Annotated in this window: 106 protein-coding genes, 2 pseudogenes and 1 riboswitch (1 of these 109 running past the window's edge); of the genes and pseudogenes, 55 read left to right on the top strand and 53 right to left on the bottom strand. The window is 52.9% G+C overall.

Translation table 11 applies throughout. From position 1 onward, the window contains the following. The 5 genes from J4617_RS21320 to fabY form a co-directional block, all read left to right on the top strand. A protein-coding gene (locus tag J4617_RS21320; RefSeq protein WP_000059693.1) for a DeoR/GlpR family DNA-binding transcription regulator crosses the window boundary here: on the top strand, positions 1–697 show its 3' portion. It extends 107 nt beyond the left edge of the window; 697 of the gene's 804 nt are visible here — the last part of the coding sequence; its start codon lies beyond the left edge, outside the window; the stop codon is at positions 695–697. 190 nt (positions 698–887) lie between these two features. Continuing rightward, positions 888–1,487 carry a glucose-1-phosphatase gene (yihX, locus tag J4617_RS21315; RefSeq protein ID WP_001621364.1) on the top strand — a complete coding sequence of 200 codons (600 nt, stop codon included), beginning with the start codon at positions 888–890 and terminating at the stop codon, positions 1,485–1,487. Continuing rightward, the gene (locus tag J4617_RS21310; protein WP_000921423.1) at positions 1,481–2,353 is read left to right on the top strand and encodes a virulence factor BrkB family protein; all 873 of its coding nucleotides are present in this window, start codon (positions 1,481–1,483) and stop codon (positions 2,351–2,353) included. Before yihX ends, J4617_RS21310 begins: the two co-directional genes overlap by 7 nt. Further along, positions 2,350–2,787 carry a D-aminoacyl-tRNA deacylase gene (gene dtd, locus J4617_RS21305; RefSeq protein ID WP_000560974.1) on the top strand — a complete coding sequence of 146 codons (438 nt, stop codon included), beginning with the start codon at positions 2,350–2,352 and terminating at the stop codon, positions 2,785–2,787. Before J4617_RS21310 ends, dtd begins: the two co-directional genes overlap by 4 nt. A 44-nt stretch (positions 2,788–2,831) precedes the next feature. After that, positions 2,832–3,773 (top strand): fatty acid biosynthesis protein FabY, encoded by a 942-nt coding sequence (gene fabY / locus J4617_RS21300; protein WP_001518251.1) that lies wholly within the window; start codon positions 2,832–2,834, stop codon positions 3,771–3,773. A 14-nt stretch (positions 3,774–3,787) separates the two neighbouring features. On the opposite strand, the gene J4617_RS21295 is transcribed toward fabY, so the two are convergent. The 3 genes from J4617_RS21295 to J4617_RS21285 all read right to left on the bottom strand — a co-directional run bounded on the left by J4617_RS21295 (position 3,788) and on the right by J4617_RS21285 (position 5,557). Then, positions 3,788–4,234, bottom strand: coding sequence for a type II toxin-antitoxin system HigA family antitoxin (locus J4617_RS21295; protein ID WP_017465948.1), 447 nt, complete (start codon positions 4,232–4,234; stop codon positions 3,788–3,790). Next, positions 4,231–4,542, bottom strand: a complete 312-nt coding sequence (locus J4617_RS21290) for a type II toxin-antitoxin system HigB family toxin (RefSeq protein ID WP_017465947.1) — start codon at positions 4,540–4,542, stop codon at positions 4,231–4,233. Before J4617_RS21290 ends, J4617_RS21295 begins: the two co-directional genes overlap by 4 nt. Positions 4,543–4,627: 85 nt before the next feature. Continuing rightward, the gene (locus J4617_RS21285; protein WP_001127708.1) at positions 4,628–5,557 is read right to left on the bottom strand and encodes an alpha/beta hydrolase; all 930 of its coding nucleotides are present in this window, start codon (positions 5,555–5,557) and stop codon (positions 4,628–4,630) included. A 217-nt stretch (positions 5,558–5,774) separates the two neighbouring features. Between J4617_RS21285 and J4617_RS21280 the strand changes: the two genes are divergently transcribed. Both J4617_RS21280 and J4617_RS21275 read left to right on the top strand, forming a co-directional pair. Beyond that, positions 5,775–6,086, top strand: a complete 312-nt coding sequence (locus tag J4617_RS21280; RefSeq protein ID WP_001159635.1) for a cytotoxic translational repressor of toxin-antitoxin stability system — start codon at positions 5,775–5,777, stop codon at positions 6,084–6,086. Continuing rightward, complete coding sequence (locus J4617_RS21275; protein WP_000362050.1) at positions 6,087–6,377, top strand: DNA-binding transcriptional regulator; 291 nt, start codon at positions 6,087–6,089, stop codon at positions 6,375–6,377. 46 nt (positions 6,378–6,423) lie between these two features. Here the strand turns inward: J4617_RS21275 and fdhE are convergent, their stop codons facing one another. The 4 genes from fdhE to fdnG are packed head-to-tail and all read right to left on the bottom strand — an operon-like array spanning position 6,424 to position 11,947. After that, positions 6,424–7,353, bottom strand: a complete 930-nt coding sequence (gene fdhE, locus J4617_RS21270; RefSeq protein WP_000027730.1) for a formate dehydrogenase accessory protein FdhE — start codon at positions 7,351–7,353, stop codon at positions 6,424–6,426. Further along, positions 7,350–7,985, bottom strand: a complete 636-nt coding sequence (gene fdoI, locus J4617_RS21265) for a formate dehydrogenase cytochrome b556 subunit (protein WP_000829028.1) — start codon at positions 7,983–7,985, stop codon at positions 7,350–7,352. Before fdoI ends, fdhE begins: the two co-directional genes overlap by 4 nt. Beyond that, positions 7,982–8,884, bottom strand: coding sequence for a formate dehydrogenase subunit beta (fdxH, locus tag J4617_RS21260; protein WP_000331364.1), 903 nt, complete (start codon positions 8,882–8,884; stop codon positions 7,982–7,984). The genes fdoI and fdxH overlap by 4 nt, the downstream gene beginning before the upstream one ends. Before the next feature lie 12 nt (positions 8,885–8,896). Continuing rightward, positions 8,897–11,947 carry a formate dehydrogenase-N subunit alpha gene (fdnG, locus tag J4617_RS21255; protein WP_077248424.1) on the bottom strand — a complete coding sequence of 1,017 codons (3,051 nt, stop codon included), beginning with the start codon at positions 11,945–11,947 and terminating at the stop codon, positions 8,897–8,899. 194 nt (positions 11,948–12,141) lie between these two features. On the opposite strand from fdnG, the gene fdhD reads away from it, so the two are divergent. Then, the gene (fdhD, locus tag J4617_RS21250) at positions 12,142–12,978 is read left to right on the top strand and encodes a formate dehydrogenase accessory sulfurtransferase FdhD (protein ID WP_001059739.1); all 837 of its coding nucleotides are present in this window, start codon (positions 12,142–12,144) and stop codon (positions 12,976–12,978) included. Positions 12,979–13,245: 267 nt separating this feature from the next. Here the strand turns inward: fdhD and J4617_RS21245 are convergent, their stop codons facing one another. After that, a complete protein-coding gene (locus tag J4617_RS21245) occupies positions 13,246–14,277 on the bottom strand; it encodes a YiiG family protein (protein WP_022544684.1) in 1,032 nt (343 codons plus the stop codon). Between the two features lie 181 nt (positions 14,278–14,458). Here J4617_RS21245 and J4617_RS21240 point away from each other — a divergent pair, with 181 nt between their 5' ends. Beyond that, entirely contained in the window at positions 14,459–15,559 is a 1,101-nt protein-coding gene (locus J4617_RS21240; RefSeq protein ID WP_000828052.1) for a YiiG family protein, read from the top strand. Between the two features lie 354 nt (positions 15,560–15,913). Here J4617_RS21240 and J4617_RS21235 read toward each other — a convergent pair whose 3' ends face one another. Next, entirely contained in the window at positions 15,914–16,237 is a 324-nt protein-coding gene (locus J4617_RS21235; protein WP_000527677.1) for an AzlD domain-containing protein, read from the bottom strand. Beyond that, positions 16,237–16,896: an AzlC family ABC transporter permease gene (locus tag J4617_RS21230; protein ID WP_000683586.1), complete on the bottom strand. Its 660-nt coding sequence runs from the start codon at positions 16,894–16,896 to the stop codon at positions 16,237–16,239. Before J4617_RS21230 ends, J4617_RS21235 begins: the two co-directional genes overlap by 1 nt. A gap of 100 nt (positions 16,897–16,996) precedes the next feature. Between J4617_RS21230 and J4617_RS21225 the strand changes: the two genes are divergently transcribed. Continuing rightward, complete coding sequence (locus tag J4617_RS21225; RefSeq protein WP_001517951.1) at positions 16,997–17,545, top strand: XRE family transcriptional regulator; 549 nt, start codon at positions 16,997–16,999, stop codon at positions 17,543–17,545. A gap of 88 nt (positions 17,546–17,633) precedes the next feature. On the opposite strand, the gene rhaM is transcribed toward J4617_RS21225, so the two are convergent. The 5 genes from rhaM to rhaB form a co-directional block, all read right to left on the bottom strand. Then, positions 17,634–17,948, bottom strand: coding sequence for an L-rhamnose mutarotase (rhaM, locus tag J4617_RS21220; protein WP_000619478.1), 315 nt, complete (start codon positions 17,946–17,948; stop codon positions 17,634–17,636). After that, the gene (fucO, locus tag J4617_RS21215; protein ID WP_001627376.1) at positions 17,945–19,093 is read right to left on the bottom strand and encodes a lactaldehyde reductase; all 1,149 of its coding nucleotides are present in this window, start codon (positions 19,091–19,093) and stop codon (positions 17,945–17,947) included. Before fucO ends, rhaM begins: the two co-directional genes overlap by 4 nt. Before the next feature lie 126 nt (positions 19,094–19,219). Continuing rightward, positions 19,220–20,047 carry a rhamnulose-1-phosphate aldolase gene (gene rhaD, locus J4617_RS21210; RefSeq protein WP_001179685.1) on the bottom strand — a complete coding sequence of 276 codons (828 nt, stop codon included), beginning with the start codon at positions 20,045–20,047 and terminating at the stop codon, positions 19,220–19,222. Between the two features lie 142 nt (positions 20,048–20,189). Next, positions 20,190–21,449 carry an L-rhamnose isomerase gene (rhaA, locus tag J4617_RS21205; RefSeq protein WP_208290711.1) on the bottom strand — a complete coding sequence of 420 codons (1,260 nt, stop codon included), beginning with the start codon at positions 21,447–21,449 and terminating at the stop codon, positions 20,190–20,192. Continuing rightward, a complete protein-coding gene (gene rhaB / locus J4617_RS21200; RefSeq protein ID WP_017466167.1) occupies positions 21,446–22,915 on the bottom strand; it encodes a rhamnulokinase in 1,470 nt (489 codons plus the stop codon). Before rhaB ends, rhaA begins: the two co-directional genes overlap by 4 nt. Before the next feature lie 287 nt (positions 22,916–23,202). Here rhaB and rhaS point away from each other — a divergent pair, with 287 nt between their 5' ends. Both rhaS and rhaR read left to right on the top strand, forming a co-directional pair. Further along, positions 23,203–24,039: an HTH-type transcriptional activator RhaS gene (gene rhaS, locus J4617_RS21195; RefSeq protein ID WP_017466166.1), complete on the top strand. Its 837-nt coding sequence runs from the start codon at positions 23,203–23,205 to the stop codon at positions 24,037–24,039. A gap of 152 nt (positions 24,040–24,191) precedes the next feature. After that, on the top strand, positions 24,192–25,040 hold the full coding sequence (gene rhaR / locus J4617_RS21190) for an HTH-type transcriptional activator RhaR (protein WP_000013290.1): 849 nt from the start codon (positions 24,192–24,194) through the stop codon (positions 25,038–25,040). On the opposite strand, the gene rhaT is transcribed toward rhaR, so the two are convergent. After that, positions 25,037–26,071: an L-rhamnose/proton symporter RhaT gene (gene rhaT, locus J4617_RS21185; RefSeq protein WP_000063541.1), complete on the bottom strand. Its 1,035-nt coding sequence runs from the start codon at positions 26,069–26,071 to the stop codon at positions 25,037–25,039. The two genes, rhaR and rhaT, sit on opposite strands and share 4 nt — an antisense overlap. Before the next feature lie 619 nt (positions 26,072–26,690). On the opposite strand from rhaT, the gene J4617_RS21180 reads away from it, so the two are divergent. Further along, the gene (locus J4617_RS21180; protein WP_000378721.1) at positions 26,691–27,374 is read left to right on the top strand and encodes an oligogalacturonate-specific porin KdgM family protein; all 684 of its coding nucleotides are present in this window, start codon (positions 26,691–26,693) and stop codon (positions 27,372–27,374) included. Positions 27,375–27,532: 158 nt separating this feature from the next. Here J4617_RS21180 and J4617_RS21175 read toward each other — a convergent pair whose 3' ends face one another. From J4617_RS21175 to J4617_RS21165, 3 genes are read right to left on the bottom strand one after another with little or no spacing between them, the layout of a single operon-like run. After that, positions 27,533–28,840 (bottom strand): TRAP transporter large permease, encoded by a 1,308-nt coding sequence (locus tag J4617_RS21175; protein ID WP_000566800.1) that lies wholly within the window; start codon positions 28,838–28,840, stop codon positions 27,533–27,535. Next, on the bottom strand, positions 28,833–29,348 hold the full coding sequence (locus tag J4617_RS21170; RefSeq protein ID WP_001091413.1) for a TRAP transporter small permease: 516 nt from the start codon (positions 29,346–29,348) through the stop codon (positions 28,833–28,835). The genes J4617_RS21175 and J4617_RS21170 overlap by 8 nt, the downstream gene beginning before the upstream one ends. An 18-nt stretch (positions 29,349–29,366) precedes the next feature. Then, positions 29,367–30,350 (bottom strand): TRAP transporter substrate-binding protein, encoded by a 984-nt coding sequence (locus J4617_RS21165; RefSeq protein WP_000812816.1) that lies wholly within the window; start codon positions 30,348–30,350, stop codon positions 29,367–29,369. Positions 30,351–30,678: 328 nt separating this feature from the next. On the opposite strand from J4617_RS21165, the gene sodA reads away from it, so the two are divergent. The 3 genes from sodA (at position 30,679) to J4617_RS21150 (ending at position 32,465) form a co-directional block, all read left to right on the top strand. Then, complete coding sequence (sodA, locus tag J4617_RS21160; protein WP_000122632.1) at positions 30,679–31,299, top strand: superoxide dismutase [Mn]; 621 nt, start codon at positions 30,679–30,681, stop codon at positions 31,297–31,299. A gap of 69 nt (positions 31,300–31,368) precedes the next feature. Further along, positions 31,369–32,058: a 6-hydroxyaminopurine reductase gene (gene yiiM / locus J4617_RS21155; protein ID WP_000559229.1), complete on the top strand. Its 690-nt coding sequence runs from the start codon at positions 31,369–31,371 to the stop codon at positions 32,056–32,058. A gap of 11 nt (positions 32,059–32,069) precedes the next feature. Further along, on the top strand, positions 32,070–32,465 hold the full coding sequence (locus J4617_RS21150; protein ID WP_000133442.1) for a nuclear transport factor 2 family protein: 396 nt from the start codon (positions 32,070–32,072) through the stop codon (positions 32,463–32,465). A 50-nt stretch (positions 32,466–32,515) separates the two neighbouring features. On the opposite strand, the gene cpxA is transcribed toward J4617_RS21150, so the two are convergent. Continuing rightward, positions 32,516–33,889 carry an envelope stress sensor histidine kinase CpxA gene (gene cpxA, locus J4617_RS21145; protein WP_000580402.1) on the bottom strand — a complete coding sequence of 458 codons (1,374 nt, stop codon included), beginning with the start codon at positions 33,887–33,889 and terminating at the stop codon, positions 32,516–32,518. Further along, the gene (gene cpxR / locus J4617_RS21140; protein WP_001033731.1) at positions 33,886–34,584 is read right to left on the bottom strand and encodes an envelope stress response regulator transcription factor CpxR; all 699 of its coding nucleotides are present in this window, start codon (positions 34,582–34,584) and stop codon (positions 33,886–33,888) included. The genes cpxA and cpxR overlap by 4 nt, the downstream gene beginning before the upstream one ends. A gap of 150 nt (positions 34,585–34,734) precedes the next feature. Between cpxR and cpxP the strand changes: the two genes are divergently transcribed. From cpxP to J4617_RS21085, 11 genes and pseudogenes are all read left to right on the top strand, one after another. Beyond that, positions 34,735–35,235, top strand: coding sequence for a cell-envelope stress modulator CpxP (cpxP, locus tag J4617_RS21135; protein ID WP_001233463.1), 501 nt, complete (start codon positions 34,735–34,737; stop codon positions 35,233–35,235). 147 nt (positions 35,236–35,382) lie between these two features. Continuing rightward, positions 35,383–36,285, top strand: coding sequence for a CDF family cation-efflux transporter FieF (gene fieF / locus J4617_RS21130; RefSeq protein ID WP_001077320.1), 903 nt, complete (start codon positions 35,383–35,385; stop codon positions 36,283–36,285). Between the two features lie 184 nt (positions 36,286–36,469). Further along, positions 36,470–37,432 (top strand): 6-phosphofructokinase, encoded by a 963-nt coding sequence (gene pfkA, locus J4617_RS21125; RefSeq protein WP_000591793.1) that lies wholly within the window; start codon positions 36,470–36,472, stop codon positions 37,430–37,432. A gap of 203 nt (positions 37,433–37,635) precedes the next feature. Further along, on the top strand, positions 37,636–38,625 hold the full coding sequence (locus tag J4617_RS21120; RefSeq protein ID WP_000758711.1) for a sulfate ABC transporter substrate-binding protein: 990 nt from the start codon (positions 37,636–37,638) through the stop codon (positions 38,623–38,625). A gap of 100 nt (positions 38,626–38,725) precedes the next feature. Further along, positions 38,726–39,481 carry a CDP-diacylglycerol diphosphatase gene (locus J4617_RS21115; protein ID WP_000750755.1) on the top strand — a complete coding sequence of 252 codons (756 nt, stop codon included), beginning with the start codon at positions 38,726–38,728 and terminating at the stop codon, positions 39,479–39,481. 263 nt (positions 39,482–39,744) lie between these two features. Next, on the top strand, positions 39,745–41,079 hold the full coding sequence (locus J4617_RS21110; protein WP_000777314.1) for an MFS transporter: 1,335 nt from the start codon (positions 39,745–39,747) through the stop codon (positions 41,077–41,079). Between the two features lie 10 nt (positions 41,080–41,089). Next, the gene (locus tag J4617_RS21105; RefSeq protein WP_000646510.1) at positions 41,090–42,049 is read left to right on the top strand and encodes an aminoimidazole riboside kinase; all 960 of its coding nucleotides are present in this window, start codon (positions 41,090–41,092) and stop codon (positions 42,047–42,049) included. Positions 42,050–42,058: 9 nt separating this feature from the next. Beyond that, positions 42,059–43,099, top strand: a complete 1,041-nt coding sequence (locus tag J4617_RS21100; RefSeq protein ID WP_000557878.1) for an ADP-ribosylglycohydrolase family protein — start codon at positions 42,059–42,061, stop codon at positions 43,097–43,099. A 62-nt stretch (positions 43,100–43,161) separates the two neighbouring features. Continuing rightward, the gene (locus J4617_RS21095; RefSeq protein ID WP_023193107.1) at positions 43,162–43,884 is read left to right on the top strand and encodes a GntR family transcriptional regulator; all 723 of its coding nucleotides are present in this window, start codon (positions 43,162–43,164) and stop codon (positions 43,882–43,884) included. Between the two features lie 97 nt (positions 43,885–43,981). Then, a pseudogene (locus J4617_RS21090) lies at positions 43,982–44,107 on the top strand (hypothetical protein); the annotation flags it as partial. A 51-nt stretch (positions 44,108–44,158) separates the two neighbouring features. Further along, positions 44,159–44,299, top strand: a pseudogene (locus tag J4617_RS21085) (CDP-diacylglycerol diphosphatase); the annotation flags it as partial. Positions 44,300–44,388: 89 nt separating this feature from the next. Here J4617_RS21085 and J4617_RS21080 read toward each other — a convergent pair. The 3 genes from J4617_RS21080 to lsrR form a co-directional block, all read right to left on the bottom strand. Next, positions 44,389–44,739: a cupin domain-containing protein gene (locus J4617_RS21080; protein ID WP_001173083.1), complete on the bottom strand. Its 351-nt coding sequence runs from the start codon at positions 44,737–44,739 to the stop codon at positions 44,389–44,391. A gap of 13 nt (positions 44,740–44,752) precedes the next feature. Beyond that, positions 44,753–46,345: an autoinducer-2 kinase gene (lsrK, locus tag J4617_RS21075; RefSeq protein WP_000113085.1), complete on the bottom strand. Its 1,593-nt coding sequence runs from the start codon at positions 46,343–46,345 to the stop codon at positions 44,753–44,755. Between the two features lie 86 nt (positions 46,346–46,431). Further along, positions 46,432–47,391: a transcriptional regulator LsrR gene (lsrR, locus tag J4617_RS21070; protein WP_001283049.1), complete on the bottom strand. Its 960-nt coding sequence runs from the start codon at positions 47,389–47,391 to the stop codon at positions 46,432–46,434. Between the two features lie 255 nt (positions 47,392–47,646). Between lsrR and lsrA the strand changes: the two genes are divergently transcribed. The 7 genes from lsrA to J4617_RS21035 all read left to right on the top strand — a co-directional run bounded on the left by lsrA (position 47,647) and on the right by J4617_RS21035 (position 54,319). Next, complete coding sequence (lsrA, locus tag J4617_RS21065; RefSeq protein WP_001167250.1) at positions 47,647–49,182, top strand: autoinducer 2 ABC transporter ATP-binding protein LsrA; 1,536 nt, start codon at positions 47,647–47,649, stop codon at positions 49,180–49,182. Beyond that, positions 49,176–50,219 carry an autoinducer 2 ABC transporter permease LsrC gene (lsrC, locus tag J4617_RS21060; RefSeq protein ID WP_000911134.1) on the top strand — a complete coding sequence of 348 codons (1,044 nt, stop codon included), beginning with the start codon at positions 49,176–49,178 and terminating at the stop codon, positions 50,217–50,219. The genes lsrA and lsrC overlap by 7 nt, the downstream gene beginning before the upstream one ends. Further along, positions 50,216–51,217 (top strand): autoinducer 2 ABC transporter permease LsrD, encoded by a 1,002-nt coding sequence (lsrD, locus tag J4617_RS21055; RefSeq protein ID WP_000981826.1) that lies wholly within the window; start codon positions 50,216–50,218, stop codon positions 51,215–51,217. The genes lsrC and lsrD overlap by 4 nt, the downstream gene beginning before the upstream one ends. A gap of 28 nt (positions 51,218–51,245) precedes the next feature. After that, on the top strand, positions 51,246–52,268 hold the full coding sequence (lsrB, locus tag J4617_RS21050; protein ID WP_000090737.1) for an autoinducer 2 ABC transporter substrate-binding protein LsrB: 1,023 nt from the start codon (positions 51,246–51,248) through the stop codon (positions 52,266–52,268). A 28-nt stretch (positions 52,269–52,296) separates the two neighbouring features. Continuing rightward, positions 52,297–53,172, top strand: coding sequence for a 3-hydroxy-5-phosphonooxypentane-2,4-dione thiolase (gene lsrF, locus J4617_RS21045; RefSeq protein ID WP_000774147.1), 876 nt, complete (start codon positions 52,297–52,299; stop codon positions 53,170–53,172). An 82-nt stretch (positions 53,173–53,254) separates the two neighbouring features. Continuing rightward, positions 53,255–53,545: a (4S)-4-hydroxy-5-phosphonooxypentane-2,3-dione isomerase gene (lsrG, locus tag J4617_RS21040; RefSeq protein WP_001543603.1), complete on the top strand. Its 291-nt coding sequence runs from the start codon at positions 53,255–53,257 to the stop codon at positions 53,543–53,545. A 9-nt stretch (positions 53,546–53,554) separates the two neighbouring features. After that, positions 53,555–54,319 carry an epimerase gene (locus J4617_RS21035; protein WP_001088046.1) on the top strand — a complete coding sequence of 255 codons (765 nt, stop codon included), beginning with the start codon at positions 53,555–53,557 and terminating at the stop codon, positions 54,317–54,319. A 91-nt stretch (positions 54,320–54,410) separates the two neighbouring features. Here the strand turns inward: J4617_RS21035 and tpiA are convergent, their stop codons facing one another. After that, positions 54,411–55,178, bottom strand: a complete 768-nt coding sequence (gene tpiA / locus J4617_RS21030; protein WP_001216339.1) for a triose-phosphate isomerase — start codon at positions 55,176–55,178, stop codon at positions 54,411–54,413. Positions 55,179–55,290: 112 nt separating this feature from the next. Next, entirely contained in the window at positions 55,291–55,887 is a 597-nt protein-coding gene (locus J4617_RS21025) for a YiiQ family protein (protein ID WP_000802245.1), read from the bottom strand. A 100-nt stretch (positions 55,888–55,987) separates the two neighbouring features. On the opposite strand from J4617_RS21025, the gene J4617_RS21020 reads away from it, so the two are divergent. After that, positions 55,988–56,416: a DUF805 domain-containing protein gene (locus J4617_RS21020; protein ID WP_000155239.1), complete on the top strand. Its 429-nt coding sequence runs from the start codon at positions 55,988–55,990 to the stop codon at positions 56,414–56,416. 106 nt (positions 56,417–56,522) lie between these two features. Here the strand turns inward: J4617_RS21020 and fpr are convergent, their stop codons facing one another. From fpr to J4617_RS21000, 4 genes are all read right to left on the bottom strand, one after another. Further along, a complete protein-coding gene (gene fpr / locus J4617_RS21015) occupies positions 56,523–57,269 on the bottom strand; it encodes a ferredoxin--NADP(+) reductase (protein ID WP_000796303.1) in 747 nt (248 codons plus the stop codon). Between the two features lie 96 nt (positions 57,270–57,365). Next, positions 57,366–58,376, bottom strand: a complete 1,011-nt coding sequence (gene glpX, locus J4617_RS21010) for a class II fructose-bisphosphatase (protein ID WP_001250617.1) — start codon at positions 58,374–58,376, stop codon at positions 57,366–57,368. Between the two features lie 111 nt (positions 58,377–58,487). Continuing rightward, complete coding sequence (gene glpK / locus J4617_RS21005; protein ID WP_000136809.1) at positions 58,488–59,996, bottom strand: glycerol kinase GlpK; 1,509 nt, start codon at positions 59,994–59,996, stop codon at positions 58,488–58,490. Positions 59,997–60,016: 20 nt separating this feature from the next. Continuing rightward, positions 60,017–60,862: an MIP/aquaporin family protein gene (locus J4617_RS21000; RefSeq protein ID WP_000084285.1), complete on the bottom strand. Its 846-nt coding sequence runs from the start codon at positions 60,860–60,862 to the stop codon at positions 60,017–60,019. A 398-nt stretch (positions 60,863–61,260) separates the two neighbouring features. On the opposite strand from J4617_RS21000, the gene zapB reads away from it, so the two are divergent. Beyond that, on the top strand, positions 61,261–61,500 hold the full coding sequence (gene zapB, locus J4617_RS20995) for a septal ring assembly protein ZapB (RefSeq protein ID WP_000051370.1): 240 nt from the start codon (positions 61,261–61,263) through the stop codon (positions 61,498–61,500). Positions 61,501–61,721: 221 nt separating this feature from the next. Here zapB and rraA read toward each other — a convergent pair whose 3' ends face one another. The 7 genes from rraA to priA all read right to left on the bottom strand — a co-directional run bounded on the left by rraA (position 61,722) and on the right by priA (position 69,723). Next, positions 61,722–62,207, bottom strand: coding sequence for a ribonuclease E activity regulator RraA (rraA, locus tag J4617_RS20990; protein WP_000872918.1), 486 nt, complete (start codon positions 62,205–62,207; stop codon positions 61,722–61,724). Positions 62,208–62,299: 92 nt separating this feature from the next. After that, positions 62,300–63,229: a 1,4-dihydroxy-2-naphthoate polyprenyltransferase gene (menA, locus tag J4617_RS20985; protein ID WP_000139639.1), complete on the bottom strand. Its 930-nt coding sequence runs from the start codon at positions 63,227–63,229 to the stop codon at positions 62,300–62,302. A 66-nt stretch (positions 63,230–63,295) separates the two neighbouring features. After that, positions 63,296–64,627 carry an HslU--HslV peptidase ATPase subunit gene (hslU, locus tag J4617_RS20980; protein ID WP_017465972.1) on the bottom strand — a complete coding sequence of 444 codons (1,332 nt, stop codon included), beginning with the start codon at positions 64,625–64,627 and terminating at the stop codon, positions 63,296–63,298. Positions 64,628–64,636: 9 nt separating this feature from the next. Continuing rightward, a complete protein-coding gene (gene hslV / locus J4617_RS20975; RefSeq protein ID WP_000208240.1) occupies positions 64,637–65,167 on the bottom strand; it encodes an ATP-dependent protease subunit HslV in 531 nt (176 codons plus the stop codon). Positions 65,168–65,258: 91 nt separating this feature from the next. After that, complete coding sequence (ftsN, locus tag J4617_RS20970; protein ID WP_000068798.1) at positions 65,259–66,251, bottom strand: cell division protein FtsN; 993 nt, start codon at positions 66,249–66,251, stop codon at positions 65,259–65,261. A gap of 93 nt (positions 66,252–66,344) precedes the next feature. Continuing rightward, on the bottom strand, positions 66,345–67,370 hold the full coding sequence (gene cytR / locus J4617_RS20965) for a DNA-binding transcriptional regulator CytR (protein WP_000841337.1): 1,026 nt from the start codon (positions 67,368–67,370) through the stop codon (positions 66,345–66,347). 154 nt (positions 67,371–67,524) lie between these two features. Further along, positions 67,525–69,723 (bottom strand): primosomal protein N', encoded by a 2,199-nt coding sequence (gene priA, locus J4617_RS20960; RefSeq protein WP_208290710.1) that lies wholly within the window; start codon positions 69,721–69,723, stop codon positions 67,525–67,527. A 203-nt stretch (positions 69,724–69,926) separates the two neighbouring features. Between priA and rpmE the strand changes: the two genes are divergently transcribed. Then, the gene (gene rpmE, locus J4617_RS20955; protein WP_000715284.1) at positions 69,927–70,139 is read left to right on the top strand and encodes a 50S ribosomal protein L31; all 213 of its coding nucleotides are present in this window, start codon (positions 69,927–69,929) and stop codon (positions 70,137–70,139) included. Positions 70,140–70,184: 45 nt separating this feature from the next. Here the strand turns inward: rpmE and J4617_RS20950 are convergent, their stop codons facing one another. The 3 genes from J4617_RS20950 to metJ all read right to left on the bottom strand — a co-directional run bounded on the left by J4617_RS20950 (position 70,185) and on the right by metJ (position 73,612). Beyond that, positions 70,185–70,847, bottom strand: a complete 663-nt coding sequence (locus J4617_RS20950) for a TIGR02117 family protein (protein WP_001621429.1) — start codon at positions 70,845–70,847, stop codon at positions 70,185–70,187. 200 nt (positions 70,848–71,047) lie between these two features. Beyond that, positions 71,048–72,838 (bottom strand): aryl-sulfate sulfotransferase, encoded by a 1,791-nt coding sequence (locus J4617_RS20945; protein ID WP_000899639.1) that lies wholly within the window; start codon positions 72,836–72,838, stop codon positions 71,048–71,050. 456 nt (positions 72,839–73,294) lie between these two features. Further along, positions 73,295–73,612 (bottom strand): met regulon transcriptional regulator MetJ, encoded by a 318-nt coding sequence (metJ, locus tag J4617_RS20940; RefSeq protein WP_000852811.1) that lies wholly within the window; start codon positions 73,610–73,612, stop codon positions 73,295–73,297. A gap of 264 nt (positions 73,613–73,876) precedes the next feature. Between metJ and metB the strand changes: the two genes are divergently transcribed. Beyond that, on the top strand, positions 73,877–75,037 hold the full coding sequence (metB, locus tag J4617_RS20935; RefSeq protein ID WP_000197216.1) for a cystathionine gamma-synthase: 1,161 nt from the start codon (positions 73,877–73,879) through the stop codon (positions 75,035–75,037). Between the two features lie 2 nt (positions 75,038–75,039). Continuing rightward, positions 75,040–77,472 carry a bifunctional aspartate kinase/homoserine dehydrogenase II gene (locus tag J4617_RS20930; RefSeq protein ID WP_017466188.1) on the top strand — a complete coding sequence of 811 codons (2,433 nt, stop codon included), beginning with the start codon at positions 75,040–75,042 and terminating at the stop codon, positions 77,470–77,472. A 115-nt stretch (positions 77,473–77,587) separates the two neighbouring features. Here J4617_RS20930 and mscS read toward each other — a convergent pair whose 3' ends face one another. The 3 genes from mscS to J4617_RS20915 all read right to left on the bottom strand — a co-directional run bounded on the left by mscS (position 77,588) and on the right by J4617_RS20915 (position 80,805). After that, positions 77,588–78,445, bottom strand: coding sequence for a small-conductance mechanosensitive channel MscS (gene mscS, locus J4617_RS20925; protein WP_000398244.1), 858 nt, complete (start codon positions 78,443–78,445; stop codon positions 77,588–77,590). A 2-nt stretch (positions 78,446–78,447) separates the two neighbouring features. Next, positions 78,448–79,446, bottom strand: a complete 999-nt coding sequence (locus J4617_RS20920) for a hypothetical protein (RefSeq protein WP_022544686.1) — start codon at positions 79,444–79,446, stop codon at positions 78,448–78,450. Positions 79,447–79,680: 234 nt separating this feature from the next. Further along, complete coding sequence (locus J4617_RS20915; protein ID WP_001134806.1) at positions 79,681–80,805, bottom strand: hypothetical protein; 1,125 nt, start codon at positions 80,803–80,805, stop codon at positions 79,681–79,683. A 135-nt stretch (positions 80,806–80,940) separates the two neighbouring features. Here J4617_RS20915 and J4617_RS20910 point away from each other — a divergent pair, with 135 nt between their 5' ends. From J4617_RS20910 to katG, 3 genes are all read left to right on the top strand, one after another. Beyond that, positions 80,941–82,497: a bifunctional UDP-sugar hydrolase/5'-nucleotidase gene (locus J4617_RS20910; protein WP_017466067.1), complete on the top strand. Its 1,557-nt coding sequence runs from the start codon at positions 80,941–80,943 to the stop codon at positions 82,495–82,497. A gap of 194 nt (positions 82,498–82,691) precedes the next feature. Beyond that, entirely contained in the window at positions 82,692–83,582 is an 891-nt protein-coding gene (metF, locus tag J4617_RS20905; RefSeq protein ID WP_000007507.1) for a methylenetetrahydrofolate reductase, read from the top strand. 164 nt (positions 83,583–83,746) lie between these two features. After that, complete coding sequence (gene katG, locus J4617_RS20900) at positions 83,747–85,927, top strand: catalase/peroxidase HPI (RefSeq protein ID WP_000108105.1); 2,181 nt, start codon at positions 83,747–83,749, stop codon at positions 85,925–85,927. A 57-nt stretch (positions 85,928–85,984) separates the two neighbouring features. On the opposite strand, the gene J4617_RS20895 is transcribed toward katG, so the two are convergent. The 4 genes from J4617_RS20895 to ptsP form a co-directional block, all read right to left on the bottom strand. Continuing rightward, a complete protein-coding gene (locus J4617_RS20895) occupies positions 85,985–86,608 on the bottom strand; it encodes a DUF1287 domain-containing protein (protein WP_017466066.1) in 624 nt (207 codons plus the stop codon). A 258-nt stretch (positions 86,609–86,866) separates the two neighbouring features. After that, positions 86,867–87,970 carry a glycerol dehydrogenase gene (locus J4617_RS20890; RefSeq protein WP_017466065.1) on the bottom strand — a complete coding sequence of 368 codons (1,104 nt, stop codon included), beginning with the start codon at positions 87,968–87,970 and terminating at the stop codon, positions 86,867–86,869. Between the two features lie 11 nt (positions 87,971–87,981). Continuing rightward, positions 87,982–88,644: a fructose-6-phosphate aldolase gene (gene fsa, locus J4617_RS20885; RefSeq protein ID WP_000424866.1), complete on the bottom strand. Its 663-nt coding sequence runs from the start codon at positions 88,642–88,644 to the stop codon at positions 87,982–87,984. Between the two features lie 10 nt (positions 88,645–88,654). Beyond that, a complete protein-coding gene (gene ptsP, locus J4617_RS20880; RefSeq protein WP_001128491.1) occupies positions 88,655–91,156 on the bottom strand; it encodes a phosphoenolpyruvate--protein phosphotransferase in 2,502 nt (833 codons plus the stop codon). Positions 91,157–91,464: 308 nt separating this feature from the next. On the opposite strand from ptsP, the gene J4617_RS20875 reads away from it, so the two are divergent. The 5 genes from J4617_RS20875 to J4617_RS20855 all read left to right on the top strand — a co-directional run bounded on the left by J4617_RS20875 (position 91,465) and on the right by J4617_RS20855 (position 96,474). Further along, positions 91,465–92,544, top strand: coding sequence for a PTS fructose transporter subunit EIIC (locus J4617_RS20875; RefSeq protein WP_000661597.1), 1,080 nt, complete (start codon positions 91,465–91,467; stop codon positions 92,542–92,544). A gap of 14 nt (positions 92,545–92,558) precedes the next feature. Beyond that, positions 92,559–92,879, top strand: a complete 321-nt coding sequence (locus tag J4617_RS20870; RefSeq protein ID WP_000161258.1) for a PTS fructose-like transporter subunit IIB — start codon at positions 92,559–92,561, stop codon at positions 92,877–92,879. A gap of 98 nt (positions 92,880–92,977) precedes the next feature. Further along, positions 92,978–95,275 carry a formate C-acetyltransferase gene (locus tag J4617_RS20865; RefSeq protein ID WP_000149714.1) on the top strand — a complete coding sequence of 766 codons (2,298 nt, stop codon included), beginning with the start codon at positions 92,978–92,980 and terminating at the stop codon, positions 95,273–95,275. Continuing rightward, positions 95,241–96,119 carry a [formate-C-acetyltransferase]-activating enzyme gene (locus tag J4617_RS20860; RefSeq protein ID WP_000171724.1) on the top strand — a complete coding sequence of 293 codons (879 nt, stop codon included), beginning with the start codon at positions 95,241–95,243 and terminating at the stop codon, positions 96,117–96,119. The genes J4617_RS20865 and J4617_RS20860 overlap by 35 nt, the downstream gene beginning before the upstream one ends. Position 96,120: 1 nt before the next feature. Beyond that, on the top strand, positions 96,121–96,474 hold the full coding sequence (locus J4617_RS20855; RefSeq protein WP_000290522.1) for a PTS fructose-like transporter subunit IIB: 354 nt from the start codon (positions 96,121–96,123) through the stop codon (positions 96,472–96,474). Here the strand turns inward: J4617_RS20855 and J4617_RS20850 are convergent. From J4617_RS20850 to argE, 4 genes are all read right to left on the bottom strand, one after another. After that, positions 96,461–97,312, bottom strand: a complete 852-nt coding sequence (locus tag J4617_RS20850) for an AraC family transcriptional regulator (RefSeq protein WP_001523749.1) — start codon at positions 97,310–97,312, stop codon at positions 96,461–96,463. The two genes, J4617_RS20855 and J4617_RS20850, sit on opposite strands and share 14 nt — an antisense overlap. 160 nt (positions 97,313–97,472) lie before the next feature. Then, the gene (locus J4617_RS20845; RefSeq protein WP_001192092.1) at positions 97,473–99,206 is read right to left on the bottom strand and encodes a phosphoethanolamine transferase CptA; all 1,734 of its coding nucleotides are present in this window, start codon (positions 99,204–99,206) and stop codon (positions 97,473–97,475) included. Positions 99,207–99,416: 210 nt separating this feature from the next. Beyond that, entirely contained in the window at positions 99,417–102,068 is a 2,652-nt protein-coding gene (ppc, locus tag J4617_RS20840) for a phosphoenolpyruvate carboxylase (protein WP_001005548.1), read from the bottom strand. 368 nt (positions 102,069–102,436) lie between these two features. Then, complete coding sequence (gene argE / locus J4617_RS20835) at positions 102,437–103,588, bottom strand: acetylornithine deacetylase (protein WP_000800208.1); 1,152 nt, start codon at positions 103,586–103,588, stop codon at positions 102,437–102,439. An 88-nt stretch (positions 103,589–103,676) separates the two neighbouring features. Here argE and argC point away from each other — a divergent pair, with 88 nt between their 5' ends. The 4 genes from argC (at position 103,677) to oxyR (ending at position 108,162) form a co-directional block, all read left to right on the top strand. Continuing rightward, positions 103,677–104,681 (top strand): N-acetyl-gamma-glutamyl-phosphate reductase, encoded by a 1,005-nt coding sequence (gene argC, locus J4617_RS20830; protein ID WP_000935335.1) that lies wholly within the window; start codon positions 103,677–103,679, stop codon positions 104,679–104,681. Between the two features lie 7 nt (positions 104,682–104,688). Next, positions 104,689–105,465: an acetylglutamate kinase gene (argB, locus tag J4617_RS20825; protein ID WP_001575262.1), complete on the top strand. Its 777-nt coding sequence runs from the start codon at positions 104,689–104,691 to the stop codon at positions 105,463–105,465. Between the two features lie 117 nt (positions 105,466–105,582). Beyond that, entirely contained in the window at positions 105,583–106,959 is a 1,377-nt protein-coding gene (argH, locus tag J4617_RS20820) for an argininosuccinate lyase (RefSeq protein WP_001230051.1), read from the top strand. Between the two features lie 285 nt (positions 106,960–107,244). Then, complete coding sequence (gene oxyR, locus J4617_RS20815; protein WP_001025919.1) at positions 107,245–108,162, top strand: DNA-binding transcriptional regulator OxyR; 918 nt, start codon at positions 107,245–107,247, stop codon at positions 108,160–108,162. Here the strand turns inward: oxyR and sthA are convergent. Then, entirely contained in the window at positions 108,145–109,545 is a 1,401-nt protein-coding gene (gene sthA / locus J4617_RS20810) for a Si-specific NAD(P)(+) transhydrogenase (protein WP_001120791.1), read from the bottom strand. The two genes, oxyR and sthA, sit on opposite strands and share 18 nt — an antisense overlap. A 198-nt stretch (positions 109,546–109,743) precedes the next feature. On the opposite strand from sthA, the gene fabR reads away from it, so the two are divergent. Together fabR and J4617_RS20800 are read left to right on the top strand one after the other, a co-directional pair. Beyond that, on the top strand, positions 109,744–110,379 hold the full coding sequence (fabR, locus tag J4617_RS20805) for an HTH-type transcriptional repressor FabR (protein WP_000971958.1): 636 nt from the start codon (positions 109,744–109,746) through the stop codon (positions 110,377–110,379). Positions 110,380–110,394: 15 nt separating this feature from the next. Then, the gene (locus J4617_RS20800; protein ID WP_000813838.1) at positions 110,395–110,754 is read left to right on the top strand and encodes a YijD family membrane protein; all 360 of its coding nucleotides are present in this window, start codon (positions 110,395–110,397) and stop codon (positions 110,752–110,754) included. 46 nt (positions 110,755–110,800) lie between these two features. On the opposite strand, the gene trmA is transcribed toward J4617_RS20800, so the two are convergent. Continuing rightward, positions 110,801–111,901, bottom strand: a complete 1,101-nt coding sequence (gene trmA / locus J4617_RS20795) for a tRNA (uridine(54)-C5)-methyltransferase TrmA (protein ID WP_017466064.1) — start codon at positions 111,899–111,901, stop codon at positions 110,801–110,803. Between the two features lie 114 nt (positions 111,902–112,015). Then, positions 112,016–112,209, top strand: a riboswitch (cobalamin riboswitch). Positions 112,210–112,274: 65 nt separating this feature from the next. Between trmA and btuB the strand changes: the two genes are divergently transcribed. Both btuB and murI read left to right on the top strand, forming a co-directional pair. Next, positions 112,275–114,119 carry a TonB-dependent vitamin B12 receptor BtuB gene (gene btuB, locus J4617_RS20790; RefSeq protein ID WP_000591403.1) on the top strand — a complete coding sequence of 615 codons (1,845 nt, stop codon included), beginning with the start codon at positions 112,275–112,277 and terminating at the stop codon, positions 114,117–114,119. Continuing rightward, positions 114,064–114,915, top strand: a complete 852-nt coding sequence (murI, locus tag J4617_RS20785) for a glutamate racemase (RefSeq protein WP_000201805.1) — start codon at positions 114,064–114,066, stop codon at positions 114,913–114,915. Before btuB ends, murI begins: the two co-directional genes overlap by 56 nt. Positions 114,916–115,343 lie beyond the last annotated feature (428 nt).

Genomic DNA, 115,343 nt, shown 5'->3' with positions numbered 1-115,343 from the left:
CTCTACCCAGACGGTTCGCCGCGATATTCGTAAATTAAGCGAGCAGGGGCTGATTACGCGTCATCACGGCGGCGCTGGCAGAGCGTCCAGTGTGGTCAATACCGCCTTTGAGCAGCGAGAGGTCTCCTGGACGCAAGAGAAAAAAGCCATTGCGGAAGCCGTGGCTGACTATATTCCGGATGGCTCCACGATATTTATCACGATTGGAACGACGGTTGAGCAGGTGGCGCGCGCGCTGCTCAACCATAATCATCTGCGCATTATCACCAATAGCCTGCGCGTCGCGCACATTCTTTATAATAACCCTCGTTTTGAAGTGATGGTGCCTGGCGGCACGCTGCGCCCGCATAATAGCGGCATTATCGGGCCATCCGCGGCGGCGTTTGTGGCGGGGTTCCGGGCTGACTATCTCGTCACCAGCGTAGGCGCGATAGAGAGCGATGGCGCGTTACTGGAGTTTGATGTCAACGAAGCCAGCGTAGTGAAAACCATGATGGCTCACTCGCGACATATTCTGCTGGCCGCCGATCATACGAAATACCATGCTTCTGCGGCGGTTGAGATCGGCAATGTGTCACAGATTACCGCTCTGTTTACGGACGAGTATCCCGGTCCGGCATTACAGAATTTACTTCAATCCCAGCAAATCGAAGTGGTTCAGGTGAGTCCTTCGCTGGACGACGCCGTTTCAGCGTGACAAGCGTCCTTGCGCCGGATGGTCGCGTCAGCGCTTTATCCGGCCAATAAAACGGCGCTGTGATGCAGGCGATATTGGGCATCGTCTGCGTTTCTATTGTCTTTTTGTTAATTGATTTATAAAGGGATACATAGTCAAACTTCTCCTTTCCCGCTACAGTTATTCATCCCCGGTTAGCAAGGAGAATGACATGCTCTACATCTTTGATTTAGGTAATGTGATTGTCGACATCGACTTTAACCGCGTATTAGGTGTGTGGAGCGATCTGAGTCGAGTACCGCTGGCTTCGCTGAAGCAAAAATTTACGATGGGCGAGACTTTTCACCAACATGAACGCGGTGAGATAACGGACGAAGCGTTTGCTGAAGCTTTCTGTCATGAAATGGCGTTATCGCTCAGTTATGAACAATTCGCGCACGGCTGGCAGGCGGTATTTGTCGGATTACGGCCCGAAGTGATTGCTGTCATGCATAAACTGCGCGAGCAGGGGCATCGCGTGGTGGTGTTATCCAATACTAACCGACTGCATACCCACTTCTGGCCGGAGGAATACCCGGAGGTGCGCGCTGCCGCCGACCATATCTATTTATCGCAGGATTTGGGAATGCGTAAGCCGGAAGCGCGTATTTATCAGCACGTCCTGCAGAAAGAAGGTTTTTCCGCTGCCGATGCGGTCTTTTTCGACGACAATGCCGATAATATAGAAGGGGCCAACCAGTTGGGGATCACCAGCATTCTGGTGAAGGATAAAGCCACCATCCCTGACTATTTCGCGAAGCTGTTATGCTAAAAACCGTTCACCAAAAAGCTGGACGCCATACGCGCCCTGTTCGGGCCTGGCTCAAGCTATTATGGCAGCGTATCGATGAGGATAATATGACGACTCTGGCGGGAAATCTCGCCTATGTCTCATTACTCTCCTTAGTACCGCTTATTGCCGTCGTTTTTGCCCTTTTCGCTGCTTTTCCGATGTTTTCTGATGTCAGCATTCAGTTACGCCATTTTATTTTTGCTAACTTTATGCCAGCCACCGGAGACGTGATTCAGCGCTATATTGAGCAGTTTGTCGCTAATTCCAACAAAATGACGGCGGTGGGCGCCTGTGGACTGATTGTGACGGCATTGCTGTTGATGTACGCCATTGATAGCGCCTTAAACACTATCTGGCGCAGCAAACGCACACGGCCAAAAGTGTACTCTTTTGCGGTGTACTGGATGATCCTCACGCTCGGCCCGCTTCTCGCTGGCGCCAGCCTGGCGATCAGCTCCTACCTGCTTTCTTTACGCTGGGCCAGCGATCTGAATACGGTCATCGACAATGTATTGCGCATCCTTCCGCTGCTGCTCTCGTGGATCTCATTCTGGTTACTTTACAGTATTGTCCCAACGACTCGCGTACCGAACCGTGACGCCCTTGTCGGCGCGTTTGTCGCAGCGTTGCTGTTCGAGGCCGGAAAGAAAGGTTTCGCGCTTTATATCACCATGTTCCCGTCATATCAGCTCATTTATGGCGTACTGGCAGTGATCCCTATCCTGTTTGTCTGGGTATACTGGACCTGGTGTATAGTCTTGCTTGGCGCAGAAATAACTGTCACTCTCGGGGAATACCGAAAACTCAAACAAGCCGCAGAACAAGAAGAAGCTGACCAACCATGATTGCATTAATTCAACGCGTAACCCGTGCCAGCGTCACCGTGGAGGACGAGGTGACGGGTAAAATCGGCCCAGGACTTTTGGTGTTATTGGGTGTCGAAAAAGAAGATGACGAACAAAAAGCGAATCGTCTGTGCGAGCGCGTGCTGGGATACCGTATCTTCAGCGATGCTGACGGCAAGATGAATCTGAATGTACAACAGGCTGGCGGCAGCGTGCTGGTGGTGTCGCAGTTTACGCTGGCGGCAGATACCGAGCGTGGTATGCGACCAAGCTTTTCCGGCGGGGCTGCGCCGGATCGCGCGCAGGCGCTTTATGAATATTTTGTCGAGCGCTGCCGCCAGCAGGCGATAAACACGCAAACCGGACGCTTCGCTGCCGATATGCAGGTTGAGCTGGTTAATGACGGCCCCGTGACATTCTGGCTCCAGGTATGAGTCAGCTTCCGGCGTGGCCGCGGATAACAAGAGAGAGTACGGCTATGTATCACCTTCGAGTTCCGCAAACAGAAGAAGAATTAGAACGTTACTACCAGTTTCGCTGGGAGATGCTGCGTAAACCGCTGCACCAGCCGAAAGGGTCGGAACGGGATGGCTGGGATGCGTTGGCGCACCATCAAATGGTGGTGGACGAAGAAGGAAATTTAGTTGCAGTGGGCCGCCTGTATATCAATGCAGATAACGAGGCGTCTATCCGTTTTATGGCTGTACATCCCTCGGTACAGGATAAAGGGCTGGGGACATTAATGGCGATGACCCTGGAGTCTGTTGCCCGCCAGGAAGGCGTTAAGCGCGTCACCTGCAGTGCGCGCGAAGATGCGGTTGAGTTCTTTGCCAAACTCGGGTTTGTCAATCAGGGGGAGATTACTACGCCCACAACCACGCCAATCCGCCATTTTCTGATGATTAAACCGGTAGCATCGCTGGATGATATCCTGCATCGCGGCGACTGGTGCGGGCAGCTTCAGCAGGCCTGGTATGAGCACATTCCATTGAGTGAAAAGATGGGGGTGCGCATTCAGCAGTACACCGGGCAAAAATTTATCACCACGATGCCGGAAACCGGTAATCAAAATCCGCATCACACGGTGTTTGCCGGCAGCCTGTTCTCCCTGGCGACGCTGACCGGATGGGGACTTATCTGGCTGATGCTCCGTGAACGCCACCTGGGCGGGACGATTATTCTTGCTGACGCCCATATTCGCTACAGTAAACCCATTAGCGGAAAGCCAAACGCCGTGGCTGATTTGGGGTCGCTAAGCGGTGATTTGGACAGGCTGGCGCGGGGTAAAAAAGCGCGTGTCCAGTTGCAGGTTGAACTGTTGGGCGGCGAGACCGCCGGAGCAATTTTCGAAGGCATTTATATCGTACTACCTGCGAAACCGTTCGGCCCGTATGAAGAGGGCGGGAATGAGGAAGAGTAGCTGGACATATCCAACTACTCGATGAAGGCATCCGCTGGTAGTTTAAAGCGTTGTGTAAGCGCTTTAATATGATTAACCGTTAGTGCTCTGCGGCCATTTAAGATGTTGCTGACGTTCGATTTAGAACCAAGTTCGTTGGCAAGATCTGCTGCTTTGAGACCGTATTGATCCATGAGCGTTCGCAATACTGAAACGCCAGGGGGTGTTTTCTCCAGGTGTTGGTTGAGTGATTTGAATTCCGGCGCATGTTTTTCGTATTCACTGATTCGGGCACAGAGCAATTCAAATAGTGGGTTTTCAAGATCGTCGTGGTCGACCAGAAACTCCACTAGCGCTAGTGCCCTGCGATACTCATTGTCATTTCGGTCTTCCCCCATCAGTGGGACGCTTTTTACCGCATCGCTGAAGGTATCAACGATCTTTTTTGCGCTGGTTGCATCCATCTGACGATGAGTTCTCATTCTTTATTACCCCGATCATATGCGGTCAGTTTGTCATATTCGGCATGGGAAACGATATGTTTCACAAATATCTTATGTAACCTGAAATCTATGTAGGAAATGAGTCTCAGGCTGTTACCAGAAACATCAATCACCCACCATTTATCTCTGTACTTAAAATTATCCAGTGAAGGAATATACCGCTTCATCTCTTCAGGCTGAGTGAATGTTTTTTTCTCCAGAACATTCAGCAACTCAGTGAGAGCAAGCTCATGGTTTGGATACATGAGCATCGCTTCATTGAACGGTTTTCGGCTGATAACATGCACAATGTCGTTCCATTACAAAGTTTTCAACCTGAAAACAATTTAGCGCAACGTTATCCAGTTTTCAAGTTGAAAACAAAATTGAATTTTAGGTCATTTTGCCTGTTGATGGGCTTACAACACGCCAGGCCACATCTCGCATGGCGCTTCGTGCCGCCTGGCTCACGCCTCCGAGCTGGAAAAAGCCATGGATGACACCGAGATAGCGCTGGCAAGTACATTCCACACCCTGTTCCTGGAACCGTTGATACAGGGCCTCGCCCTCATCGCGCAGTGGGTCGAATTCGGCAGTAATGATGTGCGTGGATGGCAGTCCGGCGAAGTCCTCACGCCAGAGCGGACTGGCTTCAGGATGCAGTGGATCGGTTCGCGGCATATACATCTCGTAGCCTGAAAGCAGCGTGTCACGCGTGATAATGTAATCCAGCCCATTACAGGTGTAGCTCGCAAACCTGGCGGTTGCGTCCAGCATGGGGTAGATCAGAATCAGCTGTGCAGGTTGCCATTGACGGGCGGCTTTCAGGCGTAGCGCGGTGACCAGCGCCAGATGCCCACCCGCGCTGTCACCGGCAAGCGTAATGTTCTCGCGATCTATCCCCAGTTTCTGGGCATATTTCCAGATAGTATTGGCTCCGGTTTCGGCATCGTTATGTGCGGCCGGGAAGGTGTGCTCTGGTGCAAGTCGGTACTGTGCCGCAATCACGCGACAACGGCTGTAAAAAGCTAACTGCCTTAACTGGTTATCGTGAGTGGCAAAACCGCCGCTGACAAAGCAGCCACCATGATAATAAATGATGCAGGGTAATTTCCCTGTGGCATTGAGCGGCGAAACCACGCGAAACGTCATGGCATTGAGTTTAATATCTTCAACCTGGACGCGGGTTTCAGTTTCTCCTGCCAGTGTCGTGCTGGCGATGTAGCCCGCCCTCCGGTCATCAATATTCTGTTCGCGAGAAGAGGGGCGTCCCGCGGCGATAAACCCAGCGACCAGTTCGGCAATTCCTTTTTCCAGTGGCATATAACGCTCCTTTGACTGTATGTATGTACAGTTTATAACCTGGTTCGTTGGGGATGGAAAGTGGTGAAACGAGGGGATGATGATTCTGGATAGAGGTTCGCAAAAAATGGAATGCGGTTGGCGCTGGGTTTTTAATTTTTGTACTGTGAAATGATGATGCTATACGCCATTGACGTACAGATTATTTTCACTACTATAAGCCAATGGCGTATGGAATATGCAATTTATAGAAACGGAACTCTTTACTGAAGATGTTAAAAAACTGCTCGATGAGGATGAATACCATAAGCTTCAGGTTTTTATGGCTCAGCATCCAGATTGTGGTGATGTCATTCAGGAAACGGGCGGCCTGAGAAAAATGCGCTGGGGAGCGCGAGGCAAAGGAAAGCGTAGTGGCGTGCGAATTATCTATTTTCACCGTAGTCAACGGTATGAGATTCGCTTGCTTCTGATTTATCAAAAAGGCATTAAAGATGATCTCACGCCGCAGGAAAAAGCGGTGCTTCGTATGCTGAATGAGAGGTGGTAGATGGATAAAGTGTTATTTGAGCGATTAACTCAAAGTATGTCTCAAATGAATGAAATCATTGAAGGGACCCGTGAGCCTTCTCGTACCTTTCATATTGATGCAATGAAGATTAAAGAAATACGGCAGGCATCTGGGTTGTCGCAATCTAAGTTTGCAGAACTGATTTCGGTCAACGTGGATACGCTGCGCAACTGGGAGCAAGGAAGACGTTCACCGACAGGGCCAGCCAAAGCGTTACTTCGCGCCATTGCCAACGACCCGAGAAACGTTATACAAGCATTGCGTTATTGAGCAATGATCCGGCTAACGTAGATTGCTAGCCGGTATACCAGAGAACTTATTCCCCTTCCCCCGGGAACAGGAACGGGTTGATGGAACTGCGGGCGAACCCTTCCTGCTCCATGCGCGCGTCCAGCACCAGCGAGGCGAGGTCGTCGGCCACGGCTTCCACTTTCGGGTCTTTTTCCTGATAGAGAATCTTCAGGTAAGTCCCGCAATCGCCGCAGCTTTCGGCTTTCACCGCAGCCTGCTCATTTTCCAGCGACCAGTAGTGTAAGTCGCGGCTCTGTTCGCAGTTACTGCATTTTACGCGCACGACGTGCCATTCGGTTTCGCACAGGTTACAGTGCAGATAACGCAGCCCCTGCGTGGTGCCGATTTGCACCATGCTGGAGACCGGCATCGAACCGCACACCGGGCAATACTGGCGCGCTTCACCGTATTCCGCGCGGGCTTTGCCTGGAATCAAGCTGGCCATTTGCGCCCAGTAAAGGGAGAGCGCGGCCCAGATAAACGGGGCTTTATCGCTGCTGACGGAGGCAAAATCCGAGGCAAACAGCGCGCTGGCCATCTGCTCCAGCTCCTGCTCTGAGGCTTTCTCCAGGTTCTCAATCACCGCCAGCGCGGGGCCGCTCATCTCGGGTTTTAGCTCGGCAATTAACGAATGCAGCAGTTTTTGCCAGTGCTTATCACGCGGCAGCACGTGGATATCCAGCGGCGGCTTGCCCTGGTCGTTCGCTTCTTTAATGCGTGCGGTCAGATCCATCTCCAGCGGATGGTCGTACAGCACCACTTCCTGCGCGTGCGCGATAAGCGCGGCAAAGCGCAGGTAATCGCCCAGCGGGTTATTTTCAGCCAGCTCGCGCAGACGTTCGGCGCGGCGGTTGTAGACGTTTTTGAGTCGGGGGAACAATAACGGCGGAATCATATCCGCCGTACGTTTCTCGCTCGACCCCAGCTCATCTTGCGGGATTATGCGAATACTCATTCAGTTTCTTTTTCCGTTGTCTTGCGGACTTCTCGGTACCAGCGCGGGTGATGCTTCTTCGCCCACGACCGGGTTACCCAGCCTTCCACCATCGCGGTAATGGTGCCTTTCACCCAAAGGGCGGCGTAGATATGCACCATGATAACCACAATTAACGCTACTGCGGCAAAAGAATGCAACATTAACGCGAATCGGATCACCGGGATTGAGAAAGCAGGCGCAAAGTACGGACGCCAGATAATTACCCCGCTCACCAGCAGCAGCACCAGGAAGATAATCGCCGCCCAGAATACGCATTTCTGGCCGAAGTTATAACGCCCGGTGTCACCCACTTCCTCGTTGACGACGATCTTACGAATATTCTTCGCCCAAAAGATATCATCCCGATTGATTAGATTGTGGTGCCAATAACGGAAAAACATGATGATGAACGAGGCAAACATAACCACGCCCACAAACGGGTGCAGAATTCGCGCCAGTTGCGGGGTGCCCATGATATGCATCAACCAGTTGAAGGATGGGAATAAAAAGCCCAGCCCGCTCACCGCCGCCAGCACGAAGCAGAAGGCGACGATCCAGTGGTTGATGCGTTCCGGCGCCGTATAGCGCACGATGGTGTCACGTCGTTTCATTTGCGCACCTCGTCTTTCTCTTCATGCAGGTTGTCATCTTCCTCTTCCGCGCGGTTCGGACCGACGCCGACATAGTGGAAGACGCTGGCGGCAAAGGTCGCGGCAAAACCGAACGCGGCGAGCGGTTTCCAGACGCCTTTCCAGAACTTAACGGTTTCGCTGATTTCCGGGTTCTCCGGCAGACCGTGATACAGATTCGGCTTGTCGGCATGATGCAGCACGTACATGACATGCGTACCGCCTACGCCCGCCGGATCGTACAGACCCGCGTTGTCATAACCACGGGTTTTTAGTTCCGCCACCCGCTCGCCCGCCAGCGTTTTCATATCCTCTTTCGAGCCAAAATGAATGGCGCCGGTTGGACAGGTCTTCACGCAGGCCGGTTCCTGGCCGACCACCACACGGTCAACGCACAGCGTACATTTATAGACGCGGTTGTCTTCCGGGTTGAGGCGCGGCACGTTGAACGGGCAGCCAGCGATACAGTAGCCGCAGCCGATACACTGCTCGGACTGGAAGTCGACAATACCGTTAGCGTACTGAATGATCGCCCCTTCCGCCGGACAGGCCTTCAGGCAGCCGGGATCGGCGCAGTGCATACAGCCATCCTTACGGATCAGCCACTCCAGTTTGTCGTTCTGTTCCACTTCCGAGAAGCGCATCACCGTCCAGGATTTCGCGGTCAAATCAGCCGGGTTGTCATACACCCCGACGTTATTGCCCACTTCATCACGGATGTCGTTCCACTCGGAGCACGCCACCTGACACGCTTTACAGCCGATACAGGTGGTGACGTCGATGAGTTTCGCCACCTCTTCCTGGTGGTCCCGCGCCTGGGGCGCGGGGGTGAAACCGTTAGTGGCGGAACGACGAATGATGTCTTGCGATTGATAAGCCATAGGTCGTCTCCGTTACACCTTTTCCACGTTCACAAGGAAGGATTTAAACTCCGGCGTTTGCGTGTTCGCATCACCGACGAAAGGCGTTAACGTATTGGCTATAAAACCTTTTTTCGCCACGCCTTCGTAGCCCCAGTGAATAGGAATACCGATGGTATCGATATCCTTGCCGTCCGCTTTCAGCGTGCGAATACGCTTGGTCACCACCGCTTTGGCTTTGATATAGCCGCGGTTCGAGGAGACCTTCACGGTATCGCCATGCGCGATACCGAGCTTATTCGCCAGCTTCTCGCCAATTTCCACAAACTGTTCCGGCTGGGCGATAGCGTTAAGCAACGCGTGCTTGGTCCAGTAGTGGAAGTGCTCGGTCAGACGGTAAGTGGTTCCGACATACGGGAACTTATCCGCTTTACCCAGCGCGTCGGCATCGTCTTTAAAGATACGGGCGGCAGGGTTAGAGATAACGTTCGGGTGCAGCGGGTTAGTGCCCAGCGGCGTTTCAAACGGCTCGTAGTGTTCCGGGAACGGCCCTTCCGCCATCTTATCGATAGCAAACAGGCGGCCCATCCCTTCCGGCTGCATGATAAACGGTCCGACGTCGCTGCCGGGCGCGGCGGCGCTGTAGTCCGGAATATCCCATCCGGCCCATTTTCCGCCTTCCCATTTCAGTAGCTGACGTTTCGGGTCCCAGGGATTACCCTGCGGATCGGCGGAGGCGCGGTTATAGAGGATGCGGCGGTTAAGCGGCCATGCCCATGCCCAGCCCAGCGTGTTGCCGAGACCAGACGGGTCGGCGTTATCACGACGCGCCATCATGTTGCCTTCCGGCGTCCAGCTCCCGGCGAAAATCCAGCAGCCGCTGGACGTCGTACCGTCATCGCGCAGTTGCGCGAACGAACTGAGCTGTTGACCTTTCTTCACCACCACCGCGCCGGTTGCCGGGTCGATAAGATCGGCCAGCGCTTTACCGTTACTTTCCATCGCCACTTCTTCAGAGGCGGGTTCGTATGGTTTGGTGTAGTTCCAGGTCATATTCAGCACCTGTTCCGGGTTGGCGCCGCCCTGTTCAGAGTACATCTTACGCAGGCGTAAGAAGATACCGGCGAGGATTTCGCCGTCGGTCATGGCAATTCCCGGGGCGTCTGCGCCCTTCCAGTGCCACTGTAACCAGCGACCGGAGTTAACGATGGAACCATTTTCCTCGGCAAAACAGGTGGAAGGCAGACGGAACACTTCGGTCTGGATTTTTGCGGGATCAACGTCGTTCGACTCACCGTGGTTTTGCCAGAAGGTGGACGTTTCGGTGTTGAGCGGATCGATAGTCACCAGGTACTTCAGTTTGGAAAGCGACGCGACCACTTTGTTTTTGTTCGGGAATGAGGCCACCGGGTTAAAGCCCTGGCAGATATAGCCGTTGACCTTGCCCTGTTTCATCATCTCGAAGTACTGCAACACGTCGTAGCCTTTGTCCCACTTCGGTAGCCAGTCGAAGCCCCAGCTATTTTCCGCTGTCGCTTTATCACCAAAGAAGGCCTTCATCATTGAGACGAAGAATTTCGGATAGTTGCCCCAGTAGTTGACCTGATCCTTCAACAATGGCTTCGGCGTATTGGCAGCCAGATAGGTTTGCAAATCGGTCTGTTTTTCGCTCGGCAGCGTCAGGTAGCCCGGCAGACTTTGCGACAGCAGTCCTAAGTCGGTCAGTCCCTGAATGTTGGAGTGACCGCGCAGGGCGTTAACGCCGCCGCCCGCCATCCCCATGTTACCGAGCAGAAGCTGGATCATCGCCATAGTACGGATGTTCTGCGCGCCGATGGAATGCTGCGTCCAGCCCAGCGCGTACAGGAACGACGCGGTTTTATCTTTTGCGCTGGTTTCTGCAATGTACTCGCACACTTTCAGGAAGTCCGCTTTCGGCGTACCGCAGATATTTTCTACCACGTCCGGCGTATAGCGTGAGACATGCTGTTTCAACAGATTCCAGACACAGCGCGGGTGTTGCAGTGTCGTATCGCGTTTGGCAAAACCGTTTTCGTCCAGCTCATAGTGCCAACTGGTTTTATCGTACTGCCGCTTATCTGCGTCGTAGCCGGTGAACAGACCATCATCGAAGCCAAAATCTTCACGCACGATCAGGCTGGCATTGGTATAGGCCTCGGTGTATTCACGGTTGTATTTTTCGTTAGTCAGCAGATACAGCATCACGCCTGACAAGAAGGCAATGTCAGTACCAGAGCGTATTGGCGCATAGAAATCGGCCACCGACGCGGTACGCGTAAAGCGCGGATCGATCACAATCAGCTTCGCGCCGTTGTGAATTTTGGCTTCCATCGCCCAGCGGAACCCGACCGGGTGAGCTTCTGCGGCGTTACCGCCCATCACCACGACGAGGTTGGCGTTCTTGATGTCGACCCAGTGGTTGGTCATCGCACCGCGACCAAATGTTGGAGCAAGACTTGCTACCGTTGGTCCGTGTCAGACACGCGCCTGGTTGTCGACCGCGAGCATACCCAGCGCGCGGGAGAATTTTTGCGTTAAATAACCCGTCTCGTTACTGGATGCGGAAGCGCACAGCATCCCGGTGGTGAGCCAGCGGTTAACGGTAACGCCTTCGGCGTTCTGCGCCTGATAGTTGGCGTCGCGATCTTCCTTCATCAGTTTAGCGATGCGGTCAAACGCTTCTTCCCAACTGATCTGTTGCCACTTATCTGAACCCGGCGCGCGGTATTGCGGGAATTTCAGGCGGCTTTCAGAGTGGATAAAGTCCACCAGACCGGCTCCTTTCGGGCACAGCGCGCCACGGCTTACCGGATGATCCGGGTCCCCTTCGATATGGAAAATAGATGCTTTGGCGTTTTTCGCACCGTCGCCGAGGCTGTACATCAACAGCCCGCAGCCAACGGAACAGTAGGTGCAGGTGTTACGGGTTTCGCGGGTGCGCAGCAGTTTATATTGCCGTGTTTCCGCTAGCGCTACGCCGGGCGCGAAGCCCAGTGCCGCCGCCGTGGTGCCTGCCATACCGCCAGCGCAGATCTTAAAGAACTGCCTTCTGCTGACCTGCATGGTTTGCTCCTTGTTTCGACATTGTCACTTCTCTTTCACATTTCTCTATCCGAAACGCTCAGGGAGTGGTTGTTATTTTTCTTTGCGGACGGGCCCGCAAAGGTTCAGAATTGGATAAATTTTCCTCCATCCGGGAGGAGTTGTAACAGAATACCATAATGTTGGTGTGTGTGTTCTTATATGGTTAAAAGAAAGTGAACAATATACTGTCTGAAGAAGTCCTAAATGTGACTGATTTCACAACCTCACGCCAGTTGACTCTCTGGAAACGCGAGGATTTGCAGTCCCCCCAACTTGATGATGTTGCCGAGGAAGTGCCAGTGGCACTGGTGTATAACGGTATTTCGCATGTCGTTATGATGGCCTCTCCGAAAGATCTGACGCATTTCGCAATAGGGTTTTCTCTGTCGGAAGGGATCATTGACAGCCCGCGTGAAATCTATGGCATGGACGTTGTGCCGTCCTGTAACGGACTTGAAGTGCAGATTGATCTTTCCAGCCGTCGATTTATGGGGCTGAAAGCGCGTCGTCGCGCGCTGGCCGGACGTACCGGTTGCGGCGTATGTGGCGTGGAACAGCTCAATGACATCGGTAAGCCGGTGCAACCGCTGCCGTTTAGCCAAACGTTTAATCTCGGTAACCTTGATCGCGCGTTAAAACATCTGAATGATTTTCAACCGACGGGTAAGCTGACGGGTTGTACGCACGCTGCGGCGTGGGTCATGCCGTCGGGTGAACTGGCGGGGGGCCATGAAGATGTCGGACGCCACGTTGCGCTGGATAAACTGCTCGGCCGCCGCGCTACGGAAGGTGAGGAATGGCGGCAAGGCGCGGCGCTGGTTTCCAGTCGTGCGAGTTACGAAATGGTGCAGAAGTCGGCGATGTGCGGTGTGGAAATTTTGTTTGCGGTTTCTGCTGCCACCACGCTCGCGGTTGACGTCGCTGAACGGTGTAATCTGACGCTGGTGGGGTTCTGTAAGCCGGGTCGGGCGACGATTTATACCCATCCGCAGCGGTTAATCGCAGACTAAAATAGTACCCTCTACATTTGCGTAAAATATATATTTTCTCAATTTTACAGCCTCTCTTGATAACGGAATCACGTATAGTGGCGAGGCCATACAGGTTTTAATCGTTTTTATGCTGGACCGCAGCTTATTCCAGCCATTCACGAGGCGCTTGCTACCCGGTAATACTTCGAACGAAAAAAGCGCCCCTGGGGCGCTCTTTTGGCAGTCGCTAACGACTTATTTGCTCAGTTTAGCGGTTATATGCACGCGATTTGCAGCGTGAAAAGCTTAGAACTCACGCTCAAGATGATAGCCATTATAGGTATCGATGAGTTCGTTATAAGCTTTAACCACAGCCTCATAAGAACCATCTACCATATCGCCGCTGCCGCTATTGAGGTAGTCCTGCTCATGCGAGGTATACGCCACGTTATCGCGCACGCGCCGAATGCGTTTTTTCACCTTGCCCTGGAATTTTTCCAGCTCAGAAATAAAGCCAGGGAAGCTACGATGTTTATCTATATCAACGTTGATCTTCTCGTTTAGCTTCTGAGTATGCTCTTCAAAATCAGCGAGCTGTTTGCTTACTGCCGCCACATCAAAAGAATCATCAGCTACAGCGTCATTAAGCGTCTCGGCTTCCTGCATCGTCAAAAGCGTATAGTACTTAATGGATTTACCTTCTTTCTTCTCGGTCGCCTTAATTTCATTAGCCGCATGCTGCCCACTCATAATGGTAATCTCGGCGATATATTTCTTCGCAATGGGATCAAACTCATCGAACTGTTTTATAAACGTTTTATGGAACGCTTTAGCGCCAGCAAAGGCATCATCCTTGAAGTTATCTTGATCATAGTATTTATTCATACTATTGATTGTTTCAGCTAGTGGCCCAGCCGCATTAATAAATGCCAGAGCAGCACTATCCAGAGAGGCAAACGCCGGCTTTAATTCAGCCGCCGCCTTGATGTCTTTCCGGCAGTCCTGGATAAATGCAGGATACACAGGAACCAGCGGAGAGGGATCGTCTTCCTTACCGGTAGGACCGGTGCGGAAATCGTCGAATGTGTTAGCATAACGATTTACAGCACGGTAAATATCTGCCTGGAGATTATTATAACAATCAATGTAAACATTCAGCTTTTGGTTAAGAACATCGTTCGCATCTGCGCTTTCCGCTGATGTGGGTTGTGTATTGCTCGCTGATGAGTCCGCACTCTGAGCTACAGGTTGTTCGTCCGCTTTTTTTTCATCACAAGCGCTTAGCCCGGCAGTCATCAGCATAGCGATAATAATTGATGATAACAAATCATTTTTCATTAGAATAACCTATAAATAATATCATTGAAATTTACAGATTCATTTTAATGAAAAAAACAGGTATGTGATTTATTCAACACAAAAAATACTTAATCCATATTTCATTATAATTAACATTATCAATATCAATGTGTTCGTTAAAATAAGAGAACCCCAACGTAAATATACAAAAGGCAATTAAATGAAAAGGAATTTATTATCCTCAGCGATAATCATTGCGCTAATGACCCTGGGCGCAACAGGATGTGATGACAATAATGTTAAAACCGAGGCGACGCCGGCCGCCAGCAGTCAGCCTGCGACGCCAGCGCCTTCTCAGACGCCGGAAACGCAATCTGGCGAAAGTCCAGCGCAGCCCTCAGCAGCGAAGCCAGAAACGGCAACTCAGCCCCCGGTGGCGAAACCAGAAACGCCAGCTCAGCCGGAGGTTGACGCTGAAGAAGTTTATAGTGAAAAAATGGATGTCTATATCGATTGTTTTAATAAACTTCAATTGCCCGTTCAGCACAGTCTGGCGCGTTACGCGGATTGGGTGAAAGACTTTAAAAAAGGTCCGACAGGGAAAGAGAGCCTGGTTTATGGCATTTATGGTATTACGGAGTCTTACATAACGAATTGCCAGAAAGAGATGAAACAGGTGGCCGCCTTAACGCCATTACTTGAGCCTATTGATGGCGTTGCCGTTAGCTATATTGATAGCGCCGCCGCGCTGGGTAATACCATTAACGAAATGGAAAAATATTATACCCAGGAAAACTATAAAGATGATGCCTTTGCTAAAGGTAAGGCGCTGCATCAGACATTACTGAAGAATATCGAGGATTTTAAACCCGTCTCGGAAAAATATCATGAGGCTATTCAGGAGATAAATGACAGGCGGCAATTGACACAGTTGAAGAGAATAGAAGAAGCGGAAGGTAAAACATTTAACTATTATTCTCTGGCTGTCATGATTTCGGCAAAGCAGATCAACAAGGTTATTTCTGCCGATACCTTTGATGCCGAAGCGATGATGAAAAAAGTCGCGGAACTGGAAACAATGATTGCGCAATTGAAAGAAGTGAATACTGATGGCCGTAATTCTTCTTTCATCAGCTCTGCGGCTGATTATCAGCTACAAGCTAAAAAATATATTCGTCGCATCAGAGACAATGTTGAGTATTCTGATTTTGAAAAGAAACGGGTGCAGGACCCTGCAACAGGATGGATGGTTGCGGATTCTTATCCGGCGTCGTTGAGAAGTTATAACGAGATGGTGGATGATTATAACCGCCTGCGTTGAGTGACGGCACATTAACTGCGCACAGGCTGGCGCAAGTGCCTATAAAATTACGCTATAACGCCAATAAAAAGCGCCGATCAGGCGCTTTTTTCGTTTATGTATTCTTCATCAGGCAATATCCGTAAAAATAGCTGACGTAAACATTAACTAAAGAGAGCTATTAGAAAAACCAGTAATCTGAAGCTATCACAAGATGTTGACGTCACGCTGGAAGGTACTGGTAGTGTCATTGAGGATCGGCATTTATATGGAAAGCATTTATCCCCCTGATGCGAAAATTCTGAGCCACTTCAGCATAGGGCGGCCCAGCCTTCATCACTTATAGGGTGTCACGTCCAACTGTTCTGTAAGACGTTAATTAATACCCGCCATTCGTAATAACGCGGTCACCACTGCAGCGGCGATAATCACCACAATAAGCGGCATTTTACGCCAGGCTAAAAATACGGCGAAGCCAACCCCAAGAACGCGCGCCATTCCGGCAAAATGTTCGCCTTCGTAAAAGGTGGTCGCCAGCGCGACGGAGAATAGCAGCACCGTTGCCGCATCCGAGAGCAGCGCCTGTGAACGCTCAGACAGCGCCAGACGGCTGCCAAGTTTCGCGCCGCCGAGGCGCATCAAATAGGTTCCCGCAGATAAAAGAGCAATACCGATAATAAATAGCGTCATATTGCCCATTATTTTTTCCTCGCCAGTAGGCCAAGCAGCGAAAGCAACACCGGCAATCCGGCAGCCACAAAGGGAACGGCGGCAAGCGACAGCGCGGCGCCGCTGCAACCACGAATCAATGTGGTGCGGTTTTTAAACGCCGGGATCACCAGCGCCAGTAAGATTGCCGGGAATACGGCATCCAGACCGATGGTTTCTGGGGCCGGGAGCAGTTTGCCGACACCTGCGCCAATCAGTGTGCCAATCGGCCAGAATAGGGCGACGCCCAGACCGCATAGCCAGTAGGCGGCTTTACGTTGTTCGGGTGTTTTTTGCGACAGGCCGAACACCACGCTCTCATCATTCATAATATGGCAGCCGAAAAAGCTGGCGGCGCGGGTGCCAACCAAATCGCGCACCGTTACGCCAAACGGCACGTGGCGCGCATTCACCAGCAGTCCTGCCGCCGCCGCCGCTAACGGATTGCCGCCGCTGGCAACAATGCCGATAAACATAAATTCGGACGCGCCCGCCAGTACAAAAATAGAGAGGACAAACGGCACCCACAGTGGGAAACCGTAGGCCATCGCCAGTGAGCCATAGGACATGCCGACGACGCCCACGGCCAGGCACACTAAAAATATCGCTTTTATCGTGTCTCCCTTGAGACAGGAAAAATAGTGTTTCATCTTCTTTAGTCATATCGAACGAATTTTCATTATAATGAACGGAACAGATTTGCTTTACAAGACGAACATTTCGTTCGTTATAGTGAACGTTGGATGCTTTATGACACAACCTATCAGCGTCATTGCCAGAAGTCTGGTACGCGAACGCCAGCGAACCGGACTGTCGCTGGCGGAGATTGCGCGGCGCGCAGGCATCGCTAAATCTACGCTTTCACAACTGGAAGCAGGGAACGGCAACCCCAGCCTGGAGACGTTATGGTCGCTATGCGTCGCGCTCGACATTCCCTTTGCCAGGCTGCTGGAGCCGCAGGTACAAAAAACGCAGGTGATTCGCCGCGGAGAAGGCACCAAAGTGGTGGCGGAGCAGGCGCATTATCAGGCGATATTACTGGCGGCGTGTCCGCCCGGCGCGCGGCGTGATATCTATCTGCTGTTGACGCAGCCGGGGGCCGACCGGATCTCTCACCCGCATCCGCCGGGGTCGGTGGAACATATTATTGTTACGCAGGGAAAAGCCCTCGTCGGCTTAACCGAGGCGCCGGAAGAGCTGGCGGAGGGCGATTACATTTGTTATCCCGGCGATCAGGCGCATATCTTTAAAGCGCTGGAACCGGATACTCAGGCTATCCTGGTAGCGGAGCAGAATTGAAATTGCCGGATGGCGGCGTAACCGCCTTATCCGGCCTACAAAAAATAAAACCGTAGGCCCGGTAAGCTTGCGCCACCGGGCACACGACTTACTGCAGATAGAACACCTCTTTTAGCTCTGCGCTGACCGGGCTGTTATCCGGATTCGCGGGCATAACGTCACGCATATGTTTCCACCAACGCTGGCAAACGTCGGTGCTGGCAACGGCGTTCCAGCGCTCCTCGGATTCAATCTCAACGGTGGCGAACAGCAGATTGCGCTCCTGATCGAGATAAATCGCGTAGTGATGCGCGCCGTGAGATTTTAATACGGCTTCCAGCTCCGGCCAGATTGGGTTATGACGACGCTGATACTCCTCGTGCGCGTCGGCATTTACCTGCATCACAAAGGCTTTGCGGATCATAACGCCTCCAGGTACAGCCCGCGAACTTCATCGCGGCTGGCGGTGCGCGGGTTACACGGCGCGCACGGGTCGGCGAGGGCTTTATCCAGCCAGCCTTCGATATCTTCTTTTGTGACGCCCAGCTTGCTGAAACCTTCTGGAATGCCGACGCGTTTGCTCAGCGTACGGATAGCGTTAATCGCTTCCTGACTTGCGGCTTCGTCAGACATACCGCGCGTCTCCACGCCCATCGCCTGTGCGATGCGGGCAAAACGCGCGACGGCGTTCGGACGGTTAAAGTTCTCGACAATTGGCAGCAGGATAGCGTTGCAGACGCCGTGCGGCAGGTTGTGAGTTGCGCCCGGCTGGTGCGCCAGCGCGTGAACCAGCCCCAAACCGGCGCTGTTGAACGCCATACCCGCCAGGTACTGGCCGAATGCCATTTGCTCACGGGCTTCGAGGTTATGGCCATCGTCAACCGCTTTCGGTAGCCACACATTGATTAAGCGAATCGCTTCCAGCGCGTTAGCGTCGGTGAGCGGATGCGCGCCAACGGAGACATAGGCTTCCACCGCATGGGTCAGGGCATCCATGCCGGTTGCGGCGGTCACAGAAGCGGGGATTTCCAGCATAACGCTGGCGTCATCCACGGCAATATCCGGGATGATGTTCGGGTCGATGATCACCTCTTTGACCTTACGGGCAGAGTCGATAATCACCGCGTTGCTGGTCATCTCTGCCGCGGTACCTGCCGTAGTGTTAATCGCTACCAGCGGTACGCCGGCGTTTTTCACTTTGCCGACGCCGGAGTAGGCGGTAGATGGACCTGGGTTGGCGGTGAGGATTTTCACCGCTTTTGCGGTATCGATCGGGCTGCCGCCGCCGAAGGCGATAATGTAGTCACATTCTGCGCTCTGATACGCCGCAAAACCTTTCTGCACCAGCTCTTCTGTCGGATTTGGGAACACCTCATCAAACAGGTGGTAAGACATTTGATGTTCATCCAGTGCGCTAAACAGGCTATCCAGCAGGCCCAGCTTTACCAGTTGACCATCGGTAACGATCAGCGCTTTGCCCCATTGCTTATTCGCCACGAGGTTCACCATATCGGCAATCGCTCCAGCGCCATGCAGGCTAATTTTTGGCAGTGCCAACATAAAGCTCATCACTATTCTCCTTAAAAAAATTCCCTGTTGCCCGATGGCGCTACGCTTATCGGGCCTACGGTAAAATGCGCACCGTCCTGTAGGCCGGATAAGGCAAAGCCGCATCCGGCGTTGAGTTGGCAGGTATCAGTACAGCGCTACGGCGCTGGCCAGCGGTGTCACGCCAAAACGTTTGCCGAGTGCGACCAGTTCTTCGCGCGTGATGGTCTGCTTCATACCGCCCATCGAATAGATTTTGACTAATACCTCAGCGGATTTCTCTGCGGTATCTATCAAACCGAAGGTTTCATCCAGCGTAGGTCCGCTTCCGAACACGCCGTGGAACGGCCACAGTACCAGCGAATGTTTCTGCATTTCTTGCGCGGTAGCCTGGCCGATTTCATCGGTGCCTGGCACCATCCACGGCAGAATGCCGACACCGTCCGGGAATACCACCAGGCATTCGGTGCTGCCTTCCCACAGTTTGCGGGTGATCAGCGCAGTGTTGTTTTCCAGTACGTAGGTGAGGGCGATCAGGTTAGTCGCATGGCAATGCATAATGACGCGGTCTTTGCCGTGGGTGGCTTTGATGCGTTCGCAGTGGGAAAGGAAATGCGCCGGGAGTTCAGAGGTGGGTACCGCGTCGTGGGTTAAGCCCCACAGAATGTGGTAGCCTGCGCCGTCGCTGTCGATTTTGACCACGCCTAAATTGGCTGCCGGATCGAGCTGCACGTTGCGAAAGAATTTGCCGGAACCGGTAACAATAAACGGCGTGTTCGCCAGCAGCGGCATGGGTTGACTTAGCGCGATGTAGCGCGGTTTTTCGTGGAAATTAGCTGCAAACGGTGCGATATCGGCTTCATCCAGACGCAGCGTCAGGTTACCGCCATTACGTTCGTCCCACCCTTTCAGCCACGCATCAGACGTGGCTTTAATCATGCCCTGGACAAACCAGGAATCGGTAATATTTTGCATGTTCGTGTTCCCATTTATTGCCCGAAGGTTATTCGGGTCTTACGTAGGCCGGATAAGCGCAGCGCCATCCGGCAATCGTGTTTCATTTATTGCCGGATGGCGACGCGGGCGTCTTATCCGGCCTACAGATCAGGTGTCGCTGTCAGCTACGTTTGCTCAGGATCTCTTTTTCGTAGGCGCGAACGCTGTCCAGCCACTGGCTGCCAGCCGGCGTGTCGTGACGCTGGCAATACATTTCCCAGACGGCCTGCCACGGCAGAGATTTCTGCTCTTCCAGCAGCGCCAGACGCGCGGTGTAATCGCCGCTGGCCTCAAGCTGACGCAGTTGATCTGTGGGTTCCAGCAGAGCGCGCAGCAGCGCTTTTTTCATGTTGCGGGTACCGATAACCCACGCGGCGACACGGTTGATAGAGGCGTCGAAGAAATCCAGGCCGATATGCACACGGTCGAACAGGTTATGACGGACGATCTCGCTGGCAATTGCCTGGGTTTCATCGTCCAGGAGCACCACGTGGTCGCTATCCCAGCGTACCGGGCGGCTGACGTGCAGCAGCAGCCGTGGCACATAGAGCATGGCGGCGGAAATTTTGTCGGAAATCACTTCAGTGGGATGGAAGTGGCCCGCATCCAGGCACAGCGCGGTCTGACGGCTGGTGGCGTAGCCCATGTAGAACTCATTGGAGCCGACGGTGTAGCTTTCCGCGCCGATGCCAAACAGTTTGCTCTCAACGGCGTCGATGTGGTGCGCCGGGTCGAATTTCTCGCTAATGACCTCATCCAGCGCTTCCAGCAGGCGCTGGCGCGGGGCTAAACGGTCGACGGTAATGTCTTTCATGCCGTCCGGAATCCAGATGTTCATCACCGACGGCGTACCGAGCTGCTCACCAAAGTATGCCGAGACGCGGCGGCTGGCCTTGCAGTGATCGATCCAGAACTGGCGAATTTTCGCGTCTGGATGAGAGAGGGTAAAACCGTCAGCGCTCAGTGGATGAGAAAAACAGGTGGGGTTGAAATCCAGCCCCAGCCGGCTCGCTTTCGCCCACTCCACCCAGTTTTTAAAATGCTCCGGTTTGATCTGGTCGCGAGCAACCGGCGTATCCGACTCAAGGTAAATGGCGTGCAGGTTCAGCCGTTTTGGTCCTGGGATCAGACGCAGCGCCTGTTCCAGATCGGCGCGCAGTTCGGTGGCGTTACGCGCTTTGCCCGGATAGTTGCCGGTCGACTGAATTCCGCCCGTCAACGAACCTTCCGGGTTCTCGAATCCGGCAACATCGTCGCCCTGCCAGCAGTGCATGGAAACCGGCAGGCGATCGAGCTGGCGCAGCGCCTCCTCGACATCAATACCTACTGCGGCGAAACGTTGTTTTGCCAGTTCCCAGGCTTGTTCCAGTTGAGTGGTCATGCGCAAAGCTCCTTTGTCTGTCGTTTGGGTTGAAACTGCGCAACGTGGCGGGCAATTTCACTATCAGGATTAGGGATATAGGTTGTCAGGTCGTAGTTAGCGCTGACGACCTGACGGAAGTCATCGATGTTGTTTAATTCGTCGAGGGTCATAAGCTGAATACCAATATTGCCAAGGGTGGAGGCTTCAACCGGCCCGGCCATCACGCGAATACCACATGCATCGGCGCACAACTGGTTGAGTAGCGCGTTTTGGCATCCGCCGCCGACAATATGCAGTTGGGTAAATTTTTCGCCGCGCAGATTTGCCAGTTCGTGCAGAATGTCGGCATACAACAGCGCCAGACTGTCGAAAATGCAGCGCGCCAGTTCGGCATCGCTGACGGGAACGGGCTGGTCGGTCTCGCGACAGGCGGCCTGGATTTCGGCGTGCATATCGTCAGGATTGATAAAGCGATCGTCATTCGGGTTAATCAGGAAACGGCAGGCCGGCAGCGCTTCTGTTTGGGCGATAAGCGCAGGCAGATCGGTAATGCGCCGTTCTTTCAGCACGCGCTGGAGCAGCCACAAACCCATAATGTTTTTCAGTACCCGATAACGCCCTTCCGCGCCGCCTTCGTTGGTGATATTGGCGGCCAGCGCCTCATCAGTGGTGTAGGGCATTTTGCTTTCAAAACCCATCAATGACCAGGTGCCTGAAGACAGGTAAGCGCTATGTTTATTTGCCAGCGGAGAGGCAATAACGGCGCTGGCGGTATCGTGGCTGGCGACGGCTACCACCGGAATACGGTTGCCCTGCGGGCAAATCCAGTCGCCGATAACATTGCCAGGGTGCGAGGGGCGACCGAACCAGCTCTTTTTCGCGCCAGTCCACGCCAGCAGGGTATCGTCCCAGTCATCGGTATTGATATTGACCAACTGGGTGGTCGTGGCGTTGGTGTATTCCCAGTTCATTTCACCGGTCAGGCGGTAGCTGAAATAATCGGGCATCAGCAGCGCATGAGCGACCTGCGCCGTTAACTCAGGCTGTTGTTTCGTCAGCGCGCGTAGCTGATAGATGGTGTTAAACGGCAGAAATTGAATCCCGCTGCGGCGATAGATTTCGCTTTTGCCGATCTGGACCAGCGCTTGCGGCATGATGCCCGTGGTACGGTTATCGCGGTAGGAGACCGGCAGGCCGACACGCTGACCTTGTTTATCCAGCAGGACATAATCGACGCCCCAGGTGTCGATGCCGATGCTGTCGATAAGAATGCCTTCATTGCAGACTTTCTTCAGACCAAGACGGATATCCTTTTCCAGACTGTCGATGTCCCAGGTGTCAAACCCGTCTGTTTTTTGTAGGCAGTTCACAAAACGGTGAATTTCACGTAGCGTCAGGGTACGGTGTTTGCTGTCGTAACGCGCCAGCATCACGCGCCCGCTGGATGCGCCGAGATCAACCGCGACACAATGGCGAAAAGTCATAATCAGGTCCTTCTTAGAGTCATTGCGCACAGTCTAAAAAAGCCCTCAAAGACCTACCTTCTCGTTACTGACAGGAAAATGAGCCGCTGGCAACAAGGCAAAGATGAACGTGATAGCGTTCACAGTTTCTACTAATAGGCCGGTGTGATGTCGTCCGCATTTCCCGCTTTTTCCCGCCTTTTCTTGAAAAAAAGACCATGTTTGCGCGCTTTAGCGTCAAAAATTTAAGGTGAGGCCGATAACCCTTAATTACTATTCGGACATGTTGAATTCAGGAGGAAGCAACCATGACCGTACTGCATAGCGTGGATTTTTTTCCATCAGGTAAAGCGCCCGTGGCGATTGAACCTCGTCTGCCGCAAGCCGCTTTCCCTGAACATCATCATGATTTTCATGAAATCGTGATTGTGGAACACGGTACGGGCATTCATGTATTCAACGGGCAGCCGTATACCATCAGCGGCGGTACCGTGTGTTTTGTTCGCGATCACGACCGGCATTTATATGAACATACCGACAACCTATGCCTGACGAATGTACTGTGGCGTTCACCGGACGCCTTCCAGTTCCTGGCGGGGTTGGATCAATTGCTGCCGCAGGAGCAGGATGGTTACTATCCTTCTCACTGGCGGGTGAATCAGAGTGTGTTGCAGCAGGTGCGCCAGTTGGTCGGTCTGATGGAGCGCGCCGGAGACGGCGTGGATGCGCCTGCCGTGGCGAATCGCGAAATTTTGTTTATGCAACTACTGGTGTTGTTACGCCGCAGTAGCCTGATGGAAGGCGCGACCAATAACGACGCCAAACTCAACCAACTGATGGCATGGCTGGAAGACCATTTTGCGGAAGAGGTTTGCTGGGAGGCGGTAGCTGAACAGTTTTCGCTGTCGCTACGCACGCTGCATCGTCAGCTTAAACAGCATACCGGGCTGACGCCGCAACGTTACCTTAATCGCCTGCGTTTGATCAAAGCCCGGCATTTATTGCGCCATAGCGATCATAGCGTGACAGAAATCGCGTACCGTTGCGGTTTTGGCGACAGTAACCACTTTTCGACTCTGTTTCGCCGAGAATTTAACTGGTCGCCGCGGGATATCCGTCAGGGACGCGATGCGATGATCCAGTAACGCGAACGCTATCAACGTTTTCGTCGCCAATATGCTGATAATTATACCCTTTAATACCGGATGGCGGCTGCGCCTTACCTGGCCTACGGCGGCGAGCGGTAGACAGAATAAGCGTAGCGCCATCCGGCAAGCATTCAACATGAGGTGCTGCGGTGGCAAATCAGTTAATCCTTTTGAAAAAAGATTTTTTTACTGATGAGCAGCAGGCCGTTACGGTTGCCGATCGCTATCCACAGGATGTTTTTGCGGAACATACGCATGAGTTTTGTGAACTGGTGATGGTCTGGCGGGGCAATGGCCTACACGTTCTTAATGAGCGCCCATACAGAATTACCCGCGGCGATCTGTTTTACATTCGTGCTGAAGACAAACACTCCTATACTTCCGTTAACGATCTGGTGCTGCAAAATATTATTTACTGCCCGGAGCGTTTGAAACTCAATGTAAACTGGCAGGCGATGATTCCCGGCTTTCAGGGAGCGCAGTGGCATCCTCACTGGCGGCTGGGCAGTATGGGAATGAATCAGGCGCGGCAGGTCATTAACCAGCTTGAACATGAGAGTAATGGACGCGATCCGCTGGCGAATGAGATGGCGGAATTGCTGTTTGGTCAACTGGTGATGACGTTAAAACGGCATCGCTACGCGACCGACGATCTTCCGGCAACCTCCCGAGAAACCCTGTTGGATAAATTAATTACCGCTTTGGCTAATAGCCTTGAGTGTCCCTTTGCGCTGGATGCGTTTTGCCAGCAGGAACAATGCAGCGAACGGGTGCTGCGGCAGCAGTTTCGCGCCCAAACCGGGATGACGATTAATCAATATTTACGCCAGGTCCGTATTTGCCACGCGCAGTATCTGCTTCAGCATAGCCCGCTGATGATTAGCGAGATTTCGATGCAGTGCGGTTTTGAAGATAGTAATTATTTTTCAGTGGTGTTCACGCGGGAAACCGGGATGACGCCGAGCCAATGGCGTCATCTCAGTAATCAAAGCGATTAACTGGCCATGCCTAAACCGACAATATTCGCCGCGATAATAATTACCACGCAGCCGAGGCTTAATACGGCAACGGGACGGCGGCCAGCATTTTTCCACTCTTTTAGCACCAGACCGACAAGCCCCCCGCACAGCACATAGAAGCTCATGTGCAGCATCCAGCTCATGTAGTCATATTGCGCTGGAATGCGCGCGTGACCCCAGGCATAGAAAAAGAACTGTAAATACCACATCAGACCGCCAAGCGCGGACAGCAGAATATTGCTGATAATCAACGGTCTTGCCAGCGAGAAGTCGGCTTTTATCGACAGATTTTGCACTTTTGCCAGGCGGATAAAACAGAAACCGAGGTTCACCAGCGCGCCGCCGCCCATAATCACCACGTAACTCGGCAGCGCGACATAGAGCGGGTCAACGCCAAGCGCGGCAGCAGCTTCATGCATCGGTTTCGCGGCGTTCATGGCAAAAGACATCCCCGCCGAGAAAATACCGCACATCACTGCCAGCAGAAGCCCTTTCTTCAGATTGAACTCCTCCGCTTTAATGCCCATTTTGCGTTCTTTTAACTGTCCGGCGCGCGTCACAATCCCGACGCCGATCAGCGCGACAAAAACGCCAAGTAGCGTCATGCGTCCCCCTTCGGTATGGATTAACACATCGAAGTTACCGTTGATGATAGGCGTCATCAGCGTGCCGACGATAAGCGTAATGCCGATAGCGATGCCGATACCCATCGACATCCCGAGATAACGCATGGTCAGACCGTAATTAATATTGCCGATGCCCCACATGGCGCCGAACAGAAAAACCGGTAAAAGGGTGGAGAGGTTAAACTGCCCATAATAGGCCCAGAAATCAGGCAGTAACAGAGCGCTAATTGTCCACGGCAGAATAAGCCATGAGACGATGCCGCCCACTGACCACATGGTTTCCCATGACCACTGTTTCACTTGCTTGAACGGGGCATAGAAGCAGGCTGCACTGGCCGCCCCTATCAAATGCCAGAAAATACCCATCGTAATCGCGTTACTCATGACATGTTCCTCATTATTTTTTATGGACGGGATACCCCTTCCGTTTGCATGAGTTTAAAAATTACGCAGCCTGGTAACCTTATAACGATTGCCGCCGTTGGGTGTATTCTGGCAATCAGCACGTTAATGAAGTGATTAACTTCACGTTTTAAAAAAGTCGGAGCGCATCGTGACCGTCTGGATGTTATTTAAATCAGTGGGTAATATTTGTTTTTCTAAAATACCTTCATCATAACGACACGAAACGACTTAGCTGGCAACAATACAAAGAAAACGCTGCGTGAGATCACATAATGGGAATGGTCTGACTTACCGTTTGATAAAAGGGTAGTTATACAGTAATTATTTGGTTGTTTTATTTGTATTTACAATTTAAATATATTGAAATTAACGTTAGGAATCAATGAAATATAAGTATAAGGAAATTCCTATATTAGTGTTGTTGATGGTGTTTTGATTTTTATTTTATATGACGAATATGAATTTCATTTATTTTATTTTGCTTTTTGAACATTATCCCAATTTTAAATTAAAGATCTTTGTCTATATTGTCGCCATTCACATTGCGTATTATGGTTGTAATGGTCTGACATGAAACAACGTTTTAATTTTAAATTAAATGGATTCTGTTATGAGAAAATCTCTTTTCTTACTATTACCTCTTGTTGTAACAAATGCGCATGCAGTATATGTCGATGTTCGTCATGAATATCTTGATGATAGTAAAGCTAACTATGACCGTGCGTATATTTCTCATCGGTTTGCGAATGGTGTTGGTTTTGCGATAGAAGCTATCTCAAAATCAGGCGGGGATGACACCAATAAAGCGTTTAATGACCTGGAAACACAGGGTAACGAATATACGATAAGCTACCAATTTAAAACCGGTGATGTCGCCTGGCAACCGGGTTTCGTGCTGGAAACAGGCAACGGTTACTCTACCTATAAGCCTTACTTCCGCGCGACGTGGACATTAAATGAAAGCTGGTGGGTTGGCGCGCGCTATCGTTTTGAATATGTACGCCGTTCTTCTGATATCCGTGATGATGATACCATCAATCGTATGGATGTCTGGGCGGGTTATAAATGGAACAACTTTGACTGGACAATCGAAGGAATTTATAAGAAAGCTGATAAATATGATCTTTACGATGGCGGCAAAGATAACTATGAATATAACTTCAGAACTGCCTATATTATTGATCAATGGTCGCCATTCGTTGAGGTAGGTAATGTTTCCGTCAATAGCAACAGCGATGAAAGACAAACCCGTTTCCGCGTGGGTATAGGCTACACATTCTAATCATTATCCCTGTTTATTATTTATTCCCTTTTCCGGCTACTTTATAGGTAGCCGGTTTTTTTTTACCTGGTGATGACCTGCGGATAATTATTATCGTGCGTTGGCCGGATAAGACGCGAATCGCCATCCGGCAACGAGATGTGCAGGAAACTATGCGCTTACATGATGCCCAGTAGACGGGGTAAGAACAGTGTGATTTCCGGAATGTAGGTAATTAATAACAGAACGCCGATAATCGCGCCGTAAAAAGGCAGCAACGGTTTAATCACTTCCTCAACTTTGACCTTACCGACGCTCGCCCCGACATATAAACCACTGCCAACTGGCGGCGTAATGGTGCCAATCGCCAGGTTATAGATCATGATAATGCCGAAATGCACCGGATCGACGCCCAGTTTAGCCATGATCGGCAGCAGAATCGGGGTAAAAATCAGAATGGCCGGACCGATATCCATAAATGCGCCGATAATCAACAAAAAGACGGTAATGACTAACAGGATAACCAGTTTATTGGCGGAAATACCGAGGATCATATCGCTCAGCGCCGCAGGAATATTGGTGATCGACATCGAGAAGGACATCGCCGAAGAGGTTGCCAGCAGGAACATGATGACCCCGGTCATTACCACTGTCTGGAGCAAAATCGAAGGCAAATCCTTAATTTTCAGCGTGCGGTAAAACACCATCGTCAACAATAATGTATACACCACGGCAATCGCGGAGGCTTCAATGGCGGTGAAAATCCCCTGCACAATGCCGCCGACGATAATCACGATCAGCAGCAGGCTGGGAATGGCCTCAACGGCAACTTTTAGCGCCATGCCTTTTTGGACGGTGAAGAAAACCCGATAATTTCGACGCTTAGCGACCACCAGCGTGACCAGCATACAGCCAACGCCCCACAGCACTCCCGCGACCAGACCGCCGGCGAACAGAGCGGCAATCGATGTTCCCCCGCTTGCCAGCGCATAAAGGATAAAAGCCGTGGTGGGCGGAATTAACATTCCCGTCGGCGCGGAGGCGATATTCACCGCGGCCGCAAAGCCGCGATCGTAACCTTCGCGCGCGCTCATCGGCACCATCACGCCGCCGATGGAGGTTGAGGCGGCAATCGCCGATCCGGAAATTGCACCGAACATCATATTGCCGACGATGTTGGTATAAGAGAGCGAGCCGGGCAGTTTGCCAGTAAACAGTTTGGCAAAATTGACCAGCCGGGCGGCAATTCCCCCGCTATTCATGATCACCCCGGACAAAACGAAGAACGGCACGGCCAGCAAGGCAAAACTGTCCAGGCTGGAGAACATTTTTTGCGCGGTGGCGAACATCGAAATATCGAAAGGCAGTACCAGCATCATGGTGCTGAAAGAGGCGATAACGATGCAGATCCCAATAGGCGCGCCCATGGCCAGTAAAACAACAAAGACGGCAATTAGCGTACAGGACGCAAAAATAGGGTCAATCATGTGATTTCTCCAGAGTGTGCTCAGTGGTATCCGTGGCGGAATGGATAGCTTTCAGGGCGTCAACGATATTCAGCAGCCCATAGAGGATGATCAGTACGCCTGCGCAGGGGAGCGCGTAATAAATTTTCCCCATCGGAATGCCCAGCGCAGGGGAGATTTGCAGCATAGAAATCGCAGAAATCTTTAAGCCGCCGATAATCAATACCCAAATGGAAAACGCGATAAAAATGACCTGCAGAATAATATCCCACCAGCCACGAATCGTCGGCGACACCTTATCCAGTAAGAGAGTCAGGCTGATATGCTGTTTCTGACCGGCGACAAAAGCCATGCCCAGCATTGATACCCACACCAGGAGAAATCGCAGCATCTCTTCGGTAAGGGTGCTGGGAACGCCCAGAATGTAGCGGCTCACCACCTGCCAGCAGGCGATGCCAACCATTATCGCCAGCACCAGGCAACAGATAGCGCCCAGCAATAAATCAAGTCCTTTTCTGAATGTGTTCATCTTAATTTCCTGATTAGATTAATTTTTTGCTGTCTGGATACGTTGATACAGCCCGTAAAGCCGCGGTTTGTTTTTCAGGCCGTCGTAAATAGGCTGTACTGCCTTCTGGAAGGGTTTTTTGTCGATCTCGTAGAATTCAACGTTGAAATCTTTTACCGCCGCCAGCCTGGTTTTCTCTATTTCCTTGTCCCATGCGGCTTTCTCAAATTCGATCGACGCCTTGATGGCGGCTTCGACGATGCGCTGCTGTTCCGGCGTCAGCTTTTCCAGCGTGAGGGTACTCATTAGCAGGATATCGGGAATGCGGGTGTGCATATCGTAGGTGTAATAACGGGCGACTTCGCCGTGGCGGGCGATGGTGAGAGCGAACTCATTGTTTTCCGCGCCGTCGAGAATGCCTTGTTGTAACGAGGTATAGACCTCCGCCTGGCTCATGGCGATGGGCGAAGCGCCCAGCAGTTTGAGAGTTTGGATCGCCGTCTCACTCTGCATGACGCGGATCTTCTTCCCGCGTAAATCCTCAATGCGTTTAACCGGCGCTTTGCTCATATAAAAATTACGCGCGCCGGAATCATACCAGCCTACGCCGACAAACCCCTGCGCGGCGGTGGACTGATAAACAGGCTCCATCACCTGTGGGTTATCCATTACGCGGTAGTATTCATCGACGGTGGCAAACAGGTAGGGAAGTGAGAACACGCCGTACTCAGGCGAAAAACTCTCCATCAGCCCGGACGACACTTTAGTGATGTCGACGACGCCGACCTGCGTCAACTCCACCAGTTCGCGCTCTCCGCCAAGCTGTCCGTCCGGGAAGTACTGTACTTTGATATCGCCGCCCGTTTTCTCTTCAACTTGCTGCCCCAGGAAGTGCAACGCATCTTTTACCGGCTGGCTATTTTCAGCGTAGGCCAGGCGCAAAATGGTTTCGCCGTGGGAGAAGAAAGAGAGTGTGGAGAGTAAGGCCAACGTAGCCAGACGTATAAAACCAGGTTGCTTCATAATTCCCTCGCAATTGTAATAATTTACCGGGAATGTAATTGCATGGTGAAATTATAACCTTCTTGATTTTGCCACCGCTGACAAAAATTGGCACCAAAAGAAAGATTTTGAAACCCTGTTTCACATTTCATGATTTCCAGGAATTCATCAACAGGCGGTTTCGGTTGGAGGCGTAAAAAACGATTTTTTTCAGCGGATGCCGTAACGTTTATAACCCTTGAAAAAGTACGGCATTGATAATCATTTTCAATATCATTTAATTAACTATAATGAACCAACTGCTTACGCGGCGTTAACACTGTGCCGCTCGACAATAATGGAGATGATTATGAGTTATACACTGCCATCCCTGCCGTACGCTTATGATGCACTGGAACCGCACTTCGATAAGCAGACGATGGAGATTCACCACACCAAACACCATCAAACCTATGTCAACAACGCTAACGCGGCGCTGGAAAACCTGCCTGAGTTTGCTGACCTGCCGGTTGAAGAACTGATTACTAAACTGGATCAGGTGCCAGCGGACAAAAAAACCGTGCTGCGTAACAACGCGGGCGGCCACGCTAACCACAGCCTGTTCTGGAAAGGGCTGAAAAAAGGCACCACTCTGCAGGGCGATCTGAAAGCGGCTATCGAGCGTGACTTCGGTTCCGTTGACAACTTCAAAGCTGAATTCGAAAAAGCAGCAGCAACCCGTTTCGGCTCCGGCTGGGCGTGGCTGGTGCTGAAAGGCGACAAACTGGCTGTGGTTTCTACCGCAAACCAGGATTCCCCGCTGATGGGTGAAGCCATTTCCGGCGCTTCCGGCTTCCCGATCCTGGGTCTGGACGTGTGGGAACACGCTTACTATCTGAAATTCCAGAACCGCCGCCCGGACTACATCAAAGAGTTCTGGAACGTGGTGAACTGGGACGAAGCAGCAGCGCGTTTCGCCGCTAAAAAATAATTTGCATTGCACGTCTGTAGAAGCGAGTCTGATGACTCGCTTTTTTTGTATCCGCGTAAGGAGCAGCAGATGCATTATCCGGTTGACGTGTTTATTGGCAAAATTCGTGACTATGACGGCAGCCGCCCGAGCGCTATCGCCAAGGTGCAAATCGACGGCGAACTCATGCTGACCGAGCTCGGTCTGGCAGGCGATCAGCAGGCCGAAAAGAAAATCCACGGCGGCCCCGACCGCGCGCTATGCCATTACCCCCGCGAACACTATGCTGATTGGATTCGCCAGTTCCCCGAGCAGGCGACGCTGTTTTGCGCCCCGGCGTTTGGCGAGAATCTGTCGACGAACGGAATGACCGAACACAACGTGTTTATTGGCGACATCTACCGCTGGGGCGAGGCGTTGATCCAGGTCACTCAGCCGCGCTCTCCATGCTTTAAACTTAATTTCCACTTTGCCATCAGCGACATGGCCCTCCTTATGCAGAACAGCGGAAAAACCGGCTGGCTGTATCGGGTCATTGCGCCAGGTAAGGTCTCCAGCGATGCGCCGCTGGAACTGGCGTCGCGTCTGAGCGATGTCTCGGTTCATGAAGCGGGTGTTATCGCCTGGTCTATGCCGTTTGATGACGAACAATATCACCGGCTGTTGAGCGCCGCCGGGCTGTCGGCGAGCTGGAGCCGCACCATGCAAAAGCGTCGTTTGAGCGGCAAAATTGAAGATAGCGCCAGACGACTGTGGGGGGATAAAACTCCGCCAAAATGAAAGGAAGGATTATGACTGAAGCTGAAAATGCGGTGGCGATCGTAAAAGAATTTTTGGTGGCCTCGATGATTCCCGATGCTGAACGCGCCGCAACGTATATGCACCCGGAGGTGAAAATTACCTTCACCGGAGGCCGGGCGATGGCGGGCGCGGCAGATATCGCGCAGTTTAACGGCGCTCGCTACAAGTGGGTGAAGAAGGCGCTGGGCGAGTTTGATGCGGTGCAGCATGATGATTACGTTGTGATTTATTCCAACGGTACGTTGTATGGCGAATGGCCCGACGGTCGCCCGTTTGCCGATAACCGCTTTATTGACCGTTTCGAAGTGCGCGATGGCAAAATTACCCGGATGGACGTGTGGAATGACAGCGCTGAGTGGATTCTGGCGCCGGAAATCTCCCGGTAAATCTCGACGGCGAGATAAAAAATCGGCCTGCATTCGCAGGCCGATGGTTTTTAGGTTCGCTTGTACAGCGGTAGCCACAGCGTGAGCCGCAACCCGCCGAGCGGGCTATCGTCAGCCTTCACCCAGCCGCGGTGCTGCTGCATGGCGCTTTCGACAATCGCCAGCCCCAGCCCGGTGCCGCCAGACTCGCGGTCGCGCGCCTCATCAGTGCGATAGAACGGACGGAAGATCTGCTCGCGGTCTTCAGGGCTGACGCCCGGCCCGTCGTCATCGACCGTGATCGTAATACCGTCTTTATCCACCGAGAAGCCGACTTCAATCTTCGTATGTGAATAGCGCAGCGCATTACGAACAATATTTTCCAGCGCGCTTTCCAGCGCGTTTGGGTTGCCATAGAGCGGCCACGGCCCCGGCGGATAATTTACCGTTAACGACTTGCCCATCTGTTCGGCTTCAAAGGCGGCGTTATCCAGCACTTCGCCCCATAGCTGATTGGCTTTCATCGTTTCGCTGACCAGCGCATTTTTCTGTTGGTTACGCGACATCACCAGCAGGTCATTGATCATGCTGTCCAGACGCTGCGCTTCGGTTTCAATACGCTCCAGCTCTTTGCTTTCGCCGCCACGACGACGCAGCAGAGCGGTACCCAGTTGCAGGCGCGTAAGGGGCGTTCGCAGCTCATGGGAGATGTCTGACAGCAAACGCTGCTGCGAGGTCATCATCCGTTCCAGCGCCGTCACCATCTGGTTAAAACTGGCGCCAGCGGCGAGGAACTCCTGCGGACCCGCCTCCAGCTCCGGATGCTGACGCAGGTTGCCTTGCGCCACTTCATCAGCCGCGTTTTTCAACTTACGCGCCGGTTTCGCCAGACTCCATGCCAGCCATAGCAAGAGCGGCGAACTGACCAGCATCGTGACAATGAGCAACAGAAGCGGGCGGTCAAACAGCAGATTAATAAAATCGGATTGCGAACTGCTGGCCGGTCGAATCAAGTAAAGCTGGTAATTATCCTCTCCGTCGCGAACGGAGAACGGCCCCACCATCTCTACGCGGCCATATTTTTTCTTCTGCGGATGATCGGCATTATCCGCCTGACCAATGAAGTTACGAATGATCTGCATTTCGCTGCGTTCAGCACCGATCACGCGTCCTTCAGAGGTCACCAGTAATAACCGCTGTCCAGGCGGCGCCCACTTATCGATCGCGCGGAACAGGCGACGCCACCACATCAGGTCGTTGGGCGGATCGTTCGCAAGTTCAGCTTCTACATGTTGCTCTATCATCAATCCCTGGCGCTGTTCGCTGTCCAGCAGCTCGGTCATCTGGCGTGAATCGAGCTTGGGCAACATCAGTACCAGCATTAGCACCAGCGCCAGCGTCAACCAGAAGATGGCGAAGATGCGCGCGGTTAAACTTCCTATCATGAAGCGGAAACCATCAGATAGCCGCGACCACGCAATGTTTTAAACCACGGGTGACCGTCTTTGCGTTCCGGCAGTTTGCGGCGCAGGTTAGAAATATGCATATCAATGGCGCGATCGAACGGCGTCAGGCGCTTACCCAGCACTTCCTGGCTTAAATGTTCACGGGAAACCACCTGGCCGAGGTGTTGCGCCAGCAAATAGAGCAGGGTGAATTCCGTACCGGTCAGCTCCAGCGTTTGGCCATCGAAACTGGCTTCCTGGCGACCCGGATTAAGGCTTAGCGCATCAACTTCCAGCGTCGGCGAGCCGTTGTCGCTGCTCTGCTGCTGTTCGCTCCAGTGGGAACGGCGCAAAATAGCCCTGATGCGCGCTACCAGCTCGCGGTCGTTAAATGGTTTGGGTAAATAGTCGTCCGCGCCCAGCTCAAGGCCGAGAACGCGATCCAGCTCGCTGCCGCGCGCGGTCAGCATAATGACAGGCGTCTGGTGTGTCTGGCGAAGCGCTTTCAACGTATCGATACCGTTTTTCTTCGGCATCATGACGTCAAGCAAAAGTAAATCGATGCTGTCATCCAAAAGCTCAAGCGCCTGCTCGCCGTCGTGGGCCACCAGGACATTAAAACCTTCCATTTCGAGGAGCTCTTTTAACAGGGAAGTCAGCTCTCGGTCATCATCAACTAACAGGATTTTATTCATTGTTTACGTACCTCCGAGGCAGAAATTACGTCATCAGGCGTCGCTAATCCATGACTTTACGTTGTTTTACACCCCCTGACGCATGTTTGCAGCCCGAATCGTAAACTGTCTCTCGTTGAATCGCGACAGAAAAGATTTTGGGAGCAAGCGATGCGCAAAGTTACCGCTGCTGTTATGGCCTCAACGCTGGCATTCAGTTTTTTAAGCCACGCAGCTGAAGTTGTTACAAGCGATAACTGGCACCCCGGTGACGGGGCCACGCAGCGTAGCGCGCAAAATCATATGTTTGACGGCATAAGTTTAACCGAACATCAGCGTCAGCAGATGCGAGATCTTATGCAACAGGCAAGGCACGAACAGCCTCCTGTTAATGTTAGCGAAATGGAGACAATGCATCGGCTTGTCACCGCAGAAAAATTTGATGAAAGCGCTGTGCGCGCTCAGGCAGAAAAAATGGCGCAAGAGCAGGTTGCCCGCCAGGTCGAAATGGCCCGCGTGCGTAACCAGATGTATCGCCTGTTAACGCCGGAGCAGCAAGCGGTTTTGAATGAAAAGCATCAGCAACGAATGGAGCAACTGCGCGACGTGGCGCAATGGCAAAAAAGTTCATCGTTGAAATTATTGAGTAGTAGCAACTCACGTTCCCAGTAACAACCCTGTTTTCCTTGCCATAGACACCATCCCTGTCTTCCCCCACATGATGTGGGGGTTTTTTTTATCTCCAGTTTGTCATTCTGTTATTAGCTTACTGTTTTAAACCATCCGTTATACTACCGGCAGAAGATAGCGGGAGTATTTATGAATCAAACCTATGGACGGCTGGTTAGCCGGGCGGCTATCGCGGCAACGGCGATGGCATCAGCGTTACTTTTGATCAAAATTTTTGCGTGGTGGTATACGGGATCGGTGAGTATTCTGGCGGCGTTGGTGGACTCGCTGGTGGATATTGCCGCGTCATTGACGAATTTGTTGGTCGTGCGTTATTCGCTGCAACCCGCAGATGATGAACACACGTTTGGGCACGGTAAAGCGGAGTCGCTGGCGGCGCTGGCGCAAAGTATGTTTATTTCCGGTTCGGCGTTGTTTCTGTTTTTGACCAGTATTCAGAATCTGATTAAGCCGACGCCAATGAACGACCCCGGCGTGGGGATTGGCGTTACCGTCATCGCTCTGATATGCACTATTATACTGGTCACGTTTCAGCGCTGGGTGGTACGCAAGACCCAAAGTCAGGCGGTACGGGCGGATATGCTTCATTATCAGTCTGATGTTATGATGAACGGAGCGATTCTTATCGCGCTGGGGTTATCCTGGTACGGTTGGCATCGTGCGGATGCCCTGTTTGCGTTAGGTATCGGCATCTATATTTTGTATAGCGCGTTACGTATGGGGTATGAGGCGGTGCAGTCATTATTGGATCGCGCGCTGCCCGATGCGGAACGACAGGAAATTATTGATATCGTGACGTCATGGCCGGGAGTCAGCGGCGCGCACGATCTCCGCACGCGGCAGTCAGGGCCGACTCGCTTTATTCAGATTCATTTGGAAATGGAAGATAATCTGCCGCTCGTTCAGGCGCATTTTGTGGCTGACCAGGTAGAGCAGGCGATTTTACAGCGTTTTCCGGGTTCAGATGTCATTATTCATCAGGATCCCTGTTCAGTCGTTCCCAGGGAAGGCAGGAAGTTCGAGCTTGTATAATTGATTGTTAAAAAGTGAGCCAGGCCAGCATTTTGTGTATAAATTACCGCCATTTGGCCTGACCTGAATCAATTCAGCAGGAAGGGATTGTTATACTATCTGTATATTCGTTGGATCGTTTCGAAGTGCGAAATCGGCTTCCGGCAATAGATTTCATTTTGCATTCCAAAGTTCAGAGGTAGTCATGATTAAGAAAATCGGTGTGTTGACAAGCGGCGGTGATGCGCCGGGCATGAACGCGGCAATCCGCGGTGTTGTGCGCGCAGCGTTGACGGAAGGGCTGGAAGTCATGGGCATTTATGACGGCTATCTGGGCCTGTATGAAGATCGTATGGTTCAGCTTGACCGTTACAGCGTATCTGACATGATCAACCGTGGCGGTACTTTCCTCGGTTCTGCCCGTTTCCCGGAATTCCGTGACGAAAATATTCGCGCTGTCGCGATCGAAAACCTGAAAAAACGCGGTATCGATGCGCTGGTAGTTATTGGCGGCGACGGTTCTTATATGGGTGCAAAACGTCTGACTGAAATGGGCTTCCCGTGCATCGGTCTGCCAGGCACTATCGATAACGACATCAAAGGCACCGACTACACTATCGGCTATTTCACTGCTCTCGGCACTGTAGTGGAAGCGATTGACCGTCTGCGTGACACCTCCTCTTCTCACCAGCGTATCTCTATCGTTGAGGTGATGGGCCGTTATTGCGGCGACCTGACGTTGGCGGCGGCTATTGCTGGCGGCTGTGAGTTTATCGTGGTGCCGGAAGTTGAATTTAATCGCGAGGATCTGGTGGCGGAAATCAAAGCCGGGATCGCGAAAGGGAAAAAACACGCTATCGTCGCTATCACCGAACATATGTGTGATGTTGACGAGCTGGCGCACTTTATTGAAAAAGAAACGGGCCGTGAAACGCGTGCGACGGTGCTCGGCCACATTCAGCGCGGTGGTTCCCCGGTACCTTACGATCGCATTCTGGCTTCCCGTATGGGCGCGTATGCTATTGACCTGCTGCTGGAAGGCCATGGCGGTCGTTGTGTCGGTATCCAGAACGAGCAGCTTGTTCATCATGACATCATCGATGCGATTGAAAACATGAAGCGTCCGTTCAAAAGCGACTGGATGGAGTGCGCGAAAAAACTGTACTGATTGTTTTTGCGCGCCTGATGGCGCTACGCTTATCAGGCCTACAGGTTGCAGAAACGTGTAGGCCGGATTAGGCGCTAGCCGCCATCCGGCAATCCCTCAGATTTATTCCTCGAAGTTATAGCCAATCTTTTTTTATTCTTTAATGTTTGGATCTCTTTCTGGCACGCTTTGCTCATCACAACACAACATAAGCGAGTCGGGCGATGAAAAAGTGGGGCGTGGGGTTCACATTATTGCTGGCGTCAACCAGCATTCTGGCAAAGGATATTCAGTTACTTAACGTATCATACGATCCAACGCGTGAGCTGTACGAGCAGTACAACAAAGCGTTTAGCGCGCACTGGAAGCAGGAAACCGGCGACAACGTCGTGATCCGTCAATCGCACGGCGGTTCGGGTAAACAGGCGACTTCCGTTATTAACGGCATTGAAGCCGATGTCGTGACGCTGGCGCTGGCTTACGATGTGGACGCTATTGCGGAACGTGGTCGTATCGATAAAAACTGGATTAAGCGTCTGCCGGATAACTCAGCACCTTACACCTCCACCATCGTTTTCCTGGTCCGTAAAGGCAATCCAAAACAAATTCATGACTGGAACGATCTGATTAAACCCGGTGTGTCGGTGATTACGCCAAACCCGAAAAGCTCTGGCGGCGCACGCTGGAACTATCTGGCGGCATGGGGCTACGCCCTGCACCACAACAATAACGATCAGGCCAAAGCGCAGGACTTTGTCAAAGCCCTGTTTAAAAACGTTGAAGTGCTGGACTCCGGCGCGCGCGGCTCAACCAATACTTTCGTTGAACGCGGTATCGGTGATGTGCTGATTGCCTGGGAAAACGAAGCGCTACTGGCGACGAATGAACTGGGTAAAGATAAATTCGAGATAGTGACCCCGAGTGAATCTATTCTCGCAGAGCCGACCGTTTCCGTGGTCGACAAAGTGGTGGAAAAGAAAGACACCAAAGCGGTAGCGGAAGCCTACCTGAAGTATCTCTACTCGCCGGAAGGGCAGGAGATAGCAGCGAAAAACTTCTACCGTCCGCGCGATGCTGACGTGGCGAAAAAATACGACGATGCGTTTCCGAAGCTGAAGCTGTTCACCATTGACGAGGTGTTTGGCGGCTGGGCGAAGGCGCAAAAAGATCACTTCGCTAATGGCGGTACGTTCGACCAAATCAGCAAACGCTAAACCGTTTATAAACCCGGTAACGTATTATGTTACCGGGTTTTTTCTTTGCCACAATTTTGCGTTACTCTTCCCCGTCTATGGGTCACAGGGAACGCATATCATGAAAAAAACAGGCTACTTTTTACTGGCGGTGATAGTGATTGTCGCCGCGGCGGGCGTCGGTTACTGGAAATTTTCCGGCAACCCTGATGCATTACGGGAAATCGTGCTTGAACAATGCCTGCCCGATCAGTTACAGCATCAAAACCCAGCGCCGTGCGCGGAAGTCAAACCTCGCGCTGGCTATGTCGTCTTTAAAGATCGTCACGGTCCGTTGCAATATTTATTGATGCCCACCTACCGTATCAACGGTACAGAAAGCCCGCTATTGCTGGAACCCGCTACGCCCAACTTTTTCTGGCTGGCCTGGCAGGCTCGCGGCTATATGAGTAAAAAATACGGGCATGATATTCCGGATAGCGCGGTCTCGCTGGCGATTAATTCGCGGCTTGGTCGTTCACAGGACCATTTGCATATCCATATTTCTTGCATCCGTCCTGACGTTCGGGAACAACTGGATAACGATCTCACGCGCATCAGCACTCGCTGGCTTCCGCTGCCGGGCGACCTGATGGGGCATGAATACCTGGCGCGCCGGGTAACCGAGAGCGAGCTGGCGCAGCGTAGTCCGTTTATGATGCTGGCGGAAGAGGTGCCGGAAGCGCGCGATCATATGGGACGCTATGCGCTGGCGGTGGTACGCCAAAGCGACGACTCTTTTGTTCTGCTGGCGACCGAGCGTAACCTGCTGACGCTTAATCGCGCATCGGCGGAAGAGATTCAGGACCATAGTTGCGCCATTTTGTCTTCCCGCTGATTTTCGTTACACCCCCCTGCTCATTATCTTATTGATTCTTATCCCGGTTTAAAACTGGGGTAAGATCGTGTCTATAAAAATATGTGAAACCGATCAAAAGATATAAAGGTATACCTTTATATCTTTTGATGGTTCGTTACACTCTCTTCATAGCCTCCATAGATTGTCTGGTGGATGGCTTATATAAAAACGTTTTTATTTCATGTAGTGACATCATTAATTGTTCACCAGATTTGCGCTGTTAAGCGTAAAGGAATATCAACATGAAACTTTCTATCGTGGAAAAAATCGGCTTCGGCGCGGGAGATATGGCGATAAACGTTGTGATTATCGCCATGCAGCTGCTCCTCGCCTATTTCTATACCGATATCTACGGCCTGAGCGCCGCTGATGTTGGCGTACTGTTTGTGGTTGTGCGGATGATTGATGCCATTATCGATCCGGCCATGGGGGTTCTGACCGATAAACTGAATACGCGCTGGGGGCGTTACCGCCCGTGGCTGCTGTGGTTTGCCATTCCTTTTGGTTTCGCCGTGTATTTGATGTTTATTACGCCTGATATGGCTTATATGGCCAAGCTGGCGTGGGCCTATGGCACCTATATTCTAATGACCCTGGTCTATACCGCGATCACCATTCCCTATATTTCGATGATTGGCGTCATTACCAGCGACCCCGTCGAACGGTTAAGCGCCAACGGTTATCGTTTTGTGATGACCAAGATTGCCGCTTTCCTGGTGACTATCGTCGTACCGATGCTTGCCGTCTGGCTGGGGCAGGGCAACAAGGCGCTGGGTTACCAGTTTTCGATGGGGCTGATGGGGGCGATGGGCGCCTTGCTGTTTATCTTCTGTTTTCTTACCACGCGTGAACGCAGCGAGCCGGAAATTACGTCGTTATCGGTGGGGAAACAGTTTAAATATCTGTTACGCAACGATCAGTGGATTATTCTCGGCGTTGTTATTCTGCTGCTGATGTGCGGTTATGTTATTCGCGGTTCCGTTGCCGCTTATTACGCCAAGTATTATCTGAACGGCGGAGATAGCCTGATTTCACCCTTCCTGACTACCGGCGTCGTTGCCTCTATTTTAGCGATGATTGCCACCACCTGGATAACCAAGTTCTGGGACAAAATTAAGATGTTCCGCTACACCCAGATTATTACCTTTATCCTGAGCGCGCTGATGTATTTCTCCGTCGGGCGTGAAAATCTTATCCTGGCGTTTGCGTTCTATTTTCTTATTAATTTCTTCTGCGATATGCAAATGCCGGTGTTCTGGTCCTCTATCGCCGAAGCGGTGGATTACGGAGAAAAGAAAACCGGTCTGCGCGTTTCCGGGTTGGCGTTTGGCGGCATCCTCTTCTTCCAGAAGTTTGGGATGGGGATCGCGGGCGGGATACTCGGATTCCTGCTGAGCCACTTTGGCTATCAGGCCGATGTTGAACAGAGCGCGCGTTCGCTCACCGGTATTGCGCTGATGATGACGCTCATTCCGGCACTGTTCCATCTTGCGGTTGGGCTGCTTATGAAAAAGTATCTGATTAATAACGAATATTATCGTGATATTCAGCTTGCCCTGGCGCAGAAGCAGGCATAAGGAGGCGCAAATGAAGGCCATGAATAAGGTTTGGGTTATCGGCGATGCCTCCGTTGATCTGGTGCCGGAAAAACAGAACAGCTATCTGAAATGCCCCGGCGGAGCGTCGGCGAACGTGGGGGTATGCGTTGCCAGGCTGGGCGGAGAGTGCGGTTTTATTGGCTGTCTTGGCGACGATGACGTCGGTCGCTTCCTGCGCCAGGTTTTCCAGGATAACGGCGTGGATGTCACGTTTCTAAGGCTGGATGCGGACCTGACCAGCGCGGTGCTGATCGTCAACCTGACGGCTGACGGGGAACGCAGCTTTACCTATCTGGTGCATCCGGGGGCTGATACCTACGTCTCGCCGCAGGACCTGCCGCCGTTCAGGCAGTACGAATGGTTTTACTTCAGCTCAATTGGCCTCACCGACAGGCCCGCTCGCGAGGCGTGCCTTGAGGGAGCGAGAAGAATGCGTGAAGCGGGTGGTTACGTACTGTTTGACGTCAATCTGCGCAGCAAAATGTGGGGGAATACTGATGAAATCCCTGAACTGATCGCCCGGTCCGCCGCACTGGCTTCTATCTGCAAAGTCTCGGCAGATGAGCTGTGCCAGCTCAGCGGGGCCAGTCACTGGCAGGATGCGCGTTATTACCTGCGCGATCTTGGGTGTGACACCACGATCATTTCGCTGGGGGCCGATGGCGCGCTGTTGATTACCGCCGAGGGGGAGTTCCATTTTCCCGCACCACGCGTCGATGTCGTCGATACCACCGGGGCAGGCGATGCTTTTGTCGGCGGCCTGCTGTTCACCCTTTCCCGCGCAAATTGCTGGAATCATATCCTACTGGCGGAGGCCATCAGCAATGCTAATGCCTGCGGCGCTATGGCGGTGACGGCAAAAGGCGCAATGACCGCTTTACCGTTTCCTGACCAACTCAACACTTTTCTTTCCAGCCATTCGCTGGCACAAGCCATGACCGTGAAATAAGGAGTCATCATGCACGTTGATCAAAACAAAATACTGGGATGCCTGGTGGGCGCCGCCGCCGCGGACGCGATGGGAGCCGCGACGGAAGTACGCACCCAGCAGCAAATAAAAGACTATTTTGGCGGCTGGGTGACGACCTTTCAAAAACCGCCAGCGGACACGTTTGGCCGCTGCAATGAAGCGGGTATGTGCACGGATGATTTTATTCAGGCTAAGTACATTATGGACGCGCTGCTGCGCCATCAGCGTGAAGTCAGCGACGAAGCGATGCGCGAGGCTTTTCAGCAGTGGCTGGATTACCCGTACTACGCCAACTTTACCGGCCCGACGACGCGTGCGGCAATGAAGGCAATATTCAATGATAACCGCGCCTCTTTACAGGGTGAGCTGGAAGGCGAAAAACAGTCGGTACAGATTATTAATAAGGGTAACGCGGAGGCAACGAACGGCGCCGCCATGAAGATTTGGCCAGCGGCGGTGCTGCATCCGGGTGATATTGACGCGGCGATTGACTGCGCGCTACAGATTTGCCGTTTTACGCATAATAACGTGCTGGCGATGTCCGGCGCAGCGGCGATGGCGGCGGCAACCAGCGAGGCGTTAAGAGCGCAGACCAACGCAGACAGCATTATTGCCGCCGGTATTTACGGTGCGCAAAGGGGCTATCTGCTGGCGCAGGAGCAAGGGGCGATGATGGTGGCAGGTCCTTCCGTTGCCCGACGCATTGAACTGGCCGTAGATATCGGTAAACGTCATCGCCATTGGGAAACGGCGGTGGTGGAACTTGCTGATATTATTGGCTCCGGGCTGCACGTGAGTGAAGCGGTGCCGGCGGCCTTTGGCCTGTTCGCGTGTTGTCCGAATTCTGCCGTAGATGCTATTATCTCCGGCGTTAATATCGGCAATGATACTGATACTGTCGCCACCATGGTCGGGGCGATTTCCGGCGCATTCCATGGCGTGGAGGCTTTTCCCGCCGATTATTTAACGACTTTGGATCGTATGAATCATTTCGATTTGGCAGAACTGGCCAGGCAAATCGCAGGGTAGCGAATTCACCCTGCCGGGGACGGTAAAACGTCCCCTGCTGGCGAAGACGTGAGGTGCGCAGCTTGCAGGTTGATAAAACGAGCTTTACTCCGCTTTATAAGCAACTATTTTTTATCATCTGTCAGCAGATCCAAAATGGATCTCTGCCTTTAGGCAGCCAGCTGCCGACGCAAAAAGAGATTGCCAGATCCTACAACGTCTCGCTGATTGTGGTTAAACAGGCCTGGAGCGAATTAATCAATGCGGGCATTATTTCGTCGCAGCGCGGGAGTGGTTCTGTGGTGTGCTCGGTGCCGGAAGGCGTGAGCTACGGGCACACGTTTCGCGGTATTACCCGCGATCTCCAGGACGCCAGCGTGGCGATTGAGAACCGTATTCTGGAAATCGCGCCGCGCCGCGCGCGCGACGCTCAGGCAGACGGCTTGAGCCTGCCCTCACAGCATCACTATCTCTATATTTCGCGTATTCGTTGCCTGAATAACCGTCCGTTTAACCATGAAAAGATCTATCTCGATCTTAGCTTCTTTCCCGATCTGCAACTTACACCGCAGGCGCTGGAGCATACGTCGCTTTATTCGTTATTAAACGTCACAAGCGACTCGGCGATAGAAAAAGTTGAGGCGATTTTACCTTCCGCTGACCTGTGCGAAAAATTGCAAATCGCCGCCAATAAACCGCTGTTATCCGTCGCCAGACAGACGTTTCAGGCCGGGAAGGACAGCCCTTTTGAGTATTGCCGCTATTACGTGCTGTCTGAATACTTTGGTGAAATTCATTATCACTGATCTGTCCACTTAATCCTGCGATAACCTCACTATATCTGGCGTTTACCTGCCTGACTGTCCGTCGTATTCTTGCTGAAAAAATCGTCAGGAGACAGGTATGTCGCTCTGGTTGCCCCATCCTCTGTTCCTTCCTTTCATCATGGTTGGCATTACTATCCTTCTGTGGGCGACTTCGCCACTGCCGGAGTTTATGACCGCACTGCTATTTTTTGCTGCTGTGGTGGCGATGGGACCAGGGAAAGTTCCTGCGCGGGCGGGGATGCTGTGATGTATCGCGCTGGCGGTGATACGCCAAAGCGATGGCTCTTTTGTCCTGCTGGCGACCGAGCGTAATTTACTGACCTTCAATCGCGCTTCTGCCGAGGAGATTCAGGATCATCAGTGTGATATCTTGAACCAACAGGTCATCAAATGACAGCTTGATATTGCATTAACGAATGCCGTTTGGAGGCCGGACAAGGCTCTCGTAGCGCTATCCGGCAAAATCTGGCGATGGCGCGGGCGTTACCAGGCTGGTGGATCTGCGGGGTGGCTGTCATTTTCCAGATGGGGCGATTTAATAAACACGCCTTTCCAGGGTTTATCGCCGTTATTAATGAGATAATGCGCCTCCCCAGGTTCGCACTGTAAAACATCTCCAGTTTGCAGGATATGAGGTGTTCCTTCCAGATACAGGCACACTTCACCGCTTAGGGTATAAAAAACCTCACAAGCGGTATTATGGCGATGGTTAGGGAATGACTGCCCTGGTTGTAGTATGACGACGCCCATATCGCAGCCCGGCCCACGGATTAAGTATTTAGGACCATTATCGCCAAAGCGGTATTCATGATTCTTCTCATTCGTTTTTTGCATGCTTATTCTCCTGTTACAGGCCTGGCGCTTTCCAGAGGGATGTCGTTAAGCCACCATCGACCAGCGCGCGTTGATCCTGATAAACGGCCTGCCATTTTTCTCTGGCCTGCTGATAGACAGCGAAATTTTCAGGATTAGGTTTATGCTCCCGATCCCAGCGCACTAGCTTTTCTCCCGTTTCCGCCAGCGATGGCCAGACACCCACGCCAACGCCTGCGGCAATAGCGCACCCTAGCGCGGTAGCTTCTTTGACGACAGGTACGTGAACGGTGAGTCCCGTAACGTCGGCAAGGATTTGGCTCCATAATTTGCCTTTAGATCCTCCGCCGGCAAAAACCAGCGAGTCGGCCTGTACGCCGGAAAACGCGGCAATTTGCTGTAAATTGCAGGCGGAAACAATGGCGGCATTCTCTTCCAGCGCGCGAAATAGGGTCGCTTTATTACACTTTTCAGGATCGATAGACAGATTGATAAACGACGGCGCGGCATGGTACCAGCGTTTAAAACGCATAACGTCAGAGAAGATGGGCATCACACCGTACGCGCCGGGAGGCACCCGGCTGGCCATATCTTCCAGCAGGGAATACGCATCAATACCTAACCTTTCAGCGATTAGTTTTTCCTCGGCGCAAAAGGCGTCGCGGAACCAACGCATCGTTAACCCAGTAAAAAAGCTAATAGACTCGGTTTGTACCATACCGGGGATCACATGAGGATTGATGCGAACGTTCATGTTTGGGTCGGTGACCGGCGCGGGAAGATTGACGACCTGTTGCCAGAAGGTTCCGCCCAGCACGGCCGTTTGCGCCGGGCGTACGACGCCCAGCCCCAGACAGCCTAACTGCACATCGCCGCCGCCAACGATGACCGGCGTACCCGCTTGCAGGTCGCACTGTTCAGCCGCTTTCTGTGAAATGTGACCGAGCAGCGTCCCGGTTTCTTTTACCGGCGAGAGAATGTCAGAACGCAGGCCCGCCATCTGTAACAGGCTACGTTTCCAGTTGCGGGTCACCAGATCCAATAACCCCGTCGTGCCTGCGTTGGAGGGATCGACCGCCAGTTCGCCGCTGAGCATAAAGGCCATCCAGTCGCTGATCATAGTGACGGTTGACGCGCGATGATAAATATCCGGACGATGGTGGGCAAGCCAGAGCAGACGCGGAATAGCGCTGAGCGCCAGCGTTTGCCCGGAGCAACGATAAACTTCCTCCTCAAAGGTGTTATCGTGCAGCTCTTTTAATTCACTGACTTCGTGCGCCGCGCGGGCGTCAACATTAGCGCAGGCCCAAATGGGTTCGCCGTTACTGTCATAAATAACAATGCCTTCACGCATCGAGCAGGCCGATACGGCAGCGATAGCCGTTGCAGGGATGGCGGCTTTCTGTAGTGCCTGACGGATACACTGGCAAGCCAGTTGCCAGTTTTTGGCAAGATCAAACTCCATCGAACCAGGCACATCCGGCACGGCCAGATGCTGCCATTCCGCTTGACCGACAGCTATTTGCTTTCCTTGTAGATCAAAAATTACTGCTCTGACGCTACCGGTACCGGCGTCAAGAGCCATCAGGTAATGTCCTGATTCAGTATGGGTACAGAGTCGAGCCATTTTTTTATCCTCGGCTATTTTTACATCGTTACATAAAATCCTGTCAGTTATTGTTTATTGAATTGAGGTAAGTGTTATTTTATTTGTTATTTTTCAATAAGTTGAATTATTTTTCCTGCCGTTTTCTGATCGGTAACCAGCGCATTGATATAGTTACCGCGCATAGCGGCAATAATAGCTTCTGCTTTTTGTTCGCCGCCGGCGACGCCAATCACGGTTGGGATCGTGGAAAGTGAATTTAACTTCAGGCCAATTAATTCGTTATGGATTTTGATGTCTGGAATAATTTCGCCATGAGCATCAAAAAAATAGCCCAGAATATCGCCTACTGCGCCTTTGCGGCCAATCATGAGTTGTTCACCCTGAGTGATATAACCGGATTTTAAGATACTGGCTTGATCTTTCTGGTTAATTGCCCCAATCCCCACGATGGCGGCATCGGCAGCTTGCGCTGTGAGCATCACATCCCGCACGCTATTTTCATTGCGCAGCGTGCAGGCAATTTCCTGCGATGATGCGCGCAGCGGCGCGGGCATAATACTTACGCTACAAGCGGCATCAAGCTGGCCTATTCCGGTCATATACGGCCCCACGCCGCCGGATAACGTGACCAGTCGGATTTGTTGCGCCGAGATAAATCCGCTGAGGCGTTTTAATGTGGTCATCGTGGCTTCGCCAAAGCCGACGGCCAGCAGTTGCTGTGGCCGCAGTGACTCCATCAACATATGGGCGGCGCCGATTCCTAAGCGCAGACCAATATCGGCATCGGGTAATGCCGGCAGCACGCGGATATTCTGCAATGCGAAGTGGTTGCGCAAGGCATTTTCATACTCAAGACACCCTTCGAAGCGGGAGTTGATTTGTACGCGAATAATACCGGACTGATGCCCTTTCTCCAGCAGACGAGAAACCTTCAGCCGGGTTAGCCCCAGACGCTCGCTGATTTCACTCTGCGTCAATCCATCGTGATAGTAGAACCAGGCAATACGCGCCACCTGCTCTTCTTCGCACATTCCATAATCAGATACCAACGTATTATCGCTCATTGTCATAACCTGGCTTTACTTTGAACATTTCTAAATCATTAACACAATTGTTCAGTTATCACTCCGAAATAACCGTGATTAACGCCACAAAAACGCGCCAAATCTGAACATTTATCATCTAAAAATTCATTTATTCAGAAAACGTGATCTGGATGAGAGTTTTTTGACCAAATAACTACTACCGTTTTGAACAATTTCTTTTTCAAAAAACATTTGTTCAGTCCCGTCAGTCAACATTGAGGGAGCGGAGGCAACATGCAAATCAGTCACAATACTGCATCCCCTCTGATTTGTGTGCAGAACATTTATAAAAGTTATTCCGGCGTCGAAGTACTAAAGGGAATTGACTTTACTCTGCATGCGGGAGAGGTGCACGCATTGCTTGGCGGCAATGGTGCGGGTAAATCAACATTAATGAAGATTATTGCCGGTATAGTCCCGCCAGATGGAGGGACTATCGATATTGCTGGTGTGCGTTGCAGTCATTTAACGCCTCTGAAGGCGCACCAGTATGGCATTTACCTGGTTCCCCAGGAGCCTCTGTTATTTCCAAGTTTATCTGTGCGGGAAAATATCTTGTTTGGCTTGCAGGGACGTCAGGCCTCCACGGAAAAAATGCAGCAGCTATTAAAGGCGATGGGATGCCAACTCGATCCGGCGAGCGCTGCGGGTACGCTTGATGTTGCAGACCGCCAGATCGTTGAAATTATGCGCGGCTTGATGCGCGACTCGCGAATCTTAATTCTTGATGAGCCCACGGCGTCGTTAACGCCAGCCGAAACTGACCGGTTATTTACGCGTCTGCAAGAGTTGCTGAAAAAGGGTGTCGGAATTGTATTTATTTCTCATAAGCTACCAGAAATTAGACAGTTAGCTCACTGCGTTAGCGTGATGCGTGACGGTAAAATCGCATTATTCGGAAAAACGCATGACCTTTCTACCGACGAGATTATTCAAGCTATCACCCCGGCAACGCAGGGCGTCAGTCTTTCCGCGAATCAAAAGTTGTGGCTGGAATTGCCTGGCAGCCGCCCGCAGAACGAACGCGGCGCGACAGTATTAGCGCTGGAGTCACTGACGGGCGAAGGTTTTATGAATATCAACCTTGAGGTGCGGGCAGGCGAAATCCTTGGTCTGGCCGGGTTGGTCGGCGCGGGACGCACAGAACTGGCTGAAACGCTGTACGGTATTAGACCGGTCAATGCGGGGCGGATGCTGTTCAATGGTCAAGAAATTAACGCCCTGACAACCCAACAGCGGTTGCAGCTCGGCCTGGTCTATTTGCCGGAAGATCGGCAGTCATCCGGGCTGTATCTTGACGCTTCCCTGGCATGGAATGTCTGTTCGCTGACCCACAACCAAAAAGGATTTTGGATAAAGCCCCAGCGGGATAACGCCACCCTTGAACGTTACCACCGCGCGTTAAATATCAAACTCAATAATGCCGAACAGGCGGCGCGTACTTTATCCGGCGGTAACCAGCAAAAAGTATTGATTGCCAAATGCCTGGAGGCCTCTCCGCAATTACTGATTGTCGATGAACCGACCCGCGGTGTCGATGTCTCCGCCCGCAGCGATATTTATCAGCTGTTGCGCAGTATCGCGCAACAAAATGTCGCGGTGCTATTTATTTCCTCCGATCTGGAAGAGATAGAGCAGATGGCCGATCGCGTATATGTCATGCACCAGGGGGAACTGGGGGGGCCTGCGTTATGCGGCGAGGAAATTAACGTTGATACCATCATGCACGTTGCGTTTGGCGAACATGGTGCGTCGGAGGCAACATGTTGAAATTCATCCAAAATAACCGGGAAGCGACGGCACTGCTGGCAATAGTCTGTTTATTCGTGTTTCCTGGCGCGCTGGATAGTCAGTATTTGAGCGTGCAAACGCTGACAATGGTTTTCAGTAGCGCGCAAATTTTGATGCTGTTGGCGATTGGCGCGACGATGGTAATGCTCACCCGCAATATTGATGTATCGGTGGGCTCGACGACAGGAATGTGCGCGGTATTGCTGGGAGTGATGTTAAACGCCGGCTATAGCCTGCCGGTCGCCTGCCTGGCCACACTAATATTAGGAATTGTCGCCGGATTTTTTAATGGCGTACTGGTTGCCTGGTTGAAGATACCCGCCATTGTCGCCACTCTGGGAACGCTGGGCTTGTATCGTGGGATCATGCTGCTATGGACAGGGGGGAAATGGATTGAAGGATTACCCGCAGGCTTAAAGCAACTCTCTGCTCCGGTGTTTCTGGGAATTTCCGCAATCGGCTGGTTTACCCTGGTGTTAGCGCTGCTTATGGCCTGGCTCCTGGCGAAAACCGCCTTTGGCCGCAATTTTTACGCCACCGGCGATAACCTGCAGGGCGCCCGGCAATTGGGTGTCCGTACCGAGATGGTACGCATCATGGCATTTTCACTTAATGGCGGTATGGCGGCATTGGCTGGAATCGTGTTTGCCTCGCAGATTGGCTTCATTCCCAATCAAACCGGCACGGGGCTGGAAATGAAAGCCATCGCGGCCTGCGTATTGGGGGGAATTAGCCTGTTAGGCGGGTCAGGCACGGTCATCGGCGCTATTCTCGGCGCTTATTTTCTTACGCAAATCGATAGTGTGTTAGTGCTGCTGCGTATCCCCGCCTGGTGGAACGATTTTATTGCTGGCCTGGTATTGTTGGGCGTACTGGTATTCGATGGGCGGCTGCGTTGCGCATTACAACGCAATCTGCGCCGCCAGAAATATGCCCGTTTTATATCACCACCCACTCCACTACAGACGGAAGCAAAAACGCACGCACAACAGAATAAAAACAAAGAGGTGGCATGATGAATCCATGGCGACGCTATAGCTGGGAAATTGCGCTGGCAGCCTTATTGATCTTTGAAATTCTGGCTTTCGGTCTGATTAATCCACGTTTATTAGATATTAATGTCTTACTTTTTAGCACTAGCGATTTTATTTGTATCGGTATTGTCGCTTTGCCGCTAACAATGGTTATTGTCAGCGGTGGTATGGATATTTCATTTGGTTCTACAATCGGGCTATGCGCGATTACCCTGGGTGTGCTGTTTCAGCTCGGTATGCCGCTACCTTTAGCGATTATTATTACCCTACTACTCGGCGCAATATGTGGGCTGATAAATGCCGGACTTATTATTTATACCGGCGTAAACCCGTTGGTGATTACCCTGGGAACCATGTATTTATTTGGTGGTAGCGCATTATTGTTATCTGGTATGGCTGGCGCCACGGGTTATGAAGGTATTGGTGGATTTCCCACAGCGTTCACTGACTTTGCCAATATTTCATTTCTTGGTATTCCCATGCCGCTTATTTTTTTTCTTGTGTGCTGTCTGTTTTTCTGGCTGCTCATGCATCGTACGCATATGGGACGCAACGTTTTCCTGATTGGCCAGAGCGCCCGTGTCGCGCAGTACAGCGCGATCCCGGTGAATCGCACGTTGTATACCGTGTATGCCATGACCGGATGCGCCTCCGCGATCGCCGCCGTATTACTGGTTTCTTACTTTGGCTCCGCACGTTCGGATCTGGGCGCCTCTTTCCTGATGCCGGCCATTACGGCGGTTGTGCTGGGAGGCGCCAATATTTATGGCGGCTCCGGGTCGATTATGGGGTCCGCGTTGGCGGCGCTGCTGGTGGGATTTTTACAGCAGGGGCTACAGATGGCCGGAGTGCCGAATCAAATTTCCAGCGCATTGTCCGGTGCGCTTCTCATTGTTGTTGTCGTTGGTCGTTCCGTCAGTTTGCATCGTCACCAAATCCTTGAATGGTACTCACGCCGTCGCAATGCGCATCAGGCATGATTTCCTTTTGAAATTTATGGAGAAAAAAATGGCAAGACACAGCATTAAAATGATCGCCTTACTCACTGCGTTTGGTCTGGCATCTGCGGCAATGACCGTGCAGGCGGCAGAGCGGATTGCTTTTATTCCCAAACTGGTTGGCGTGGGCTTTTTTACCAGCGGCGGCAATGGCGCGCAGGAAGCGGGAAAAGCGCTGGGCATTGACGTAACTTACGATGGCCCTACAGAGCCCAGCGTCTCAGGCCAGGTTCAACTGGTGAATAACTTTGTCAATCAGGGGTATGACGCCATTATCGTTTCTGCCGTTTCGCCTGATGGCCTGTGCCCGGCGTTGAAGCGGGCAATGCAAAGAGGCGTGAAAATATTAACCTGGGATTCCGATACCAAGCCGGAGTGCCGTTCTTACTATATCAATCAAGGGACGCCAAAACAGCTCGGCAGCATGCTGGTAGAGATGGCCGCTCATCAGGTGGACAAAGAGAAAGCGAAAGTCGCTTTCTTCTATTCCAGCCCAACGGTGACCGACCAGAACCAGTGGGTGAAAGAAGCTAAAGCCAAAATTAGTCAGGAACATCCGGGGTGGGAGATAGTCACTACCCAGTTTGGCTATAACGATGCCACGAAATCGCTCCAGACGGCGGAAGGTATCATCAAAGCGTATCCCGATCTGGATGCCATCATCGCGCCTGACGCTAACGCTTTACCTGCTGCGGCACAGGCGGCGGAGAACCTTAAACGCAATAATCTCGCGATTGTTGGTTTTAGTACGCCGAATGTAATGCGCCCTTATGTTCAGCGCGGCACTGTTAAAGAGTTTGGCCTGTGGGATGTCGTCCAACAGGGAAAAATTTCCGTATATGTCGCCAACGCGTTGCTGAAAAATATGCCAATGAATGTCGGTGATTCACTGGATATTCCCGGCATCGGCAAAGTCACCGTTTCACCTAATAGTGAGCAGGGATATCACTATGAGGCAAAAGGTAACGGCATTGTGTTATTGCCGGAGCGTGTCATTTTCAACAAAGACAATATCGACAAATATGATTTCTGATAACTGTTATGTATCGACGGAGTAAAGAATGGCTGATTTAGATGATATTAAAGATGGCAAAGATTTTCACACCGATAAACCACAAACTAACACTTTGTTCGCATTAAAAGGCTGTGGCGCGCTGGATTGGGGAATGCAGTCCAGACTGGCGAGGATTTTTAACCCCAAAACCAGAAAAACGGTCATGCTGGCCTTTGACCATGGATATTTCCAGGGGCCGACAACCGGACTTGAGCGTATTGATATCAATATTGCGCCGCTCTTTGAATATGCTGATGTCTTAATGTGTACTCGCGGCATATTACGCAGTGTGGTACCTCCGGCAATCAATAAACCAGTCGTTTTACGCGCGTCCGGGGCGAATTCTATTCTCACTGAATTAAGCAATGAGGCGGTTGCGGTGGCGATGGATGACGCTGTGCGGTTGAATAGCTGTGCTGCTGCCGCACAGGTTTATATTGGTAGTGAGCATGAACATCAGTCGATTAAAAATATTATTCAACTGATTGATGCCGGGTTACGCGTCGGGATGCCAATAATGGCAGTGACCGGGGTGGGTAAAGATATGGCTCGCGACCAGCGTTATTTTTCACTGGCAACGCGTATCGCTGCGGAAATGGGGGCGCAAATTATCAAAACGTATTATGTCGATAAAGGTTTTGAGCGTATTGCGGCAGGTTGTCCGGTGCCGATTGTCATCGCCGGCGGTAAAAAACTGCCTGAACGTGAAGCATTGGAAATGTGCTATCAGGCGATTGACCAGGGGGCTTCTGGCGTAGATATGGGGCGTAATATATTCCAGTCAGAAGATCCGGTAGCCATGATTAAAGCGGTACATGCTGTCGTTCATCATAACGAAACAGCAGAGCGTGCTTATGAGCTGTTTTTGAGTGAGAAAAGTTAAATGAGATCGCTTCCCCATCTTTTACCGATGCGAGGAGATGGGGATGACTGTTATTTTATTTGGAATAATCAGGGGGGTAATGATGCACGTTACGCTGGTTGAAATTAACGTTCATGATGACAAGGTTGAACAATTTATCGATGTTTTTCGGCAGAATCATCTGGGCTCAATTAAAGAGCCGGGTAACTTGCGTTTTGATGTTCTGCAGGATCCGCAGGTGCCTACGCGATTTTATATTTATGAAGCCTACGTTGATGAACAGGCCGTCGCTTTTCACAAGACAACGCCACACTACAAAACTTGCGTGGAGCAGCTTGAACCGTTGATGACCGGCCCGCGGACAAAAAAAGTTTTTATGGGTTTGATGCCTTAAGGAGTGCTCATGAACAGCCAGTTTGCCGGATTAACGCGCGAAGCATGTGTGGCATTGTTAGCGTCATATCCGCTTAGTGTGGGTATTCTGGCAGGGCAGTGGATTGCGTTGCATCGCTATCTGCAACAGTTGGAAGCGTTAAACCAGCCGCTGTTGCATTTGGATTTGATGGATGGTCAATTTTGCCCGCAGTTTACCGTTGGGCCATGGGCAGTTGGGCAACTGCCGCAAACTTTTATCAAAGATGTTCATTTGATGGTAGCGGACCAATGGACGGCGGCGCAAGCCTGCGTGAAGGCGGGCGCACACTGCATCACGCTTCAGGCAGAAGGCGATATTCATCTGCATCATACGCTAAGCTGGCTTGGTCAGCAGACCGTGCCCGTTATTGGCGGTGAAATGCCGGTGATCCGGGGGATTAGTTTATGCCCGGCAACGCCTCTGGATGTCATTATCCCCATTCTGAGCGACGTTGAGGTTATTCAACTACTGGCAGTGAACCCTGGATACGGCAGTAAAATGCGCTCCAGTGATTTGCATGAGCGCGTGGCACAGCTTTTCTGTCTACTTGGTGATAAACGCGAAGGTAAAATTATCGTTATTGATGGGTCGTTGACGCAGGATCAGTTGCCTTCGCTGATTGCACAGGGCATCGATCGTGTTGTTTCTGGTAGTGCGTTATTTCGTGATGATCGGCTGGTTGAGAATACGCGGAGCTGGAGGGCGATGTTTAAGGTTGCCGGGGATACTACTTTCTTACCCTCCACAGCATAAATGCCGGATGGCGGCTTTACCTTATCAGGCCTACATAAGCACTCGGCTGGTAGGCCTGATAAGCGCAGCGCCATCAGACATTGATTGGCAATTAAGCCTGTTTAGCAGCTTCTGCTGCTTTCACGATCACGGCGAAGGCGTCAGCTTTCAGAGAAGCGCCGCCTACCAGCGCGCCGTCGATGTCCGGCTGCGCGAACAGTTCGGCTGCGTTGGACGCATTAACAGAACCGCCGTACTGGATAATGACCTGTTCAGCGATTTTCGCGTCAGCTTTAGCAATGTGGTCACGGATGAATTTGTGCACTGCCTGCGCCTGCGCAGGCGTTGCAGATTTACCGGTACCGATCGCCCATACGGGTTCGTAAGCGATAACCGCGCCTTCAAAGGCTGCCGCGCCCTGCGTTTTCAGTACCGCGTCGATCTGGCGTGCGCATACTTCTTCTGTTTTGCCCGCTTCGTTTTCCGCTTCGGTTTCACCGATGCACAGTACCGGCGTCAGACCTTGTTCTTTCAGTACGGCGAATTTTTTGGCGATCAGCTCGTCAGATTCTTTGTGATAAGTACGACGCTCGGAGTGGCCGATAATAATGTACTGCGCGCCGATATCCTTCAGCATTTCAGCCGAAGTTTCACCGGTGAATGCGCCAGACAGATTCAGATCAACGTTCTGCGCGCCCAGCATGATGTGGCTGCCGGCAGCAGCGCGTTTCGCCAGATCGATATACATTTCCGGCGGAGCGATTGCCACGTCGCAGCCTGCTACGCCCGTCAGTTCTTTACGCAGGTTAGCCACCAGTTCGTTTACCATGTGGCGGCTGCCGTTCAGTTTCCAGTTACCCATCACTAAAGGATGTCGCATTTCATTTCTCCACGCTTAGTCAGCGAATTAAGGAAGATGGCCGCTCGTCAGAGCAGCATGGTCTGTGAAACAGTATAGAGATTCATCCCCGGAAAGGCTTTGCTTTTTGTCATCAATTCGCCCCTTCCAGATTTTCAGATAACGTCAGCTTAATCGGTTCAACCGCGAAGGTCAGCCCCTTTTCGCCGTTATCTGCGACAACATAACGTACCGCGCCTTCGGTCTCGGCGTAATAGTGTTTACCTTTACCGGCGATAAGCATCTTTTGCAGTTTTTTCTGGCTTTGCTCTTTTGTCAGCAACGGGGCGACAGTGCGAATAACGGCGGCCATATATTCCAGCGCTTTCGCTTTCGCCGCTTTCTGTTCCGGCCCCTGAATGGGCAGCCAGGTAATCTGCATACTTTTCACTTTGAGCGTACCGCGCTCCAGCGCCGTGGAGGCATACAGATTTTCGTTAATCTTACTGGCGGCGCGGGTCAGATTCGCCTTATCGCGGCTATTCTCAATGGCGCGAAATTCATTGAGCGGCAGATCGGGATTCTGGCGGTTAAAGTTCTCACGAAACTGGCTAATAGAAAGATCAAAGGTTGGCGAGCCCGCCAGCAGATAGGGCGCTGTCGTGGTCGATGAAGAGAGCTGCGCGTGCGCCGTTATGCTGGCGGTGAGAGCAGAAAACAACAGTAAAAACAGAGTACATCCTGGCTTCATCAATCTTACCTTTCGTTAGGACTGCTCACGATTAAAACGATAACTGTCGGGCTTGTCAAAAGGGTAAACTGTAGCGGAAGGCAAAATATAAGGAACTTACATGACCATACAGCAATGGTTATTCTCATTTAAAGGGCGTATCGGACGCCGTGATTTCTGGATTTGGATCGGCCTCTGGTTTGCCGGGATGCTGGCGCTATTTTCGCTGGCGGGGAAAAATCTGCTTGATATCCAAACGGCGGCATTTTGCCTGGTGTGCCTGCTGTGGCCGACCGCCGCCGTCATGGTCAAACGTCTGCATGACCGGGGACGCTCCGGCGCGTGGGCGTTGCTGATGATTCTGGCGTGGATGCTGCTGGCCGGAAACTGGGTGATGCTGCCGGGGATGTGGCAGTGGGTCGTCGGGCGATTTATTCCGACGCTGATCCTGGTGATGATGCTTATCGATCTGGGCGCGTTTGTCGGTGTTCAGGGGGAAAATAAGTTTGGGAAAGCGACACAGGGCGTGAAGTTTAAAGCAGAACCGTAAACGGGCGGTAAACCGTAATTTGCCCGGTGGCGCTGACGCTTACCGGGCCTACAGATTGGTGATGATTTGCAGGCCGGATAAGCCCCAGCCGCCATTCGGTAAAACATCACCAGTAATGTTCAGCCGTCATATGCCCCGGTCGGCGGCGCAGATGTTTAGTCATCTGTCGGGTCTCTTTCAGCAGTTGCTGCGTATCGCGCACCATCTGCGGGTTCCCGCACAGCATAACGTGGCTGGTCTCTTTATCCATCGGCAATCCAACGGCTTTTTCCAGCTCGCCGTTTTCAATGAGCGCTGGCACGCGTCCGGTGAGCGAGCCTGGCACGCTCTCCCGGCTGACCACCGTTTGGATGCGCAGCTTGCCTTCATAACGCTGTTGCAGTTCCAGCATTAGCGGCAGATAGCTTAAATCGGCGGCGAAGCGTGCGGCGTGGACTAAGACCAGATTTTTAAAGCGTGCGACATCCTGGCCATATTGTAGAATAGACAAATACGGGCCAATAGCGGTTCCGGTCGCCAGCATCCATAGCGTCTCGCAGTCAGGCACTTCATCCAGTACAAAGAAACCCGACGCGTCGCTGACCACTTGCACCTCATCGCCAGGTTTTAGCGCCGCCAGCCGCGGGCTGAGCTTTCCTTGCGGCACCGTCACCAGATAAAACTCTAAATTCGGATTGTCAGGCGCATTGACATAGGAATACGCGCGCTGAACGCGCTCGCCATCGATCTCCAGTCCGAGTTTGGTAAATTGGCCTGCAGTAAAAGGATTAATGGGGGCGTGAACGGTCAGGCTGAACAGTGCGTCAGTCCAGTTTTGCACCTTAGTGACTTTACCTGTTACCCAATCGGCCATGGTTTTCTCCTGTTCTGAATCGCTAACCTTATCTTCGTTCGTCAGGAGAAAGATTTCCAGCCCCGCGAGGCTGGAAGGCTCTAACTAACAAATGCGCTAGAGGATATGCGCCTGCACATCCGGATCTTTACGATCAAGATAGTGGATCGACTGAATACGGCGGATGGTGCGTGATTTGCCGCGGATCAGCAGCGTTTCCGTCGTGGCGATATGGCCTTTTCGGCTAATTCCTTCCAGCAGATCGCCTTTCGTGATACCGGTCGCGGAGAAAATAACGTTATCGCTACGCGCCATGTCGCCCAGGCATAACGCCTTGCCCGCTTCAATGCCCATTGCTTTGCAGCGCGCCAGTTCCTGTTCGCCAATGCGGCGGTTTTCTTCGCTGTCGCCTTTCACATCATGGCGCGCCAGCAGACGACCCTGCATATCGCCGTCCAGCGCGCGGATCACCGCTGCGGATACCACGCCTTCTGGCGCGCCGCCAATCCCGTACAGCACGTCGACTTCGCTATCCGGCATACAGGTCAGAATGGAGGCTGCGACGTCGCCGTCAGGAATGGCAAACACGCGTACGCCCAGTTTGGCCATCTCTGCGATGACCTCGTCATGACGCGGTTTTGCCAGAATGGTCACGGTCAGATCGCCAAGCGGTTTACCCAGCGCATCCGCGATGTTGTGCAAATTATCCGCCAGCGGCAGATTGAGATCGATCGCCCCTTTGGCGCCCGGACCGACAATCAGTTTTTCCATATACATATCGGGCGCATTCAGGAAACAGCCTTTATCGCCGACCGCCAGCACCGCCAGCGCGTTCGCCTGACCCATCGCCGTCATGCGCGTGCCCTCAATCGGATCGACGGCGATATCTACCGCATCGCCGTGGCCGGTACCGACTTTTTCGCCGATATAGAGCATCGGGGCTTCGTCGATTTCGCCTTCGCCAATCACGATGGTGCCGTCAATGTTGACCTGGTTGAGCATGATACGCATGGCGTTGACCGCCGCGCCGTCCGCGGTATTTTTATCGCCGCGTCCCAGCCATTTGTAGCCAGCCAGCGCCGCCGCTTCGGTCACACGGGAAAATTCGATGGCAAGTTCTCGTCTCATAACAAACTCGTAGCAAAAAGGAGTGGCGCGCAGTGTAGCACAGGGGAAGGAGGGAATAATTGATGTGTGTGCGGAGTTGCCTCCGCACAAAGATTTTGCCGGATGGCGACCTTACTTGTCGTGCTCTTCCCACGCCATTGCGCGTTTAACCGCTTTCTTCCAGCCGCTGTAACGGTAGTTACGCTCGGTGGTTTCAATGCCGGGGCGGAATTCTCGCTCAATGACGGCTTTTTCCTGCAGCTCGTCCAGGTTCTGCCAGTAACCGACGGCCAGGCCAGCCAGATAGGCGGCGCCCAGCGCGGTCACTTCGCGCACTTCCGGGCGTTCCACCCGCGTGCCGAGAATATCTGACTGGAACTGCATCAGGAAGTTGTTGGCCACTGCGCCGCCGTCCACACGCAGAGCGTGCAGGCGGATACCGGAGTCGGCCTGCATTGCTTCCAGTACGTCGCGGGTCTGGTAAGCGATGGATTCGAGCGTCGCGCGGATAATGTGATTAGAGTTCACGCCGCGGGTCAGGCCAAAAATGGCGCCGCGGGCATACGGGTCCCAGTACGGCGCGCCCAGACCGGTGAAGGCCGGAACCACGTAGACACCGTTGGTATCTTTCACTTTCGTGGCGAAATATTCGGAGTCGAACGCGTCGCTGATGAGCTTCATTTCATCACGCAGCCATTGAATGGACGCTCCCGCCATAAACACCGCGCCTTCCAGCGCATAGTTGACTTCGCCGCTTGGGCCGCAGGCGATGGTGGTCAGCAGGCCGTTTTCCGATTTTACCGCTTTCTCGCCGGTGTTCATCAGCATAAAGCAGCCGGTGCCGTAGGTATTCTTTGCCATTCCTTCCTTTACGCACAGTTGACCGAATAACGCGGCCTGCTGATCCCCGGCAATCCCGGCGATAGGAATACGTGTACCGCCTTTACCGCCAATATTGGTCTGGCCGTAGACTTCGGAGGACTTACGTACCTGGGGCAGCATCGCGCGTGGGATATCCAGCACGTCCAGCATCTTATCGTCCCAGTCCAAATCATGGATGTTGAACAGCATGGTTCGTGAGGCGTTGGTGTAATCCGTAACGTGGACGCGGCCCTGCGTCATCTTCCAGATAAGCCAGGTATCCACCGTACCGAACAGCAGCTCGCCACGCTTCGCGCGTTCGCGCGAACCTTCCACATGGTCAAGGATCCATTTCACTTTAGTGCCAGAGAAGTACGGGTCGACGACCAGACCGGTATTGTCGCGGATGTAATCTTCCAGGCCGTCGCGTTTAAGCTGTTCGCAAATATCGGCGGTACGACGGCACTGCCAGACAATAGCGTTGTATATCGGTTTGCCGGTTTCACGTTCCCAGACGATCGCGGTTTCACGTTGGTTGGTGATACCGATAGCGGCAATCTGATCGGAACTGATATCGGCCTTAGCCAGCACTTCTACCAGCGTTGAGCTTTGGGACGCCCAAATTTCCATCGGGTCGTGTTCTACCCAGCCTGGCTTAGGATAAATTTGCTCAAATTCACGCTGTGATACGCTGACGATATTCGCGTCATGATCCATAACGACCGCGCGGGAGCTGGTGGTACCCTGGTCGAGCGCAACGATATATTTTTTTTCAGTCATAATTTTGTCCCGTAATCAGATTACAGCGAAGCATTTTGTTGTGTGGTCGCGGTGGAGTCCTTCTCTTCCACGACGCAGGTATCGCACGGCAAATGACGGCCAATAAATTTGCGATAAGCAAACGCGCCCAGAATGGCGCCGACGATGGGGCCAAACAGTGGCACCAGGAAGTAAGGAATGTCTCTACCGCCGGTAAACGCAATTTCACCCCAGCCGGCAAGCCCGGCGAACATTTTGGGGCCAAAGTCACGCGCCGGATTCATCGCAAACCCGGTCAACGGCCCCATAGAGGCACCGATAACGGCGATCAGTAAACCAATGAGCAGTGGCGCAAGCGGACCGCGAGGTACGCCGTTTCCGTCGTCGGTCAGCGCCAGAATCAGCCCCATCAGAATAGCGGTAATCACCATTTCAACCGCGAAGGCCTGCACAAAATTGATATGAGGATTCGGGTAAGTTGAGAAAATGCCTGCGAGATCGAGACTTTCAACGCTGCCACGGACGATATGGTGGGTTTGTTCGAAGTCCACAAAAAGATTGTAATAAAGCCCGTAAACTAACGCCGCTGCGCAAAAGGCGCCGGCAACTTGAGAAATAATAAAAGGAACAACTTTACGTTTGTCGAAACAGGCAAATAGCCAGAGTGCGATGGTCACTGCCGGGTTCAGGTGTGCGCCAGAAACACCTGCCGTCAGGTAGATAGCCATCGCTACCCCCAGACCCCAGATGACGCTGATTTCCCACTGTCCAAAAGTAGCTCCGGCAACTTTAAGCGCAGCGACACAACCCACACCGAAAAAAATCAACAACCCGGTACCGAGGAATTCAGCAATGCACTGGCCTTTTAAGGTTGATGTTTGACTCATAATCGGATCCTGAAGAGTATGTAATGATTATTGGTATGCGAGGAGGTCATGGACATCCACGATGCCCTGTAGGCACACTGTTAATTTATCGTTAACGAGCAAAAACGAGAAATATCGAAATCAAAATGTGTGTACTGCGTCAATAAAATGAGCGTTATCGCGCCATGAAGCGCATTTTGAGACAGCAGAAGAGAGTGAATTGAATCATTTCATTAACCAATATGTTAACACTTTTAAGTTATTGAATGAATGTTACCAGGAGATGGATGAAAATTGCTGCAAACCGCGATCTACGCGGTATGTCGCTGGACAGCGAGAGCGGGGCTTCATACAATCGACACTATATATTGTGCGCGTTTACGTGAAGCGTCGCCTTGCAATTCAGGAGAGGTAAGATCATGTCTTTAGAAGTGTTTGAGAAACTGGAAGCAAAAGTACAGCAGGCGATTGACACCATCACCCTGTTACAGATGGAAATTGAAGAGCTGAAAGAAAAGAACAACAGCCTGACGCAGGAAGTGCAGTCTGCACAGCATCAGCGTGAAGAACTCGAGCGTGAAAATAATTCTCTGAAGGAACAGCAGAGCGGCTGGCAGGAACGTTTGCAGGCGCTGCTTGGTCGTATGGAAGAAGTCTAATCCTCGTCATATTTCACGTTATGGCGGCGTTGGCTGCGTGCGTTCACCCCAGTCACATAGTGGCCTATGCTCCTGGGGATTCACTTACTTGCCGCCTTGCCCTGACGCGAAATCTATAGAGGATTTAGAATGCGGATACCGGTGGGCCGGATAAGGCGTAAGCTGCCATCCGGCAATCAGCGACAACGCATAAAAAAGGCGCCTTACGGCGCCTTTTTTGATCACTCGATATCAAGCGGGTCTTCGGAAAGGATAATCCCGGTGTTGTCGGCATAGAGATGATCGCCGGAGAAGAACGTCACGCCGCCGAAATTGACGCGCACATCGCTTTCCCCAATGCCTTCACCTGCGGCGCCAACCGGAATGGCGGCGATCGCCTGAATGCCGATATCCAGCTCTTCCAGATCGTCCACCTGACGCACCGCGCCATAGATAACCAGCCCTTCCCATTCATTTTGCGTGGCCAGACGCGCCAGCTCCGCATCGACTAATGCACGACGGACAGAACCGCCGCCATCGACCAGCAGAACCCGACCACGGCCATTTTGTTCGAGCAGATCGTACAGCAACCCGTTGTCCTCGAAACATTTTACCGTGATGATTTGTCCGCCAAACGACGACCGCCCTCCAAAATTAGAGAACAGCGGTTCCACGACGTTGACATCTTCCTGATAGATGTCACAAAGCTCGGAAGTATCGTATTTCATAGGCTTAACGTTCAGTTGCTGCGAGAATTTTTAGTATATCGCGCTAAGTATACTGTTGGCAAAATCATCAATTGTTAATTGATATTTGTCAGTTAAACGGCCCACTGACTTAAGAGTATCCCAATCACAAATAACAGGTTGGTTAACAACGCGCCTTTAACGGTACGTTCAAGCATCGGGCGCATTGCCGCAGGCTCCCTTTCGCGCATTACGTAGCGCGCTTGTTTAATGAGCAAGGGCGCGGCCAGAATAAACAACCATCCCCACGGACTGTGTAGCGAGAGCAGATTAAACAGCGCCAGACAGAGCAGCGCGCCTAGCAACAGGCAGGCGTGATAACGACGCGCGTTGACATCGCCCAGTCGTACTACAAGGGTGTTTTTGCCGTTCTCTCTGTCGCTATTAATATCGCGCAGGTTATTAATATTCAGCACCGCCGTCGCCAGTAAACCGCAGGCGGTGGCCGGGAGAATCAGCGCCGGAATCAGCGTATGCGCCTGGAGATACCAGCTCCCCATGACACTTAGCCAGCCAAAGAATACCAGGACAGAGATATCACCCAGCCCGATATAGCCGTAGGGCCGATTACCCACGGTGTAGGTGATGGCGGCGATAATCGACAGCCCGCCCAAAATCAGGAAGCCGACAAAATCGGTTAACGTATGGCACGCGACCGCCACCAGCGCCAGTCCGGAGATACAGATCAGCACGACGGTAATGATTAACGCCCGCTTCATCTCCTGTCGGGTGATGACGCCTTTTTGCATCCCCCGCAGCGGCCCGATGCGATCCGGTTTATCGCTGCCTTTGACAGCGTCGCCATAATCGTTGGCGAGGTTGGATAAAATTTGCAACAGCCCGGCGGTGATAAGGGCCAGCAGTGCGACCAGAGGATCGAAATAGCCTTGCCACCATGCCAGGGCCGTACCGACGATAATCGCCGCGAAGGCGAGGGGTAAGGTTTTGGGTCGTAAGCTTTCCAGCCAGGCCTGGGTGCGGCTAATTTGTTGTTGTTCAGTCATATTTAGCGCCAATAAAAATGGGGCTTTTCAGCCCCATCAACAGTGATGAAAATGCATTGGACGCGATTATAAGATAAAACGGCTTAGATCTTCATCTGCGACCAGCGCATCCAGATGTTTGCTCACATATTCCGCATCAATTGTGATGTTTTGGCCGTGCAGATCGCTGGCGTTATAGGAAATCTCTTCCATCAGACGCTCCAGTACGGTATGCAGACGGCGCGCGCCGATGTTTTCGGTGGTTTCGTTAACCTGCCAGGCGGCTTCGGCAATACGTTTAATACCGGAATCGGTGAACTCGATATTGACGCCTTCAGTTGCCATCAGCGCTTTATACTGCACGGTGACGGAGGCGTTTGGCTCGGTCAAAATGCGTTCGAAATCGCTGGTGGTCAGCGCCTGAAGCTCAACGCGAATCGGCAGGCGGCCCTGCAGTTCCGGGATCAGATCAGACGGCTTCGCCACCTGGAACGCGCCAGAGGCGATAAACAGAATATGATCCGTTTTGACCATCCCGTGTTTGGTCGAAACCGTGCAGCCTTCTACCAGCGGCAGTAAGTCGCGCTGTACGCCTTCGCGTGAAACATCCGGGCCGGAGGTTTCGCCACGCTTACAAATTTTGTCAATTTCATCGATAAACACGATGCCGTGCTGCTCAACCGCGTCGATAGCGTCCTGTTTCAGCTCTTCCGGGTTGACCAGCTTAGCAGCTTCTTCTTCAACCAACAGTTTCATCGCGTCTTTAATTTTCAGCTTACGCGGTTTCTGTTTCTGACCGCCCAGGTTCTGGAACATAGACTGCAACTGGCTGGTCATCTCCTCCATGCCCGGAGGCGCCATAATCTCTACGCCCATCGGCGCGGCGGCGAGGTTAATCTCGATCTCTTTATCGTCGAGCTGGCCTTCGCGCAGTTTTTTGCGGAACGTTTGGCGGGCGGCAGAAGGCTCCTGCTGCTGTTCGGCCTGGCCCCAGTTATTTTTTGCGGGTGGGATCAGTACGTCGAGAATACGTTCTTCCGCCAACTCTTCCGCACGATAGCGGTTTTTCTCGATAGCCTGTACGCGAACCATTTTCACAGCGGCATCGGTCAGATCGCGGATGATAGAGTCCACTTCTTTCCCGACGTAGCCCACTTCGGTGAATTTGGTGGCTTCGACTTTAATGAACGGCGCGTTGGCGAGTTTTGCCAGACGACGGGCGATTTCGGTTTTACCGACGCCGGTCGGGCCAATCATCAGAATATTTTTCGGCGTCACTTCGTGGCGCAGCTCTTCATTAAGCTGCATACGACGCCAGCGGTTACGCAATGCAATCGCCACGGAACGCTTTGCGTTATCCTGGCCGATAATGTGTTTGTTCAGTTCGCTGACAATTTCGCGTGGGGTCATTTCAGACATGAGAGGTCCTTACGCTTTGGCGGTCAATTCTTCAATGGTGTGGAAATGGTTGGTGTAAATGCAGATATCGCCTGCAATATCCAACGCCTTTTCAGCAATTTCGCGCGCGCCGAGCTCGGTATTTTCCAACAGAGCGCGAGCGGCAGCCTGGGCATAAGGACCGCCGGAGCCGATAGCAATTAAATCGTTTTCAGGTTGCACGACATCGCCGTTACCCGTGATGATGAGCGAGGCGGTTTCATCCGCGACGGCCAGCAACGCTTCCAGTTTGCGTAGCATACGGTCGGTACGCCAGTCTTTCGCCAGTTCAACGGCGGCTTTGACCAGGTGCCCCTGATGCATTTCCAGTTTACGTTCAAACAGCTCGAACAGCGTGAATGCATCCGCAGTACCGCCCGCAAAGCCCGCAATGACCTTGTCGTTGTAGAGGCGGCGGACTTTCTTCACGTTGCCTTTCATTACTGTGTTACCCAGTGTGGCCTGACCATCACCGGCGATTACCACGTGGCCGTTACGGCGTACGCTTACTATTGTTGTCACGAGCAGACCCCTTGGTTACTAATGCTGAATTGCGGCCCCGTACGGCGTACGGGGCATAATGCAAGTATAGATGGGGGAGATTTTGAGGGTTTCAACCCCCGGTGGCGAGTCGAATGCAGTTTGTATGGCCCGCCATCTTCAGACGGTTAATGGTGCTGTCGGCATTTTCTTTACCTTTCACCGGCCCGATAACCACGCGATTCCAGCCGTTATTGGTGGTAATTTTGGAGTCAAAGCCTTCAAACGCCAGCTGAGCGCGGACGCTTTCTGCCTGCTCGGCGCCTTTGAATGAACCACATTGCACCATCCAGCGACGTTCATCTTTTTTCTCTGCTGTCGCCTTCGGCGCTTCAGGCGCGCGCGTAATGGGCGCGGCTTTTGGCGCTGCCGCGCTGGTATGCGCCGGCGTTTGCAGCAAATCCTGATAAGGTTGCTGCGAGGCCGTCTGCTTCGGCGGTTGACTTTGGCGCGCGGGTTGCGCCGGGGCGGACTGTACCGTGCGCGTTTGCGGCTGTTCGTTTACCCGCGGCTGCGTACGTGGTTGCTGAACAGGCTGCGTTTGAGCCCACTGCTGCTGCTGCTGCTGCTGCTGCTGCTGCGCCTGACGCTGGCGCTGTAGCGTTTGCTGGCGTTGTTCTGGCGTCTGCTCGTTCCACGGCACTTCGTTAAGTTGCGTTGGCTGCTGACGCATATCCGCCTGCATCTGCTCCAAGAGTTGACGCTGTTCGCTGGTGAGCTGATTCGGATTCATGACTTCGCCGCCGGCGGACGGTTCCGTTGGCGTACGCACGCCCGGCTGGCGACTTTCCAGCTCTTTGATGTAACGCCAGCGCTCTTCCGGTTTTGGCGGAAGCCCATTGCCGGTGACTTTCTGGTTTTGTAGCGTTTCGGACTCTTCTTTCTTATGGTGAGTAATGAAGTACAGACCGCCGATAAAGGTCACAAGGACGGCTGCCGCAATCGCGACCATTGCCGGCGAGACGGCAGGCATGTTGCTTTGCTTCTTCCGTGAGTTCCGTGAGGTGCTCTTTTTGCGCCGCGAAGGAGCCGGTTGGCCGCGACGTACATAATCTCGTTGTGCCACTATCGTTTCGCTGTATTTATTCGTTCGTCAGCCCGTCATGTTACTGAAGCGGCGGGCCTTTGACCAGACAGGTGAGTCTTAAAGCTATTTACTTTAGGGTAAAGCGCGCGTAGAACCGCGAATAATCAGCTCGCAATCCATTAAACGCGAGCCGCTGCTCACATTTTGCCCCTGCATCTGATCGAGCAACAGCAGCATCGCCTCGCGACCAATGTCAAAACGCGGCTGCGCCACGGTTGTCAACGGAGGATCGCAAAACTCGGCTAGCGCGATATTGTCAAAGCCGATAATCGACAGATCGTCAGGCACTTTCAGACCCTGGCGCTTGGCCCAGGAGAGGGCGCCCAGCGCCATTACGTCGCTATGACAAAAGACGGCGGTAGGCGGCAACGGTTGCTCAAGCAACTGCTTTAATGCGTTTGCCCCGGCTTCAAAGGTAAAGTCGCCACGGGCGATGTAATGCGGATCGACCACAATGCCACTGCGTCTTAATGCCTGTACGTAACCTTGTAAGCGATAGTGACAGAGCGGCATATCTTCCGGCCCCGCAATACAACCAATCCGCTTGTGGCCCAAATCCAACAGGTAGTTCATGGCATTGAACGCGGCGGTCAGGTTATCGATATGTACCGTCGGCAGTTCAAGCTCCGGCGCAAACTCATTCGACATCACCATCGGAGGCAAATTGCGCTGCTCCTCAACGCTGGCGTCAAAGGGCAGTCGGGAACTGAGAAGTACCATGCCGTCGATCTGTTTGGTGATGATGAGATTAAGAAAGGTTTTTTCTTTCTGGTTTTGATGGGCGCAATCGCCAATCAGCACCAGATACCCCTGTTCTGCCGCGGTCACTTCGATACCGCGGATAATTTCACTGAAGAAGGGATCGCAAATATCCGGGACAATCACCAGAATCGTACGGGATTCATTGCGTTTTACATTTCGCCCCATCGACTGCGGGAAATAACCCACTTCAAGCGCGGCCTGTTCAACCCGGCTACGGGTCGACTGGGAGACTTTATCGGGGTTCATTAACGCGCGGGATACGGTTGCCGTAGAGACTTTCGCCTTCAACGCAACATCCTTCATCGTAGCGGCAGTAACCTGCTTGTTCGATTTCACTCTTTCTCCTCGCCTGGGAACTGCTGGCGCAGATCTATCCCTGGTAACACTCATCGAAAACATTTTTATCAGATAGTGCGTGGAAGCGGTTACAGAATTTTCATAAAAAGTGTGATGGATCTTTAATTTTACGATCCGCCTCGCATCGTGAGGACTATCCTTCAATCGGATCGACGTCCAGAACCCATTTAACTTTCCGCGCTTCAGGGAGCGTATTGATCAACGCCAGCGTGCCGCTGATGATGTGTTGCAGGCGAATCCGTGAAGGATGCTGAAGTAAAATTTGCCAGCGATAGCGGCCGCCGCGTTTTGGCGCGAGGGCCGGAACCGGACCTAAGATCCACAGCTTATCGTCTGATAGCGGGCTGGCCTGAATCAGATTACGCAACTGTTGGAGAAAGACGGGCGCCTGCTGATTGTTGTGATCCTCTGCGCGAATAATGACGTGGCTGGTCCACGGCGGAAGCTGGAGCGTTTGCCGTTCCGCCAGCGCCTGCTCCGCAAACGCATCATAGCCTTTATACAGTAACGTTTGCAGCAGGGGATGCTCAGGATGGTGCGTTTGGAGCACTACTTCGCCCTGTTTGCCCGCGCGCCCGGCGCGACCGGAAACCTGAGTGTAGAGCTGGGCGAAGCGTTCCGCCGAACGAAAATCTGCGGAAAAAAGCGCGCCATCGACGTCCAGCAACGCCACCAGAGTGACGTCCGGGAAGTGATGGCCTTTCGCCAGCATTTGTGTGCCTATCAGAATGCGCGCTCCGCCGCGGTGAACTTCCGCCAGATGCTGCTCCAGCGCGCCTTTACGACTGGCGGTATCACGGTCGATTCGTGAGATCGGCACGCCGGGGAAGAAGGGCGCCAGCACCTGCTCCAGCTGTTCCGTCCCTAACCCAACCGGTAACATATGTGTGGAGCCGCAGGAGGGGCACTGACGCGGCACCGGACGCTGGCTGTCGCAGTGATGACAGCGTAAATGATGCTGCGCCTGGTGCAGCGTGTAGTAGTGATCGCAACGCGGGCACTCCGCAATCCAGCCGCAGTCGTGGCAAAGCAGCGCGGGCGCGAATCCCCGGCGGTTAAGAAATAAAATTACCTGATTGTCGGCCTGGAGATGTTGGCGCATACGGGCGATAAGGGCGGGCGCCAGTCCCGCCTGAAGACGCTGGCCTTTTAAATCCAGTACATGCTGCAGGGCTGGGCGGGCGTTGCCTGCGCGCCGCGTCAGACGCAGCATCCGGTATTTTTTCTGCCGCACGTTGCATAGCGTTTCCAGGGCTGGGGTGGCGGAGCCGAGAATAATCGGGATCTGCTCGCTATGGGCGCGATACACTGCCAAATCGCGGGCATGGTAGCGCCACCCTTCCTGCTGTTTATAAGAGCTGTCGTGCTCTTCGTCGATGACAATCACGCCAAGATTTTTAAACGGCGTAAACAGCGAGGAGCGCGTGCCGATGACAATCGCCGCTTCGCCGTTTTTCGCTTTCAGCCATGCCGAAAGACGCTCGCTGTCGTTTAGCCCGGAATGCAGCACTTCCACCGGCGCGTTAAAACGTTCGCGAAAACGGGCGATCGTTTGCGGCGTCAGGCCGATTTCCGGCACCATTACCAGCGCCTGTTTGCCCTGGGCGAGGACGTTTTCCAATACGCTCAGATACACTTCGGTCTTGCCGGAACCGGTTACGCCTGCCAGCAACCAGGCGGAGAAACCGTCCGACGCGCTGTGAATCGCGCCGACTGCTGTCGCCTGTTCGGTATTCAGCCGCAGGCGCTCTCCTGCGACGGCATAATGCTCCCGCCAGTCGGTAAACGCGGGCGTTTCACTGGCAAGCTCACAAAGTCCCTTACGCCGCAGCGTTTGCAGCGTGGCGTCAGTAAAATCAAGCTCGGCTACCTGATAGCGCCAGATCTTTCCTTGCCGTAGCGCCGCCAGCGCCTGTTGTTGTTTGGCGGAGCGTTTCAGGCTGTTGATATCGACGGCTTGCCCCTCTTCGGTGGCGAACCAATACCACAGGGGCGCGTTGCTGGCTGGTTTTCCCTGACGTAATAAAACCGGCAGAGCGTGAAACAGAACGTCGCCGAGGGGATGGTGGTAGTAATCCGCCGCCCAGAGGAGTAAGCGCCAGATGGAGGGAGAAAAGATTGGCTCGTTATCCAGGATTTCAATGACCGATTTTAATTCATCGAGCGGCAATTCGCTGTGGTCGCTAACCGAGACGACAATGCCCACGCGCTCTTGCTGCTTGCCGAACGGCACGCGCACGCGGCACCCGGCTTTGGCGACCCCGCCTTCCGGCAGCAGGTAATCAAAGGTTCGGGGAAGCGGAACGGGCAAGGCAACGTGCGCGACGGACATAGCATCTTCCTGACTTGAAATTTCGTCGGGTAGTATACACATTACGATAAGGGAGCGCGGATCAGTTTGCATACGGTGGTCAAATTCTGTATGATTCGCCGCCTTTGGTGCGTGTTGTGAGCATCAAACCCTTTACTATTAACTTCGCGTGGTGTCTGGCGTTAGGGCTGGAAGAGCGACGCGGCCTTACACTGAGGTTCCCCATGAAAAAAGGTATTCACCCGAATTACGTAGAAATTACTGCAACCTGTTCTTGCGGTAATGTTATCAAAACCCACTCTACCGTGGGTCACGACCTGAACCTGGACGTGTGCGGCAAATGCCACCCGTTCTTCACTGGTAAGCAGCGTGTTGTTGATACCGGTGGTCGTGTTGAGCGCTTCAACAAGCGCTTCAGCATCCCTGGCAGCAAATAAGTTACCGCCAGAAAAAAAAGCGCCGCAGGGCGCTTTTTTTGTTTTCTAGGGATAACAGTATTTGTTCAGACACATTCTGTGATCCGTAATCGCTTTCATTACGCTTCCTGCCGTGAGTTTTAACGAAGGATTTATAGTCAGTCCCGCACTTTCCAGCCCCTTCGCTGTCCATTTATTGCAGGTATTGAGTATGCCGTAGCGGCCATTCGCGGCGTAAAACTGGCTATCGCCGTAAATTCCTTGTTTTAACGGAATCAGATTACCCTCTGCGTCACGCGCAAAGCTGCGGCCCAGATAGCGCATCAGACTGTTACGCTGGTTTGTGTGCAGGAGCAGTGATTTTATCTCGCTACCGACGAAATAGCGTTCTGGTTGACCGGAAAAGGCGACGATGTGCATAACCGCGCCGGATGACCAGAACATGGCCTGGAGCGTAAGCGCGGTGGTTATTTCTTGTGACTGATAAAAGCCCTTATCGCCCCAGCCGATTTCATACCACTGCGTCTCCTGAGCGAACCGTTTTTTAAGCTGTGGCAGAACGGTATTAACATCATGGGCCGGCGCAATAATTCCCGTGTGCCAGCCATGACTGACGATATAGATTTCCGTCGGGGAGGGCTGTCCGCCTGTCGTAGGTTTTACGGCTTGTGGAAAGGTTGTGCAGCCATATAGCAATAAACTTATCCAGGCGATAAAGAGATTTTTCATGACATATCACCAGCAAAGGCGCGGTATGTTGTGGCGTTTGTCTAATGACGCTGCGCTTATCGGGTCGGTGCCGGATTGGTAATTCATTGATATTTTTGCATTCCTCTTCGAGGGTAATAAAGCGAATGTCATAACTACAATACGTTTTAACCATTCAGGCGGAAGTTAGCTTCCGCCTGTTTTACTTTTACTATCTCGCTTTATTTTTTAAACATCTGCTCTGGATCGATAATCAGCGCCCGATAACCCAGCATACCGGCACGGTTACTGTGTACTTTTAGCTCCAGCATCACATCCTGAGTACCGTCTTTGACTTCATCCAGAACGGAAACGATCGGTTTTGTACCGCTCATTCCCGCTGTGGCCGAGTACATGAACATCGTTTTGGTTTCCGGGCGATATTCCGTGACGGAAGTAATGGCGCTGTACCAGTCAAAACCGCGCTCTTTACCATATTCCCACATTTGGGAAACCGTCATATTTTTTTCGTCAATTTGATATTCCACGCCGCGGGAATATTTCATTGACGGCATGGCCGGTTGTTCCATGCCGCGCGCATCGCCGTTATCAAAGGCGGTCACGACGGTTTTACCTCCGGTGCTTTTGGATGGCACTAACCAACCGGTATGTTGTGTCCATGTCCAGTCAAATCCACCGTCGCAGTGGTGAGCTTCGCAGGTTAGCGGTTTACCGTTGCTGTCTACGGGTTTCAGCACTTTTTTCGCCAGTTCGCCTTTCCAGCCGGATGGATCGGAAAGTATCCATTTCACTTTTTTATCGCGGCCAATTTTGATGATGGCAGACTGGTGGCGCGAGCTAATGATAATGCTGTCGTCGCGAGGATCGTAGCTGACGGAGTTAACATGCGCCCAGTTGCGGCCCGGGCCGGAGCCCGCGATATCGCCGAAGGGTTGTTTTGCAAGCTGCTCTTTGGTCATGACCTGACCGGAATGTTCGGCATCGACGCTCAAACATACCGCTCCCTGATCCATCGCCAGAATAACGTCGTCACGATAGGGGTCGAGGATTTTTGGCAGATCCCAGTAATCGACGGTATCGCCGTTCTGGTCAACTTCAAGAATATGATCACGCACAGTATTGATGGTGTATTTACCATTTAATGGATAATTTTCTTTTGCGACACGCAGCAGGTAGGTGCCTTTCGGCGTTTCGGTAATGGCGTGCGAAAAATCAATAAATCCTTTTGGCAGTCGTTTATCGGAAATAACGCGGCCTAAGAAATCATATTTAAAGTAACGTTGACCCTGGCCAAAAATAAGATTGCCATCGTTAACCTGATGGAAGCTCATCATGGAACCAAAGCGCGTTATATCATCCTGGTTACGGAATTTATCAATATTCATATAGCCGCGAACATCGCCATTCGTATCGCTAATCCAGTTGATACCGGTATAATCCCAGTTCGCCGCGCCGCCTGCGACATGCATAATGTGGCCGGCTCTTGGCATCCCCGTTATATGGTTAAAAAGATATAAGCGATTTTTAAGCGAGCTATCGACTTTAACCGGTTCTACCGTAGGAAGAACGGCAGTTTGCCCGGTAGTAGAGGGTAATGATACCGGTGCGGCGTAAATGGACCACGTATAAGTTTGTTTTTTACCTTCTTCAGTCCAGTCAACTTTAACTTTATTGACATAATCTGGATACAAGCCAAATACAGGTATGCCGTCATGGGTATTTATAGCCTGCGGGCCGACATCATAACTGATCGGGATACCTTTTTCCCCTTTCCCTAAAACGGTAACCTTCACGTCCTGTACATTATGATTGGCTTTATTAATGATTGCTGTTAATGGGAAAACGCCGCCGTAGGGAGCGACATCGACCATACCTAATGGCCCTTCATGTACTGGAATGACATCTGCTGATGCGACCATTGGCCTGTTTGGGTCTAAAACGCCTGAGGCCAAAACGCTGCCGCTCAAACACAGGCAGCATAATACAGGTAAGACTTTCCTTGTAAATAACATATTTATTTCCCCATTCGATATTATCGATAAAATGAATGTATATTAACCTTCTTATTTATCGGAGATGAAAAAACATTTAAAAAAGTAAAACAATCCGCGGAGGGGAATAATGATGTTGGTCACAAATATGAGGTGTCCATGGTCTTTTTAACAATACTTATCGTTATACTATTTGTTCAGTAAATATATGGCGGTGTATTATTATTCATGTACGCTTTGCTACGTGAAACATTAAATAAATATTGGAAGTTTAAATATAATAAAATTATATCGGTTATGGCATGTCGGGAATTTTTTGCAGGAAAATAACGAAGAGAAACTTATCATGTCTGACAAATTTATCCACTGAGGGCTATTCGGGAAGATGAACGGTTAGAAAAATGTCGGAGATAGCCGTGTACAGGGGGAATCGTTAAAAAAGCGCGGCCAGAGGCGTTCTGACCGCATGCTTTGCTATCAGTATTCCCACGTTTCCGGGTCAATCCCCATCTCACGCATGATCTCTTTTGCCGCTTCCGGGATTTCATCGCTGCGCTCTTTTCGCAGATCGGCATCATCCGGCAAGGGTTGCCCGGTAAAGGCGTGCAGAAATGCTTCACACAACAGCTCGCTGTTGGTGGCGTGGCGCAGGTTGTTCACCTGACGACGCGTACGTTCATCGGTGAGGATTTTTAACACCTTCAGAGGAATGGAAACCGTAATTTTTTTGACTTGCTCACTCTTCTTACCGTGCTCAGCGTATGGGCTGATATATTCGCCGCTCCATTCAGCCATGAGATACTTAATCCTCTTCGTCATTAATATTGAGGTCTGAACCTGAGCCCGGACCATAATCGCGCGTAGTTTACCGTAGTGGCGCGGCCCTGACACGAAGTTAGCGGTCGCAGATGTGCGCTAATGCATATAATTTTAACGGCTATTTGCGGTTTGCTCAATCTATACGCAAAGAAGTTTAGATGTCCAGATGTATTGACGTCTATTGTGGTAGTGGTTAATCTGTGGTCTGACTTTCACCGACTCAGCCAGGAATATCTTCATATGACGCGTAAACAGGCCACTATCGCAGTGCGTAGCGGATTAAACGACGACGAGCAATACGGCTGCGTTGTGCCGCCAATCCACCTCTCCAGTACCTATAACTTTACCGGTTTCAATGAGCCGCGCGCGCATGATTATTCCCGCCGCGGTAATCCCACGCGTGATGTGGTTCAGCGCGCATTAGCGGAACTGGAAGGCGGCGCGGGCGCGGTATTGACGAATACTGGCATGTCGGCGATTCATCTGGTCACCACCGTTTTCCTCAAGCCGGGCGATCTGCTGGTCGCGCCGCATGATTGCTACGGCGGCAGTTATCGTCTGTTTGACAGTCTGGCGACACGCGGCTGTTATCGTGTGCGGTTTGTCGATCAGGGCGATGAACGCGCCTTACAGGCGGCGCTGGAAGAAAAACCGAAGCTGGTACTGGTAGAAAGTCCAAGTAATCCATTGTTACGCGTGGTGGATATTGCGAAAATCTGTCGGCTGGCGCGCGAGGCGGGCGCAGTGAGCGTCGTTGATAACACGTTTTTAAGCCCGGCGCTGCAAAATCCGCTGGCGTTGGGTGCCGATCTGGTGTTGCATTCATGCACGAAATATCTCAACGGTCATTCGGATGTCGTGGCCGGCGTGGTGATTGCGAAAGATCCGGAAGTGGTCACTGAACTGGCGTGGTGGGCGAATAATATTGGCGTGACCGGCGGGGCGTTTGATAGCTATCTGCTGCTGCGCGGTTTGCGAACTCTGGTGCCGCGTATGGAGCTGGCGCAGCGCAACGCGCAGGCGATTGTGAAATATCTGCAAACCCAGCCGTTGGTGAAAAAACTGTATCACCCGTCGCTGCCGGAAAATCAGGGGCATGAAATTGCCGCGCGCCAGCAAAAAGGCTTTGGCGCAATGTTGAGTTTTGAACTGGATGGGGATGAGGAGACGCTGCGTCGTTTTCTGGGCGGGCTGTCGCTGTTTACGCTGGCGGAATCTTTAGGGGGAGTGGAAAGTTTGATCTCTCACGCCGCCACCATGACGCATGCCGGTATGTCGCCGCAGGCGCGTGCCGCCGCCGGGATCTCCGAAACGCTACTGCGTATCTCCACCGGTATTGAAGATGGCGAAGATTTAATTGCCGACCTGGAAAATGGCTTCCGGGCTGCAAACAAGGGGTAAACATGAGTGTGATTGCGCAGGCAGGGGCGAAAGGTCGTCAACTGCATAAATTTGGCGGCAGTAGTCTGGCGGATGTGAAGTGTTACCTGCGTGTCGCAGGCATTATGGCGGAGTATTCGCAGCCTGACGATATGATGGTAGTGTCCGCCGCAGGCAGTACCACCAACCAGTTGATTAGCTGGCTCAAGTTAAGCCAGACCGATCGCCTTTCTGCGCATCAGGTATTACAGACGTTACGCCGCTACCAGTGCGATCTGATTAGCGGGCTGCTTCCCGCCGACGCGGCAGATGATTTAACCAGTGCTTTTATCAGCGATCTGGAACGTCTTGCCGCCTTGCTCGACGGCGGCGTAACGGATGCCGTCTATGCTGAGATCGTCGGACACGGCGAAATTTGGTCGGCGAGATTGATGTCCGCCGTCCTGAATCAGCAGGGGCTGGATGCCGCCTGGCTGGACGCGCGCGCATTTTTACGCGCCGAACGCGCCGCACAGCCGCAGGTTGATGAAGGGCTATCTTATCCTTTATTGCAACAGCTACTGGCGCAGCATCCTGGCAAACGCCTAGTCGTGACCGGCTTTATCAGCCGCAATCACGACGGCGAAACAGTCCTGTTAGGCCGGAACGGTTCCGACTATTCCGCCACGCAAATCGGCGCGTTGGCGGGCGTTTCCCGCGTGACCATCTGGAGCGATGTCGCGGGCGTTTATAGTGCCGACCCGCGCAAAGTGAAAGATGCCTGCCTGCTGCCGTTGCTGCGTCTGGACGAAGCCAGCGAGCTGGCGCGTCTGGCGGCGCCTGTTCTGCACGCCCGTACGCTACAGCCAGTGTCCGGCAGCGATATCGATTTGCAGTTGCGCTGTAGCTACACGCCGGATCAAGGGTCAACCCGAATTGAACGGGTGCTGGCTTCCGGGACGGGCGCGCGTATCGTGACCAGTCACGACGATATCTGTCTGATTGAGTTTCAGGTGCCCGCCAGCCAGGATTTCAGGCTGGCGCACAAAGAGCTCGACCACATTTTAAAACGGGCGCAGGCGCGTCCGCTGGCGGTGGGCGTGCATCGCGATCGCCAGCTATTGCAGTTCTGCTATACCGCCGAGGTAGCGGATAGCGTACTGAAACTCCTCGACGATGTCGGGCTGCCGGGCGAATTGCGCCTGCGGCAGGGGCTGGCGCTGGTGGCGATGGTCGGTGCGGGCGTTACTCGCAATCCGCTACACTGCCATCGCTTCTGGCAGCAGCTTAAAGGTCAGCCAGTGGAATTTACCTGGCAGTCGGAGGAGGGCATCAGTCTGGTGGCGGTGCTGCGTACCGGCCCAACTGAGAGCCTGATTCAGGGACTGCATCAGTCGGTTTTCCGCGCCGAAAAACGCATTGGCCTGATGCTGTTCGGTAAGGGGAACATCGGCTCCCGTTGGCTGGAACTGTTTGCCCGTGAACAAAGCACGCTTTCCGCGCGTACTGGCTTTGAATTTGTGCTGGCGGGCGTGGTGGATAGCCGCCGTAGCCTGCTGAATTATGAAGGGCTGGATGCCAGCCGCGCGCTGGCATTCTTTGATGATGAAGCCGTTGAGCAGGACGAAGAGCCGCTATTCCTGTGGATGCGTGCGCATCCGTATGATGATTTAGTGGTGCTGGATGTGACAGCAAGCGAGCAACTGGCCGATCAGTATCTGGATTTCGCCAGCCACGGTTTTCATGTGATTAGCGCCAATAAACTGGCGGGCGCAAGCGCCAGCGATAAGTATCGCCAGATTCATGACGCGTTTGAAAAAACCGGGCGTTACTGGCTGTATAACGCCACCGTGGGCGCGGGATTGCCGATCAACCACACGGTGCGGGATCTGATTGACAGCGGCGATACGATTCTCTCGATCAGCGGGATCTTCTCCGGGACGCTATCCTGGCTGTTCCTGCAATTTGACGGTACGGTGCCGTTCACCGATCTGGTGGATCAGGCTTGGCAGCAGGGGCTGACCGAACCCGATCCGCGCGTCGATCTTTCCGGAAAAGATGTCATGCGTAAGCTGGTGATTCTGGCGCGCGAGGCGGGATACGACATCGAGCCGGATCAGGTGCGTGTAGAATCGTTGGTGCCGGCGCATTGTGAAGAAGGGTCTATCGATCACTTTTTCGAAAACGGCGACGCGCTGAATGAACAGATGGTGCAGCGTCTGGAGGCAGCCCGCGAACTGGGGCTGGTGTTGCGTTACGTGGCGCGTTTCGACGCCAATGGCAAAGCGCGCGTCGGCGTTGAAGCGGTGCGTCCGGAACATCCGCTGGCGGCGCTGCTGCCGTGCGATAATGTCTTTGCTATTGAAAGCCGCTGGTATCGCGATAACCCGCTGGTGATCCGTGGGCCGGGCGCGGGTCGAGATGTGACCGCCGGGGCGATTCAGTCGGATATCAACCGCCTGGCGCAGTTGCTGTAATAAAGGCAAGTTCGTGAGCGAAGCGCCGGGTTGCGCTTCGCTCCCTCATCAATACGTTATGCAGTCATTCTGTAGATACTGATATACGAAGCGCCATCCGATTGCTGACGAAACATTATGGCGTGATGCTTTTTACATTCTCAACCCGGACATCCATCCGGGGGTAAGGAATATTGATGCCGTTTTCATCCATCGCTTCCTTGATATTTTCCAGAAGATCGTAGTAAGTGCTCCAGTACTGAGCGTTGGGCACCCATACGCGAACATAGAAATTCAGGCTAGAGGGCGCAAGTTCGCCCAGGCGGACCGTAATATCGCGGGTTTTATCAATGCGATGATCTTGTTCAATAATACGATGTATCACGCTTTTTACGTCAGCAATACGGCTTTGGTAATCCACGCCAATAATCAGATCAATACGTCGATAGGGGTGTCGTGAATAGTTGATAATATTATCAGCAATAATTTTACCATTCGGGATGACAACTTCTTTGCTATCCGCAGTGAGCAGAGTGGTGGAGAAAATATGGACCTTTTCTACTGTGCCGATAACCAGGCCAATTTGTACAATTTCCCCGGCGCGGAAAGGACGCAGGGAGACAAGCAGTACGCCTGCGGCAAAGTTGGAAAGTGACCCTTGCAGCGCCAGGCCAATGGCTAAACCCGCCGCGCCGATAACGGCAATAATTGAGGAGGTTTCTATACCGATACGGCCAAGAGCGGCTACTGCCGTGAAAGCTATCGTGATGTAGCGAACCAGCGCGGAGAAAAAGTGGACAATAGTGGCATCCACTTGCCGCCTGAGAAGTAATTTTTCCAGCCCCCTCGATAGTAAGCGAGCTATTAACTTACCGATGAAAAGTAGAATGATGGCGGCAACAACATTCCAGCCAAAATGAATTACCGAGTCACTGTGCTCGGCCATCCATTTGATCGCGCCTTTAATTTTTGGAAATAACTCAAAACCTTCCATGTTTATCCTCTGTCAGCAGTATCCGCGGTATTAGCGGTAATAAAACGGTTCATTTTTGCCTGGATAATCGCCGCGCCGACGGGTGGTAGCAGTAACGCCCAGAATAGTGTCCAGCCGGTTCGTATTCCGCCATCTTCGTTTTTATTCGCCAGCAGATCGCGGATTTCGTCGCTAAGCGTCAGACACAATATGGCTGTGCCAAACGGCATAATGGCTGACAGCCATCCCGCGCCACATGCGGTCATGAGTCGGGGCGAAGGCGCCACAAATTGCATTTCCCGGTGAATTCTGAAGAACCAATAAATAATATAAAATGGAATGAAAAAGGCCAATAATGCGACGACAACGGGTTCTGCGCACTCAGGTCGCTGGGTTGATGAGAACCTTTTGGGCGGTGCAATATAGAAAAGTTCTTTTTTGAGCGGTAATAGTAGCAAAAGCGCGATAACCGCTAAAGTAATTACGATTATTCCTATATAAGGAATTGAGTATATAAATATAGACAGATAGCCAGCGATGATAAATTTGAACAGTAAGCAGAGGCTAAATAAAATAACAAATGTCTGAGCACTGCCGATAGCGCTGAAAAGCAGCATGGGGACTAACAGCGTTACGATCCCCATACCCAGATTAATTAAAAACTGCGCTATGATAAGCCTGACTACGTCAGACGGGCCATTTATGCAGAAGGAACAGACCACGCCAATGATTAACAGGAGCGCAACAAAGTAGAAGGGGTAACAATTTTTTATACGGCAGACAAACCAGCTGGCAACCATACCCAGGAGGTATCCCAGTTGGCCGCCAACGAGAATAACACCAATACGATCGGCTGGAATAGACAGTGATTTACTCCAAAAATAAACACCATACGACGATCCCAGCGAACTGATAAAAGAGAGCACCAAAAAGAAAAAAGTGATCCCCCAGAATCGATAGCTACTCAGGAGATCGGCGCAGGTCCATTTTTTATCTGACATTGACGGTAAAGTAATTTCCATATTTATCCCTTGTTTTCCATAGAAAATAAGAATGTATAGAACTATTTAAATTGATAATAAATATTGATTATGTGAATAACGTTTATAGCCAATTTTAACTTAAAACGAAGGGCCATTTTATCAAATAGTTCTATTCTTTTTCAGCGTATAAAAGCAGGATGTGAGGTGATTAAATCTATAGCGCCTTCTGAATGATAATCTGTGATTTTTTATGCGTGGCATTACATCATTGGGTTAAATGTGATTCCATTGTGAGTTATATTTTTCCGTCAGCAAATACAGAATTTGCGTGACGCGTTTGGCGGAATAGTGGGCGCTTTGCTGGAATTCAGGTTGTTGCCATAGCCAGGTAACAAAGCGGCGACTAGCCGCCAGATTAACGGCGACACCTTGTTCTAAGTGGGAACCAGTTAACGAACAGACCATTTTGCGGTTGTGACCTTGCCCCCAGAGTTGCCACTGATTTTGCCACCATCCCTGCCATGTTTTGCCTAACAGTTGCCACTCTGCGCGGCAATCGTCATCGTTTATCTCTTCCTCAACGAACCACAGCGAGGAGAGACGCTGGCGAAACCGCTCCGCCCATGCCGTAATGACCGCGCCGCGCAAAAAACACTCATGGGCAATGATGTGTGTCGTGACATCAGGAAAACGGTTTTTCAGCACCCGAAAATGACCATGCGCCGTAATGACCGGGCGAAGTATTGTTCCTTGCGCGTTCCGTTTAAGCGCCGCCGGGCCATACTGAATCTCATCGAACTGGCTGCGCTGTAAAAATTGCCGTTCTTTAATGGCGATACGGTGGATAATATCGCCATCCTCACCCTCGGGCGGCGCAATTCCTTTCCAGTGGTAATGCAAACTTTTTCCGGCAGACAGTAACGTGAAATTGCTGGAAAGGTGAAGAATATTGCCGCGAACAGCATCAAAACTGAATAAAAAGTACAATTGCTGGAAGGCATTCGCTCCCTGAAACGGTACGAGCAGCGGAATACTGCAAATCTGTTCCGGCGTTTCGGCGACATTCAGCGCGTGCTGTTTTGGCGTCCAGACTTTCTTACAGTACTGGCACTGAAGTCGCTGCGTTCCGCCGGGATTACGTCCATAACGAATCCATGTTTTTTGATAGCAGTCGGGGCAAAAGTGACCATGCTCTTTGGCATATTGCGCGATATAAGCAGACGCCCAGCGGCGAAATTCCCCCTCGTTGAAGAGCGGCGGATAACTGCCGCAGGCTCGACAATGCAATGCCGGATAACCCAGGCGATAGTCCGGCCACACATAATCCGGCGAGTCAGGCAGCCCAAGATTGCGACAACCAGCGCTTTTGCAGGCATTAATGGTGAACAGAGGCGGCATACATTTTACCAACGATTTTGGCAGGTCGTTGATTCTGCCTTCATAAAACGGTACGCGGGTGTGAGGACTCTCACATAAAAAAACCTTTCAGAACGTAACGTAGCGAATCTTTATATGACTGAAAGGGACTTATTTATGAAAGTAAAACTGCTTGCTGCCGGTATTTTGTTCACGCTGCCGTTCTGGGCCTGCGCCAAAGATGTCACCATTATTTACACCAACGATCTACACGCCCATGTGGAGCCTTATAAAGTGCCGTGGATTGCTGACGGTAAACGCGATATTGGCGGTTGGGCCAATATCACCACGCTGGTGAAGCAGGAAAAAGCCAAAAATAAGGCGACGTGGTTTTTTGATGCCGGAGATTACTTTACCGGACCGTATATCAGCAGCCTGACGAAGGGTAAAGCGATTATCGATATTTTGAATACCATGCAGTATGACGCTGCCACTATCGGTAATCATGAGTTCGATCATGGCTGGGACAATACATTGTTGCAACTGAGCCGGGCGAAATTCCCTATCGTACAGGGCAATATTTTTTATGAGGACAGCAGTAAATCCTTCTGGGATAAGCCGTACACCATTGTTGAAAAAGATGGCGTCAAGATTGGCGTAATCGGCTTACACGGTGTCTTTGCTTTTAATGATACGGTTTCTGCCGCGACGCGCGTGGGCATTGAGGCACGCGATGAAATTAAGTGGCTGCAACGTTACATTGATGAACTTAAAGGTAAAGTCGATCTGACCGTCGCGCTGATCCACGAAGGCACCCCGGCCCGCCAGTCCAGCATGGGGAATACCGATGTGCGACGCGCGCTGGATAAAGATATTCAGACCGCAAGTCAGGTAAAAGGGCTGGATATTTTGATTACCGGCCACGCGCATGTCGGTACGCCGGAACCGATTAAAGTCGGTAATACGCTGATCCTCTCAACGGACAGCGGCGGTATTGATGTGGGTAAACTGGTGCTGGATTACAAAGAGAAACCACACCACTTTACCGTGAAGAACTTCGAGCTGAAGACCATTTTTGCTGATGAGTGGAAGCCCGATCCGCAAACGAAACAGGTGATCGACGGCTGGAATAAAAAGCTCGATAAAGTCGTGCAGCAAACGGTGGCCCAGTCGCCGGTTGAGCTGACCCGCGCGTATGGCGAATCGTCGTCGCTGGGGAATCTGGCGGCGGATGCGCTGCTTTTTACGGCGGGGAAAGACACCCAGTTAGCGCTTACTAACTCTGGCGGTATCCGCAACGAAATCCCGGCTGGCGCGGTGACGATGGGGGCGGTAATCAGTACCTTCCCGTTCCCTAATGAACTGGTCACGATGGATTTAACCGGTAAGCAATTGCGCAGCCTGATGGAGCATGGCGCTGGCTTAAGCAACGGCGTATTGCAGGTGTCTAAAGGGCTGGAGATGAAGTATGACAGCAGCAAACCTGTCGGCCAGCGGGTTACCGTGCTGACGCTCAATGGCAAGCCGATTGATGATGCGGCGGTTTATCACATCGCTACCAACAGCTTCCTTGCCGACGGCGGCGACGGTTTTGCGGCATTCACGGAAGGCCAGGCGCGGAATACCTCCGGCGGCTACTATGTGTCGAATACGATAGTCGATTACTTTAAGGCGGGCAACACCATCACGGATGAGCAGCTCAAAGGGATGCGCGTTGCGGATGTGAAGAAGTAATTTCCCCTGCCGCGGCGCGTTCAGTGCCGCGGCGTGACATGAAGAAAATTCAACTTTGCTGAATATTCCTCATTCTTTGGCGTGATTTTTCAGTTGACGTCCTTCTGCTTTTCCGTCATTTTTACATCTGGACGTCTAAACGGATAGATGTTTACAACACAACAAATAATAACATGCGATTGATGAGGTAAGGTATGAGCTTTTTTCACGCCAACCAGCGGGAAGCCCTGAATCAGAGCCTGGCGGAAGTACAGGGTCAGATTAACGTTTCGTTTGAATTTTTCCCGCCGCGCACCAGTGAAATGGAGCAAACCCTGTGGAACTCCATCGATCGCCTGAGCAGTCTGAAACCGAAGTTTGTTTCGGTAACGTATGGCGCCAACTCCGGGGAACGCGACCGCACCCATAGCGTTATTAAAGGCATTAAAGAGCGTACTGGGCTTGAGGCCGCGCCGCACCTTACCTGTATTGACGCCACGCGCGATGAACTGCGCACCATCGCCCGCGACTACTGGAATAACGGTATCCGCCACATTGTCGCTTTGCGCGGCGATTTGCCGCCGGGCAGCGGTAAGCCGGAGATGTACGCCGCCGATCTGGTTGGTTTGCTCAAAGAGGTGGCCGATTTCGATATTTCAGTAGCGGCCTATCCGGAGGTACATCCGGAAGCGAAAAGCGCGCAGGCCGATCTGCTTAATCTGAAGCGTAAAGTGGATGCTGGCGCTAACCGCGCGATAACCCAATTTTTCTTCGATGTGGAAAGCTACCTGCGTTTTCGCGACCGCTGTGTTTCCGCCGGTATCGACGTAGAAATTATTCCCGGCATTTTACCGGTGTCTAACTTTAAACAGGCGAAAAAATTTGCCGATATGACCAATGTCCGCATTCCGTCCTGGATGTCACTGATGTTTGAGGGGCTGGATGATGACGCAGAAACCCGCAAGCTGGTGGGCGCTAACATTGCGATGGACATGGTGAAAATTTTAAGTCGCGAAGGAGTGAAGGATTTCCACTTCTACACGTTGAATCGTGCGGAAATGAGTTATGCCATTTGCCACACGCTGGGCGTAAGACCGGGTTTATAACCTCCAGCTCCCTGCCGGGAGCTTTATTACACCTCATATTGATCTACATCTCTGTAACTAAAAATATAAAAGGTATTAGCTATCGAATCTGTGGATTAATTCAACTATATCTATTTGCTCCTGGTGTATATCGTAACGGTAACACTTTAAAAGGGAGCTGAGATATGAGCACGACCGACGATACCCATAACACGTTATCCACTGGAAAATGTCCTTTCCATCAGGGGGGGCATGACCGAAGCGCAGGCGCAGGGACAGCCAGCCGCGACTGGTGGCCGAACCAGCTTCGCGTGGATCTTTTGAATCAACATTCCAACCGTTCTAACCCGCTGGGCGAAGACTTTGACTACCGCAAAGAGTTTAGCAAGTTAGACTACTCCGCCCTGAAAGGGGATCTCAAGGCGCTGCTGACCGATTCACAACCGTGGTGGCCCGCCGACTGGGGCAGCTATGTCGGTTTGTTTATTCGTATGGCCTGGCATGGCGCTGGCACCTACCGTTCTATTGATGGTCGTGGCGGCGCGGGTCGTGGTCAACAGCGTTTTGCGCCGCTTAACTCCTGGCCGGATAACGTCAGCCTGGATAAGGCGCGTCGTTTGTTGTGGCCGATTAAGCAGAAATATGGCCAGAAAATTTCCTGGGCTGACCTGTTTATTCTGGCGGGTAACGTGGCGCTGGAAAACTCCGGCTTCCGTACCTTCGGTTTCGGCGCCGGGCGTGAAGATGTCTGGGAACCGGATCTGGATGTGAACTGGGGCGATGAAAAAGCCTGGTTGACTCACCGACACCCTGAAGCGCTGGCAAAAGCGCCGCTGGGCGCGACCGAGATGGGCCTTATCTACGTTAACCCGGAAGGGCCGGATCACAGCGGCGAACCACTTTCTGCCGCCGCCGCTATTCGCGCTACCTTTGGCAATATGGGGATGAACGACGAAGAGACCGTGGCGTTGATCGCTGGCGGGCATACCCTCGGTAAAACCCACGGCGCGGCAGCGGCATCCCATGTAGGGGCCGATCCGGAAGCCGCGCCGATTGAAGCGCAGGGCTTAGGTTGGGCCAGCAGCTATGGTAGCGGCGTTGGCGCGGATGCTATCACCTCCGGGCTGGAAGTGGTCTGGACGCAGACGCCGACCCAGTGGAGCAACTATTTCTTCGAGAACCTGTTCAAATATGAGTGGGTACAAACCCGTAGTCCGGCTGGCGCTATCCAGTTTGAAGCGGTAGACGCGCCGGATATCATCCCGGACCCGTTCGATCCGTCGAAAAAACGTAAGCCAACCATGCTGGTCACCGACCTGACGCTGCGTTTTGATCCGGAGTTCGAGAAGATTTCCCGTCGTTTCCTTAACGATCCGCAGGCCTTTAATGAAGCCTTTGCTCGTGCCTGGTTCAAACTGACGCACAGAGATATGGGACCAAAAGCGCGTTACATCGGACCGGAAGTGCCGAAAGAAGATCTGATCTGGCAGGACCCGTTGCCGCAACCGCTCTACCAGCCAACGCAGGAAGACATTATCAACCTGAAAGCGGCGATCGCTGCATCCGGGCTTTCTATTAGCGAGATGGTTTCGGTTGCCTGGGCATCCGCGTCTACTTTCCGCGGCGGCGATAAGCGTGGCGGCGCTAACGGCGCGCGTCTGGCATTAGCGCCTCAGCGCGACTGGGATGTCAACGCCGTTGCGGCTCGCGTTCTGCCGGTATTAGAAGAGATCCAGAAAACGACGAATAAAGCCTCGCTGGCCGATATTATTGTGCTGGCGGGCGTGGTCGGTATCGAGCAGGCGGCCGCTGCTGCGGGTGTCAGCATCAGCGTACCTTTTGCGCCGGGCCGGGTGGATGCGCGTCAGGATCAGACCGACATCGAGATGTTCTCGCTGCTTGAACCGATTGCCGATGGATTCCGTAACTATCGTGCGCGTCTGGATGTGTCGACGACCGAATCGCTGTTGATTGATAAAGCGCAGCAGTTAACGTTGACCGCGCCGGAAATGACGGTACTGGTTGGCGGGATGCGTGTGCTGGGAACCAACTTTGACGGCAGCCAGAACGGTGTCTTTACCGACAGACCGGGCGTGCTCAGCACAGACTTCTTCGCTAATCTGCTGGATATGCGTTACGAGTGGAAACCGACCGACGAATCTAATGAGCTGTTCGAAGGCCGGGATCGTCTGACTGGCGAGGTGAAATACACGGCGACCCGCGCCGATCTGGTGTTTGGTTCCAACTCCGTACTGCGCGCGCTGGCGGAAGTTTACGCGTGTAGCGATGCGCACGAGAAGTTTGTGAAGGACTTCGTCGCGGCATGGGTGAAAGTGATGAACCTGGACCGTTTCGATCTGCAATAATCTGATGGGTTAATTCGTCAGCGGCTGCTATTCGGTAGTCGCTGACGTTTTCCGCGTTTAATGCGAAAAATAACGAAAATGCCCCGTGACTTTCCAGTTAAATAATACATCTTCCTCCTGTGCTCCCGCGCCTATGTTATGCACAACCAGCGGCACCCCTTCAGGCGTGACGTTCAGGGATACCACGCCAATATGCGCAAGGCCGTTATCCAGTCGCCAGGAGACAATATCTCCCGGTTGATAATCGCTATATTTATCTGTCACCGGCAACGCTTTGTTGTGGCGCTGGAACCAGGTTTCCAGATTCGGAACGCGGCGATGGTCGATATTGCTGTCCGGGCGTTTCAGCTTCCAGTTATTCGGGTAGGCAGAGAAATGCGCCTGCATGTCTTCATGTACCCGTTTCTGTAAATCAACCTGCTGACTGCGCAGCGCGCGGATGACGACATCTGCACATACGCCACGCTCCAGCGGAAGATCGCCATTCGGATAATCCAGACGAACATAGGCAGCATCATAAAATAGCGTCTTACCTATTTGCGTCCCGGCACTTTGGGCGATTGCAGCATTAGTTTGCGCCTGAACGGTTATTGGTCTGGTATCAGAGCGTGGCGAATGATGAGAGATATGGCTAATAAAAAAAGCAGCAAGAATAACGATAAGCGCCTGTGCGAATTTCATCTTCTTCGTCCGTGAAGTGTGTCAGTACGTCATTTGACTTTCCGCGGAGAGAATGGTGCGTGATAAAAAAGTCTATTTCAGGACAAAATGGACTGATTCCAGGCTATGGAATACCTGATGATGGCGCTTCGCTTACCCGGCCTGGATGATTGGATAACAAGGCCAGATAAGGTGCCTGTGTCGACATTCGGCAAATGAATTCTGTTGTGTCAGCAAGCTGAAATACTCCTGACTATCGTCAGGAGTATTGCTCAGACCTTATTCCCATTCCTGCAAGAAGCGTTGACCGTACTGGTCGGCGACCAGCAGCGCGGCGTACACTTCATCCGGCGTTGCGCCGCCAGGCATGTTATGAATAGTTTCACCTTCTGCGCAGGAGGCTTCCGCGACGGTGCGCATTTTGGCCGGGATATCCTGTTTAATATCCAGTTGCGCCAGCGTAATCGGCAGGCCAACGGAATGGCACAGCGCCGCAACGGTTTCGATTTCTTCGACCAGCGCGTTTTCCAGCACCAGTTGCGTCAGCGTACCGAAAGCGACCTTCTCACCGTGATAATAGTGGTGCGCATCCGGAATCGCCGTTAAACCGTTATGAATCGCGTGCGCTGCGGCCAGACCGCCGCTTTCAAAACCGACCCCGCTCAGGTAGGTGTTGGCTTCGATGACGCGTTCCAGCGCTGGCGTGACGACGTGCTGTTCGGCGGCCAACATGGCTTTTTCGCCTTCTTCGATCAGCGTGTTATAGCATAGCTCCGCCAGCGCCAGCGCGGCCTGTGTACACTTGCCGCCCGCCATTGTGGTGGCGCCGCTGCGTGAGCAGGCGCGCGCTTCAAACCAGGTCGCCAGCGCATCGCCGATACCGGCTGCCAGCAGACGCGCCGGCGCGCCCGCCACTATCTGCGTATCGACAATAACCATATTCGGGTTATGCGGCAGCAGCAGATAACGGTCAAACTCACCGGCATCGGTATAAATAACCGAGAGTGCGCTGCACGGTGCGTCGGTAGAGGCGATGGTCGGCGCGATAGCGACCGGGACGTTCATAAAGTGCGCCAGCGCTTTGGCGGTATCCAGCGTTTTACCGCCGCCGATACCCAGTACGGCGCCACACTGACTTTTCTCGGCGACGGCGCGCAGCCTGTCGATCTCATTTTGCGAACATTCGCCGCCAAACGGGGCGATTTCTACTGACAAACCGGCATCCGTCAGGCTTTTGCGCAGCGTCTCTTCGGCAAATCCCAGCACGAATTTATCGCCCACAACCAGCCAGTTGTTCGCCATTGGTTTTAAATAATCGCCAAGACGCGCGATGACGTTTGCACCCTGAATATACTTACCTGGTGACTGAATAATGCGATCCATACATTTCTCTCCTACAGGTTCAGATTACCAAAAGCGTTTTTCCAGTCTTGCTCAAACTTCTCTATTGCCGACTCTACCGCAGGCGTATTGAGCATTTGTTGCGCTACATCTAAAGGAAGGGTAATCGCCTGGCAACCTGCCAGTAAGCAATCCAGCGCCTGCCGCGGCGTTTTAAAGCTGGCCGCCAGTACCATGCTGTCGGGCGCGTGATGTTCCAGTAGCGTTTGCAGCTCCTGAACCATACGAATGCCATCGCCGCCCTGCGCATCAACGCGGTTGACGTAGGGAGCGACATATTTTGCGCCCGCCAGCGCCGCCAGCAGGCCCTGCGATGCGCTGTAGACGGCGGTGCCCAGCGTCACGATGCCTTCTTTTTTCAGCAATTTAATCGCTGCAAGACCTTCGGCGGTCACCGGAATTTTAACCACAATGCCGGGGATGGCGTTATTCAGTCGTTTGGCTTCTTCCACCATCCCTTTCGCGTCGCGGCTCATGGTCTGCGCAAATAAAGTGCCTTCTTCGCCGATGGCGTTTTGCAGCCTGGGCAGCACATCCCAGATAGATTCTTTGCTGGCTGCCACAATGCTTGGATTGGTGGTGACGCCGGCAATCGGGAAAATGCGCGCCAGACGTTCAACTTCCGCCACGTTAGCGGTATCCAGATAGAGTTCCATAGTCTTTCCTTTACAGTTCAAGTTCATGTTGCAGCAGGCTGGCGATAGCGTCGGCGGAAGCGGCGTTAACCAGCGTGTTGCGGAATTCTTCGTGCATGATGCGGCGGGCCAGGCGCGAGAAAATACGCATATGCTGGTCGCCCGCGGCGTGTTTGTTAAGCGTCAGCATAATGATGAACTGCGCCTCGTCATCTCCCCAGCGTACCGGCGCGTTCAGGCGCGCCACGCTGATGGTGGACTGTTCGATATGTTCCGATTTGCTGTGCGGAATGGCAAAGCTAAAGCCCAGTCCGGTGGAGAATACCGCCTCGCGCGCCCATAGATCGGCTTCCAGTTTGCGCGGGTAGCGGCAGCGGCCCGCCAGCAGCAGATTGTCGGTCATGCCTTTAATCACTTCCTCTTTGCTGCGCCAGTCGCTATCAAGCGTTATGCATTGGGCGGTAACCAGCGGGGCATCCTGCTGCGACATGCGGAACTGCGCCAGCAGATGCTCCACCTCCAGCGAGGTGCGGCAGGCCATCGCCTGATTCAACAACTGGCGGCAGGCTCGGCTGTCGAGTTGTGCCATCCGCGCTTTGGCGGCGGGAATCGACGGCGCGCCCATGCTGATCTCGTCCAGCCCCAGACCTACCAGCAATGGCAGAACCGAACCTTTGGCCCCCAGTTCGCCGCACAGACCAATCCATTTGCCCTGACGATGTACCGCCTGCACCGCGAAATCCAACGCGCGCAGGAAGGCGGGATTCAGGCTGTTGTAGTGACGAGTGACTTTGGCGTTATCACGGTCTACCGCCAGCAGGTATTGTGTTAGATCGTTACTACCAATACTAAAGAAATCAATCTCTTCACAGCATTGATCGATGATGAACATCACCGACGGCACTTCCAGCATAATGCCGAGTGGGATCTTCTCATCGAACGGGATATGTTCATTACGCAGCTGCTGTTTGGCTTCCGCCAGCTTCTCTTTGACCCACAGAATCTCTTCCATAGAGGAGATCATCGGGATCATGATTTTCAGGTTGCCGTGGGCGGACGCGCGGAGGATCGAGCGTAGCTGGGTGGTAAACAGAGAAGCGTACTCTTCATAAATACGGACGGCGCGATAGCCGAGGAATGGGTTGGCTTCGGCAGGAATATTCAGATAATCAACGGGCTTATCGCCGCCTATATCCATTGTGCGCACAATAATGCTGCGTCCCTTTGCGGACTCCAGAGCCTGGCAAAAAATATTGTACAGCTCGTTTTCGTCCGGCGCGCAGGCGCGGTCCATATACAGCATTTCTGTGCGGAACAGGCCAACCGCTTCCGCGCCGTTACTAAAGGCCGCTTGCGCCTCGACGGAGTGCGCGATGTTGGCGGCGACCTCCATGCGGATGCCGTCAGCGGTGCGCGCTTCCTGGGTCAGCCAGATGCGCTGCTGTTCGCGCAGGGCGTCTTGCACGCGGGCTTCCTGCTGATAGTAACGAGTGACAGGCTCGTCAGGCGCAACGACAATCGCGCCTGCGTTGCCGTCAATATAAACCGTCTGCTGACGCCACGGTGTTAAGGCCTCAATCTCCACGCCAACCAGGGTGGGAATGTTGAATGAGCGGGCGAGAATCACCGTGTGCGAAGTGGTGCCGCCGCTTTTTAACAGCAGACCTTTGAGAAAGGTTTTATCCAGTTCGAGGAACTGGCTTGGCGTCAACTCTTCCGCCATACAGATAGATGGCCGGGTCAACTGGCCCGGCGCCGGAAAGCGCTGCTCACCGTAAATGTGTTGCAGTAACTGGAAGCAAACGTCACGAACATCCAGCGCGCGTTCCTGTAAATAGCTGCTGCTGGCGCGAGCGAACTCATTGCAGAAATGGTTCGCGCTTTCCACGATTGCCTGCGCGCAGCTTAAACCGCGCAGAACGCCGTCCAGTAAATGCTGACGCAGTGAAGCGTCGCCTGCCAGCGAACGATGGGCTTCCAGAATCGCGCTGGCGGCACCGTCACTGTCGAGCTGACGAAACTCAATATGCTTTATCAACATCGCTAAGCCATTGTCCAGCGCGGCTTGTTCCGTCTCTGTGTCGTTGGCGGTCGGGAGTTCGCCGAGCGCATTGAGATCCAGGGAAGAGAGTGGCGTCAGTACGCCGCCCGCGCTGCCGCTACACACGCTACGGGCGCGGTAAATCTGCGGATTCAGCTGGGTCAACGACGCCGGAAGCGGCTCCAGTTCGCTGTTTTTAATCTCCGCCAGCGGCGCGTCGCAGAGTGGGAATTCATCGCGCAGCCATTGACTCAGACGCTGACAGGCAACCTGTTCATCGGCACCGGAAATCACCAGCTGACAGTGGTCGCCAGCCAGCGTGTCGGTGCCAATCAGCGCCAGCGCGCTTTTGGCGCTGCCTTTGCGATCGGTGCGCAGGTTGTGCCACTCAATTTGCGACGTGAAGGTATTACACAGCGTTTCTACGTGGCTTGCCGGGCGCGCATGTACGCCATTCGGCAGTTCACAGGTAAATTCCACAATCAGGGGCATTGCCTCTCTCCCATAACGATTCTCTCGCTACAGCATAAAAGGAGGTAGCCGGAATACGCCATGTGACAAATCTGTCAAAAGCTGGATAAATGTAATGTAGCGCAAAAAGTGCGAGTTGTCTCACAACTTAGCGTGGTAGCGCGGGTTTTACCTTTTTCAGAAGTTATGAAGCGGATCGCATTTTTATACTGATATTACAAAAATCCAGTAAATGGCCTTTTTATCCACTGTCTGCGCGGCAATGGATTGCCTATTGTTTTCCGCAGTAACTTTATGGACATGGGCTTTATCCAGCCCGGGAGCGACTTATGAAAGAGTTGGTACAGATCCTGAAAAATACCCGCCAGCACCTGATGACCGGTGTTTCGCATATGATCCCCTTTGTGGTGGCTGGCGGAATTTTGCTGGCAGTCTCCGTCATGCTATATGGCAAGGGCGCCGTACCCGATGCCGCCACCGATCCGAATCTTAAAAAACTGTTTGATATCGGTGTCGCCGGGCTGACGCTGATGGTGCCTTTCCTCGCCGCATACATCGGTTACTCCATTGCCGAACGCTCCGCGCTGGCTCCTTGCGCAATTGGTGCCTGGGTGGGTAACAGCTTCGGCGCGGGTTTTTTCGGGGCACTTATCGCCGGACTTATCGGCGGGATCGTGGTGCATTACTTGAAGAAAATCCCGGTGCATAAGGTGCTGCGTTCTGTGATGCCTATTTTTGTGATTCCCATCGTTGGCACTTTTATCACCGCGGGCATCATGATGTGGGGGCTGGGCGAACCGATCGGTGCGCTGACAAGCAGCCTGACCCAATGGCTGCAAGGGATGCAGCAGGGCAGCATCGTGCTGCTGGCGGTGATCATGGGGCTGATGCTGGCTTTTGATATGGGCGGCCCGGTTAACAAAGTCGCTTATGCGTTCATGCTGATTTGCGTGGCGCAGGGCGTATATACCGTGGTGGCTATCGCCGCGGTGAGCATCTGCGTACCGCCGCTGGGACTGGGGCTGGCGACGCTGATTGGCCGCAAGAATTTTTCTGTTGAAGAGCGCGAAGCCGGTAAAGCCGCGCTGGTCATGGGCTGCGTGGGCGTAACGGAAGGGGCGATTCCTTTCGCCGCTGCCGATCCGCTGCGCGTGATCCCATCCATTATGGTGGGCTCCGCTTGCGGTGCGGTAATGGCCGCGCTGTTTGGCGCGCAGTGTTATGCCGGTTGGGGCGGTTTAATTGTTCTGCCAGTCGTGGAAGGCAAGCTGGGTTATGTCGCGGCAGTCGCCGTGGGCGCGGTGGTAACGGCAGTCTGCGTTAACGTGCTGAAAAGCCTGACGCGTAAGAATGTGTCGCAAGTTGACGAAAAAGAAGACGACCTGGATTTAGATTTTGAGATGAATTAAGCGAGGAATAAGCCATGACTAAAATTATTGCAGTAACCGCGTGTCCTTCTGGTGTTGCGCATACCTATATGGCGGCTGAAGCGCTGGAAAGCGCAGCCAAAGCGAAAGGTTGGGATGTGAAAGTGGAGACTCAGGGCTCGATTGGGCTGGAAAATGAACTGACGGCAGAGGATGTGGCGAGCGCCGATATGGTGATTTTGACTAAAGATATCGGCATCAAGTTCGAAGAGCGGTTTGCGGGTAAAACTATCGTTCGCGTCAATATCAGCGACGCGGTAAAACGCGCCGACGCCATTATGAACAAGATTGACGCCCATCTTTCGCAAACCGCGTAACGTTAAAATGCCCGATGGCGCAAGTTTATCGGGCCTGCTCACAGGCCCGATAAGAGATTTATGCCGCCATCCGGCGCTCGTGTCCACAGGAGCTCCTCATGACCCATCGTATTCAACGCCTCAAAGCCGCTCTGTTTCAGAATCACCGTGAAATTTCTCTGGAGCGCGCGCTGCTTTATACCGCCAGCCATCAGCAGACGGAGGGCGAACCGGTCATTTTGCGCCGCGCCAAAGCGACGGCGTATATCCTTGAACATGTTGAAATTTCGATTCGTGACGAGGAGCTGATTGCCGGAAACCGAACCGTTAAGCCGCGCGCGGGTATTATGTCGCCGGAAATGGACCCGTATTGGCTGCTTAACGAGCTGGATCGGTTCCCGACGCGTCCGCAGGACCGTTTTGATATCAGCGAAGAGGATAAGCGCCTCTATCGTGAGGTTCTATTCCCGTACTGGGAAAAACGGTCGATGAAAGATTTTATTAACGGGCAGATGACCGATGAGGTGAAAGCCGCCGTCAGCACCCAGATTTTTAGCATTAACCAGACGGATAAAGGGCAGGGGCATATCATTATTGATTATCCACGCTTGCTCAATAACGGGCTGGGTGAACTGGCGGCGCAGATGCGCGCGCGCTGCGAGCAACAGCCGGAAAACGACTTTTATCAGGCCGCTCTGTTGTTACTTGAGGCATCGCAACGCCACATCCTGCGTTATGCCGTACTGGCGGAACAGCAGGCGGAGCGCTGCCCGGACGCTCGTCGTCGTCAGGAACTGCTCACCATTGCCGCCAATTCGCGGCATAACGCGCAGCACAAACCACAGACGTTCTGGCAAGCATGTCAGCTGTTCTGGTACATGAACATTATTTTGCAGTACGAGTCCAACGCCAGTTCGCTGTCGCTCGGGCGCTTCGACCAGTACATGCTGCCGTTTTATCAGACTTCGCTCACTCAGGGCGACGATCCGGCGTTCCTGAAAGAGTTGCTCGAGTCGCTGTGGGTGAAATGCAACGATATCGTGCTGCTGCGTTCCACCAGTAGCGCGCGCTATTTTGCCGGTTTCCCGACGGGTTACACCGCGCTGCTGGGCGGATTGACGGAAAGCGGACGCAGCGCGGTAAACGTGCTCTCTTTTCTCTGCCTGGATGCCTACCAGAGCGTGCAGTTGCCGCAGCCGAATCTCGGCGTGCGCACTAACGCGCTGATTGATACGCCGTTCCTGCTCAAGACCGCCGAGACCATTCGCCTCGGTACCGGCATTCCACAGATTTTCAATGACGAAGTGGTGGTTCCCGCGTTCCTTAACCGTGGCGTGTCGTTGGAGGATGCGCGCGATTATGCGGTGGTGGGATGTGTTGAGCTGTCGATTCCGGGCAGAACCTACGGGCTGCATGACATCGCCATGTTTAATCTGCTGAAAGTGATGGAAATCAGCTTGTATGAAAATGAGGGCAACGACACTCTTACTTATGAGGCGTTGCTGGCGCATATTCGCGCCAAAATCAGTCACTACATTACACTAATGGTAGAAGGCAGCAATATTTGCGATATCGGCCATCGTGACTGGGCGCCGGTGCCGCTGCTCTCTTCGTTTATCAGCGACTGCCTGGAGAAAGGGCGAGACATCACCGACGGCGGCGCGCGCTATAACTTTTCGGGCGTACAGGGCATCGGTATCGCCAACCTGAGTGATTCCCTTCATGCGCTCAATGGGCTGGTATTCGATCAGCAGCGCCTGAGTTTTGATGCGCTGCTGTCGATCCTGAAAAACAACTTCGCCACGCCAGAAGGGGAAAAGATCCGCGCCAGGCTTATCAACCGCTTCGAAAAATATGGCAACGACATTGATAATGTCGATAACATCAGCGCCGAACTGCTGCGGTATTACTGCAAAGAGGTGGAAAAATACCAGAATCCGCGCGGCGGCCAGTTTACGCCGGGTTCATACACGGTTTCCGCGCATGTGCCGCTGGGAGCGGTGGTCGGCGCGACACCGGACGGGCGTTTTGCCGGAGAACAGCTGGCGGATGGCGGCCTGTCGCCGATGCTCGGACAGGATATGCAAGGGCCGACGGCGGTACTAAAATCAGTAAGTAAGTTGGATAACACGCTGCTGTCGAACGGTACGTTGCTGAACGTGAAGTTTACTCCTGCGACTCTGGAAGGAGAGGCGGGACTGCGCAAGCTGGCGGATTTCCTGCGCGCGTTTACCCAGCTCAAACTGCAGCACATCCAGTTTAATGTGGTGAATGCCGACACATTGCGCGAAGCGCAGCTACGGCCTCAGGATTTTGCGGGGCTGGTGGTGCGCGTGGCGGGCTACAGCGCCTTCTTTGTCGAGCTGTCGAAGGAGATTCAGGATGACATTATTCGCCGCACCGCGCATCAGTTGTGAGGTTGTGGGGGCGCGCGATGAGGAGACCGCGCGTATCTTCAATATCCAGCGTTATTCGCTGAATGACGGGCAGGGGATTCGTACGGTGGTCTTTTTTAAGGGCTGTCCGCATACCTGTCCGTGGTGCGCTAATCCGGAATCTATCTCGCCGCGCATTGAAACGGTGCGCCGGGAAAATAAATGCCTGCGTTGCACGCCGTGTCTGCGGGATGCCGACGAATGTCCTTCCGGCGCGTTTGAGCGTATTGGGCGTGATATTACGCTGGATGAACTGGAACGCGAAGTGCTGAAAGACGACATCTTCTTTCGTACTTCCGGCGGCGGGGTGACGCTTTCTGGCGGCGAAGTGCTGATGCAGGCGCCGTTCGCCACGCGCTTCTTACAGCGATTGCGGCGTTGGGGCGTTCCTTGTGCTATTGAAACGGCTGGCGATACGTCGGCCAGCCGTCTACTGCCGTTGGCAAGGGCGTGTGATGAGGTATTGTTTGATCTGAAAATTATGGATGCGGAGCGGGCGCGCGAGGTGATCAACATGAATCTGCCGCGCGTACTGGAGAATTTACGGTTACTGGTTAGCGAGGGAATCACGGTGATCCCTCGTTTGCCGTTGATTCCTGGCTTTACGCTTAACGCAGAGAATCTGCAGTGCGCGTTAACATTGTTGAGATCATTAGGAATAAAGCAGGTTCACCTGCTACCGTTTCATCAGTACGGCGAGCCGAAATACCGGCTGCTTGGAAAATCATGGATGATGAAAGATATTCCCGCGCCGTCGGTGCAAGAGATCGCTCTGTTTCGGGAGATGGCGGAGCAAGCAGGATTTCAGGTCACCACAGGAGGTTAATATGGCAGTACCTGTACGGCATCTGGTGGCAGTGACCGCCTGCGTGAGCGGTGTAGCGCATACCTATATGGCTGCTGAACGGCTGGAAAAACTTTGCCAGCAGGAGAAGTGGAGCATCAAGATTGAAACCCAGGGGGCACTCGGTACAGAGAACCGCTTAACGGAAGAGGATATCCGCCGTGCCGATGTCGTGTTGCTCATTACCGATATCGAGCTGGCGGGCGTGGAGCGATTTACCCGGAGTCGCTATGTCCAGTCGGGGATCAGCGCTTTTTTGCGGGAGCCACAGCGGGTAATGAGCGCTGTGCGTAAACTCCTTTCCGCGCCGCAACATACCCACCTTATCCTGGAGTAATCTGCTTTTCCGTTAGCTGGCTGTGATACTGGCGGCGATACTCCGACGGCGAGCGTTCCGTATTTTTGCGAAACAGGCGGCAGAAATAGTTACTGTCGACAAAGCCGCAACGGTGCGCCACCTCTTTCACTTTCAGGTCATAGCCCTTCAGCAACGTTTTGGCGTGTTCCAGTCGCGTATGGTTCAGGTATTCGTTAAAGCCGATGGCCCCCGTTTTCTGGAACAGGTGCGAGAGGTAATTTGGCGAGATATAAAACGCTTGTGCTACCGATTCGCGCGTCAACGGCGCGGCGTAGCGTTCATCAATATACTCCCGAATGGCTTCAAAAAGCGCGCGGCTGCGGGAGGCAGTCTGGATTTGGCTGCCGAGCAGATCGCGGCAATGGCTTAGTAGGCTGGCGACAATCAATCTGGCCGTTTGCTGCTCTTGCGGCTGCATCTGCATCTCATTAAGCGTTTGTAACAGGAACGAGCCGATACGCGGGCCGCGGCGCGCAACGTGCTGTTTCGTGAGGTTTTGATGCTGCTGACCGTTCCAGTGGACCACGCTGAAACCTAACTGCTGTTTGCCAAACAGAATGCTCAGGGTGGTGACGGGCGTTTGCCATTGCGGGATGTTCCAGCCGCCAGCCGGAACGTAGAGAACATCGCAAGGAATGAGCGGGGCGGTAATGCTCATGTCAGTAAGCTCGCCCTCCAGCACAATCTCTAGCCGCGGAAAATCCACCTGGTACGCCAGTTCCGGCGCTGGGCCGCTGGCGCTGGCAAAATAAATCTGGCGCAGCGGCAGCGGGCCGTTGATGAGACGGGAGAGAAGGTGGCTGACGTCGTGATACATGATAATCCCCTGCCGATCGCAAACAGAGGAAACAGTAACGTCGAAAACCGATGTCCTCAAGCAATTATTGCCGGATAGCGGCGCTTTGCGCCTTATCCGGACTACGGAAGAGAAGAACGCCAGGCCCGATAAGCGTTAGCGTTATCGGGCAACATACAGGCTATTGATTACCGACCTGATCGCCATACGGCAACGTATCATAATCAATCAGCGCGTTTTTCTTATACGGGTTGCCAATCCAGCGCGTGGTCTCTTTGAACTGCGGGTTGGTGATGGAACGCGTCGGGTCGTAGCCATCATAGGTCAGGCCCGCTAAGTCCGACCAGGTGTGGATAAGCTCGGAACTGCTGTACTTACGATCGACATCCTGTGAGAAGTCGCGCGGATGCGCTGCCTGCCATTTCTCTGAGGTCCACAGCAGGAACGGCACCGTATACATATGACGGGTTGGCGAATCTTCGTTTCGTCCCTGCGTCTTATGCGGCGGCGTGTCATACACTTCTTCACCGTGGTCGGAGAAGTAGAGCAGGAAACCGTTCGGATCGGTCGCTTTATAGTCCTTAATCAGGCTGGCGACAACATAGTCATTATACAGGTTCGCGTTGTCGTAATCGTTATACGATTCCAGTTCGTCGCTGCTTAATCCCGGCGGAACATGGTCAGTTTTACCATCAAACTTGCCCTGGTTTTCTGGATAGCGGAACTTGTATTTAATGTGCGTTCCCAGCAGATGCACAATAATGAATTTTTTCGGCGCCGGGTCGGCTAACACCGCTTTAAACGGCGCCAGCACGTTGCTGTCATATTCGCGTGCGCTTTGAGTGCGCTGCTGGTTCATATAGAACTGCTTATCAGTCTGCTTAGAGAACACGGTCAGCATGGTATTACGCGCCGTCATCGTCTGCTGGTTAGTGATCCAGAAGGTTTTATACCCGGCCTGTTTCATCATATTCATCAGCGATGGCTTTGTCAGATACCAGTCCGGGTTCTTTTCGTCCGCGAACGTTAGCGCCTGTTGCAGAATCTCAATGGTGTACGGTCGCGAAGTTACCACGTTATTAAACACGGTCAGCCCGGGGTCGGTTTTATGCAGCGCGTCCAGTTCCGGCGTGGTTTCGCGCGGATAACCGTACAGACTCATACGGCCACGCTGGGTCGATTCGCCAATCACCAGTACCAGCGTGCGCGGCGCATCGCCGGAGTGGTCCTGGAAGTTAGCCAGCGGCGGCAGGGCATCGTTTTCATTCAGCAGTTTATTCAGCGAGGCGAGCTGTAAACGGTACTGATAGTAGCCAGTAATAAATTGCCACGGCGCGGCGGGTTCCATTCGTGATGCCAGGCTATCCAGCGTTTTCTCCATCGACTTATGCTTGATAAAGGTATTCATCGCGATGGGATGGAGGATCAGCCCGTACAGCAGGGCAAACGACACCAGATAACGCCAGGGGGATGGAATATAAACCGGGCGCAGACGTGTCCACAGCAAAATCGCCGCCACCGTATAAGCCAGCGCGACAAGAACAATTTTCAGACTGAAATATTGGCTTAAATATTCGCTGGCTTCATTGGCGTTGGTTTCAAACATCACAAACAGCACGCTTTGCGAGAACTCCTGCCCGTAGATTACGTAATAGCTCAGCGCCGCCAGCGAGGCGGCCCAGAGTACGACGCCAATAACGGCAGCAATAACCCGGATGCGGCCTGGAAACAGAAAGACCGGGATCAGCCACAGTGAGCTGTACAGTAGCGAATCCCGCAGACCGTTTGTCCCGCTGTATCCGGTGAGATAAATAATGGCCTGCAGGAGGGTGGAAAAGAACCAAAAGTAGAGCAGTGCCCAGCCCAGGGCTTTCCAGCTAAACGCGGGTTTAGTCTGGAGTAATGTGGATTGCATAATGAGAGCCTGTCTTTAATCGTAGCGCCAAACGTAACGCCTGAACCTTAAAAGAATCTGAAGCAAACCTGCTTTATGCCGCACGTTTTGCTAAGAAAGATTTACAAATGCATAAAATGCAGACAGGAATATATTGAAAAAATGACGAGGATGACAGCAGTATTTCATGCCGCCCCCACATAACTGCGTGAGAGCGGCTCTCTTTTTGCGTTAGCCGGTGTTGCGCATACCGGCAGCGACGCCCGCAATCGTGACCATCAACGCCTGTTCGACGCGAGGATCGGGCGATTTGCCCTGCTCTTCAGTCAGACGGGAACGATACAGCAATTCGGCCTGCAACACGTTTAATGGATCGGTATAAACGTTTCTTAACTGAATGGACTCCGCAATCCACGGTAAGTCGGCCATCAGGTGCGAATCGTTGGCAATCGCCAGCACCACTTTAATGTCTTCTTCCAGCAGGTCTCGTAGCTCTTTGCCCAGCGGCCATAGCGTTTTCGCCACCAGACGCTGATCGTAATAGTCGGCCAGCCACAGGTCGGCTTTCGAGAACACCATTTCCAGCATCCCAAGACGCGTGGAGAAGAACGGCCAGTCGCGGCACATGGCTTCCAGTTCGCTTTGTTTACCGTCTTCCACCACTTTTTGCAGCGCAGTACCCGCGCCCAGCCAGGCTGGCAGCATCAGGCGGTTTTGCGTCCAGGCGAAGATCCACGGAATCGCGCGCAGCGATTCGACGCCGCCAGTTGGACGACGTTTCGCCGGACGTGAGCCGAGCGGCAATTTGCCCAACTCTTGCTCCGGCGTCGCGGAGCGGAAGTACGGTACAAAGTCTTTATTTTCGCGCACGTAGCCGCGGTAGGTTTCACAGGAGATGACGGAAAGCTCATCCATAATATGACGCCAGCTGTCTTTCGGTTCCGGCGGCGGCAGCAGGTTTGCTTCCAGAATTGCGCTGGTGTAGAGCGAGAGGCTGCTGACGGTGACTTCCGGCAGGCCGTATTTGAAGCGGATCATCTCGCCCTGCTCGGTCACGCGCAGACCGCCTTTCAGACTGCCTGGCGGTTGCGAAAGCAGCGCCGCGTGGGCTGGCGCGCCGCCACGGCCAATAGAACCGCCGCGGCCGTGGAAGAGGGTAAGCTCGATGCCGGCTTTTTCACAGGTTTTGATCAGGGCGTCCTGCGCCTGATACTGCGCCCATGACGCGGCCATAACGCCGGCGTCTTTCGCCGAGTCGGAGTAGCCGATCATGACCATCTGCTTACCCTGAATCAGTCCGCGATACCAGTCGATATTCAACAACTGGGTCATCACGTCGTCGGCATTGTTCAGGTCGTCGAGGGTTTCAAACAGCGGCGCGACCGGCATGGCAAAGCCGATACCTGCCTCTTTCAGCAGCAGATGCACAGCCAGCACATCAGACGGCGTTTTCGCCATTGAAATTACGTAGGCGGCGATCGATCCTTTAGGCGCTTCGGCAATAACCTTGCAGGTTTCAAGCACTTCGCGGGTATCGTTGCTCGGCTCCCAGTTACGCGGCAGCAGCGGACGTTTGGAGTTCAGCTCGCGGATCAGGAAGGCCTGCTTGTCGGCTTCCGACCAGCTTTCGTAGTCGCCAATACCGAGGTAGCGGGTAATTTCGCCCAGCGCTTCGGTATGGCGGGTGCTCTCCTGACGGATATCAATACGCACCAGCGGTACGCCGAAACACTTCACGCGGCGGAGCGTGTCGAGTAACTCGCCGTTGGCGATAATGCCCATGCCGCAGGCCTGTAACGACTGGTAGCAGGCGTACAGAGGTTCCCAGAGCTGCTCGTTTTGCGTCAGCAGGCCAGCCGGTTTGGGCAGCTTCTCGCCTTTCAGACGCGCTTCCAGCCAGGACTGGGTCGCCATCAGACGGGCGCGCAATTTTTTCATCAGGTAGCGATACGGCTCAGACGCGCCTTCTTCGCCCACTAACGCCAGCAGCTCCGGCGTGGCGTCGACCATCGACAGTTCTGATACCAGAACATGAATGTCTTTCAGGAACAGATCGGTGGCTTTCCAGCGGCTTAACAAGAGTACGTGGCGGGTGATATCCGCCGTCACGTTCGGGTTGCCGTCACGGTCGCCGCCCATCCAGGAGGTAAAACGTACCGGCACAAAATCCACCGGCAATTTGTAGCCGAGATTTTCTTCCAGCTGTTCGTTCAGTTCACGCAGATAGTTAGGTACGCCCTGCCACAGGCTGTTCTCAACCACGGCGAAGCCCCATTTGGCTTCATCCACCGGGCTTGGACGCTGCTTGCGGATCTCATCCGTATGCCAGGATTGGGCAATCAACTGGCGCAGGCGACGCATCACCTGGTGACGTTCGTAGTCGGCGATATCGGTATTATCAAGCTGTTTCAGACAGTTGTTGATTTCACCCATCTTGTGAATAAGCGTACGGCGGGTAATCTCTGTCGGATGGGCGGTTAACACCAACTCCAGAGACAGCGACTCTACCGCTTTTTTGATGGTTGCGTCGTTGAGGTCCGGTTGGTTTTTCAGTTTACGCAGAGTGCGGGCAATCACTTCCGGGTTGCTGGCGGCTTCGCCTTTTGGCGAAATGCTGTGGTATTGCTCGGCAGTATTGGCCAGGTTCAGGAACTGACTAAACGCGCGCGCAACTGGCAGCAGCTCGTCATTAGACAAATTTTGTAGCGTGGTGAGCAGCTCCTGGCGATTAGCTTCATTGCCGGCGCGTGAAGATTTGGATAGCTTACGGATTGTTTCTACGCGATCAAGAATGTGTTCTCCCAGCGCATCCTTGATGGTTTCTCCCAGCACCTTGCCGAGCATACTGACATTACTACGCAACGCGGAATATTGTTCGTTCATATGACCCCAGACACCCCATCTTTAATGTAATTGCCCTGTCTCTTTCACGCCACAGCGGCGTTGGCTGCTCTCGCCCTTATGCCAGTTCTGCGGAATGGGCTCGTTTGCCGCCTTGCTGTGACGTGAAATTTTTCGGACTTTGCTTTTTAGCCGTCTTTTATAAAGCCACGTAAAACCCGTGGCGTCAATTACTGCGAAATCGGTTCAGCAAACGAAAAAATGGCGGTAATTTATTAAAGTTAATTCGCATCGTGCCAAATAAGAAATGCTTATGAACATGTGGCGTAGAGATGCCGGATGGCGCTGCGCTTATCCGGCCTACAAGACGGGGGAGGCCCGGTAAACATCACGTCACCGGGCAATATGCATTAATGCCAGCAAAAATGGTGTACTACCTGGGTAATCAATTCCCGGGTTGGCTTAATAAAACGCGTTTCGAGATATTCATCCGGCTGATGCGCCTGATTAATTGAGCCCGGACCAAGCACCAGCGTTGGGCATAATGTCTGCATAAACGGCGCTTCAGTACAGTAGTTCACCACGTCGGTTTTTGTTCCCAACAGTTTTTCTACTACTTCAACCAGTTGGTGGTCCGGTGGACACTCGTAACCTGGAATCGGCGGATGTAATTCCGCCACCGTCAGGCGGCCCGGCCAGCGTTCGCTTACCGGGGCCAGCGCGTCGTTAAGCAGTCCATTAAGGTCGTTTAACGTCATGCCCGGCAGTGGACGAATATCCATATGCAATTCGCAGCAGGCGCAGATACGGTTTGAGGCATCGCCGCCGTGAATATGGCCCAGATTCAGCGTTGGATACGGAACGGTAAACGCCTCGTAGTGATACCGCGCTTTCAGCGAGTCACGCAGTTGCATGATATGGCCAATCGCATCGTGCATCAGTTCAATGGCGTTAACCCCACGCGCCGGGTCGCTGGAATGACCGGACTGCCCCAGGACGCGAACGACATTAGAGATATGCCCTTTGTGCGCGCGTATCGGTTGCAACGACGTCGGTTCGCCAATGATCGCGCAGTCCGGACGTAATGCCGTGGTTTCGGAAAAATAACGCGCCCCCGCCATGCTGGTCTCTTCATCGGCGGTCGCCAGAATGTAGAGCGGCTTTTTCAACTTTGTGACGTCAACGTCACGTAGCGCGTCCAGAATAAAAGCGAAGAAGCCTTTCATATCCGCAGTGCCCAGGCCATAGAGCTTATTGTCATGCTCGGTCAGCGTGAACGGGTCGCGCGTCCAGCGTCCGTCATCAAAGGGAACCGTGTCGGTATGGCCGGTCAGCAGCAAACCGCCCGCGCCATGTCCGGTGCTGGCGAGCATATTAAATTTGTTTCGCGTTCCTGGAACCGGTTGAACCTCTACGTTGAAACCAAGATCGCTGAACCAGCCTGCAAGCAAAGTGATTAAAGACGCATTACTTTGATCCAGGGATTCTTCGGTTGCGCTTATCGACGGTGTGGCAATCAAAGCGCGGTAAATCTCGATAAATGGCGGTAAAACGTTTTTCATTGTTGACACACCTCAGGTCATGATAGTATCAATATTCATGCATTAATTATGAATAAAAATACATTAACGTTGAGCATAAAGGAACCCGATGTTGAATACGCTGATTGTAGGCGCTAGCGGTTATGCGGGCGCAGAGCTTGTAAGCTACGTAAATCGCCACCCACATATGACCATAACCGCTTTGACCGTCTCAGCGCAAAGCAATGATGCAGGAAAGTTAATTTCTGATTTACATCCGCAGTTAAAAGGGATTGTCGACCTGCCATTGCAACCGATGTCGGATGTACGTGACTTTAGCGCAGATGTTGATGTGGTGTTCCTGGCGACAGCGCATGAAGTGAGCCACGATCTGGCGCCGCAGTTTTTACAGGCCGGATGCGTCGTATTCGATCTTTCCGGCGCGTTTCGGGTAAACGATCGCGCCTTCTATGAAAAATATTACGGATTTACTCATCAGTATCCTGAGCTGCTGGAGCAGGCGGTGTACGGTCTGGCGGAGTGGAATGCCGATAAACTGAACACGGCGAATCTGATTGCGGTTCCTGGTTGCTATCCAACCGCAGCGCAGTTGTCGCTAAAACCGCTGATTGACGGCGGGCTTCTGGATCTGACGCAGTGGCCGGTAATTAATGCCACCAGCGGGGTGAGCGGCGCGGGGCGCAAAGCGGCAATTTCGAACAGTTTCTGTGAAGTGAGTCTGCAACCGTATGGCGTGTTTACGCATCGTCATCAGCCGGAAATCGCCGTCCATCTGGGCGCGGAGGTCATCTTCACCCCGCATCTGGGGAATTTTCCGCGCGGGATTCTGGAAACCATTACCTGCCGCCTGAAAGCGGGAGTAACCCATGCGCAGGTCGCCGACGTGTTGCAAAAAGCCTATGGCGACAAACCGCTGGTGCGCCTGTATGACAAAGGCGTTCCGGCGTTAAAGAACGTCGTCGGGCTGCCGTTCTGCGATATTGGTTTTGCCGTCCAGGGCGAACATCTGATTGTGGTGGCAGCCGAAGACAACTTGTTGAAAGGCGCAGCGGCGCAGGCGGTGCAGTGCGCTAATATTCGTTTTGGCTTCGCTGAAACGCAGTCTCTTATTTAAGGGTGAAATGATGAATCCATTAATTATCAAGCTGGGTGGCGTATTACTGGATAGCGAAGAGGCTCTGGAACGTCTTTTTACCGCGTTGGTCAACTATCGTGAGTCCCATCAGCGTCCGTTGGTGATTGTTCACGGCGGCGGTTGCGTGGTGGATGAGCTGATGAAAGGGCTTAATTTGCCAGTGAAAAAGAAAGACGGCCTGCGCGTGACGCCTGCCGATCAGATTGGCATCATTACCGGCGCGCTGGCGGGAACCGCTAACAAAACTCTGCTGGCCTGGGCGAAGAAACACCATATCGCCTCTGTTGGTCTGTTTCTGGGCGATGGCGACAGCGTAAACGTGACTCAACTCGATGAAGCGTTAGGCCACGTCGGGCTGGCGCAGCCGGGGTCGCCGAAGCTGATTAACATGCTGCTGGAAAACGGCTTTCTGCCGGTGGTCAGCTCCATTGGCGTAACAGACGACGGTCAACTGATGAACGTCAACGCCGATCAGGCGGCAACCGCGCTGGCGGCGACGCTGGGGGCCGATCTGATCCTGCTTTCCGACGTGAGCGGTATTCTGGACGGCAAAGGCCAGCGTATCGCCGAAATGACGGCGTCCAAAGCCGAGCAGCTTATCGACCAGGGCATTATTACCGACGGGATGATTGTGAAAGTGAATGCGGCTCTCGATGCTGCGCGGGCGCTGGGTCGCCCGGTGGATATCGCTTCCTGGCGTCATGCGGAGCAACTGCCGGCGCTGTTTAACGGTACGCCGATTGGCACGCGTATTCTGGCTTAACTATTTGTTCGCCCGATGGCGGCTGCGCCTTATCGGGCCTACGTGAACAGAAATTATAGGCCGGATAAGCGTAGCGCCATCCGGCAGTGAAATTCGAAGAATTTAAGGAAGTCTATTATGGCACTTTGGGGTGGGCGTTTTACACAGGCGGCAGACCAGCGGTTTAAACAATTCAATGATTCGTTGCGCTTCGATTACCGTCTGGCAGAGCAGGATATTGTCGGTTCTGTGGCCTGGTCTAAAGCATTGGTCACGGTAGGCGTACTGACTGCCGATGAGCAACGACAGTTGGAAGAAGCGCTGAACGTGTTGCTGGAAGAGGTTCGCGCGAATCCGCAGCAAATCCTGCAAAGCGATGCGGAAGATATCCATAGCTGGGTGGAAGGTAAGCTCATCGACAAAGTGGGTCAGTTGGGTAAAAAGCTGCACACCGGACGCAGCCGTAACGATCAAGTGGCGACGGACCTGAAACTGTGGTGCAAAGAGACGGTGAGGGAACTGCTTACCGCTAACCGCCAGTTACAGAGCGCGCTGGTGGAAACCGCGCAGGCGAACCAGGACGCGGTAATGCCGGGATATACCCATCTGCAACGCGCGCAGCCAGTGACTTTCGCCCACTGGTGTCTCGCGTATGTCGAAATGCTGGCGCGCGATGAAAGCCGCCTGCAGGACACGCTTAAACGTCTGGACGTGAGTCCGCTAGGCTGCGGCGCATTGGCGGGCACGGCCTATGAAATTGACCGTGAACAATTGGCAGGCTGGCTGGGCTTTACCTCTGCGACCCGCAACAGCCTGGACAGCGTGTCCGATCGTGACCACGTACTGGAACTGCTTTCTGATGCGGCTATCGGCATGGTGCATCTGTCACGCTTCGCGGAAGATCTGATTTTCTTTAATTCTGGTGAAGCGGGCTTTGTAGAGCTTTCTGACCGCGTGACTTCCGGTTCATCGTTAATGCCGCAGAAGAAAAACCCGGACGCGCTGGAGCTGATTCGCGGTAAGTGCGGTCGCGTACAAGGGGCGCTAACCGGCATGATGATGACTTTAAAAGGTCTGCCGCTGGCGTATAACAAAGATATGCAGGAAGACAAAGAAGGGCTGTTCGATGCGCTCGATACCTGGCTTGACTGCCTGCATATGGCGGCGTTGGTGCTGGACGGTATTCAGGTGAAACGCCCACGTTGTCAGGACGCGGCGCAACAGGGGTATGCCAACGCCACGGAGCTGGCGGATTACCTGGTCGCGAAAGGCGTGCCGTTCCGCGAAGCGCACCATATTGTTGGCGAAGCGGTGGTAGAAGCTATTCGCCAGGGTAAGCCGCTGGAAGCGTTGCCGCTGGCCGATTTACAGAAATTCAGCCGCGTGATTGGCGACGATGTGTATCCGATATTGTCTTTGCAGTCGTGTCTGGATAAACGGGCGGCAAAAGGCGGCGTTTCTCCGCTGCAGGTGGCGCAGGCCATCAACGATGCGAAGGCGCGCCTCGCGTTGTAGGCCTTATAAGCGTAGCGCCATCAGGTAATACTGCCCGGCCGAGCATCAGCGACGCCGGGCTTTTTTACGCGAAAAAAAAAGCGGACCAGAGGTCCGCAAAAGTTCACGTTGGCTTTAGTTATTTCGGGTTCGAGAGATACCCTCTGAACGGGTGGTGTCTTCAAGGGTTAAACGAGAAACCGCTCCGTTCTGTGATGTATTATTAATCAGAAAGGTTGATAGGGATAATCGTTCGTTGCTATGCTACCTATCGCCATGAACTATCGTGGCGACGGAGGATGAATAATGAATATTCGTGATCTTGAATATCTGGTGGCGTTAGCCGAACATCGCCATTTCCGGCGAGCGGCGGACTCCTGTCACGTCAGCCAGCCAACCCTTAGCGGGCAAATACGCAAGCTGGAAGATGAGCTGGGCGTTATGCTGCTGGAGCGTACGAGCCGTAAGGTGTTGTTTACCCAGGCGGGCTTACTGCTGGTGGATCAGGCGCGTACCGTACTGCGTGAGGTCAAGGTGCTCAAGGAGATGGCAAGCCAACAAGGCGAGACGATGTCCGGCCCGCTGCATATTGGTTTAATCCCAACAATTGGTCCCTATTTGCTGCCGCTTATCATTCCAATGTTGCACCAGACTTTCCCGAAGCTGGAAATGTATCTGCATGAGGCGCAAACGCATCAGTTGTTAGCGCAACTCGATAGCGGCAAGCTTGACTGCGCTATTCTGGCGCTGGTGAAAGAGAGCGAGGCGTTTATTGAAGTGCCGCTGTTTGATGAGCCCATGATGCTGGCTATTTATGAGGATCATCCGTGGGCGAATCGCGATCGCGTGCCGATGTCCGATCTGGCGGGCGAGAAATTGCTGATGCTGGAAGATGGCCACTGTCTGCGCGATCAGGCGATGGGGTTCTGTTTTGAAGCGGGAGCGGATGAAGATACCCATTTCCGGGCGACCAGTCTGGAAACGCTGCGCAACATGGTGGCGGCGGGCAGTGGTATTACACTACTCCCCGCGCTGGCCGTACCGCAGGAGCGTAAGCGCGACGGCGTGGTTTATCTGCCATGCATTAAGCCGGAGCCGCGTCGTACCGTGGGGCTGGTTTATCGCCCGGGATCGCCGCTGCGTAGCCGTTATGAGCAACTGGCAGAGGCCATCCGTGGCGCAATGGATGGCCATTTCGACAAGGCGTTAAAACAGGCGGTTTAAGCCGTTCAACGCCGCAACCCGATAAGCTTCCGCCATGGTTGGGTAGTTAAAGGTGGTGTTAACGAAGTATTCAATGGTGTTACCGCCACCTTTCTGCTCCATGATTGCCTGGCCGATATGAATAATTTCGGCGGCGCGTTCGCCAAAGCAGTGAATCCCCAGAATTTCTTTGGTTTCGCGGTGGAAGAGAATTTTTAGCGTGCCGACGTTCATGCCGACGATTTGCGCTCGCGCCAGATGCTTAAACTGCGCGCGGCCCACTTCGTAAGGCACTTTCATTGCCGTTAACTGCTGCTCGGTTTTGCCGACAGAACTGATTTCCGGAATGGTATAAATCCCGGTGGGGATATCTTCGATAAGATGCGCGGTCGCTTCGCCTTTCACCAGCGCCTGCGCTGCAATACGCCCCTGATCGTAAGCGGCGGAGGCCAGACTGGGATAGCCAATCACGTCGCCCACCGCATAGACGTGCGGCAGGGCGGTCTGGTACATACTGTTGACTTTGAGCTGTCCACGGCTGTCTGTTTCCAGACCAATATTCTCCAGCGCCAGCGAATCGGTGTTACCGGTACGGCCATTAGCATAGAGCAGGCAGTCAGCCTTCAGTTTTTTGCCGGATTTCAGGTGCATGATGACGCCATCATCGCAGCCTTCGATTTTCTCATACTCTTCATTGTGGCGAATAACCACGCCGCTATTCCAGAAATGGTAAGAGAGAGAGTCGGACATCTCCTGATCGAGAAAGGCCAGCAGGCGATCGCGGGTGTTGATCAGATCCACTTTCACATCCATACCGCGGAAGATGGACGCATATTCGCAGCCGATAACGCCGGCGCCGTAAATAATAACGTGGCGCGGTTCATGGTGGAGACTCAGGATTGAGTCGCTGTCATAAATGCGCGGATGCGAGAAATCCACATCACTGGGATGGTAAGGACGCGAACCACAGGCAATAACAAATTTTTCTGCCGTCAGGGTTTCAACCGTGCCGTCATGGCATTCCAGCGCCAGGGTATGTTCGTCAATAAAATGGGCGTTGCCCTGCAATATTTCACAGTGGTTACGCTCATAAAACCCCTGACGCATACGCGTTTGTTGATTAATCACGTTATCGGCATGATTAAGGATGTCGGCGAAAGAAGAACGAAGGAGACGGGAGTGGTCGCTATAGAGCGGGTTTTGATTAAATTCAATAATGCGGCTGACGGCGTGGCGAAGGGCTTTGGATGGGATGGTGCCCCAGTGGGTACATCCGCCGCCAACGTTATGATAACGCTCAATCACCGCGACGCGTGCTCCTTGCTTAACCAGACCCATTGCAGCGCCTTCACCGCCGGGGCCTGACCCTATGACGACTGCATCATAATCCCAGGAATGTGGCATGGTATTACTCACCTGTTTTTATACATAAAATAAACACGATGATAACATTTGCCCAGCTTTAACCCAATTATCGTTGTGCTTTTTTGCGAAGCCGGAGCACAAACTGTCTGTAAACAATCATTCACAATCCAGTGTGAACCCGTTACTTTTATTCTCTGGTATAGTGCCGAATAAGGCATATGGAAGGATTCAGACATTGTGATGGGTGTTAGAGCGCAACAAAAAGAAAAAACCCGGCGTTCGCTGGTGGAAGCCGCATTCAGCCAACTGAGCGCTGAGCGGAGTTTTGCCAGCCTGAGTTTGCGTGAGGTGGCGCGTGAAGCGGGCATTGCGCCAACGTCGTTTTACCGTCATTTTCGCGATGTCGATGAACTCGGTCTGACGATGGTGGATGAAAGCGGTCTGATGCTGCGTCAGTTGATGCGTCAGGCGCGACAGCGTATCGCGAAAGGCGGCAGCGTCATTCGCACGTCGGTCTCCACATTTATGGAGTTTATCGGCAACAACCCCAACGCCTTCCGTCTGTTATTGCGCGAACGTTCCGGCACTTCAGCGGCGTTTCGTGCCGCCGTCGCACGGGAGATTCAGCACTTTATTGCGGAACTTGCCGACTATCTGGAACTCGAAAACCATATGCCGCGCGCGTTTACTGAAGCCCAGGCCGAAGCGATGGTAACTATTGTCTTTAGCGCGGGCGCAGAGGCGTTGGACATCGGCGCTGAACAGCGTCGGCAATTAGAAGAGCGGCTGGTATTGCAACTGCGCATGATTGCGAAAGGGGCGTATTACTGGTATCGCCGTGAGCAAGAGAAAATAGCACATCATTCCGAATAACGTGAAGGACGAGTAATGAAACAGTCAGGTCAAGATAAAGGTACGCTGTTGCTGGCGCTCATCGCTGGCTTATCGATTAACGGCACATTCGCGGCGCTGTTTAGCGCTATTGTGCCGTTCTCCGTATTCCCGGTTATCTCGCTGGTGCTGACGGTATATTGCCTGCATCAGCGCTACCAAAATCGTACTATGCCGGTAGGTTTGCCGGGGTTGGCCGCCGCCTGTTTCATTCTTGGCGTTTTACTGTATAGCACCGTGGTGCGTGCAGAATATCCGGATATTGGCTCTAATTTCTTCCCGGCGGTGCTGTCGGTGATTCTGGTATTCTGGATTGGCTTTAAACTGCGTAACCGCAAGCAGGACACCGCGGAATAGTGTGCGAATGCCGGATGGCGGTATAACCGGCCATCCGACGTACATTTTACCTTGCGGTGAGTAATACTCCGCATTCCATATGATGCGTATACGGGAACTGATCGAATAGCGCCAGGCGAGACACCGTGTGCGTCTGGCTTAACGTTTCCAGGTTTTTGCACAACGTTTCCGGATTGCAGGAAATGTACAGAATACGTGGATAAGCCTGCACCATTTTTTCCGTTTCGCTGTCCAGACCGCTGCGCGGCGGATCGACAAAAATGGTTTCGCACTGATAGCGCTTCAGGTCGATCCCCTGCAGGCGGTTAAACTCACGAACGCCATTCATCGCCTGGGTAAACTCTTCCGCCGCCATGCGAATAATTTGCACATTATCAATATGATTAGCGGCAATATTGTACTGTGCGGCAGCGACGGACGGTTTGGCGATTTCGGTTGCCAGCACGCGGTTAAAATTGCGCGCCAGCGCTAAAGAAAAATTGCCGTTGCCGCAATACAACTCAAGCAGATCGCCTTTTGAGTCTTTCGTCACCTCCAGCGCCCACTCTAACATCTGAATATTCATGGCGGCGTTTGGCTGCGTAAAGCTGTTTTCGACCTGGCGGTAGATCATCTCTTTACCTGCCACAGGCAGACGCTCATCAATATAATCCTGATCCAATTCGATTTTAGTTTTAGTGGCCCGGCCAATCAGATGTACGTTCAGACCTTGCGCGCGTAAAGCATCGCGTAACGTAGTGGCGGCTTCACGCCACTCTTCGTCCAGCTTCTTATGGTACAGCAACGACACTACCGCCTGGTTGCTCAAGGTCGTGAGATAATCAATCTGGAACAGCTTATGCCGCAGTGCATGATTATCGCGCACGCCGGCAATCATCGCCTTCATTAAGGTATTAATCAGTTGGCTGGCCGCCGGGAAGGTGTCAACGCGAATCCGGCTTTTGGTCTGCTGATCAAACATAATGTGGTACAGGTCATCGCCGTCATGCCACAGGCGAAATTCCGCACGCATACGATAGTGACTGACCGGCGAGCGAAATACTTCCGGAACCAGGCCAGAAAACGGCGCCATCATACTCTGCAAGCGCGCCACTTTTTCGGCCAGCTGCGCCTCATACTGTTCTGTCGGAAGATGTTCGGGGGTCATATCGCATCCTGAATAATAAAAGTACGCGGGGATTGTAGGGATTGCTCAGTGGATGTCCAGCTATTGATGATTTCTGATTTGTGATGCGCGGTCTGGACAGGGTGTTGTGACAGACGGTAGCATCCGTGGGCCGGTCCTGTGAGTTAATAGGGAATCTAGTGAAAATCTGGAGCTGACGCGCAGCGGTAAGGAAAGGTGAGATGAGAGCGTAAGCAGACACTGCCTCCGGCGGGAAGTCATCATTTCTGCTATCCAGCCAACGGATAACCCTCCAAGCCCGAAGACCTGCCGGCTAACGTCGCATCTGGTTTTTCATCATCGCGTACTATCGATGAAGCCTGCGGCATCCTTCTTATATTGTGGATGCTTTACAATGATTAAAAAAGCTACGCTGCTGACGGCGTTCTCCGTCACGGCCTTTTCCGCTTGGGCGCAGGACACTAGCCCGGATACCCTGGTTGTCACCGCCAACCGTTTTCAGCAGCCGCGCAGCGCGGTTCTGGCGCCCGTTACCATCGTGACGCGTCAGGATATTGAACGCTGGCAATCGACCTCCGTAAATGATGTTCTGCGCCGTTTGCCTGGCGTCGATATTGCGCAGAGCGGCGGCGCCGGACAAAACTCCTCCATTTTCATTCGCGGCACCAACTCCAGCCATGTACTGGTATTGATTGACGGCGTGCGTCTGAATTTAGCAGGCGTGAGCGGGTCCGCCGATCTCAGCCAGTTCCCGGTGTCGCTGGTACAGCGCATTGAATATATTCGCGGTCCGCGCTCCGCTATTTATGGTTCCGATGCTATCGGCGGCGTAGTGAATATCATTACGACGCGCGATAACCCAGGCACAGAATTAACCGCTGGATGGGGAAGCAATAGCTACCAGAATTACGACATCTCGACGCAACAGCAACTTGGCGAAAACACGCGGGCGACGTTGATCGGCGATTACGAATACACCAAAGGGTTTGACGTGGTAGCGAAAGGCGGTACCGGGATGCAGGCGCAGCCTGACCGGGACGGCTTTTTGAGTAAAACGCTTTATGGCGCGTTAGAGCATACCTTTTCTGATCGCTGGAGCGGATTCGTGCGTGGTTATGGCTACGATAACCGTACCGATTACGACGCCTATTACTCGCCGGGCTCGCCGCTGATTGATACACGCAAACTTTATAGCCAAAGCTGGGACGCCGGGCTGCGCTTTAATGGCGAACGTATTCAGTCTCAGCTGGTTTCAAGCTATAGCCACAGTAAAGATTACAACTATGATCCGCACTATGGCCGGTATGATACCTCCGCCACGCTGGATGAGATGAAACAGTACAATGTTCAATGGACCAACAGTGTGGTCGTGGGGCACGGTAATGTTGGGGCGGGCGTAGACTGGCAGAAACAGACTACCACGCCAGGTACCGGCTATGTGCCCGAGGGATATGACCAGCGTAATACCGGGGTTTACCTGACAGGATTACAACAGTTGGGTGACTTCACTCTGGAAGCGGCGGCGCGCAGTGATGACAACTCCCAGTTTGGTCGTCATGGTACATGGCAAACCAGCGCGGGATGGGAGTTTATAGAAGGTTATCGCTTTATTGCCTCCTACGGAACCTCCTACAAAGCGCCTAATTTGGGCCAACTGTATGGTTATTACGGTAATCCGAACCTGAATCCTGAAAAGAGTAAACAGTGGGAAGGCGCATTTGAAGGGCTAACCGCTGGCGTCAGCTGGCGTATTTCAGGTTATCGTAACGATATTAATGACATGATCGATTATGACGATCATCTGCAAAAATATTACAACGAAGGTAAGGCGCGCATTAAAGGTATTGAGGCGACGGCGAATTTCGATACCGGACCGTTAACGCATACGGTCAGTTACGATTACGTTGATGCGCGTAATGCGATTACCGATACGCCATTACCGCGGCGTTCCAAACAGATGGCAAAATATCAACTTGACTGGGACGTTTACGATTTTGACTGGGGGGTGACATATCAATACCTTGGTTCCCGCTATGATTCGGATTACTCCGCTTACCCATACCGGACAGTAAAAATGGGCGGCGTCAGTTTATGGGATCTTACGGTTGCATATCCGGTCACCTCACATCTGACAGTTCGTGGTAAAATAGCCAACCTGTTCGACAAAGATTACGAGACAGTTTATGGCTACCAAACTGCAGGACGAGAATACACCTTGTCTGGCAGCTACACCTTCTGAACCACGTCCCACCGTGCTGGTATTTGATTCCGGCGTCGGTGGATTGTCGGTCTATGATGAGATTCGGCGGCTCCTGCCGGATCTCCACTATATATATGCTTTCGATAACGTGGCTTTCCCCTACGGGGAAAAGAGCGAAACGTTTATCGTCGAGCGCGTTGTCGAGATTGTGACCGCGGTACAGCAGCGCTATCCCCTTTCACTGGCGGTGATTGCCTGTAATACCGCCAGTACGGTCTCACTTCCCGCATTACGTGAAAAGTTTGCCTTCCCGGTGGTGGGCGTTGTGCCTGCGATTAAACCAGCGGCGCGGCTGACCGCAAATGGCGTCGTCGGGCTACTGGCGACGAGAGCCACGGTCAAACGTCCTTATACTCACGAGCTGATTGCGCGCTTCGCCAATGAATGTCAGATAGCGATGTTGGGGTCGGCAGAACTGGTGGAACTGGCGGAAGCTAAATTACATGGCGATTCGGTATCGCTGGAAGAACTGCGCCGCATATTACGCCCATGGCTACGAATGCCGGAGCCGCCTGACACGGTCGTTCTGGGGTGTACGCATTTCCCTCTATTACGGGACGAACTTTTGCAAGTCCTGCCCGAAGGGACGCGGTTAGTGGATTCCGGCGCGGCGATAGCGCGTCGTACAGCCTGGCTGTTGGAACATGAAGCGCCGGATGCGAAATCAACCGATGCCAATATTGCTTATTGCATGGCAATGACGCCAGGAGCTGAACAATTATTACCCGTTTTACAGCGTTATGGCTTTGAAACGCTCGAAAAACTGCCGGTTTAATGGCGTTTTGGGTAAATACCAGGCACTTGAGAAATTATTTTAAATTTCCTCTTGTCAGGCAGAAATAACTCCCTATAATGCGCCACCACTGACACGGAACAACGGCACACAGGCCGCCGGGTCAGCGGGGTTCAGACCAGAACCTCACGGAGAAAAGCGAAAATAAAGGCTTGACTCTGAAGCGGGAAAGCGTAATATGCACACCCCGCGCCGCTGAGAAAAAGCGAAGCGGCACTGCTCTTTAACAATTTATCAGACAATCTGTGTGGGCACTCGAAGATACGGATTCTTAACGTCGCAAGACGAAAAATGAATACCAAGTCTCAAGAGTGAACACGTAATTCATTACGAAGTTTAATTCTTTGAGCATCAAACTTTTAAATTGAAGAGTTTGATCATGGCTCAGATTGAACGCTGGCGGCAGGCCT

The organism is Salmonella sp. 32010601201800023SM (assembly GCF_017572235.1).
In the GTDB taxonomy this organism is placed as follows: Bacteria; Pseudomonadota; Gammaproteobacteria; order Enterobacterales; family Enterobacteriaceae; genus Salmonella; species Salmonella enterica.
The sequence above is the reverse complement of the archived record's forward strand: the minus strand, read 5'-3'. Positions and strand labels throughout refer to the sequence as shown.

Bases quoted from the DNA above. Each gene is read 5' to 3' on its own strand.
- yihX (WP_001621364.1), top strand. From the start codon at position 888: ATGCTCTACATCTTTGATTTAGGTAATGTGATTGTCGACATCGACTTT.
- J4617_RS21310 (WP_000921423.1), top strand. From the start codon at position 1,481: ATGCTAAAAACCGTTCACCAAAAAGCTGGACGCCATACGCGCCCTGTT.
- dtd (WP_000560974.1), top strand. From the start codon at position 2,350: ATGATTGCATTAATTCAACGCGTAACCCGTGCCAGCGTCACCGTGGAG.
- fabY (WP_001518251.1), top strand. From the start codon at position 2,832: ATGTATCACCTTCGAGTTCCGCAAACAGAAGAAGAATTAGAACGTTAC.
- J4617_RS21295 (WP_017465948.1), bottom strand. From the start codon at position 4,234: ATGAGAACTCATCGTCAGATGGATGCAACCAGCGCAAAAAAGATCGTT.
- J4617_RS21285 (WP_001127708.1), bottom strand. From the start codon at position 5,557: ATGCCACTGGAAAAAGGAATTGCCGAACTGGTCGCTGGGTTTATCGCC.
- J4617_RS21280 (WP_001159635.1), top strand. From the start codon at position 5,775: ATGCAATTTATAGAAACGGAACTCTTTACTGAAGATGTTAAAAAACTG.
- J4617_RS21275 (WP_000362050.1), top strand. From the start codon at position 6,087: ATGGATAAAGTGTTATTTGAGCGATTAACTCAAAGTATGTCTCAAATG.
- fdhE (WP_000027730.1), bottom strand. From the start codon at position 7,353: ATGAGTATTCGCATAATCCCGCAAGATGAGCTGGGGTCGAGCGAGAAA.
- fdoI (WP_000829028.1), bottom strand. From the start codon at position 7,985: ATGAAACGACGTGACACCATCGTGCGCTATACGGCGCCGGAACGCATC.
- fdxH (WP_000331364.1), bottom strand. From the start codon at position 8,884: ATGGCTTATCAATCGCAAGACATCATTCGTCGTTCCGCCACTAACGGT.
- J4617_RS21245 (WP_022544684.1), bottom strand. From the start codon at position 14,277: ATGAAAAATGATTTGTTATCATCAATTATTATCGCTATGCTGATGACT.
- J4617_RS21240 (WP_000828052.1), top strand. From the start codon at position 14,459: ATGAAAAGGAATTTATTATCCTCAGCGATAATCATTGCGCTAATGACC.
- J4617_RS21235 (WP_000527677.1), bottom strand. From the start codon at position 16,237: ATGGGCAATATGACGCTATTTATTATCGGTATTGCTCTTTTATCTGCG.
- J4617_RS21230 (WP_000683586.1), bottom strand. From the start codon at position 16,896: ATGAAACACTATTTTTCCTGTCTCAAGGGAGACACGATAAAAGCGATA.
- J4617_RS21225 (WP_001517951.1), top strand. From the start codon at position 16,997: ATGACACAACCTATCAGCGTCATTGCCAGAAGTCTGGTACGCGAACGC.
- rhaM (WP_000619478.1), bottom strand. From the start codon at position 17,948: ATGATCCGCAAAGCCTTTGTGATGCAGGTAAATGCCGACGCGCACGAG.
- fucO (WP_001627376.1), bottom strand. From the start codon at position 19,093: ATGAGCTTTATGTTGGCACTGCCAAAAATTAGCCTGCATGGCGCTGGA.
- rhaD (WP_001179685.1), bottom strand. From the start codon at position 20,047: ATGCAAAATATTACCGATTCCTGGTTTGTCCAGGGCATGATTAAAGCC.
- rhaA (WP_208290711.1), bottom strand. From the start codon at position 21,449: ATGACCACTCAACTGGAACAAGCCTGGGAACTGGCAAAACAACGTTTC.
- rhaB (WP_017466167.1), bottom strand. From the start codon at position 22,915: ATGACTTTTCGCCATTGTGTCGCGGTTGATCTCGGCGCATCCAGCGGG.
- rhaS (WP_017466166.1), top strand. From the start codon at position 23,203: ATGACCGTACTGCATAGCGTGGATTTTTTTCCATCAGGTAAAGCGCCC.
- rhaT (WP_000063541.1), bottom strand. From the start codon at position 26,071: ATGAGTAACGCGATTACGATGGGTATTTTCTGGCATTTGATAGGGGCG.
- J4617_RS21180 (WP_000378721.1), top strand. From the start codon at position 26,691: ATGGATTCTGTTATGAGAAAATCTCTTTTCTTACTATTACCTCTTGTT.
- J4617_RS21175 (WP_000566800.1), bottom strand. From the start codon at position 28,840: ATGATTGACCCTATTTTTGCGTCCTGTACGCTAATTGCCGTCTTTGTT.
- J4617_RS21170 (WP_001091413.1), bottom strand. From the start codon at position 29,348: ATGAACACATTCAGAAAAGGACTTGATTTATTGCTGGGCGCTATCTGT.
- J4617_RS21165 (WP_000812816.1), bottom strand. From the start codon at position 30,350: ATGAAGCAACCTGGTTTTATACGTCTGGCTACGTTGGCCTTACTCTCC.
- sodA (WP_000122632.1), top strand. From the start codon at position 30,679: ATGAGTTATACACTGCCATCCCTGCCGTACGCTTATGATGCACTGGAA.
- yiiM (WP_000559229.1), top strand. From the start codon at position 31,369: ATGCATTATCCGGTTGACGTGTTTATTGGCAAAATTCGTGACTATGAC.
- J4617_RS21150 (WP_000133442.1), top strand. From the start codon at position 32,070: ATGACTGAAGCTGAAAATGCGGTGGCGATCGTAAAAGAATTTTTGGTG.
- cpxA (WP_000580402.1), bottom strand. From the start codon at position 33,889: ATGATAGGAAGTTTAACCGCGCGCATCTTCGCCATCTTCTGGTTGACG.
- cpxR (WP_001033731.1), bottom strand. From the start codon at position 34,584: ATGAATAAAATCCTGTTAGTTGATGATGACCGAGAGCTGACTTCCCTG.
- cpxP (WP_001233463.1), top strand. From the start codon at position 34,735: ATGCGCAAAGTTACCGCTGCTGTTATGGCCTCAACGCTGGCATTCAGT.
- fieF (WP_001077320.1), top strand. From the start codon at position 35,383: ATGAATCAAACCTATGGACGGCTGGTTAGCCGGGCGGCTATCGCGGCA.
- pfkA (WP_000591793.1), top strand. From the start codon at position 36,470: ATGATTAAGAAAATCGGTGTGTTGACAAGCGGCGGTGATGCGCCGGGC.
- J4617_RS21120 (WP_000758711.1), top strand. From the start codon at position 37,636: ATGAAAAAGTGGGGCGTGGGGTTCACATTATTGCTGGCGTCAACCAGC.
- J4617_RS21115 (WP_000750755.1), top strand. From the start codon at position 38,726: ATGAAAAAAACAGGCTACTTTTTACTGGCGGTGATAGTGATTGTCGCC.
- J4617_RS21110 (WP_000777314.1), top strand. From the start codon at position 39,745: ATGAAACTTTCTATCGTGGAAAAAATCGGCTTCGGCGCGGGAGATATG.
- J4617_RS21105 (WP_000646510.1), top strand. From the start codon at position 41,090: ATGAAGGCCATGAATAAGGTTTGGGTTATCGGCGATGCCTCCGTTGAT.
- J4617_RS21100 (WP_000557878.1), top strand. From the start codon at position 42,059: ATGCACGTTGATCAAAACAAAATACTGGGATGCCTGGTGGGCGCCGCC.
- J4617_RS21080 (WP_001173083.1), bottom strand. From the start codon at position 44,739: ATGCAAAAAACGAATGAGAAGAATCATGAATACCGCTTTGGCGATAAT.
- lsrK (WP_000113085.1), bottom strand. From the start codon at position 46,345: ATGGCTCGACTCTGTACCCATACTGAATCAGGACATTACCTGATGGCT.
- lsrR (WP_001283049.1), bottom strand. From the start codon at position 47,391: ATGAGCGATAATACGTTGGTATCTGATTATGGAATGTGCGAAGAAGAG.
- lsrA (WP_001167250.1), top strand. From the start codon at position 47,647: ATGCAAATCAGTCACAATACTGCATCCCCTCTGATTTGTGTGCAGAAC.
- lsrC (WP_000911134.1), top strand. From the start codon at position 49,176: ATGTTGAAATTCATCCAAAATAACCGGGAAGCGACGGCACTGCTGGCA.
- lsrD (WP_000981826.1), top strand. From the start codon at position 50,216: ATGATGAATCCATGGCGACGCTATAGCTGGGAAATTGCGCTGGCAGCC.
- lsrB (WP_000090737.1), top strand. From the start codon at position 51,246: ATGGCAAGACACAGCATTAAAATGATCGCCTTACTCACTGCGTTTGGT.
- lsrF (WP_000774147.1), top strand. From the start codon at position 52,297: ATGGCTGATTTAGATGATATTAAAGATGGCAAAGATTTTCACACCGAT.
- lsrG (WP_001543603.1), top strand. From the start codon at position 53,255: ATGCACGTTACGCTGGTTGAAATTAACGTTCATGATGACAAGGTTGAA.
- J4617_RS21035 (WP_001088046.1), top strand. From the start codon at position 53,555: ATGAACAGCCAGTTTGCCGGATTAACGCGCGAAGCATGTGTGGCATTG.
- tpiA (WP_001216339.1), bottom strand. From the start codon at position 55,178: ATGCGACATCCTTTAGTGATGGGTAACTGGAAACTGAACGGCAGCCGC.
- J4617_RS21025 (WP_000802245.1), bottom strand. From the start codon at position 55,887: ATGAAGCCAGGATGTACTCTGTTTTTACTGTTGTTTTCTGCTCTCACC.
- J4617_RS21020 (WP_000155239.1), top strand. From the start codon at position 55,988: ATGACCATACAGCAATGGTTATTCTCATTTAAAGGGCGTATCGGACGC.
- fpr (WP_000796303.1), bottom strand. From the start codon at position 57,269: ATGGCCGATTGGGTAACAGGTAAAGTCACTAAGGTGCAAAACTGGACT.
- glpX (WP_001250617.1), bottom strand. From the start codon at position 58,376: ATGAGACGAGAACTTGCCATCGAATTTTCCCGTGTGACCGAAGCGGCG.
- glpK (WP_000136809.1), bottom strand. From the start codon at position 59,996: ATGACTGAAAAAAAATATATCGTTGCGCTCGACCAGGGTACCACCAGC.
- J4617_RS21000 (WP_000084285.1), bottom strand. From the start codon at position 60,862: ATGAGTCAAACATCAACCTTAAAAGGCCAGTGCATTGCTGAATTCCTC.
- zapB (WP_000051370.1), top strand. From the start codon at position 61,261: ATGTCTTTAGAAGTGTTTGAGAAACTGGAAGCAAAAGTACAGCAGGCG.
- rraA (WP_000872918.1), bottom strand. From the start codon at position 62,207: ATGAAATACGATACTTCCGAGCTTTGTGACATCTATCAGGAAGATGTC.
- menA (WP_000139639.1), bottom strand. From the start codon at position 63,229: ATGACTGAACAACAACAAATTAGCCGCACCCAGGCCTGGCTGGAAAGC.
- hslU (WP_017465972.1), bottom strand. From the start codon at position 64,627: ATGTCTGAAATGACCCCACGCGAAATTGTCAGCGAACTGAACAAACAC.
- priA (WP_208290710.1), bottom strand. From the start codon at position 69,723: ATGTCCGTCGCGCACGTTGCCTTGCCCGTTCCGCTTCCCCGAACCTTT.
- rpmE (WP_000715284.1), top strand. From the start codon at position 69,927: ATGAAAAAAGGTATTCACCCGAATTACGTAGAAATTACTGCAACCTGT.
- J4617_RS20950 (WP_001621429.1), bottom strand. From the start codon at position 70,847: ATGAAAAATCTCTTTATCGCCTGGATAAGTTTATTGCTATATGGCTGC.
- J4617_RS20945 (WP_000899639.1), bottom strand. From the start codon at position 72,838: ATGTTATTTACAAGGAAAGTCTTACCTGTATTATGCTGCCTGTGTTTG.
- metJ (WP_000852811.1), bottom strand. From the start codon at position 73,612: ATGGCTGAATGGAGCGGCGAATATATCAGCCCATACGCTGAGCACGGT.
- metB (WP_000197216.1), top strand. From the start codon at position 73,877: ATGACGCGTAAACAGGCCACTATCGCAGTGCGTAGCGGATTAAACGAC.
- J4617_RS20930 (WP_017466188.1), top strand. From the start codon at position 75,040: ATGAGTGTGATTGCGCAGGCAGGGGCGAAAGGTCGTCAACTGCATAAA.
- mscS (WP_000398244.1), bottom strand. From the start codon at position 78,445: ATGGAAGGTTTTGAGTTATTTCCAAAAATTAAAGGCGCGATCAAATGG.
- J4617_RS20920 (WP_022544686.1), bottom strand. From the start codon at position 79,446: ATGGAAATTACTTTACCGTCAATGTCAGATAAAAAATGGACCTGCGCC.
- J4617_RS20915 (WP_001134806.1), bottom strand. From the start codon at position 80,805: ATGCCGCCTCTGTTCACCATTAATGCCTGCAAAAGCGCTGGTTGTCGC.
- J4617_RS20910 (WP_017466067.1), top strand. From the start codon at position 80,941: ATGAAAGTAAAACTGCTTGCTGCCGGTATTTTGTTCACGCTGCCGTTC.
- metF (WP_000007507.1), top strand. From the start codon at position 82,692: ATGAGCTTTTTTCACGCCAACCAGCGGGAAGCCCTGAATCAGAGCCTG.
- katG (WP_000108105.1), top strand. From the start codon at position 83,747: ATGAGCACGACCGACGATACCCATAACACGTTATCCACTGGAAAATGT.
- J4617_RS20895 (WP_017466066.1), bottom strand. From the start codon at position 86,608: ATGAAATTCGCACAGGCGCTTATCGTTATTCTTGCTGCTTTTTTTATT.
- J4617_RS20890 (WP_017466065.1), bottom strand. From the start codon at position 87,970: ATGGATCGCATTATTCAGTCACCAGGTAAGTATATTCAGGGTGCAAAC.
- fsa (WP_000424866.1), bottom strand. From the start codon at position 88,644: ATGGAACTCTATCTGGATACCGCTAACGTGGCGGAAGTTGAACGTCTG.
- ptsP (WP_001128491.1), bottom strand. From the start codon at position 91,156: ATGCCCCTGATTGTGGAATTTACCTGTGAACTGCCGAATGGCGTACAT.
- J4617_RS20875 (WP_000661597.1), top strand. From the start codon at position 91,465: ATGAAAGAGTTGGTACAGATCCTGAAAAATACCCGCCAGCACCTGATG.
- J4617_RS20870 (WP_000161258.1), top strand. From the start codon at position 92,559: ATGACTAAAATTATTGCAGTAACCGCGTGTCCTTCTGGTGTTGCGCAT.
- J4617_RS20865 (WP_000149714.1), top strand. From the start codon at position 92,978: ATGACCCATCGTATTCAACGCCTCAAAGCCGCTCTGTTTCAGAATCAC.
- J4617_RS20860 (WP_000171724.1), top strand. From the start codon at position 95,241: ATGACATTATTCGCCGCACCGCGCATCAGTTGTGAGGTTGTGGGGGCG.
- J4617_RS20855 (WP_000290522.1), top strand. From the start codon at position 96,121: ATGGCAGTACCTGTACGGCATCTGGTGGCAGTGACCGCCTGCGTGAGC.
- J4617_RS20850 (WP_001523749.1), bottom strand. From the start codon at position 97,312: ATGTATCACGACGTCAGCCACCTTCTCTCCCGTCTCATCAACGGCCCG.
- J4617_RS20845 (WP_001192092.1), bottom strand. From the start codon at position 99,206: ATGCAATCCACATTACTCCAGACTAAACCCGCGTTTAGCTGGAAAGCC.
- ppc (WP_001005548.1), bottom strand. From the start codon at position 102,068: ATGAACGAACAATATTCCGCGTTGCGTAGTAATGTCAGTATGCTCGGC.
- argE (WP_000800208.1), bottom strand. From the start codon at position 103,588: ATGAAAAACGTTTTACCGCCATTTATCGAGATTTACCGCGCTTTGATT.
- argC (WP_000935335.1), top strand. From the start codon at position 103,677: ATGTTGAATACGCTGATTGTAGGCGCTAGCGGTTATGCGGGCGCAGAG.
- argB (WP_001575262.1), top strand. From the start codon at position 104,689: ATGATGAATCCATTAATTATCAAGCTGGGTGGCGTATTACTGGATAGC.
- argH (WP_001230051.1), top strand. From the start codon at position 105,583: ATGGCACTTTGGGGTGGGCGTTTTACACAGGCGGCAGACCAGCGGTTT.
- oxyR (WP_001025919.1), top strand. From the start codon at position 107,245: ATGAATATTCGTGATCTTGAATATCTGGTGGCGTTAGCCGAACATCGC.
- sthA (WP_001120791.1), bottom strand. From the start codon at position 109,545: ATGCCACATTCCTGGGATTATGATGCAGTCGTCATAGGGTCAGGCCCC.
- J4617_RS20800 (WP_000813838.1), top strand. From the start codon at position 110,395: ATGAAACAGTCAGGTCAAGATAAAGGTACGCTGTTGCTGGCGCTCATC.
- trmA (WP_017466064.1), bottom strand. From the start codon at position 111,901: ATGACCCCCGAACATCTTCCGACAGAACAGTATGAGGCGCAGCTGGCC.
- btuB (WP_000591403.1), top strand. From the start codon at position 112,275: ATGATTAAAAAAGCTACGCTGCTGACGGCGTTCTCCGTCACGGCCTTT.
- murI (WP_000201805.1), top strand. From the start codon at position 114,064: ATGGCTACCAAACTGCAGGACGAGAATACACCTTGTCTGGCAGCTACA.